Source organism: Mesorhizobium sp. WSM4830 (assembly GCF_055811495.1).
Map to the genome: position 1 here is coordinate 54,448 of NZ_JBVVQI010000009.1, position 109,555 is coordinate 164,002.

Here is a 109,555-nt window from a genome sequence, read left to right on the forward strand (position 1 = left end):
TGATATCATTTGCATACGAATGAATTTCCTGCCTTGCGTGCTCGGGAAAATCTTTCGACAGGATCCCTCTCGGGAAGCCCATTCTGGGAAGGCAAAGCGTGATCCGTTACGCAAAACCCACCACGGTCGATGATGCCCTCGCTTTGTTGGGCGAAGGACAATGGCGCATCCTTGCCGGCGGCACCGACTTCTATCCGGCACAGGGCAGCAAGCCCTTCCGCGACAATGTCCTCGACATCAACGGCCTGGCGGCATTGCGCGGCATTGCCGAAGCCGAGAACCATTGGCTCGTCGGCGCGCGCACCACCTGGACCGATCTCGTCCGCCATCCGCTGCCGGCGGCTTTCGACGCGCTGAAGCAGGCGGCGCGGGAAGTCGGCTCGGTGCAGATCCAGAACATTGCCTCGATTGCCGGCAATCTCTGCAATGCCTCGCCGGCCGCCGACGGCGTGCCGGCGCTGCTGGTGCTCGATGCCGAAGTCGAACTGCGTTCTGCGGTGGCGACCCGGCATCTGCCCGTTGCAGAATTCATCCTCGGCAACCGTCGCACCGCACTGCAGCCCGGCGAAATGGTCACGGCAATCCGCATTCCGAAACCCGCGACCGCCGGCGGCTCCGCCTTCGTGAAACTCGGCGCGCGGCGTTATCTCGTCATCTCCATCGCCATGGCCGCCGCTCGCCTGGCCGTCGAAGATGGCATCGTCAGGAACGCGGCCGTCGCCGTCGGGTCCTGCTCGGTCGTCGCCAGGCGCCTGGCGGGTGTCGAGGCGGCGCTGCGCGGCCTGCCCGTCGGCCACGCGCTGGCCACTGCGCTCCAATCCGCGCCAATGGACGAGCTGTCGCCGATTTCCGACGTGCGCGGCAGCGCCGAATATCGGCTGGATGCAGCGCGCGAGATCGTTGCCCGCGCCGTGCTTGGTGCGATGGGCGCTATTCCCGGTGAAAGGGTGGCGGCCTGATGGGCATGGAGCGCGCCGACATCGCCTTCGAGGTCAACGGCGCCGCCGTCAGTGTTTGCGTGCCGCCGGTGCGACGGCTGTCCGCGGTGCTGCGCGACGAGCTGCGGCTGACCGGCACCAAGATCGGCTGTGATGCCGGCGATTGCGGCGCCTGCACGGTGCTGGTCGACGGCGAGCCGGTCTGCGCCTGCCTGGTGCCCGCGGCTTCCGCCTCCGGCACCGTGGTGACGACCGTCGAAGGTCTCGGCAATGGCCGGCTGTCGGCGCTGCAGGCTTCGTTCCTCAGCCATGGCGCGGCACAATGCGGCGCCTGCACGCCCGGCCTGCTGGTCGCGGCAACGGCACTCCTGGACAGGACGCCTTACCCGAGCGAGGCCGAAACGCAGGATGCGCTGGGCGGCGTGCTCTGCCGCTGTACCGGCTATCGCAAGATCGTCGCCGCGGTGATGGATGCTTGGCGCTATGCCGATGGTCTCGATCAGCGCATGCCATTGTCCGGCCATGCCGTCGGCTCCTCTCCGATCCGCCTCGATGGCGTGCCGAAAGTCACCGGCGGCGAAAAGTTCGGCGGCGATTCCTTCCCCATGGATGCATTGTCGGTGCTGGTGGTCCGCTCGCCGCATTATCATGCGGCCTTCAGCTTCGGCGATCTCGATGGCTGGGTGAAATCCCTTCCCGGCATTGCCGGCGTCTTCACCGCCGCCGACATTCCGGGAAAGAATTGTTTCGGCGTCATCGCGCCCTTCGCCGACCAGCCGGCGCTGGCTGAAGGGTTTTCGCGCTTTCGCGGCGAGGCGGTGGCGCTGGTTGCCGGCGAATGCGAGGCTATCCTCGATCTCGACCTTGCCGATTTTCCGGTCAGTTGGACCGAATTGCCGCATTTTCTGGAAACTGGCGAAGCACAGGCCGGCGGTGCGCAACTGGTCCATGAAAACCGGCCGTCGAACCTGCTCACCTCCGGCTTCGTCGAGCGTGGCGACCCGGAAGCCGCGCTTGCTGGTGCGGCTTTCGTCGTTTCCTGCGCCATTGACACCTCCTATGTCGAGCACGCCTATATCGAACCGGAAGCCGGCTATGCCTTCATGGACGGCGACACGCTGGTCGTCGTCGCCTGCACGCAGGCGCCCTATATGGACCGTGACGACACGGCAAAAGTGCTCGGCCTTGCCCCGGAAAAGGTGCGTATCGTGCCGACCGCCACCGGCGGCGGCTTCGGCTCCAAGCTCGACGTCTCGCTGCAACCGCTCATCGGCCTCGTCGCCATGAAAACCGGCCAGCCGGCGGCGCTCGTCTATACCCGCACCGAATCGATGATCTCGACCACCAAGCGCCATCCGGCTCAGATGAAAGCGAGCATCGGCGCCGATGCCGACGGCCGTGTCACCGGCATGGTCTTCGCCGGCGATTTCAACACCGGCGCCTATGCCAGCTGGGGGCCGACGGTCGCCAACCGCGTGCCGGTGCACGCCTCCGGCCCCTATGCGACGCCGAACTATCGCGCCGAAGGCCGCGCCATCCACACCAATGGCCCGATTGCCGGCGCCTTTCGCGGCTTCGGCGTGCCGCAGGCGACGATCATGCAGGAGACCCTCTATGACGAGCTGGCCGACAAGCTCGGCATGGATCGGCTCGACTTTCGCCTGAAGAACTGCCTTCGGAACGGATCCGAAACAGTTACCGGGCAGCGGCTCGAGTCGGGCGTCGGCATCGCCGACTGCCTGGAGGCCCTCCGCTCACATTGGCAGCGTGCCCTTCGTGATGCCGAAGCGCTCAATGCCGGTAGCAGCATCAAAAAACGCGGCGTCGGCGTGGCCTCTTGCTGGTACGGCTGCGGCAACACCTCGCTGCCCAATCCGTCGACCATCAAGGTCGGCATCTCGGTATCGGGCGAAGTCGTCCTGCATCAGGGGGCGGTCGATATCGGGCAAGGTTCGAACACCGTCATCGCGCAGATCTGCGCCGACGCGTTGGGTCTTCCGCTTGAAAAGCTCCGGCTGAAAGGCGCCGACACGGCGATCACCCCCGACGCCGGCAAGACCTCGGCCTCGCGCCAGACCTTCGTCACCGGCAAGGCCGCCGAAAAGGCCGGCCGCGCCTTGCGCGAGGAGATCTTGCGTTTCGCCAATGTCTCGGAAAAGGCCGCGATTGCGCTGGACGGCACAAGCCTGAGCATCAGGGAAGGCGAAGCAACGCGCCGCATCGATCTTTCCTCGCTGAAGGCCGATGCCGAAGGCTTCGTCTTCCGGGCCGAGGAAAGCTACGACCCGCCAACGCAGCCGCTCGATACCAAGGGCCAGGGCAAGCCTTATGCCGTCTATGGCTATGGCGCCCAGATCGCCGAACTGGAGGTCGACCTCAGGCTCGGCACCGTGAAGCTGATAAAAATCACCGCCGCGCACGATGTCGGCAAGGCCATCAATCCCTTGCTTGCCGAAGGCCAGATCGAGGGTGGCATTGCCCAGGGCATCGGCATGGCGCTGATGGAAGAATACATCCCCGGCCGCACCGAAAACCTGCACGACTATCTGATCCCGACGATCGGCGACGTGCCGCCGATCGAGACCATCCTGATAGAAGTTCCGGATCCGGAAGGACCCTTCGGCGCCAAGGGTTTGGGCGAGCATGTGCTGATCCCGACGGCGCCGGCGATCCTCAACGCCATCCGCCATGCAACCGGTGTGCTGGTCACCAAAATTCCGGCGACGCCGACCCGCATCCGCGCCGCCATCCTCGACAAGGAGGCGCGCCGATGAGCGAGCTTGCCGAACGCTTCGAGACACACGATCCCGGCGAGAAGCTGGTGGCCGAGAAGATCCGCTGCGATGCCTGTCCGGTCATGTGCTACATCGCCGACGGCCGCACTGGCGCCTGCGACCGCTACGGCAATGTCGGCGGCAGGATCGTGCGGATGGACCCGTTGACCATCCTCGACCATGCGGCCGAGACAGGTGGCGCGGTCGTATCTTTTGTTGCCGAAGGCGAGGCATGGGACGGGGAACTGGTCAACACCGGCCGCCGCTTCGTCACCGCGATCGGCGCCGGCACCACCTATCCCGACTACAAGCCGGCGCCCTTCATCGTCAGCCAGGAGGTCGAAGGCGTCGATTTGGTCACCGTCGTCACCGAGGGCATCTTCTCCTATTGCGGCGTCAAGGTGAAGATCGACACCGACCGTCATATCGGCCCCGAAACGGCGACGATCCGTGCCCAAGGCGAGGCGATCGGCCATGTCACGACCGGCGAATACGGCTCGCAGATGCTGTCGCTGGGCGGCGTGCATCATTTGACCGGCGGCTCGAAGGCTGAAGGGCGCGCCACCTGTGAAGCCATGCTCTCCCTGTGCAACCGCAAACCGGTCGAGCTCGTCATCGACGGCGGCGCCACCGTCATCGTCGAGGCCGGCAAGCCGCCGGTCATCGACGGCAAGCTCGAGCAGCGCATGCGCGTCGGCTGCGGTTCGGCCACCATCGGCATGTTCGCCACCCAGTGGCGCGGCCTTGTCGACGAGGTGGTGGTGGTCGACGACCACATCACCGGCGTGGTCTCCGAGCATCAGGCCGGCAAAGTGCTTGGCTGGCAGGACACCGGCATCAAGATCATCGGCCGCCGTTCGACGCCGGGCCGCTATTTCAAGGTGTCGGAGCCCGGCCTCGGCTGGGGCGGCACCAGCATCTCCGACCCGCTGTCGATCCTTGGTGAATGGAACGCCAAAAAGGGTGCGCGCCCCGGCATGTCGCTGCTGATGGTCTCGACCACCGGCGAGCAGTTCGCCTATTACGAGCTCGACGACGAATTGAAGCCGGTGCAGAAACCGTTCCCGGAGCGGCTGCGGAAGTCGGTTGAACTGATCGAGGACAATTGCGAGCCGGCGCTCTGCACCGTGCTTTTCGTCGGCGGCGCCGGCGGCTCGCTGCGCGCCGGCGTCACCGAGAACCCGGTCAATCTGACCCGCTCGGTGCAGGGCCTCAAGACCTATGTGACGGTCGGCGGCGCGCCGGTCTATGTCTGGCCGGGCGGCGGCATCACGCTGATGGTCGACGTCACCCGCGTGCCGGAAGGCGCCTTCGGCTATGTCCCGACGCCGGCGCTGGTGGCGCCGATCGAGTTCACCATGCGCCGCGACGATTATGTCAGGCTCGGCGGCTACGAAGCCGAAATCCGCAGCGTCGACGATATCCTGGCCAAGGGCGGCGAGTATCTCAACCCGCGCCGCGGCACGGCCGCACCCCGCGACAATCCCTGGCCGCCGCTGGCGCAGTTGCGTCGCGCGGCCGCAAACGGGGACGGGCGATGAACGGCCCGCAGGCTCATTGGCTCGAGGACGGCCGAAGGCTTCACCTCAATCATGGGCCGATCGACCTGATCGTCGAGGCATTCGGCGAGGCGAGTGAATGCAGCGCTGGCTATCGCCAGGCAGTGGCGCGCTTCCAGACAATCCTGCCCGAACTGGTCGAAGAGTTGCCCGAGCTGCGCTGCCCGGCCTCCTCGCGGCCACGGACTTTCGCTGGCCCGACGGCGCGCCGCATGGAAGCGGCGGTCGTTCCGCTAGCAAAACAATTCATCACACCGATGGCGGCCGTCGCCGGCTCGGTAGCCGACGAAGTGCTTGGTGCGTTGCTTGCCGGCCGTCGGCTCGATCGCGCCTATGTCAACAATGGTGGCGACGGCGCGATCCATCTCGGCAACGGCCAGTCGATGACGCTTGCCATTGCCGGGACAGGTCATGGGCTGGCGGATCGTCTCACGATCCGCGCCGAAGACGGGATCCGCGGTGTCGCGACAAGCGGCTGGCGCGGCCGTTCGTTTTCGCTCGGCATCGCCGACGCCGTCACCGTGCTGGCGCGAACGGGTGCTGAAGCCGATGCCGCCGCGACCTTGATCGCCAACGCCGTCGACCTGCCCGGTCATCCGGCCGTTAGGCGCGTACGGGCGCGCGATCTGGCACCTGACAGCGACCTCGGCGACCGTTTGGTGACGCAGGGCGTGGGGCTGCTTTCCGCCGCTGAGATCGCTATTGCGCTGGAAGGCGGATTTGCCGTTGCCGAGGAGTTTCGGCGGCGCGGCCTGATTGCCGCCGCGGCGCTTTTCCTCGGCGGTCAGGCGCGCATCGCAGGTCCGATGGCGCTCGCCAATAAGGTTTTAGAGAGGGAAATTGCTCATGCCTGAGTTTCCGATCCGCAAGATCGCCGTGCTGACCGAAGAGATTTTTCACGAAGGCGGGCCGGTGGCGCTGGTACCGCGGCGCCGCGCCGCGGCCATGGCTGTGGTCAAGAACCCGTTCGCCGGCCGTTACGTCGAGGAACTGCAGAGCGCCATGGAGGATCTGAAGCCGCTCGGGCTGCTGCTCTCCGACAGGCTCATTGTCGCACTGGGTGGCGACGTCAAACAGATCGACGGCTACGGCAAGGGCGCCATCGTCGGTATGGCAGGCGAGTTGGAGCATGGCGCGCTGTGGCATGTGCCGGGCGGCTATGCCATGCGCGAACGGCTCGGCGACGCCAAGGCGATCGTGCCCTCGGCGAAGAAGGTCGGCGGCTTCGGCGCGCGGCTCGACGTGCCGCTCGGCCACATCAACGCCGCCTATGTGCGCAGCCATTTCGACGCCATGGAAATCGGCATCAGCGATGGTCCGCGTCCCGACGAGATCCTGTTTTGCCTCGCCATGACCTGCGGCCCGCGCGTGCACGACCGCATGGGCGGGCTGGCGGCCAAGGACATCAAGGCATGGGATGGGCTGCGGTGAGCGCCGAGGACAATCTGCTCAAGCTGGTCGAGGCCGAGGAGCCTGACGAAAACGACTATCGCTTGCAGGAGCAGGTCGGCTTCATCCTGCGCAAGGCGCATCAGCGCCATGTCTCGATCTTCGCCGCACACATCGCCGATCTGACGCCGCCGCAATTCGCCGCTCTCGCCAAATTGCGCGACGTCGGCGAGACCTCGCAGAACCAGCTTGGCAGCCTGATCGCCATGGATGCGGCGACGGTGAAGGGCGTCATCGACCGGCTGAAAGCGCGTGGCTTTGTCGAACTTAGCAAGCACGAAGTCGACAAACGGCGCCTGCTGGTCAGTCTGACGGCCGAGGGGCGCGACGCGATCGAGCGGCTGATCCCGCTTGCCCGCGAGATTACGCAGGAAACGCTGGCGCCGCTTTCCGCCAGGGAAGCGGCCATTTTCATGAAGCTGCTGGCCAAGCTGGCTTAATCTGCTGCCTTGCGGCGTTTGGTTGTTGTTCCTGCCGGGCGCTGAACGCCCGGCAGGAAAGCCTCGTCTCAGAGGCCATTGTCCTTCAGGATCTGGGCGGCATTTTCCTTGGTGATCTTCTGCGTCGGCAGGATGATCGTCTTTTCCACCTTCTCTCCGTTCAGGAACTTGATCGCCTGCCGCAGCCCTTCGGCGCCCGGCGTCACATAAGTGAACGTCGCCGTCAGCTCGCCATTGGCGACCAGCTGCACGCCTTCATTGGGCAGGCCGTCGATGCCGATGAACTTGATGTCCTTCTCACGTCCGACGTCCTTGGCGGCAAGATAGGCGCCATAGGCCATCGGATCATTGTGGCCGTAGACGAGATCGATCTTCTCGTTGTTGCGCAACGCGGTCGCCATGATGTTGTAGGCCTGGTCCTGCTTCCAGTCGCCCGACTGCTGGTCGAGCAGGTATTTTATGCCCGGCTCCTTGTCGGTGAATTCATGGAAGCCGTCATGGCGATCGTGTGCCGGCTGGGTGCCCATGCCGCCCCAGATCTCGACGACGTTGCCGGCAGCCTTGCCCTTGCCGCCAAGCAGCTCGACGGCATATTCACCGGCAGCCCGGCCGATCAGCTTGTTGTCGCCGCCGACGAACTGCGTGTAATCGTTGGTTTCGACGTTGCGGTCGAGCACGAAGACCGGGATCTTGGCATCGATCGCCTGCTGCACGACACCGGTCAGGCCGGCGGATTCTTTCGGTGATACCAAGAGCGCATCGACCTCCTGACGGATCAGGTTTTCGACATCGGCGACCTGCTTCTCGGTCTTGTCCTCGCCGTCGGTGATGATCAGCTCGACTTCCGGATGCTTGGCCGCTTCTGCCAGGATGTCCTTGTTGAACTGGGCGCGCCAGGGTTCGATGGTGGTCACCTGCGAGAAGCCGATCTTCCACTTCTTGTCCTGCGCATGGGCGCCGCCGGCAAGCATGGCGGTCGTGGTCAGGAGTGCCGCTGTCAGCCCGGCGAGCTTCAACAATTCACGTCGTTTCATTTCTTGTTTCCTCCAATATTCAGAGACGCGGTCTCTTGCGACGGCCGCTTTGCCGCGGCCGTTTCCTTGTGCGCTTGCCCACCGGGCAGTCGCAGATAGAAGAGAAGATCACCGGCATTGCGCTCCTGTACGAGCACGGTACCGATGATGATCATCCCCTTCAGCACCAGCTGAAGGTTCGAATTGATGTTGTGCAGCTGCAGGATGTTGGAGAGCAGCCCGAAGATCAGCACGCCGCAGAACGTCCCGGTGAGGCTGCCGCGTCCGCCCATCAGGCTGGTGCCGCCGATGACTACGGCGGCAATCGCGTCGAGCTCCAGCCCGGCGCCGGCGTCCGGCTTGCCTTGCCGGTACTGCGCGACGTAGAGCACCGCCGCGATGCCGGCCAGCAGCCCTGAAACCGCGTAGGTGGCGATCTTGACCCGGCCAGCGGCGATGCCCGACAGCCGCGCCGCCTCCTCATTGCCGCCGATTGCGTAGACATAGCGGCCGAACGGGGTGAAGCGCAGCACGGCGCCGTAGATCAGGATGGCGCCGAGGAAGAACAGGCCCGGCATCGGGATCACGCCGAACACCAGCGAGCGCAGCATTTCGAAATCGGCGGTGGCGTTCGACCCGGTATAGACCGGCAGCACCGCATTGTTCTGGCCGGCTGTCAGCCGGGCGATACCAAGCGCAGTGACCATCATCGCCAGCGTCACGATGAAGGGCTGCAGCCGCCCGGCGACAATGATGAAGCCGTTGAGCGCGCCGAACAGCAGGCCGACGCAAGGCGCCACCAGCAACACGCCGAGCACGCCGAATTTTGAGCCTACCTGCGGCAGCAGGAACCACAGCACCAGACTGCACAGGATCACCCCGACAATGCCGGGCGTCACCAGCCCGCGAACGCTGTCCAACCTGATGTCGTGCGTGGCCTGCGCGCCGGCGCGGGATTTTTCGATGTTCAGCAGGATGAAACGAGTGACGAGAATGCCGAGGCAAAGGGCTGCCACGGCAACTGTCGGCACCCCCAGCACCACCGCCGGCGTCACGCCGGGGACCGTCAGCAGCATGGCACAGACGACCGTGCAGATCGCCATCAGCGAGCCGACGGAAAGGTCTATACCGCCGGTGATGATCACCGCCGTCATGCCGGTGGCAATTAGGCCGGTGGTCGACACCTGGCGCAGCACATCGAGCAGGTTGCCGTAGGACAGGAAGATGTTGTTGCCCTTGGAGCTGATCGGCGAGCCGAGCACGCCGATCAGGAAGATGGCGATCAGGCCCCAATAGAGCTTCGTCCGGGACAGGATATGCAAAATGCTCATGCGGCAGGCCTTGTCATGGTCCGTCGCGGCGCCGCAAGCCGCATGATGGCCTCCTCGCTGGCTTGCGCGCGGGACAGCATTCCCGTCTGGCGGCCGTCGGCCATGACCAGGATACGGTCGGAAAGATGCAGCAGCTCCGGCAATTCCGAGCTGATCACGGCGATCGCCAGCCCGTCTCGCGCCAACTTGAAGATGAGATCGTAGATTTCCCGCTTGGCGCCGACATCGATGCCGCGCGTCGGCTCGTCGAGCAGCAGCACCCGCGGCCTCGTCGCCAGCCATTTGCCGATGACGACCTTCTGCTGGTTGCCGCCGGACAGCGTGCCGGCCGGCTGCTCGACGGTCTCGCAGCGAATGCCGAGAGCCTTGACGGCGTCCCGTGCCAGCCCTTGCTCACCGGCCAGCGAGCGCAGGCCGAACCGCGCCAGCGCGCCGACCAGCGGCAGCGCGACATTGTCGGTGATCGAGGCCTCGAGATGCAGGCCTTGCGTCTTGCGGTCTTCCGTGACCAGGGCGATGCCGAGCCGGCGTGCATCGCGCGGCGAACGGATTTCTACCGCCTCGCCATCGAGCCTGATCTCACCGTCGGCACGTCCGCCGCTGGACCCGAAGATGGTCTCCAGGATTTCGGTACGGCCCGAGCCCAGCAGCCCGCCGATACCGAGGATTTCTCCTGCGGCAAGATCGAAGCTGACGCCGTCGAGCACGGTGCGCCAGCCATGGCGATTGGGCTTCGACAGCGACAGCTCGCTTACGGAAAGGACGGTGTTGCCACCGGCGATGCGGTGCTCCTGGGAGGAAGCAAGCAGGTTTCGCCCGACCATCGCCGAAATTATGGCGTCTTCGTCGAGCTTGTCCATCGCCTGCGTCAGGACGTGGCGTCCATCGCGGAACACGGTGACCCGGCTGGCCAGATGCATGACCTCGTCGATGCGGTGCGAAATGTAGACGATCGCCACGCCGCTATCGGCGAGCTGGCGGATGATGCGGAACAGCCGCTGGCATTCGGCCGGCGAAAGCGCCGAGGTCGGCTCATCCATGATCAGGATGCGTGCCGACATCGACAGCGCCTTGGCGATCTCGACCAGTTGCTGTTCGCCAACGCGCAAGGCACCGACGCGCGCATCCGGATCGAGCTCGATGCCGAGCCTTTGCAACAGCGCGCCGGCGGCGCGGCTGCTCGCCTTGCCGTCGACGATCAGCCCGGCGATCAGCTTCTCGCGGCCGAGAAAGATGTTGTCGGCGACGCTGAGTTCGGGGACGAGGTTCAGCTCCTGGTGGATGATGGCGATGCCGGTGCGCTCGGCTTCGCGGACGCCGGCAAAGCGCACCGCATGGCCATCGATACTGACCGTTCCGTTATAGTCCGTATAGACGCCGGACAGGATCTTCATCAGCGTCGACTTGCCGGCGCCGTTCTCGCCCATCAGCGCATGGACCTCGCCGCGCCGCAGCTCGAAGCCGACATCGACAAGTGCGGCGATGCCGCCGAAGGACTTGGAGATGTGCTCAGCGCTCAGCACGATAGCCGAGCCGTCCGCCATAACGCCTTGCGCAGGAATGGAATTGCCGTGCTGCATGACAAGGACGGCCTCCCTCCGTCGTCACCGAACACCTCAAACGCTAATCTAAACGTTTCGATCATGTCAAGGCAATATCTGGCGCCTAAGATTGTTCCATTTCAATTCTTGCGCAAAATCATAAGATTCCGTACGTATTGCTGCCGTGGAGTGGTGAAACGTTTCGAAAATGACAGCGTCAGGACGAAAAAGGCAGCGCAAATTCACCGCTCCGACCATGCTTCATGTGGCCGAGGCGGCGCGTGTTTCCGTGGCCACCGTATCGGCGCTGATCAACGGCACCGCGACCGTCAGCCCCGAGCTCAGCCAGCGCATCGAACAGGCGATCCGCGATATCGGCTACAAGCGCAATGCCATCGCCCGCAGCCTGAAGATGGGCACCACACGCACCATCGGGCTCACCGTCCCCCACATCACCAATCCGTTCTTTACCGATGTGGTTTCGGTCATCCAGCAGGCTTTCGACAGGGCCGGCTACGCCGTCATGCTGTGCTGCACCGACGAGCACCTGAACACCCAGGACGACCAGATCAGGCTGCTGCTCGACCGGATGGTCGACGGGCTGATCGTCGCGCGTGTCGGCGACGGCGCGATCCTCAAACGGATTGTCGACGACGCCAAAGTGCCGGTCGTGCTGCTCGACCGTATTTGCCAGGGTGTCGACACCGATGCCGTCGTTCTCGACAATCAGCGCGCGGTGTTCGACGCCATCAACTATTTGATCGATCTCGGCCATCGGCGCATCGGCTACATCTCCGGCTCTTTCGATATCTCGCCGATGCATGACCGCATGGCGGGATATCGCGAGGCCCTCCAGGCCGCCGGCCTGCCGGCCGAGGCCGAGCTCGTCCGCTTCGGCAACTTCCATGAAGTCGACGGCTACAACGCCACCATGCAGCTGCTTTCGCTGCACGACCGGCCGAGCGCCATCTTTTCGGCCAACAACCCGATGGTGATCGGCACCATGAAGGCCATTCGCGATATCGGCCTGTCCTGTCCGGAGGATATTTCGGTCGCCTGTTTCGACGATTTTCCGTGGTCGGATGTGTTCCGGCCGCAATTGACAACGGTCGCACAGCCGGTGCAGGCGATTGGCGAACAGGCGGCCAATCTGCTGCTCGACCGGCTCGCCGGAAACAGGGATGCGCCGCCGCGCAAGCTGACGCTCAAAGGACGCTTGATGATCCGCAATTCATGCCGTCCGCTAGGTGCAAACGCGCAGAGCGTCAGCGCGTAGCGCGTGGGCTCTGTTCAGAAACTTTGTAATGCCGGACGGACAGCGCTCCCTCTGTCCTGCCGACCCCGGCCCTTCGCAGCCGCTACGGGCGTTCGTCGTTCGAAAAACCGAGCAATTGAAGGACGCGGCGCCGATCGAGCCAAGTGGCCAACAATCAGCCCGCCGACAAGCAGGAAAATCTTGGCAATCGAAGCATGTCGGATTAGGAATATGACGAGATGCGGCTGATCGCCCATACGGGCGCCGGCTTGAGCCATGTGCGTGAAATCGATCCTAATCGGGCTGGTACTTGCTGGGATGGTCGCACTCTTCGGCTGCACCACCGGCGGCGCATTAAAGACTTCCCCCTCGGCCTATGGCGGCCTCACCGATGCCGGTTTTCGCGTTCCGCCGGTTCCGATCTACAAGGTTGACCAGAAGTTCCATCGGCAGACAGTGCCTTATGCGACTGAAGAGGCGCCTGGCACCATCATTGTCGATACAGGAGCGAAGTTCCTCTATTACGTGTTGGGAGACGGTCAGGCGCTGCGCTACGGAATCGGCGTTGGCAAGGCGGGCTTCGAATGGCATGGCACTGCTCACGTTGCGAGGAAGCGCGAATGGCCGGATTGGAGCGCGCCGTCTGCGATGATCGTGCGCGAGCAGAAGCGAGGCCGCATCATACCGGCTCATATGGAGGGCGGACTCATGAACCCGCTCGGGGCGCGCGCTCTCTATCTTTTCAACGAGAAAGGCGACACTGGATATCGGCTGCACGGTAGCCCTGAATGGTGGTCCATCGGCAAAGCTGTGTCGGCGGGCTGCATCCGCCTCATGAACCAGGACATCATCGATCTCTATAACCGCGCCACAATCGGCACCAAGGTGATCGTCATTTAGTGGACGCCGCGTTTCCGTCCAACGGACGAGCATGACGGATCGAAAACCTCCGCGTAAAACGCGCGAAGTGTTCGCGATGTCTTCGCACACCTGTTCGCGATGTTCCCTGCCTAAGGCCGGCCTTGCCCGCAAACAGTGCCAAGTGGCGAACCAACTCTCAGGCAGCTTCCGACAGCGATTTGTGAGCGTCGGCCAGGATCTCGAACGAGCGCACCCGCGCCGCATGGTCGAAAATCTGCGCCGTGACCATCAGTTCGTCGGCGCCGGTGCGGCCCACGAATGCCTCGATGCCTTGCCTGACCGTTTCGGGAGAGCCGACGACGGCGCAGGAAAGCGCCTGTCCGAGCATGGTCTTGGCCATCGGATCGAGGTCGCGCTCATATCCTTCGACCGGCGGCGGCAGTCGGCCGGGCCGGCCGGTGCGCAGGTTGACGAAGGCCTGCTGCAGCGAGGTGAACAACAGCCGCGCCTCTGCATCGGAAGGAGCGGCGAAGACGTTGAGGCCGAGCATCACATAGGGCTTATCGAGCTGCTCCGAAGGCTGGAAACGCGAGCGGTAGATCTCCAGCGCATGGTCGAGCTCTGCCGGCGCAAAATGCGAAGCGAAGGCGTAGGGCAGGCCGAGCATGGCGGCAAGCTGCGCGCCGTAGAGGCTGGAGCCCAGGATCCAGATCGGCACCTTTTCGCCTTCGCCGGGCACCGCGCGGATGCGTTGGCCGTCTTCGGCCGGCTGGAAGTAATCCATCAGCTCGACGACGTCCTGCGGGAAATTGTCGGCGCCTGCATCGAGGTTGCGGCGCAGCGCCCGTGCCGTGGCCATGTCGGTGCCGGGCGCCCGGCCGAGGCCGAGATCGATGCGGCCGGGATGCAAAGCGTTGAGCGTGCCGAATTGCTCGGCGATGACAAGCGGCGAATGGTTGGGCAGCATGATGCCGCCGGCGCCGACGCGTATTGTACGGGTACCTCCGGCGACATGGGCAATGACCACCGAGGTGGCGGCGCTGGCGATGCCCGGCATGTTGTGGTGCTCCGTCAGCCAATAGCGCCGGTAACCCAGCCGCTCGGCATGGCGCGCAAGGTCGAGCGAATTGGCGAGTGACTGCGAAGCGTTGCTTCCTTCGACGATCGGCGACAGGTCGAGAACGGAAAGAGCGGTCATGGCGTCTTAGGCCTCCAGGATTTTCTTCTGTCGCGCCATGGCCTCGAAGGCTGCACGGTCGGGAATGGCGATTTCGAGGCCTTCCAGCACGTCGGCGAGTTCGGCGGCTGTTGCTATCTCCACCTGCTCGGTACCGCCGCCGAGATGATGTGTCGACAGCCGGTTGTTGCGGAGCGCATAGCGGCGGTCCGGCAAGGCGCGTGCCGCGATTACGGAGGAAAGGAAGTGCGAGGTTGGGTGGGTCGACAGGAAATGGTTGCTGACCGAATAGTCGACCTCATGGTTCTGCTGCATGTCGAAGCGGTACATTGTCCGCCAGTCGCCGCCGACATTGGCCTGCAGGCGAAAATGATCGCCTGTCTCTACCATGCGGAATGTCTCATGTGGGGTCTTCTGCTCGAGACCCGGTCGAAGCAGGAGCGGTGCTGTCAGCGTCAGCCCGCCGAAGCCGACGTCGGCAATGTAGGTTCGGCCGTCGAGTTCGACACGCAGCAACATATGGCTGCGTGCAGTTATGGCATCATCGGGCTGGCCCCAAAGAACGCGTGCTGCAAGGCCGGTGACGGCGAAGCCAAGCGCCTTCAGCACATGCATGAAAATGAGATTGTGCTCGAAGCAATAGCCGCCGCGATGCCGAGCGACGATCTTTTCCTGCAGCGAGGCAAGATCGAGACGAACCGGGTGGCCTAGAAACGGATCGAGATTTTCGAACGGGATTGCCTCCGGGTGCAAGAGATGGAGCGACTTCAGCGTTTCCAGCGAAGCGTCCCTCGAGCCGGTGTATCCGATGCGGGCGAAATAGGCATCGATGTCGAAGGGGATATCGGTCATGGAAGGGAGTCCGGGCTTTGACCGGCTCGATATAGGCATTCAATCCGGGCGCCGCAAACGCCGCGTGTCGGTTTGCGCTGCAGCGCTGTCCTCGATGAGTTCTTCTTCAGCCACCGCCGTGTGTTGCGCCGCCAGGAAATTGCCGACATGGCTGAGGCCGTCGAAATGATCGCAGAACACCTTGATGACGACCAGCAGCGGCACTGCCAGCAACGCGCCGACGAAACCCCATAGCCACGACCAGAAGGCGATGGCGATGAGGATCGCCACGGCGTTGATCTCGAGACGGCGGCCGACCACCGTCGGCGTCACGAACTGGCCTTCGACGACATCGCACATAAGGACGAAGGCCGGCGCCAGCAGCGCGTAGGAAATCGTGTCGAAGCTGATCAGCGCGATGATCGTGACCAGCGTGATGGTGGTCAGCGCCCCGATATAGGGCAGGAAATTGAGCAGAGCCGCTGCCGCGCCCCAGACCTGGGCGTTGGGCACGCCGAGCGCCCACAGGCCGAGCCCGATGACCACGCCGAGACATGTGTTGATGACCGTGACGGTAAGCAGATAATGCGAGATTTCACGTTCTACGTCGTAGACGACGCGCAGCGCCCGCTTCTTTTCGCTGAGACTGGGGAAGGACTGGACGATCTTTTCATAGAACATCGTGCCCGAGGCGAGCAGGAACAGCGACAGGACGAAGACGATGGTGACGCTGGCGCCGGCCGACAGCACATTGCCGGCGGCCTGCGAGAGAATACCGGATGGCGCCATGGCCACCCTCTGAACGCCCGGCTCCTGGGATGTCTGGGTCAGGCCCTCGATCTGGCGCGAAATCTCCACGATCCTTTCGAGCGGACGGCGCAGTTGTGCCAGACGTTCGGTAAGCTGCTGGCCGATCGTCGAGGTGTTGTTGATGAGATCGATGACCGGGCCGCTGAGCAGATATCCCGCGACGGCGACGAGGCAGAACGAAAGCAGCACCAGCAGTGTCGCCGAAATGACATCGGGCATGCCATGCTTGCGCAGGAAGCGAACGATCGGCGTCAGCGTCAGTGCCAGCAGGAAAGCCAGAATGACCGGCATGAAGAAGGCGCGGGCGAAGTAAAGCGCGTAGATCGCCATGAGGATGAAGATGCCGACGAGCAGCGAACGCATCAGATGCGCATCCGCCCGTGCCTCGACGCGCGGATCCCGGCTTTCGGCAGCGCTTGCGCCCGAAGCGGCGGGTTCGGCTTTCATTCTGACCCTCGGCGGTACACCGCGATTGGTGCAGACCGTTGGCGAAAAACGCCTCTGTGGCTTCAAGGTTCCGTTAGCCGGCGTCACCGGCAAGGCCGCCTCGCGGCCTTGCCGGTGAATCAGGCAACCGGCGCCGCCACGGCAGGGACGGCCTTCGCCGTTTCCCGGCGCACGATCGGCGCCACCTTGGTGCCGTAGAGTTCGATGGCCTTCATGACCTTGGCGTGCGGCATGGTGCCGATCGCCATTTGCAGCAGGAAGCGGTCGTTGCCAAATATCCTGTGCTGGGCAATGATCTTCTCGGCCACCTGTTCCGGATTGCCGACGAACAGCGCGCCGTTCGGGCCGCGCGATTGGTCGAAATGCGCCCGCGATGTCGGCCCCCAGCCGCGCTCGCGGCCGATGCGGTTCATCACCTCGGCCTGCGGCCCGTAAAAATCGTCGGCTGCCTGGTCCGTGCTCTCGGCGATGAAACCGTGCACGTTGAGGCTGGTGGCAAGGCTCGCCGGATCGTTGCCGGCCCGCCTGGCTGCATCCCTGTAGATGTCGAACAGCGGTGCGAACCGCGCCGGCTCGCCGCCGATGATCGCCAGCGCCAGCGGCAGCCCAAGCACGCCCGCGCGGGCGACGGACTGCGGTGTTCCACCGACGGCGATCCAGATCGGCAGTTTGTCCTGCAAGGGCCGGGGATAGACGCCGCGATCGTTGATCGGCGCGCGCAGAGTGCCCGACCAGGTCACCTTGACATGATCGCGGATGGCGAGCAGCAGGTCGAGCTTCTCGGCGAAGAGCTCGTCGTAGTCTTCGAGATTGTAGCCGAACAGCGGAAAGGATTCGATGAACGAGCCGCGCCCGGCCATGATCTCGGCCCGGCCGCCGGATAGAAGATCAAGGGTGGCAAACTGCTGGAAGACGCGCACCGGATCGTCGGACGACAACACGGTGACGGCGCTGGTCAGCCTTATGCGCCTGGTTCGTTCGGCGGCCGCCGCCAGGGCCACCACCGGAGCCGAGGCGGCATAGTCGGGACGGTGGTGCTCGCCGAGACCAAAGACGTCCAGCCCGACCTGGTCGGCCAGCTCGATCTCCTCGATCAGGTTGCGCAGCCGCTCGCGCGCACCGATCGCACCGGGACCCGGTCCCGGGCTGACGTCGGCGAAGGTGTAGAGACCGAGTTCCATAGTATGTCATCCCAGCGTTTTGTCGTGGCGCTACAGGTAGCGATCAGTCCGCCGCCCCGCCAGAGGCCCGGATGGTGAACAGTGCGGGTGGTTTTCAGTCGAATTCAATCGAAATGGCGTCTCCTGGTTGCAACAGATCAGAATTTCATGGCTGGCATACCGTTTTGGCGCTTGAACTCTCGGTTTTCACGCGTATGTAAGCCTCGCAAATTGACTTCAGGGAAGTGGACTTGGCTATCTATAGAGAAAAAGACGTTTTCGAGCGGCGCAATGCCGCAAACGAGGCAAAGAAGGCGCTTCTGGAGCGCTTTAAGGCAAAGCCGGCGGCAGACGATCCAGCGGTGCTGGCACGACAGGCCGAGCGCAAGGCGATCCTCGAGGCCCGCGCGATACGCGAGGCCGAAAAGGCCAGGCTGAAGCAGGAAAAGCTGGCGCGCGAAGCAGCAGAAAAGGCCGAGCGCGAGGCAGCTGCTGAAGCGGCACGCATCGCCGCGGAAGAAGCCGCACAGGCCGAAGCGAAGATCCGGGAAGCTGAAGAGAACGAGCGTATCGCCCGTTTTCTTGCCGACGAGGCCGAACGCAAGGCTAAGCGTGACGCACGCTATGCCGCGCGCAAGCAGCGCACCGGCAGGACGCCGCCCGGCTTCTCCGCCCGATAGCGCCTTCCGGCGCTGATCAGCCGAATTCAAGAATCAGGGCCGCCTTGCAGCGGCCCCGAACGCGTTCGTCTGTCAGAATCGGCTAAGCCGCGAGCTTCAGTCCCATGATGCCGCAGACGATGAGCGCGATGCAGGCCAGCCTGATCGCCGTCGCCGGCTCCCCGAGCAGCCATATCCCCAACAGCGCCGTGCCGACGGTGCCGATGCCGGTCCACACCGCATAAGCGGTGCCGACCGGCAATGCCTTCAGCGCCAGGCCGAGCAAGGTCAGGCTGACGATCATCGAGGCTACCGTCAACACGGTCGGCAGCGGCTTCGAGAATCCGTCGGTGTATTTGAGGCCGATCGCCCAGCCGATCTCGAACAGGCCGGCGAGGAACAGGAAAATCCACGACATCGGAACGCTCCGTTTCGATGGCTTCCGGCCGATTTCTTGAAGGCGCAAAAACTATCTTCGCCGCATCCATGGGGATGAGCGTGAGCTTAATGAACATCATACCGGCCGCGTTCGCGGCCGGTCGAAATGAGCCGAAACGGTAGCTGCGGCCCTACTTGTCCTTCAGCTTCATCGCCTTCACCGGCGGTGCCTTCAGGGCCGGCGCCGGAGCGGGTTTCTTCGCGTCCTTCTTCGGCTTGCGGGCTTCCTTGCCCGCCTTCATCGCACCCTTAGCCATGATTCGTTCCTCCAGTTGATGCCTAGCGAAGTGAAACAAGAGAAAACGCACGACTGCAAGAGGCCGTTGCCGTGCAGTCGCCCTGGCCGATGGCTGTTAACCGGTTTCTAATTCCCTCGTAAACCGCAGCGGTCCGTGCCATGGTCTTCTTCGCACTGCAGCATCAGCCCTTGCGTTTCGCCAGCTGATGATCAGGCAGGCCGGTCAGGACGACAATGCGGATCCACATCGGTTGCCAGATGAGTTTCGATTTCCCGCAGGAAACACCGCTGATCGCGATGCTAAATGTCCATTATTCGCGCGCATCTGATCTTGAGCGGCCGGACTTCCTGACGTCGAACCCGCCGGTGCCGATCGAAAGCTACCGCGACAGTTTCGGCAATTGGTGCAACCGTCTCGTTGCGCCGGCCGGGCGATTTGCGTTCGGTACTGACGCGGTCATCCGCGACCCCGGCTCCTTCGAGACGCGCGAGCTGACGGCGTGGCAGCACGAGGTGCGCGATCTGCCGTCGGAGACGCTGCTGTTCCTGCTGCCCAGCCGTTATTGCGAGAGCGACGTGCTGTCGAATGAAGCATGGCGGCTGTTCGGCAGCACCCCGCTGGGCATTCCGCGCGTCCAGGCGGTCTGCGACTTCGTCCACAATCACATCGTCTTCAACTATTTCAATGCGCGCCCGACACGCACCGCCGCCGAGGCCTATCGCGAGCAGAGCGGTGTGTGCCGCGACTTTGCCCACCTCGCTGTTGCCTTCTGCCGCGCCCTGAATATTCCGACCCGCTATTGCACCGGCTATATCAGCGATATCGGTCTGCCGAAGCCGTGGTCGGACATGGATTTCGCCGCCTGGATGGAGGTCTATCTCGGCGGCCGCTGGCACGCGTTCGACCCGCGCAACAACGCGCCGCGCATCGGCCGTATCCTGATCGCCTCCGGACGCGATGCCGCCGATGTGCCGCTGACCCACATTTTCGGGCCGGGCGCGCTGGCTGGCTTTAAGGTCTGGACGGACGAGGTCGTCGAATAGCCTCTCGCGCTGCCCTTTTAAACAACTGCCCTTTGAACGACTCGACACTTCGGGCGTTGTGGGGACTGTGGAGCGTGGGCGGGCGCTCCGCCAATCTCGGTGCATCAACCAAGGCAGCACACCATGGCGGCGCATGGCGGGTCGAAAAAAGTGATCTATGCGGCGCTCGCCGGAAATCTTGCGATCGCACTGACCAAGTTCGCCGCTGCGTTGTTCACGGGCAGCTCGGCAATGCTCTCGGAAGGCGTCCACTCGCTCGTCGATACCGGTAATGGCAGCCTGCTGCTTTACGGCATGCACCGTGCCGCCCGGCCGGCCGACCGCACGCATCCGCTCGGCCATGGCCGCGAGCTGTACTTCTGGAGCTTCATCGTTGCGCTCCTCGTCTTTGCACTGGGCGCCGGCATATCGTTCTACGAAGGCGTGACGCACATCATGACGCCGGAGCCGATCGCCAACGCCAAGGTGAACTACGCTGTCCTTGGCCTTTCCTTCCTCTTCGAAGGCACCTCTTGGCTGGTGGCGCTGAAGGAATTCCGCCACCAAAAAGGCAGCCACGGCTGGCTCGAGGCGGTGCAGCTCAGCAAGGATCCGAGTGTCTACACCGTACTCTTCGAGGACAGCGCGGCACTTCTCGGCCTCGTTGTCGCCTTTGCCGGCATATTGGCGGCGGAATTGCTGGACATGCCGAAGCTCGACGGCGCCGCGTCGATCGGCATCGCGCTCATCCTGGGCGCGACCGCGGTCTTCCTGGCGCGCGAAAGCAAGAGCCTGCTGCTCGGCGAGCCGGCCTCGCCCGAGGTGCAAATGAAAGTGCTGGCCATCGTCCAGCAGGACCCGGCGGTGCAGTGGGCAAATGGCGTGCTGACGCTGCATATGGGTCCGCAGGAGATCGTCGCCGCTCTAAGCATCGAGTTCGAGGACCATTTGTCGGCGCCCGAGATAGAGACCTGCGTCGAGCGCCTCGAGACACGGCTGAAGGCGGAGATGCCGGAGGTGACGCGGCTCTTCGTCAAGCCGCAGACCACCGGCACCTGGGAACGCCGGAGCAAGGCCTTGGCGGCGTCCGGAGGGGAACCGGTCTGAGGAAAATGGCTGCGCCATCGGGCAGTCCCGGTTATGATTGCGGGCAAAAGCTCCAGGAGGAACGAAGATGAAAATCGACGGCGGGTGTCATTGCGGCGCCATCACTTACGAGGCCGAAGTCGATCCGGAAAAGACCACCATTTGTCACTGCGTCGATTGTCAGAAGCTAACCGGAACGGCCTTTCGCGTCACCGTGCCGGCGTCCGAGGACAATTACAGGATCACCAAGGGCACGCCGAAAATCTACATCAAGACCGGTTCGAGCGGCGCCAAGCGCGCCCAGGCATTTTGCGGTGAGTGCGGCTCGCATCTCTACGCCACGTCGGCGGGCGAGGGACCGAAGGTTTACGGTATCAGGGTCGGCACGACACGGCAGCGCGATCAACTGGTGCCGAGAAAGCAGATCTGGCATCGCTCGGCGCTGCATTGGCTGCCGGAATTCGAAGGCACAATCATCATCGAGGAGCAGTAGCGCCGGACCCGGGCGAAGCGTTCGGCTCCGGGTTCCAGCATAGCTCTCAATCGTCGCCTTCGACGACCCTCAGCCTCAATTGCCCGGTTTTCGAATCGGCGACGCGCGGGCTGCTTTCCGCTTTTGCTCCGCTGCCATTCGAACCAGCGGTGTCCTCCGCCGGCTGCACGCCAAACTCCAGCGCCTCGATCTTTTGTCCGCGCCTGGTCACCTTCGATGTCGAGACCAGAATGTCGTCGATATCCCTGGCCGATTGGCCGAAATGCGTCTGCAGTTTGCGTACCCGCTCGTCGAGCCGGGAGACGTCTTCCATCAGCCGGATGACCTCGCCCTGGATCAGGTGCGCCTGCTCGCGCATGCGGGCATCCTTGAGGATCGCCTGGATGACCTGGATCGACAGCATCAAAAGCGACGGCGAGACGATGACGATCCGCGATCGATGCGCCTTCTGGACAACGGCCTCGAAATTCTCGTGGATTTCGGCGAACACCGATTCCGAGGGCACGAACATGAAGGCGGTGTCCTGCGTCTCGCCCTGGATCAGGTATTTTTCGGAGATATCGCGGACATGCACCTCGATGTCGCGGCGGAAAGCCTGAGCGGCGGACTTCTGCAGGTCGGCGCCTTCGGCGGCACGGATGGCATTCCAGGCCTCGAGCGGAAACTTTGCATCGATGGCAAGCGACGGTGCGCCGTTCGGCATCTTCACCAGGCAGTCGGGCCGGCTGCCATTCGACAAGGTCGCCTGGAATTCATAGGCGCCGTGCGGCAATCCGTCGGCGACGATGGCTTCCATGCGCGACTGGCCGAAGGCCCCGCGCGTTTGCTTGTTGGAAAGGATCGCCTGCAATTGCACGACCTGGCCGGCCAGCGACTGGATGTTGCCTTGCGCGATATCGATAACCGCCAGCCGTTCCTGCAGCTTGGCGAGGCTCTCATGCGTCGATCTCGTCTGCTCGGTCATGGTCTGGCCCAAGCGGCCGGTCATGGCATCGAGGCGCTGGCCGATCGACTGTGTCAGTTCCGCCTGGCGCGCCCCGAACACTTCGGCGATGGCGCCCATGCGGCCCTGCATTTCCGCCTGGCTTGCCAAGATGCCGGCCATCCTCGCCTCGGCGTCGCGGGCGTGGTCGGCGGCTTCGGCGGCCGCCATTGCACGCGCCTTGGCCGATCGCCAGAGCGCAACGACGAGCGCCGCGAACAGTCCGAGGAACAGCATTGCGCCGAAACCCAGGGCATGGCCCAGCGTGATCGTGGTGGCGCCGAGGCGGGCTACAGGTTCGGACAGGATGGTGGCCAGATCGTTCATGCCGACAGCATAGATGATTCGGTTCGCTGGCACAGATCAAAACGGGAACGACCCGAAGGCGTCCCGGTTGACGCTTTTCCTGCGAGGTCTTAGGTGAGACGCCATGTCGATCAAGCCGCTTATCATCCTTCCCGATCCCGTCCTGCGTCAGGTTTCAAAACCGGTCGAGCGTGTCGACGGCGATTTGCGCAAACTGGCCGGCGACATGCTGGACACCATGTATGACGCGCCCGGCATTGGCCTCGCGGCGATCCAGGTCGGCGAACCCTTGCGCATGCTGGTGATCGACCTCGCCAAAGAGGACGAGACGCCGGCACCGCACGTCTTCATCAATCCCGAAATCCTCGAAAGCTCCGACCAGCGTTCGGTCTATGAGGAAGGCTGCCTGTCGATCCCGGACTACTACGCCGAGGTCGAGCGGCCGGCGGCGGTGCGGATAAAGTATCTCGATCGCGACGGTCAGCTGCAGGAGATCGAGGCCGAAGGGCTGATGGCGACCTGCCTGCAGCATGAAATCGACCATCTCAACGGCGTGCTGTTCATCGATCACATCTCAAAACTGAAGCGCGACATGGTGGTCAAGAAGTTCAAAAAGCTCGCCAGGGACAAGGCGCCGGGCAAGATGGTGGGATAGGGGTCGACGAATGCCCCTGCGTGTCGTCTTCATGGGTACGCCAGAATTCTCCGTTCCGACCTTGCGGGCGATTGCCGGGGCCGGGCATGAACTGGCAGCCGTCTACACGCAGCCGCCGCGTGCCGGCGGCCGGCGCGGGCTCGAGCTGACGCCGTCGCCGGTGCAGCGCGAAGCGGAGCGGCTGGGCGTCGAGGTTCGCGCGCCGGTGTCGCTGAAGAGCGAGGCGGAGCAGGAGGGGTTCCGCGCCTTGCGCGCCGATGTGGCCGTGGTCGTCGCCTACGGGCTGCTTCTGCCCAAACCCATTCTCGAGGCGCCGCGGCGCGGTTGCCTCAATGGCCACGCATCGCTGTTGCCGCGCTGGCGCGGCGCTGCCCCTATCCAGCGCGCCATCATGGCCGGCGATACCGAGACGGGCATGATGGTGATGCGGATGGAGGAAGGCCTCGACGCCGGGCCGGTGGCAATGGTTGAAAAATGCGCCATTGGACCCGACATGACGGCCGGCGATCTGCACGACCGGCTGATGGTTCTCGGTGCTTCGCTGATGGTGCAGGCGCTCGAACGGCTGGAGCGGAATACGCTGACATTTACCACTCAGGCGGAGGTGGGGGTGACCTACGCCAAGAAAATCGATAAATCGGAGACTCGCATAGACTGGCTGCGACCTGCCGGCGACGTGCACAACCAGATTCGCGGCCTGTCGCCCTTTCCCGGTGCATGGTGCGAGGCCGAAATCGGCGGCCGCTTGGAACGGCTGAAACTGCTTCGCTCGACGCTCTCGCAAGGCGCCGGCGAACCGGGAGGAATTCTCGATGACCGGCTGACGGTCGCCTGCGGGTCAGGCGCGATCAGTCTGGTCGAAGTTCAACGTGCGGGCGGAAGGCCCATTGCCGCGCAGGAGTTTCTGCGCGGGGCCAAGCTCGAAAAAGGAATGAAATTGTCATGAGCATGATGTCCATACGCGCGGCGACGCCGCGGGACCGCGAGGCGATCCGCCTTGTCGAAGAACACGCATTCGGCCAGCAGACGGAGGCCGGACTGGTCGACGCGCTGGTCACCGGCGGTGATGCCGTCGTCGAACTGGTGGCGGACGAAGACGGGCAAGTGGTCGGCCATATCCTGTTTTCACGGCTTTTCGTTCAGAATGGCGGCAAAAGCTTCCCGGCGGTGGCTTTGGCTCCTTTGGCGGTCGAGCCGTCGTTCCATGGCACCGGCATCGGCGGTGCGCTGGTCCGCGAGGCGCATATCCGCCTGAAGGCTGCCGACGAGACGCTCGCCGTGGTGCTCGGCGATCCGGCTTACTATGGCCGGTTCGGCTACAGCCGCGCCCGTGCAGCGAAATTCGAGAGCGACTACCAAAGCGAGGCTCTGCAGGCGCTTGCCTGGGGCGAGGCGCCGGAGACCGGCAGGCTGGTCTACGCCTCGGCCTTCGGCTCAGCCCTCGCCGCCTGATTTCGCCTCGATCCGGGAATGCCGCGTTTTCGCCTCGACATCGAATATGACGGCAGTCTCTTCGCCGGCTGGCAGCGCCAGGCCAACCAGCCTTCGGTGCAGCAGGCGATCGAGCAGGCGATCGAGAAGTTCTGTGGTGAGCAGGTTTCGCTGCGCGCCGCCGGCCGCACCGATGCCGGCGTCCATGCGACCGCTCAGGTGGCGCATGTCGATCTGATCAAGGCATGGCCCGGCGACAAGGTGCGCGACGCCGTCAACGCGCATCTGCAGGCGGCCAAGGTGCGCATCGCCATACTGAAGGCCGCCGTCGTGCCGGATGGCTTCGATGCGCGTTTCTCGGCGATCGGCCGCCATTACCTCTACCGCATCGTCAACCGCCGCGCGCCGGCGGCGCTCGACAAGGGCAAGATCTGGTGGGTACCGAAGCAGCTCGATGCGGCTGCCATGCACGAAGCGGCAAAGGTGCTGCTTGGCCGGCATGATTTCACCACCTTCCGCTCGACCCAGTGCCAGGCCACCAGCCCGGTCCGCACGCTCGACCGACTGGATGTCAGCCGGGCGGGCGATTTCATCGAAATCCGCGCTTCGGCGCGGTCATTCCTGCACAACCAGGTGCGCTCGATGGTCGGCTCGCTCAAACGTGTCGGCGAAGGCGGCTGGACTATTGCCGACCTCAAGGCGGCGCTTGAGGCGCGCGACCGTGCAGCCTGCGGTCAGGTGGCGCCGCCCGACGGGCTGTTTCTCGTCGGCGTCGATTATCCGGGGGTGGATATCTCGGGCATGGAAATGCCGAGCAACGCCTGAAGAACGACTGAGACCAACTTCGAAGCCACGAGCATGCTGACGAATACCACGGTGGTGACCGCCGCGCCTTTGCCAATGGCTGCGTTGGTCATCCGCCAGAACAAGACCTGAGACACTAGAAACAGAACCAGCGCCGTAAACACAACGAATTGGTCGTTGAAGGGGACAAACAGGCTGAGCAGCGCCACCGGCAGCATCATCCAGGCGATGATCGCCGAGGCCCAGTTGCTGGCCACGACATAATGGACGAAACGGCCGCCGACGCCGACCCGCGGCGCCACCAGGGCGAGGCCTATGAGCGGCAGCACCCAAGCGCCGATATCGACGGTGGCCAGGCGGATCACCATGCTGAAACGGCCGACGAATGCGTTGGGATCGCCGATCTCGTTGGCAATACCGACCCAGCCGACGATCAGTGCCGGCGCCGCGACGACGATGGCAAAAAAGGAGTTCCAGAAACCGTCCGCCGAAAGGTCGAGCAGGCGAAATCCGTCGGCCTTGCCGAGCATCAGCCGCCAGGCGCCGGCAAGCGAAGCGTAGGTTTCATCCGCTGAAAGCATCACTAGGATATGTCCTGCGCAAACCAGTCTTCAACGAAGCGCAGATAAATCTGCGTCAGCGTCTCGAGGTCGGCAATCGCCACGCGCTCGTCGACCATGTGCATGGTCTTGCCGACAAGGCCGAATTCGACCACCGGACAATAATCCTTGATGAAGCGGGCATCGGAGGTGCCGCCGGAGGTGGAGAGCGCCGGCTTTCTGCCGGTCACCGCCTTGATCGAGCCGCCAAGCGTCTCGATCAACCGGTCGTCGCGTGTCAGGAAAACATGGCTCGGCCCGTCGCGCCAAGCGATCTCGTAGTCGACCGGCGTCTTCTTGCCGGCGCGGTATTTCTTGCGTTTCGCGGCCCGGTCGAGGCGATTGTGGATCTCGGCCTGGATCGTCTCGGCGGTCCATGTGTCGTTGAAGCGGATATTGAAGGTAGCGGCCGCCTTCGCGGGGATGACGTTGGTGGCAGGGTTGCCGACATCGATGGAGGTGACCTCAAGATTGGTCGGCTGGAAATCCCTTGTTCCGTCGTCGAAGACGGGGTGAAGCAAGGCGTCGACCAGCGTCATCAGGCCACGCACGGGATTGTCGGCTAGCTGCGGATAGGCGGCGTGGCCCTGGCGGCCGTTGACTGTGACCGTGCCCGATAGCGAGCCGCGCCGGCCGATCTTGATCATATCGCCGAGCGCGTCGGGATTGCTCGGCTCGCCGACGATCGCCGCATGCCATTTCTCGCCCTTGGCAGCCGCCCATTCGAGCAGTTTCGTCGTGCCGTTGATCGCCGGACCTTCCTCGTCGCCGGTTATCAGCAGCGAGACCGACCCCTTCGGGCCGCCCTTCTGCGCGATGTGCCGCGCTACCGCCGCGACGAAACAAGCAATGCCGCCCTTCATGTCGACGGCGCCGCGGCCGAACATCTCGCCATTGGCGATCTCGGCGCCAAAGGGCGGGTGCGTCCAGGCTGTTTCATCGCCCACCGGCACCACATCGGTATGGCCGGCAAACATCAGATGCGGGCCGTTGCCGGAACGCCGCGCGTAAAGGTTCTCGATGTCAGGTGTGCCGGATTCGGAAAACACCGGGCGCTCGACGGCAAAGCCGAGCGGCTTCAACATTTCTTCCAGCGCGCTCAGCGCACCGCCTTCGGCGGGCGTCACGGAAGCGCAGCGAATGAGAGCAGCCAGATTTCTGGTCGGATCGGTAGGCAGCGTCATGGGCAAAAGCGATAGTCGAAAGCGCAAGGCCTGTCACGGCAAGACATAAGGGCCAGCCATGCCGCCGATATTATGGTTTTTCATGTCGTATAATTGCGGCAAGGCTTCTCGACCAGGACAGGGCCATCGCAGCGCCGCCGGCCGGCTGAGGTCGGCGAACTGCAAGGCGCGGTCCTGCGTCTGGCCGAAAAGGCCGGCACGCCGGCGCCGTTGCTGAAGCGTGTGACGGCACTGGTGCGCGCGGCCGAGCAGGAGAGAAGCGGATCGCCCTGCCTGACGCCGGAAGCCGTCGCTGCGACCGTCAGATCGTAGCCCGCACAGGCGCCCAGTAACGGCCCTTGCCGGTGCGCTTGGCTTCGTAGAGCGCATGGTCGGAACAGGTGAGCAGGATTTCCGGATCGCCGCCGTCGGCGGGTGCGAAGGCGCTGCCGACGCTCAAGCCGACATGGATGGCGGAACCGACCCCGAGGTCGAAAGGCACCGAGACCTTTTCGATGGCCCGCTTTGCCAGGTAGGTGGCCTCGATCTCCGAGGTTGCGGGCAAAAGGATGACAAATTCATCGCCGCCGATGCGGAAGACCACGTCCCCCGGCCGGAAGCCGCGCTTCAATCGTTCGGCCACCTTGCACAGCAGCACGTCGCCGACGGCGTGGCCAAAACGGTCGTTGACCTGTTTGAAGCCGTCGAGATCCATGCTGAGCACTGCAAACGGCTTGCCGCCATTGGCGGCCGGTGCCGCAAGGTCGCGGCACATGTCGCGCAATTTCTCCTGCAGGAAGATGCGGTTTGGCAGACCGGTCAGCGCGTCCTTGATGGCCAGGTCGCGATTGTCCAGTTCGGCGCGGATCATGCGGGCGTTGATTGCGTGGTTCTGAAGCAGCACGATGATGACGCCGGCCACAAAGAACGGCGTTTGAATTCCGACGATCGGCATTCCGGGCGCCGCAGAAAACAATGCACCGACCACGTAAGGCAGGCTTACGGCCAACATGACGAATATGGCGAAGCGCGGGGTCGCCGCATTGCGTGACGACACCACGCCGACGACGCCTGCGACATTCAAGGCGGCAAGTACGGAAAGCGCCATATTCCCGCTGGCAACACAGCCATAGCAGCCGAGGCCGAAAACAACCGACCAGACGCCGCTGGCTGCCATCAGGCCCGCCAGCGGCCCTTTCGAGCCGCGCCTGCGGGCCTGCTCGCATTCCCGCATCAGCAGAACGCGTACGGCAAAAAGCATCAGGTCGGCTGCGATCCAGGAGCAGGGCCACCAATCCTTGGTGAAAAATGCTGCGCTGACCGCAACCAACAGAACGCTGATGGTGCCGAACAGGACCGCGAATTTGCGGTCGAAAGTGGTGTCGAGCAGCCGGGCGCGGACAGCTTCCGGCTCCAATCTCATCGGCGAAGAGAACCAGGCAAACAGGCGAGCGCCGGCGCTCCACGTTTTGCGCGGCTCCTTGGTGGTCAGGGATGGATCGCTTGCCAGTCGAGCGCTCCGTGCCGGTCGACATAGTCTTCGCCGCCATGCTGGGCGAGGGTGATTAACATTCACTTAGAGCATCCGGCGCAAAACCGGGGTTTCGGAACTCCCCGCTCTGCCGCTCTCGCGGATCTGCCGCCGGCTCGCCGATTTTAGCTTGCCGGCCCCGGTTGTTTGCGGACCGCAGGCCCACGCGGCGGACCCGGCTCGGGATCGGTTTTCGCCGCACGTGCCGGCTGCCCATGAGGGGTTTCGATCAGCGTGATCTTCTGCCAGATCTTTCGCGAGAGGTTCGAAGCCAGGTTCTCGATGTCATTGACGCCGTCGATGACCACGGCGTCATTCACCGATTGCGCGAACAGCGCGGCGATCTTGCCGGTGATCGACAGCATTTCGGAGCAATAGTCGAGATAGCGGGCAAGGTCGGCGGCGTTGGTGATGCGGGCTGGCGAATGCGCAGTCGGCTTGAAACTGGCTGAAAGTGCTGCCGGATCCTTGGTCAGCTGGTGCATGTCGATGACGTGGATCAGCGACCGCAGCCCGTGGAGCTGGCGGAACACCCGCTTGCGCTTGATCTGCTCCTCGGAGCGGATCAGGGCAAGGAAGCCCAGCACGGCGAGGATGATCATGTTGAGTGAAGCTTCGATGCCTTGCACGGATTGGAAGGCATCGTGGTTTCCAGAAATGCGGCCAAGCGGCAGGATTGTGCCGACGAACAGGAACATCAGCGCTCCGACGACGAAGGCGGCGATGATGAGGCCGCGCAGCCACCAGATCGGCGCCTCCAGCGCCTTGGCTGCCTTTGCCAGATCGCGCGACAGCGACACGAGCTCGGCGGCGACGCCGCGCAAGCCTGCATCGGGAAAGCGCTCGGCGACGCGCTCTTCCAGCCTTTCGGCGGTTTCGAGGATCAGTTTCGAATCAAGCGAGCGGTAACGCATGACGAAATGTCCGATCGGCGCTCAGGGTTCGGCCGGTGCGTTGGTGCGCTTGCCGTAGCGGTTAGGGCCGGGTTGCCCCGGAAACAGGCAAAGCACGAGGAAAGCGATGATCGAGACTACCGGCACGAACAGCACCAGCGCCGCAACGCCCGGCTTGTCGAGGTCGTGCAACCGCTTCACCGCCAGCACCACGTTCGACCAAAGCGAGGCAATGAAGGCGATGAAGAAAATAAACGACCACATGTTGCTCTCGGTGGTGCCTTCCGGCACCAGCGTGAAACGGTAGAGCGGGAAGGCCTGTATGATGGCCACCAGCAGTCCTCCAAGAAAATAGGCCGCGCGGCTGACGCGGCCCGAAGCCTTGAAGAAAAGCCAGATGAGGTCTGATCTGTCAGGCAAGCGAATTCCGTCCGTATTCGTTGAGAAAGATCAATCGCGCAGCAATTCGTTGATCGAGGTCTTGGAACGGGTCCTGGCATCGACCCGCTTGACGATAACCGCGCAGTAGAGGCTGGGGCCGGGCTCGTTGTTTGGAAAAGGCTTGCCCGGCAGCGAGCCGGCGACGACGACGGAATTAGGCGGCACTTCGCCGTAGAATATCTCGCCGGTGGCGCGGTCGACGATCTTGGTCGACTGGCCAATGAATACGCCCATGCCGAGCACCGAGCCTTCGCGAACGATGCAGCCTTCGACCACTTCGGAACGGGCGCCGATGAAGCAATTGTCCTCGATGATGGTGGGACCCGCCTGCATCGGCTCCAGCACGCCGCCGATGCCGACGCCGCCCGACAGATGCACATTCTTGCCGATCTGGGCGCAGGAGCCGACCGAAGCCCAGGTGTCGACCATGGTGCCGCTGTCGACATAGGCGCCGACGTTGACGAAGGACGGCATCAGCACGGCGCCGGGCGCGACATAGGCGGAGCGGCGCACGATCGACGACGGCACGGCGCGGAAGCCGGCCTTCTCGAAATCGACGGCGCTCCAGCCGTCGAACTTCGAGGGCACCTTGTCCCACCATACCGCCTGACCGGGACCGCCCTTTATGATCTCCATCGGGGTGAGCCGGAAGGATAGCAGCACCGCTTTCTTCAGCCACTGGTTGATGTGCCATTTGCCGTCGGCCTGCCGCTCGGCGACGCGGGCGACGCCGCGGTCGAGCAGGTCGAGCGCCGATTGGATGGCCTCGCGCGTCTCGCCGCGGGTTGCGGTCGAAATCGTGTCGCGTTCCTCGAAGGCGTTCTCGATAATCTCCTCGAGGCTCGCGAGATCGGGCTTCGACATGAATTCGCTCCATTACCAAGCTGTTAAGGGCCGGCGCCTTAACCTGTTTGAAAGTCGCGCGGACCCTATGTGAAGGCTTGGGGAGGGTCAATCGCGGCAGCGTCACGGGACGGCGCAAGTGAATGATTGGACGGGTAAAGCAAATATGACTCCCATGGAAAAGGCGGGATGGACGCCGCTGCCGCATTCGGACGAGGATCTGGAGCGGTCGAGAAGTGTGCCTGACACGCCGCAAACGCGCGCGGAGACATATCGGCTGGCCTGGAACGATCCCGATTTCATGACGCGGCGCGAATTGCGCGCGGTCAGGCTGCAGCTCGAACTGCTGAAACCGGAGATGATCCTGGCCGAGCGCGGCATCCAATCGACCGTCATCCTGTTCGGCGGCGCCCGCATACCCGAGCCCGGCGGCGAAGCCTGGGCGGCCAAGAACGAGACGCAGAAGAAGAACCTCGAGCAAAACAGCAAATATTACGAGGAGGCGCGCAAATTCGCCCGTCTCTGCTCACAGCAGTCGGCCACCTCGTACTATCGCGAATTCGTCGTGGTCACCGGCGGCGGGCCGGGCGTCATGGAGGCCGGCAATCGCGGCGCCGACGATGTTGGCGCGCCGTCGATCGGTCTCAACATCGTGCTGCCGCACGAGCAGGCGCCAAACGCCTACGTGACGCCGGAACTCTGCTTCAATTTCCACTATTTCGCGGTCCGCAAGATGCATTTCGTCATGCGTGCCAAGGCCGTTGCGGTATTTCCAGGCGGCTTCGGCACGATGGACGAGTTCTTCGAAACGCTGACCCTGATCCAAACGGGCCGCATGGAACGCGTGCCGGTCATTCTGTTCGGCAAAGCTTTCTGGGCAAAGGCGATCGACCTCGATTTCCTCGCCGAGCAAGGCACGATCACGCCCGGCGACCAGGATATCATCGATTTCGTCGACACCGCCGACGAGGCCTGGGGGATCATTAGCCGCTTCTATAAACTTTGACATGCAAGCAAGGACTTGAAGCGCGCCGGCTGCCTCAAGCAGGGACTTCGACGATCGCCGTGAGAAAGCCGGCGAGATCGTCGGTGACGAAGTCCACATCGTCCTCGTTGGCCGGGTCGCGTTCCCAGATTTCCGAGAAGGTCGGCTCGAAATTGCGCGGCACCACCAGCACCGTGGTCATGCCCAGCGATTTCGGTACCGACAGGTTGCGGGCGAGATCCTCGAACATCACCGCATTTTGCCCGGTAACGGCGTGGAGTTCGGCAAATTTCTCGTAGGATTGCCGCGCCGGCTTGGGGTTCAGTCCGGCTGCGACGATATCGAAAATATCGTCGAAATGCTCGAGAATGCCTAGTTGCCGCGCGGTGCGTTCGGCATGCCGGCGATCCCCGTTGGTGAAGATGAATTTACGGCCGGGAAGCTGGCGAATGGCGGTGCCGAGGACGGGATCTGGAACCAGCCAGGAATAATCGATGTCGTGGACCTTCTCGAGAAAATCATCGGGGTCGATGCCATGGCGCGTCATCAATCCGTTCAGTGTCGTGCCGTATTCGCGGTAGAGCTCCTTTTGCAGCTTTCGTGCTTCCTCGCGCGGCAGCGTCAGCAATTCTCCGACGTAGGCGGTCATCTTCACATCGATCTGCGAGAACAGATTCGAATGATGCGGATAAAGCGTGTTGTCGAGATCGAACACCCAGTCGGTGACATGGGCAAAGCGGGCGGGGTCGGGAAGTGTGGTCATACCGTCCTTATGGCACGAAACGATCTTTCTAACAGGAGGTTTATCCACAACCTATGCGCGCCCTGGGTGGTGAAAATGGCGCCATAATTAAAATCTTAAGCATCGCCGAAAGGTGACATTCAGCGCTTGCTGGGACCAAGACGGACCAGTGGGAGCAAGCGATGAATCGCATAATTCTAAAGTCTGCCGCCATCGCTTTCGCCTCTGTAGCGGTCTCGCTTTTGCTGACGCTGATCGTCGTGCCGGCAATGGGGTTTCCGATCAATCGCACCATCTGGCTGACATCCACCGTCTGCCCGCTCGCGCTTGCCTGGGGCGTCGGCGCCCATATGTTCTGGCAGGGCGAAAGGTTGCAGACCGCGCATCGCGAGCTCGCCCGCGCCCATGCCCGACTCGCCGCCGCGCACAGGCGCTTGGCGGAAAAGGCGAGCCGCGACGACATGACCGGCATGCTCAATCGCGAAAGTTTCTTTGCCGCGCTCGACGGCTCCCGGCATAAATTCGATCGCGGGGCATTGCTGATCATCGATGCCGATCATTTCAAGACCATCAACGACAGCTACGGCCATCTGATCGGCGACGATGCGCTGCTCCTGATTGCAAACGCGATAGAGCGTGGCGTGCGCAGCGGCGACGTGCTTGGGCGCATCGGCGGTGAGGAATTCTGCGCCCTTCTGATTGGCGCCACCGAACACGAGGCCAGGCGCGTCGCCGAGCGCATCCGGCGTGAAGTCGAGCGTATCCGTTTCCGGCCGGTCGATGAACGAACGGTTCCGCTGACGGTCAGTATTGGCGGCATCACCTGCGGCAGGGAGGCCGCAGTGTCGGAGCTGATGCGCGCCGCCGACCAGCGGCTTTACGAGGCCAAGCATCGCGGCCGCAATCTGTCGATCATCGACCGCGATATTTCCGAAGCCGCCTGAGCTCGGTCCTAAGCCTTCTGCTGGGGAAATTCGACCCTGTCTGGATTCAATCGCGCCGTGGCCAGACTGTCAAAATCCGAAGATGGCGATGCGGAACAGCAGGGCGGCGGCCGCCAGCGCGACCAGAGCGATGCCAAGGCCAATGGGAGAGCCCCAGCCATACCACTCCATCGCCAGCTTGGCGTATTTGAACTCCTCGGCCGGTGTGAGTGGGCCGCGCGTCGGGGTCTGATTCATTTTTCACTCCTTGCAGGCTGCGACAGGCCTTGCCTTGCGCCCGATGCAGCATATTACTATAATGGACATAATGTTAGGCAGATTGATAGTTAGATGATCGAAATAAATTCGTCAAGCATGAATCGGGCCGACATGAAGACCGCCATCAGCCTTGCCATTATGGGCTGGCAGGACGCGACACAGGCTTATGACGAGGCAGTGGGCGATAGGCTTGGGCTGAGTATGGCGGAACGCCATTGCCTGGCACTGCTCTATGGCGGCCCGCGATCGGCTGGCGAGGTCGCGGCCGCAACAGGGTTGACGCCGGCCGCGATCACCGCGCTGATCGACCGGCTGGAGGCGCGCGGCCTGCTGACACGAACGCGCAGCGTTGAGGACAGGCGCAAGGTGGTCATCGAGGCGACGGAACTCACGCGAGAACTATCGACGCGCTATTATGGCGCGATCGCGCAGGAGGGGGAAAAGGTGATCGCCACATTTAGCGACACGGAGCTCGCCACGATCCTGCGCTTCGTCACGGCGTCGCTCGACCTTCAGCGCGACCAGCTGGCCCGGCTGAAGGCCGAGGCGTTGGAAACAACCGGCAGCCTATAGGCTCGCCGGGTCGAGCGCTGGCTCGCCTTTGCGGCGCGCCACGATCGCCGCAAGATCGGCGGTCTCGAAAGCATCACGCAGGGCGTCGAACGACGGCAGCACGAAATAGGCACGCTGGAACTTGTCGATCTCGTAGCCGGTGCGCATTACGGTTTCCAGGTCGAAGGGGACGTGGTGCGCCTCGCGGCCTTCGACCGCGAACTGAAGCTCCGTGAAGGATGACATCAGCCCGGCGCCGAAAGCCTTCAGCGGCTGGCCCGGCTCGCGTATCAGCCCGTATTCGACGGTGTACCAGTAAAGCCTGGTGATCATCTCGTCGCCGCCGAGCGCAATCACGCTATCGGCCTTCTTGCCGTACATCTGCATGAAGTCGGCAAAGACCGGCTGCGTCAGGATCGGCACATGACCGAAGAAATCGTGGAACATGTCGGGCTCGACGATGTAGTCGAGCTCCTTTCGGGTTCGCAGCCAGTTGGTGACCGGGAACCGGCGGTTGGCGAGGTGGTCGAAGAACGGCTGGGCGGGGATGAGCCCCGGCACGGCGACGATCTCCCAGCCGGTGAGCTTGCGCAGCTTCTCGCTGATCTCACCGAAATCCGGGATCTTGTCGAGAAGACCGAGCGCCGCAACGCCATCGAGATAGGAATGGTGGGCGAGCTTCCTGGTCAGCTTCGTCTGGCGGTCGCACAGCGTGCGCCATACCGCCTGCTCTTCGTCGCTATAATTGTAGCCCTGCGCCACGGTGAAATCGGCACGGCAGACCGAGTAATCGCCGCGGAGGCCTCGCGCCGCGCATTCGCGGGCATAATCGGCAACGTTCATGGTCATGGCTGCTCTCCCTGGAAATCATGATCAGCGAATTGTCGGCAATTTTAGCCGGATGGCGCGAGGCAAATCAGCTTTGATGGTGGCTCAAATGCGGGGTTGGAGGTAAAAGACTCCACGATCAAGCTTTGGGAGAGTGAAAATGCCTCAGTTTGACGAATTCGAGATCAAGATGCTCGACATCCTGCAGCGCGACGGGCGCAAGCCGGTATCCGAACTGGCGCAGCAGATCGGCCTGTCGACGACACCTTGCGCGCGGCGCTTCGAAGCTCTTCAGCAGGCGGGCATCATCAAGCGCTTCGCCGCGGTGCTCAGCCGTCGCGCCGTCGGGCTGATGGTCGAGGTGTTCATCCAGGTGCGCTTGACCAGCCACAGCGACGGCTCGCCCGAAAGCTTCATCGCCGCCGTCCAGCGCATGGACGAGGTGTCCTCATGCTGGACCATGACCGGCGACCATGATTTCCTGCTGCATGTCATGGTGCCGTCGGTCGACGAGCTCAATGCCTTCGTCATGCACCGGCTGATGCGGCTCGAAGGCGTGCGCGACGTACACACGCAGCTTGTGCTGCAGAACATCAAGGGGCCCGGCCATGTCCCGCTTGCACATCTCAGACGGTAGGATTTCTGCGGAAAAGCTGCACACAAACTGCTGAAGCTGGCCAATCTCCAGAGCTAGATCGCCGACTACGACATGCGGACCGCCATTGCATAAGGCCCGCCATGAAAATCGTCCTGATCAACCCGCCGCATACCGCCATCGGCAGCCGTGTGCCCGACGACCATCTGCCGCCGCTCGGTTTGCTGGCACTGGGCGGACCGCTGATCGACGCGGGACATCAAGTGCGGCTTGTGGACGCCGAATTCGGGCCGATGCCGCTTGCCGCGCTGGTCCAGGACGCCTTGAGCGACCATCCCGACTGCATTCTGATCGGCCATTCCGGCTCGACCTCTGCACATCCGACAGCCCTGCTGATCGCCCGCATGGTCAAGCACATCGAGCCAGCGACAATCCTGATTTATGGCGGCGTGTTTCCGACCTATCACTGGCGCGACATACTGGCCGAAACGGATGCCTTCGACTTCATCGTGCGCGGCGAGGGCGAGGCGACCATCGTCGCGCTGGTCGAGGCTCTTGAAAAACGCAAGCCGCTGTCGGACGTGGCGGGGATCGCCTTTCCTGACGATTTGCGCCGGCCCTTTGCCACCCGGCCGGCACGGACGATCACCAACCTAGACGACTGCCGCATCGGCTGGGAACTGATCGACTTCAGTCGCTACAGCTATTGGGGAGGCAAGCGCGCAGTGGTCATGCAGTTCTCGCGAGGCTGTCCGCATCTGTGCAACTATTGCGGCCAGCGCGGCTTCTGGACGCGCTGGCGGCACCGCGACCCCGTGAAGTTCGCGCGGGAGATTGCCTGGCTGCACCGCGAACACGGCGTCGAGCTGATCAACCTTGCCGACGAGAACCCGACCTCGTCCAAAAAAGCCTGGCGCGCCTTTCTCGATGCGATGATCGCTGAGAACGTGCCGGTGCTGATCGTCGGCTCCACCCGCGCCGACGACATCGTCCGCGACGCCGGCAGCCTGCATCTCTATCGCAAGGCCGGCATCATCCGCTGGCTGCTTGGCATGGAAAATACCGACGAGCAGACGCTCCAGTTGATCCGCAAGGGCGGCAGCACCTCATCCGATCGCGAGGCGATACGGCTGCTGCGCCGCAACGGCATTCTGTCGATGGCAACCTGGGTGGCCGGTTTCGAGGACGAAGGCTTTCGCGACCTCTGGCGAGGCTTCCGCCAGCTGATCGCCTATGATCCCGACCAGATCCAGGCGCTCTATGTGACGCCGCATCGCTGGACGCCGTTCTTCAGGATTGCCAGGGACCGCAAGGTGATCCAGTTGGACGCACGCCTGTGGGACTACAAGCACCAGGTGCTGCAGATGACCCGCCTCAAACCGTGGATGTTGTTCTTGGCCGTCAAGCTGATCGAACTGGCCGTGCAGTCGCGGCCTAGGGCGCTGGCGCGTATCCTGTTCCACAAGGATCCGGAGCAACGGCATTCGATGCGCTGGTACACCAAAATGGGCCGCCGCGTCTGGTTCCGCGAAGTTTGGGGCTTTCTGGTCCGCGACCGCCGCCTCAAAAATGGCCCGACGCTCGCCGAATTCTGGGGCGCGCCGCAAGACGAGGAAGAGGAATCGATGGTTGTCGAACGCCTGTCGCGTAAGTCCGTGACTGCTATTTCGCCAAACGCTTGAGCCCTCAGACACCCGGCCTCACGGCACGATCAGCGTGCCGGCGCCGTGTTCGGTGAACAACTCGAGCAGCACCGCATGCGGCGTCTTGCCGTTGAGGATGACGACGCCTGCGACGCCGCGCTCGATTGCCTCGATGCAGGTCTCGACCTTGGGGATCATGCCGCCCGAGACCGTGCCGTCCTTGATCAGGTCCTTGGCCTCGGCCACGGTCAGCTCGTCGATCAGCTTCTTGTCCTTGTCGAGCACGCCGGGCACGTCGGTGAGGAACAGCAGGCGCGTCGCCTGGCAGGCGCCGGCGATGGCGCCGGCAAAAGTGTCGGCGTTGATGTTGTAGGTATGGCCGTCGCGGCCGGGCGCCACCGGCGCCAGCACCGGGATCATTTCGGATCGTGCCAGGAGGTCGAGCAATGTGCGGTCGACCTCGATAGGTTCACCGACGAAGCCCAGGTCGAGCACCCGCTCGATGTTGGAATCCGGATCGATCATGGTCTTGCGCGCCTTTTCGGCAAACACCATGTTGCCGTCCTTGCCACACAGGCCGATCGCCCACTCGCCCTCGGCATTGATCAGCGCGACGATCTCCTTGTTGATCGACCCGGCCAGCACCATCTCGACAATCTCGACGGTCTTCTGGTCGGTGACGCGCAAGCCGCCCTCGAATTTGGATTCGATGCCCATCTTGCTGAGCATGGCGCCGATCTGCGGCCCGCCGCCATGCACGACGATCGGGTTGACGCCGGATTGCTTGAGCAGTGCGATGTCGCGGGCAAAAGCCTTGCCGAGCGCGATGTCGCCCATCGCGTGGCCGCCATATTTCACCACGACCGTCTTGTTCTCGTAGCGCTGCATGTAGGGCAGCGCCCTTGAAAGCAGCGCGGCCTGCATTTCGGCGGTGGCGGCGACATCCGTCATCGGCGTGGTTCCCAGCTTGGCATGAACGGCGGCGTCTTAGCGGGAATTGGGCGAGGGGGCAAACGGCTTTGCTGTCAGGATCGATCAAATCGGCACTACTGTTTGTTTGACCATGATCTTGTCCGAAAACCGGTCCCACCTTTCGGGATCATGGTCTATGCCGGCACTTGCAGCGGCGCTCGCCGGCCCAGCCATCCCGAGATCTTTTCCATCTGCGCGGCGAACGACAAAAGCGTCTCCTCGTCGCCGGGGCGGCCGGCGGCCTGGACGCCGAGCGGCAGGCCGGCATCGGTGACGTAGACCGGAAGCGTGATCGACGGTTGCCCGCTGACGTTCTGGATCGCCGGCCAGTGGGTGAACCACAGGCTCTTGTCCATCAGCTGGCCGAATAGCGGCTTGAACTTCAGCAGGCCGGCGAGGCGCAGTCTGTCCAGGACATTCTCGATGAAGTCGTCGGCGCCTTTCGGGTCCATGGTGCGGCAGGCGAGCGGCGGGTGCGCGATGACAGGCATCAGCACTGCATCATAGTGCGCGGTTTCGGTGATAAGCCGGCGCGAGGTTGCGTGCAGCCGCTGCAGGCCGGCATAGATTTCGCCGGCCGAGAGGATTTCACCGAACCGGCTCATCACGCGCGTGGCGCGTTCGATGTCGCCTGAGATGGAGCGGCCGACGCGCAAGGCCTCGCCACGCATCGTGCCGGCCACCGCCGCGGCGACGGTTCGGGCGAAATCGGCGATGAAATCGCGATCGATATAGGGCAGGTCGATCTCCTCGACGCTGTGCCCGCCCTCGCGCGCCAACGCAATTGCCGCATCCAGAGCTTTCAAGGTTTCTTCCGAAATCGGCAGGCCGAGCGGCGATTTTCGGTAGAAGGCGAGCTTGAGCTTGCCCGGATCGCGCCCGGCCGCCGCGGCGAAACTGCCGTTCGGCGACGGTGCCGCGTAGGGCGACAGCGGGTCGGGCCCGTGGGTCAGGTCGAGCAGCAGCGCCGTATCGCGCACCGAGCGGGCCAACGCATGGTCGACGACGAAGCCGTACCAGCTTTCGGTGACGAGCGGCGTCAAGGGCACGCGGCCGCGCGAGGTTTTCAGCCCGACCAGCCCGGTACAGGCCGCAGGCACCCTGATCGAGCCGCCGCCGTCCGAGGCGTGCGCCACCGGCACGACGCCGGCCGCGACCAGGGCAGCCGCACCGCCCGAGGAACCGCCGGTCGTGTGCGCGGTGTCCCATGGGTTGCGAGTGACGCCGTAAGCCACCGATTCGGTCACCAGCCTCAGCCCGTGTTCGGGTGCGGTGCTGGTGGCGATCGGGATCAGGCCTGCAGCCAGGTAGCGTTCCGTCATCACCGAGTTGAAATCGGGGGTGTAAGCAGGGATGCGGCTGCCGCCATGCGTCGGCACGCCCTTCATGGCGATGCCGAGATCCTTCAGCGCAAAGGGCACTCCGGCAAGCGGCAGCTTGTGGTCGACGGTCCTCGCCCATGCCCGCGCCGCCTCATAAAGCGGTTCGGCGATGGCGTTGATCTCCGGCCAGGTGGCCTCGGCCCGGGCGATCGCCGCATCGACGAGATCTTGCGGTGTGATCTCTCCCTTGTGCACGAGTGCGGCCTGGCCGGTCGCGTCATGCTCCCACAGAACCCGCTCGATCGACATGGTCGCCCTCCCGCTCATGGCAAGCTAGCGGGCGGCGATTTCATTGGCAATCGACGCTGGCGCTGCCGGTGCGCAAGACCATTTCAGTCGTTGCAAATACATTGCAATCGCCTAATTTGGCGGCCGATGACGCCGCAGGACATCAGCAACCTGATTGTCCGGACTTCGATGAAGGACCGGGCTGCGTTCGATCTGCTGTACCGGCAGACCAGCGCGAAACTTTTCGGCGTCTGCCTTCGTGTATTGAAGGATCGGGGAGATGCAGAAGAGGCGCTTCAAGAGGTCTTCGTCAAGATATGGACGAAGGCGGACCGTTTCGCAGTTTCGGATCTGAGCCCGATCTCCTGGCTGGTGGCCATTGCGCGCAATCATGCGATCGATCGGATCAGGGCGCGGCGAGAGCCTGCCGCCTATATCGATGCCGCGCTCGACGTGGCCGATCCGGCGCCGGGGCCGGAGGCCATGGCCGTGGCGGGCGGTGAGTCCGGACGCATCTACCATTGTCTCGAGGAATTGGAGAAGGACCGGGCGGCGGCCGTCCGGGGCGCCTATCTGGATGGCAAAAGCTATGCCGAGCTGGCGGAGCGCTATGGCGTACCGCTGAACACGATGCGGACCTGGCTGCGTCGCAGCCTGTTGAAACTGAGAGAATGCCTGGAAAGATGACGCTGGCTGACGACAATGGACCGGAACGTGGGGGCGACGACCTGTTCGCCGCCGAATACGTTCTTGGCGTGCTGGCCGCCGATGAACGCGAGATCGCGTCGCGCCGCATCGATGCGGACGCCGCCTTCGCACGCCTTGTCGATGCCTGGGAGGCGCATCTTTCGCCGATGGCCGCCGCCTATTCGGAGACAGAGCCTCCGATCAGGGTCAAGGAAGCATTGGACCGCCGGCTGTTCGCTGCAGAGCCGCGCGCCGGCCTCTGGTCGAGCCTTGGCTTCTGGCGCGGTCTTGCCGCCGCCGCCATTGCGGCGCTGGCGATCTACATCGCCGTGCCCTACTTCCGCCCGCCTACCGAACTGCCGCAGACGCGGCTTGTCGCCTCGCTGGCGGCCGAAGGCAGCGACGTCAAATATCTCGTCGTCTACGATGCCGTCCGTCACGAGGTCGGCCTTTCCCACGTCTCCGGCGAGCGGGCCGCCGGCAAGGACTTCGAATTGTGGATGATCGAAGGCAAGAAGGCGCCGGTGTCGATGGGCGTCATCCCGGCCGGTGCGACCGCGCATTTGGCCATCCCGCCCGCCGTCCAGGAGAAATTGGCGCAAGGCGCCGTGCTTGCGGTCAGCGTTGAGCCTGCCGGCGGTTCACCGACCGGCCAGCCGACTGGACCGGTGGTCGCAGCGGGCGATCTGAAGAGCATCTGACCGCTTCTCATCTGTGGAAGCAGACCTGAAATCTATCTCCCACGATTTAAACGCCTGCAAAGCGTGTTGGCAGCTGTTGATCCGCGCCGGGCAAATTTCAGCGACACAATATTTTTTTGCGGAGAGGACGAAACTCCGGAATTTTCTATCGCGTATCTCCTTGCGTTCCCGAATGAGGGGGAACGATAACCCGAGGAGATTGAAATCATGCGTAAATTCGCTACCCTTTTGCTTGCCGGCACGGTCGCCATTTCTGAGCTCGCCACCATTGCCTATGCCCAAAATCCGATGGTCGGCGGCGCCGCCATGTATGCCCAGAAAAACATCGTCGAAAATGCTATCAACTCGAAGGACCACACGACGCTGGTCGCTGCCGTCAAGGCTGGCGGCCTGGTCGACACGCTGCAGAGCGCCGGCCCTTTCACCGTATTCGCGCCGACCAACGAGGCCTTTGCGGCACTTCCGGCCGGCACGGTGGAGACGCTGCTCAAGCCTGAAAACAAGGACAAGCTCGTCAAGATACTGACCTGCCATGTCATCGGCGCCAAGGCGATGGCCGCCGACGTCGCCAAGATGGTCAAGGATGACGGCGGCACCCATAGGGTCAAGACGGTCGCTGGTTGCGAACTGTCGCTCAAGGCCGACGGCGGCAAGGTCACCGTGACCGACGAGAACGGCAACGTCGCGAACGTGACGATCGCCGACGTCGAGCAGTCCAACGGCGTCATCCACGTCGTCGACAAGGTTCTCCTCCCGAAGATGTAACAAACGCACGCTGCCGGCGAAGATATCGCTAAGGGCCTCCCTGCGCACACTCCGCGCCGTTCACGCAAGATGTGGACAGGCGCGGAGTCCCGCTTTGAGGACAGCGATCGTCACCGGCTTTTGATTTCCGTGTGGCGGTCGAATTTGGCACAAGCAGTAACAGGAGGAATGGCCATGGACCGTCGCGAGCTTCTTTTGAGTGGTGCGGCAGCCATTGGCGTTGTCGCAGGCGCCACCGCGCTGCGTATGGGCGGAGCCCAGGATGCACGCGCGGCCGAGACTTTCGAGGTTACTAAGACCGAAGCCGAGTGGCGCGCCATCCTGTCCGACGCGGCCTTCAATGTGCTGCGCAAGGAGGGCACCGAATATCCCGGCACCAGTCCGCTGCTCAACGAGCACCGCAAAGGCATCTTCGCTTGCGCCGGCTGCGGCCTGCCGGTCTATTCGTCAGAGACCAAGTTCGATTCCGGCACAGGCTGGCCGAGCTTCTGGCAGGAAATCCCGAATTCCATCGGCAAGACCGTGGACAGGTCGTTGGGCATGACCCGCACCGAGGTCCATTGTCGCCGCTGCGGTGGCCATCTCGGCCACGTCTTCGACGACGGTCCGCCGCCGACCGGGTTGCGGCATTGCATCAACGGCGTCGCCTTGACCTTCAAGCCGGCGACGGCGTGAGGACGGCTGCGACCCTGACTTTGTCGGAGCGCGCTAGAGCATCGGACCCAAAAGTGCGAAGCGGTTTTGGGAAAATCCGATGCTCAAACAAAAAGTTGGAGCGGTGGAGTGTCCGCCGCTCCAAGACTTCGTAATGGTTGATTTGCGCATGACCCCGAAAATCGCTTTTCGGGGTCATGCGCGAGGGCGCCAGGCGGGGGATCCGGCGCGCCTCAATGGCCTCCGCCACCGCCGCCCTGAGCGGCTGGCTTGCGGATCACCAGGGTGAAGAGCCCAAGCGTCGCGAACAAAACCGTCAGCATGAAGAATACGTCCATGAACGACAGCAGCGATGCCTGCTGCTGGACCATGCCTGACAGTTTGGAGATGGCCGCCTTGGAGGCGTCGAGCCCGGCGGTCTGCTCGAAGTTGACCGTCATGTTCTGCAGCTTCTGCTGCGCAGCGGCACTTCCCCATTGCACGTGCTCGGAGAGCCTGGCGTAGTGGAAGGCATTGCGGTCGATCAGCACAGTGTTGATGACGGCCAGGCCGACGGCACCGCCGAGATTGCGGGTCAGGTTGAACAGGCCAGACGCATTCTTCAGGCGCTCCGGCGGCAAGGTTCCGAGCGCAATGTTGTTGATCGGCACCATGCAAAGCATCATCGAGCAGCCGCGCAGGATCTGCGGGATCAGCAGTTCATAGAAATCCCAGTCGGCGGTGAGATGCGTCATCCACCAGGTCCCGGTGGCGAAGCCGAAGAAGCCGATCATCATCATGATGCGCGGGTCCATCTTGTTCGACAGGATGCCGGAGATCGGCGCGGTGAAGAACATGGCCAGGCCGCTGACGAACAGCGCCTCGCCGATCATCATCGAATCGTAGCCGCGGATGCGCCCCAGGAACACCGGATAAAGATAGGTCAGACCGTAGAGGCCGATGCCGACGACGAAGGAGAACAGCGAGCCGAAGGCAAAATTGATATTGCTGAAGGCCCTCAGATCGACAATCGGCTCCTCGGCGGTGAACACGCGCCAGAAGAACAGCACCGCGCCGAAGGTCATGATGATGGCGCAAACGAGCACCGCCTGATCCTGCAGCCAGTCGTTGTTGGGACCTTCTTCCAGCACATATTCCATGCAGCCCAGAAAGGCGGCCATGCCGGCGAGCCCCCACCAGTCGAACTTGCTGAACAGCTTGAGATTGGGTTTGTCGAAGTCGATCAGCGACCAGGCGGCCGTCGTCACCAGAATGCCGGGCACGACATTGACCAGAAACAGCCAGTGCCAGGACATGGCATGGCTGATATAGCCGCCGACGGTCGGGCCGATGGTCGGCGCCAAGGTCGCCACCAGGCCGATCATCGGCGAGACGACGGCACGGCGCGACGGCGGGAAGATGGTGAAGGCGGCTGCAAAGACGCTCGGGATCATGCCGCCGCCGATGAAGCCCTGCACGGCCCGGTAGACGATCATCTGGTCGATATTGGTTGCGGTCGCCGCCAGCGCGCTGGCCGCGGTGAAGCCTGCCGCCGAGATCGTGAACAGCACGCGCGTCGACAGCATCCGGCTGAGGAAGCCCGACAGCGGGATCATCACCACCTCGGCAATCAGATAGGCCGTCTGCACCCACGGAATCTCGTCCGAACTGGCACTCAGGCCCGCCTGGATCTCGGCCAGCGAGGCCGAGACGATCTGGATGTCCAGGATGGCCATGAACATGCCGAACACCATTGCCAGGAAGGCGATGACGCGGCGTGTCGAGATGTGGTCGACCGGCACCGGCATGGCTGGCGCCGGTGTCGATCCTGCAGTCAGGGTTGCGGTCGCCATGACCTTTGCTCCCGGTTCCGCTTTACTTCGATGCCGAAGGCGCCGTGCGGCTGTCGACAGCGACGACGACGCTCAGGCCGGCGCGCAGCTTGCCCGTCTTCAGCACATCCGCGGGCACGTCGATGCGAACCGGAACGCGCTGCACCACCTTGGTGAAATTGCCTGTGGCATTCTCCGGCGGCAGCAGCGAGAACACTGCTCCCGAAGCCGGCGCCAGCGACGACACGGTACCCTCGATGTCTTGGCCGTCGATCGCGTCGACCGACACCCTGACCTTTTCACCGGGCACCAGCCGGGCAAGCTGGGTCTCCTTGAAGTTGGCGACGATGTAGAGCTTGTCCATTGGTACGATGACGGCGAGCTTCTGTCCGGGGCTGATCAGGTCGCCCTGCTCGACCGAGCGGTTGCCGACCACGCCGTCATAGGGTGCGCGCAACACGGTGAAGGACAGATCCCGCACCGCCTTGTCGTGGGCAAGCTGCAGCGAGGCCAGCGTGCTGGCCGATTCCGCGCGCTGCGCCTGGAGCACGCCGATATTGGCTTGAGCCGCCGCGATCTGTGCGTCGGCGCCGGCAAGCGCGGCATTGGCTTGCTCGACCGCCGTCTGGGCATCGTCCAACTGGGCCTGCGTACCGACGCGGGTCTTGAGCAACTGGGCGGCACGAACCTGAGCTCGCTTGGCATTATCGGCCGCGGCCTGGTCGGCGGTCTTCTGCGCCTGCGCCTGCTTGAGCGAGGCGCGCGCCGCCTCGGTCTGGGCATCGATGCGGTCGAGCGTCTTGCTCAACGTGGCGATCTGCGCCTCGGCCTGGGCAACGGCTATCTTGTAGTCGCCGTCATCGACGATCAGCAGCGGGTCGCCGTCCTTCACCTGCTGGTTCTCGGTCACTTTGACCTGATCGACGTAGCCCGAGATTTTTGGCGAGATGAACGCCGTGTCGGCCTGGACATAGGCGTCGTCGGTCGTGATCATGAAGCGCCCGTCTGTCCAGTAATCATAGCCATACCAGGCGCCGGCGCCCAGCAGGGCCAGGCCGATGATGGGCAGCAACATCGAGCGCATCGAGCGCTTCTTCTTGGCGGGAGCCAGCGGGGTGACGTCGGCGGGCTTGAGAGGGGCTTCCGGCGCTTCGATCGCAGGCTGGACCTTGGCGTTGGGGAAAGGGCGGACTTCGGCACTGGTGGGCGCGTTCGAGGACATGATATCTCTCTAAATTAACTGGCGCTGAACTTCATCAGACTGAACCGTTCGGTTCGATCTCGACGTTGACTTAGCGCTTAAAGAGGACCATATCAAGAGCAATCGAACCGGATGGTTCGAATTATTTTACGAGGTGTGACATTATGGCCGAAGCCCCCAAGGCCGCTCCTTTGCCTGATTCAGGCCCATTGCCCAGCGCTGGTAAGGACCAGTGCGATCTGCTGGACAGTCTGCCGCGCGGCCGCCCGGCCGCGGGGCAAGACCCGGTCAAGCGCAGCCAGATCATCGACGGTGCGCGCCGTGTCTTCATCGACAAGGGCTTCGAAGCCGCGTCGATGAACGACATCACGCGTGAGGCCGGCGTGTCCAAGGGCACGATCTATGTCTACTTCGCCAATAAGGAAGAGCTGTTCGAAGCGCTGATCGAGGAAGAGCGCGGCACGATTTTCAAGAACATGTATGAGGTGCTCGACCAGATCGGCGACCTTCGCCAGACGCTGGTGAAGTTCGGCATCGTGCTGTCCATGAAGATCACTTCGGCGAGGGTCATCCTGGCGCAGCGGACGGTGATCGGCGCGTCGGAACGCATTCCGGAGCTTGGCGCGCGATTTTACGAACGCGGGCCCAAGCGCGGCCATGACAGGGTCGTCGTTTTCCTCAACATGGCTATCGAACGCGGCCTGCTGAAGATCGACGACGTCGAGCTTGCCGCCTATCAGTTCACCGAGCTGTGCCTGGCCGGTCTGTTCCGCCAGTGCATATTCGCCTATCGCACCAAGGCGCCAAGTGCGGCCGAGATCGAACATATCGTCAGGTCGGGCGTCGATGTATTCCTGAAGGCCTACGGCACCGAACAGCTTGCCGAGCAGGAACGGGCCTCCAGCCTCGCCTGACAGGCTGCCAGGGTCGGTGGCCTATCCGCCGTTGGCGGCGAGCACGATCGCCGCACGCAATTCCTCGAGGCCCTCGCTCTTTTCCGACGACGTGGCGAGCACGAAGGGAAAGGCCGCCGGGCGTTTCTTTATCTTCTGGAGCGTTTCCTCGATCAGCCGCGGTACCCCCGCCGCCTTGATCTTGTCGGTCTTGGTCAGCACGATCTGATACGAGACCGCCGCCTTGTCGAGCAGCGACAGCACCTCGTCGTCCTTGGCCTTGATGCCATGGCGGGCATCGATCAGCACGTAGACGCGCTTCAGCGTCACCCGGCCCTTCAGATAGTCGAACACGAGCTTCGTCCACTCGTCGACCTTTTCCTTGGGCGCCGTGGCGTAGCCATAGCCCGGCATGTCGACCAGCGCCATTGGCGGCAGGTCGGCGCCTTCTCCCGAAAATCCGCCCGGCACGAAATAGTTGAGCTCTTGCGTCCGGCCCGGCGTGTTGGAGGTGCGCGCCAGCCCCTTCTGGTTGACCAGCGCGTTGATCAGCGACGATTTGCCGACATTGGAGCGGCCGGCAAAGGCGATCTCGGGCGGTCCCTCCGGCGGCAGGAATTTCATTGCCGGCACGCCGCGGATGAAAATCCAGGCTCGCGTGAACAATTCGATGCCGATCGTGGTCTTGCTCAACGCGTTCAAACCGCTGCCTCCAGAAGAAAAATATTGCTGCCACGAATGGCATCGAGATTGCGGCTGATTTTTTCCACCGGCCAGTGCCACCACGCCAGCGCCAGCAGCCGCCGGATGGTCCTGTCGTCGAAGCGCATCTTCACCACCTTCGCCGGATTGCCGGCGACGATCGCATAGGCCGGCACATCGTGCGTCACCACCGACTTTGCCGCGACGATGGCGCCGTCGCCGATCTTCACGCCCGGCAGCATCACCGCTTCCATGCCGATCCAGACGTCGTTGCCGACGATTGTGTCGCCACGCACCTCCTTCGACCATGTCGCCGGGTCGAAGCCTTCCTCCCAGCCGTGGCCAAAGATGTTGAACGGATAGGTCGAAAAGCCGGACATGGCGTGATTGGCGCCGTTCATGATGAAGCGCGCGCCTTCGGCAATGGCGCAGAACTTGCCGATGACCAGCCTGTCGCCGATGAACGGATAATGATGCAGCACGCATCTTTCGGCGAATTTGTCGGGTCCGTCAGGGTCGTCATAATAGGTGAAGTCGCCGATCTCGATATTCGGCGCCGTCACCAGCGGTTTCAGAAAGCCGACACGCGTGTGCAACGGGATCGGATGCTTGATCGATGGATTGGGTCCGGTCATATCGAGCTCCGTCGGGCAACTGCCAGCCAGGTCAAAATAGCGCGATCCGTCCGGCAGTACCAATCGCTTAATCCAGGCTCGCTTGGTCAAGGGGGGCAGCTTGTGCAAAAAGCCCCGGACGAACCGGGGCTTTTTGGGTTTCGCATCGTCGGAGCGCCGGCTATTCCGCCGGCGACGGTTTCTTGCGGAACAGCGCGACCAGATTGTCCCACAATTCGATCTTGGCGCCTTGCCGCTTCATGATCACGCCCTGCTGCAGGATCGACAGCGTGTTGTTCCAGGCCCAGTAGATGACCAGGCCGGCCGGAAAACCCGCCATCATGAAAGTGAAGATCACAGGCATCCAGGTGAAGATCGCAGCCTGCGTCGGGTCCGGCGGCGTCGGGTTCATGCGCATCTGCAGGAACATCGTCACGCCCATGATCAGCGGCCAGACGCCGATCATCAGCATGTGCGGCAAGGTGACCGGGATCAGCCCGAACAGGTTGAAGATTGATGTCGGGTCCGGCGCCGCCAGATCCTGGATCCAGCCGAAGAACGGCGCGTGGCGCATCTCGATGGTGATGTAGAGCACCTTGTAGAGCGAGAAGAACACCGGGATCTGCAACGCCACCGGCCAACAGCCCGCGAGCGGATTGATCTTCTCGGTCTTGTAGAGCTCCATCATCGCCTGCTGCTGCTTCATCTTGTCGTCCGCGTATTTTTCGCGGATCTCGAGCATCTTTGGCTGCACCTTCTTCATGTTCGCCATCGACGCGTACGATTTGTTGGCGAGCGGGAAGAACAGCGCTTTGACGATGACGGTGGTGGCGAGGATCGCCAGGCCGAAATTGCCGAAGAATTTGTACAGCGTGTCGATCAGCCAGAACATCGGCTTGGTGATGAAATAGAAATACCCCCAGTCGATCACCAGGTTGAACTGGCGAATATGACGGTCTGTTTCATAGGCGTTGATCTTGGCCACTTCCTTCGCGCCAGCGAAGACCTCGGTCTCGACAGTCGCTGACTGGCCGCCCTCGACATTGATGGGGTCGGTGAGGAAGTCAGACTGGTAGCGGTGCCGACCGTCCTCGAAATAGGCATAGCGCGGCTGGAACGGCTGCTTCTCGGTTGGCACCAGCGTCACTGCCCAGTATTTGTCTGTGATGCCAAGCCAGCCGTCTGTCGACTTGCCCGGCGTGACCTGCTTGTCCGACTCGATCTTGGAATATTTGTACTCTTGCAGGCCCTCGCTCCCGGTAACCCCGATCAGTCCCTCATGCAGCACATAGGTGCTGGCGACGGCCGGCTTGTCGTAGCGCGTGACGCGGCCGTAGTTGAACAGCGAAACGGGGCCGCTGCCGGAATTCTGCACCATATCCGAGATGGTGAACATGTAGTCGTTGTCGACCGAGACGGTGCGCTTGAACGTCAGGCCCTTGTCATTGGTGTAGGTCAGCGTCACCGGAGTCGACGGGGTCAGCGTCGGATTGCCGTTCACAGTCCACACCGTATCCGAGCCCGGCACGGTACCGGTCTTGTCGTTACCGACGAAGCCGATCTCGGCGAAATAGCCGGTGGGCAGCGTCTGCGGGTTGAGCAGCTCGATCTCGGGCGAATTCTTGTCGACCGTCTCCCTGTAATGCTTGAGCCGGAGATCATCGAGACGCGCGCCGGTGAGGTTGATCGAACCTTCGAGGCTCGGCGTGTCGATCTTCACGCGGCTGGTCGAGGCAATCGCCTGCTCGCGGCCGGCCGGCGTCACGACGTCGCCGCCAGGCGCGTTTGGAATGGCGCCCGGCTGCACCGGAGTTTCGCTGGCTCCCGGGCTGGTGCCTTGGGCGGCCTTCTTCTGCTCCGCCACGCGCTGCTCTTCGATGCGGGCGGCCTCGCGCTGCATCTCGCTGCGCGGCATCACATAGAAATATTGCCAAAGCGCCAGGATCAGCACCGACAGTGCGATGGTGATGAAGAAGTTGCGGTTGTTTTCCATCGAAGCCCTTGGCCTATCGTGTTCCACGCAATCTGCGGGAGAGTTCGGCCTTCAACTGGCCGAACGGAGTGGTAAGCACGTCTTCGCGCCCGACGATGACATAATCATTGCCGGGCGCCATGTCATCCGCGGCATGCGTGCGCACGGCCTCTCTGAGCCGCCGCCGAATGCGGTTGCGAACGACGGCGTTGCCGACCTTCCTGGTGACGGTATAGCCGACGCGCGGCGCTTCGCTGTCGCCGCGGCCCAGGACCTCGACGAGGAAAAGCCGCCCGCGGCGCTTTTCGCCACGGCGGACGGCCAGGAATTCCGCGCGCTTCAGAAGCCGCTTGGGATGGGCACCCGTTGGCTTGCCGGTTGCGGGCAACGATCTTGTCTCTCGCTTGGTGCTCAGGCGCTGAGACGTTTGCGGCCGCGGTTGCGGCGGGCTGCGACGACGCCGCGGCCACCTTTGGTGGCCATGCGGGCGCGGAAACCGTGCCTGCGTTTGCGGACGAGTTTGGACGGCTGGTAAGTACGCTTCATTTGTTTAAATACCGCGGGGTGCGGCCCTTCTTGATTCTGTCACTTTGTAACAGGAGCTTTGCCGGGCCGGTTTTGGCGCGATCGAAACCGCGCCGGGACGAATGGCCCGAGCGTGAGCGGGCTTATAGAAAGAAGGGTTTTGGAAGTCAATCCAGCGTCGGGCCGGCATTGTCGGACCCGGCAGGGAAGCCTTGCGGCCCTTTGTCCGGCTTCGACCAAGGATGAATTTGGCAAAAAAGCCGCAATCGCCTAATCTCACCCGATCAAGCGATCGTGAAGACGAGCAGTCCTTAAGACAAGCAGCCGTGATGACAGGCAGCCGTGACGACGAGCATGAGTGAAGTCCCAGCAACCGAGGAAAGCATCGCCCAGGCGAAGGCGGCGACCCGCAGGGTGCCGCTGGCGCGCGGCCTGTCGACCAAGCTGCTGCTGCTCACCATCGTCTTCGTGCTCTTGGCCGAAATCCTCATCTTCGTGCCCTGGATTGCCAGCTACAGGCTGAGCTGGCTGAAGGAGAGGCTGAGCACCGCCGCCGCGGTTTCAATCGTCCTGGTGCAGGGCGAACCTGCCTCGCTGTCGCGTGCCGCCCAGAACGACGTGCTGATGGCGATCGGCGCCAAGGCGATCGCCGTCCGCGACGGCGGCGTCTCGCGGCTTCTGGTCGTGGCCGAAATGCCGCCGCAGGTCGACGAGCATATCGATATCGCCAATGTCGGCATGATCAAGGGCATGACCGGCGCGCTGGACACGCTGTTTTTCGGCGGCAAGCGCATGCTGCGCGTTTTCGGCCCGGTCGGCGACAGCGACAAGGAATTCGAGCTGATCATGCCCGACCACCGCCTGCGCAATGCCATGCTGATCTATTCGCGCAACGTCGCCTTCGTCTCGTTGCTGATCTCGCTGTTCACCGCCATGCTGGTCTACGCCGCGATAGACCTGATCATGATCGGCCCGATCAGGACGATGACACGCTCGATGCTGTCCTTTTCCGAGGCGCCCGACGATCCCGGTCGCATCATTCACCCCGCCGCGCGGGGCGACGAGATCGGCGTCGCCGAACGCGAGCTGTCGCAGATGCAGGAGCGGCTGCAAAAGATGCTGACCGAGCAGAAGCACCTGGCCGATCTCGGCCTGGCCGTGTCGAAGATCAACCACGACATGCGCAACATCCTCGCCTCGGCGCAGCTGATGTCGGACCGCCTGCGCCAGGTCAAGGACCCGACCGTGCAGGCCTTCGCGCCAAAACTGCTGCGCGCGCTCGACCGTGCGGTGTCCTATTCGGAGGGCGTGCTGGCCTATGGCCGCACCCAGGAGCCGCCGCCGTCGCGCCGCAGGCTGCGGCTGCGCCAGCTGGTCGAAGACGTCCAGGGCCTGCTCGACATCGAATGCGGTATCGAATTCGTCAACGCCGTCGACCCGGTGCTCGAGGTCGACGCCGATTCCGACCAGCTGTTCCGCGTGCTCACCAATCTTAGCCGCAACGCCGTGCAGGCGATGGCGGCGGACACCGAGAGCGCGGTGGTGCGCCGCCTGACCATAGCGGCCGAGCGCATCGGCAGCGTCAGCCGCATCGTCGTCACCGACACCGGTCCCGGCCTGCCGCCAAAGGCGCGAGAAAACCTGTTTGCGGCATTTCGCGGCTCGGCCCGCAGCGGCGGCACCGGCCTTGGCCTGGCGATCGCCCATGAATTGATCCGCGCCCATGGCGGCACGGTGGAACTGGTCGAAAGCATCGGCGGTCGCACCACATTCGCGGTCACCATTCCCGACCAGCCGGTCCGGCTCGACCAGGCCCGCAACGGTCTGCGCCGCCCGGCGTAACGAACCGTTTCGTTACGGGCTGTTTCAATTCGCAAATGGTTGGTCCGAGGCTATGAGCCATCGGCTCGGCCGCCGTGCAACGGCGTGTTTCGTTACGGACCGTTTCGATTGGCAAATGACCGGTCCGAGAAGACGACCTATCGGCTCGGCCGCCGCGTGACGCGGTCTTGCCTTCGCCGGCCGGCACATGACGGCAAAACTTTTGGCCAGGATCGGCTTGCTTTTCGCAAATTCAGTCGCTAGGGAACAGCTCACATTCGCGGCCGGTCGCCAGGATCGGTTCGCGGGGCTATGCAAAGCATGGCCTGTTGCGCGCCCGTAGCTCAGCTGGATAGAGCACCAGACTACGAATCTGGGGGTCAGGAGTTCGAATCTCTTCGGGCGCGCCAAATACCCACCGATCGCACGATATAGCCCGATTCCCATCAGACTACGCCCGCGCAAAGAGCGGGAGATAGTCCGCGAGCGAAAGGCGTAGAAACGGCGGCGTTAGGCGGTGGAAAAGGTTGAATCTCTCGGGTTGAATGGCTGATTTCTGATCAGCAGGCACGTGCCATATATCACTTGGGTGGCATGAGCCATTTCACTCTAAATCTACTTCGGTTGCGAACGTAGAAGGCCGCTGATTGCCGCGAAGTTTATCAATAAGACCTCGTTGCAGGCGCCCGTTGGCCTCGGTGCGTGCTGTAGGCTAAATACAAGGCAATGGCCGTCGTACAAAAGGTGACACCGGCGCTGATAAAGAACACAACGCTCAAACCTGCTCGATCGGCAGCCCATCCCAACGCCGGGCTTCCTAGAGCCATCGCGACATCGAGAAAGACCGTGTAGATGCCCATTGCCAGCCCGCGGCTTTCAGGCGAGGTGTCACGGACAGCCTCGACACCCAGACCGGGATAGACGAGCGAGTAGCCGAGTCCCGCGAGAGCGGCTCCGGCGGATGCCATCATCGTGCTTCGGGCTAATCCCATGAGGATCAATCCGGCCGCTTGCACCAGAACGAACACCAAGGCGATTCTCGCGCCGCCGAACTTATCCGGCAGATGGCCAAACATCATTCGCGCCACGATCAACGCCGCGCCAAAGGCAGTGAAGGCAAGCCAGACGGGCTGCCAGCCGTGATTGGCATAAAGGAGCGAGCTGAATGCGAGAATGGCGCAATAGCCGATGCTGCTAAGCGCCGCGCCAAGTCCGGGTAGCCAGACCGCTCCAATCACGCCGCCAAAGGTGGATCTCGTCCGTGCCGATAGGACGGGCGGACTCGGCGCTCGCAACAGGAACAGCAGAACGAGCAGTGGCGCCAAGGTCGTGATAAGGCCGATCGCGACAAAGCCGTACGGTACAAAGAGCATCGTGCCGAGCGGACCGCCGAAGGCGAGCGCCGCGAACATGGCCGTGCCGACCCAGGCGATGACCTTCCCCGCATGGCCGGAATCGACCATGGCCAATCCCCAGTTCACGCCCCCGGTGATGATGAAGCTTTCGGCTCCACCGAGCACCGCACGTCCCACCAGAAGAATCGCAACCGAGAGGGTTGGCGAACTCACGAAGGTCAAGGACAGGAGATACAGCAATCCAGCACCGGCTGCGGCGATCAGGCCGAGCACGACGCTGCGTTTGCCGCCATTCGCATCCGAATAGGTGCCGGACCATATGCGCGTGATCAGAGACGCGGCAAATTGCGAGCCCGCAACCAGGCCGACGACGAAAGTTCCGAAGCCGAGATCCTGATTCACATGCAGCGGCAGCACCGGCAGGGCCGCGCCGATGACGAGGAAGCCGGCCAACACGGCCGCCATGATCGGCAGCAACGTCACGGCGACCGATGGCGGCGGTCTGGACAATGAGGGCAATTGAGTCATCGCGACCAGCAGCGTTCAGTTGGCGGACCGCTTCTCGAACACGGAGCGCGCAACAGCGGCCGCCGAGAAAGCGTTCGGCCATCCGGCGTAGTACGCGAGATGGCTGATGGCTTCGGAGGCTTCCATGCGCATCAGTCCGTTATCCATCGCCCGGTTGAGATGGTAGGAAATCTGCTCGACCTGGCCGGCCGAGATCAGGGCGCTGACCGTCACCAGACTGCGATCGCGCGGGGCGAGATCGGGCCGCAGCCACAAGTCGCGAAACAATATGTCGGTCGTATCCCGCACCAATCCCGGCGATGCCGGTCCCGTGCCCTGCGCGACGCCGGCGGCGCGATCGGCCTCGGCTTTTTCGTCCAGCGGCAGGAAATCAACCATGGCCTTGGGGAGCTGGTCGGGTCCGACACCGCGCGCCGCGAACACCTCCTTCGTGATGCCCGTCGCGGCAATCGCATTGCCCCAGCCGGCATAGAAGGCGAGATGCGTGATAATCTCTGAGATTTCGGCCGGCTTCACCCCATTGTCGAGTGCGAGATGCACTTGCTCAGGCAGGAGAATGCCCTGGTTGCGCGTGATCACGGCAGCGATAGTGACGATGCTGCGATCCCGCAGCGACAGGCCCGGCCTCTTCCAGAGGCCATTTGCAAGCTTCTCATCGGCGTAGCGCTCAAGCGCGGGCGAAACGGTTCGCACGTCTTCGCGGGACAGGCTGCCGGTCTGCGATCCGGTTTGCGCGGCGGTATCGACGGCTCCCATGGAAAGAGCGAGAGCCAGAACGGTCGAGGTTTTCATGATGAAGCCTTTCGTTCCGTTATCCCGTCAGCGGTATTGCTCGTCGGAAACAGGTTCGAGCCAGTCGACGTTCTTGCCGTCCTGCATGTAGCTCAAGGCGATATGCGCCATGGGGCTGATCGCGGTCGCTCCATGCCAGTGCTTCACGCCGGCCGGAATCCAGACCACATCGCCAGGATTGATGCCGCGCCGCTCTTTGCCCTCTTCCTGCACCCAGCCTTGACCGCTCGTGACGATAAGCATCTGGCCTGCCGGATGGGTGTGCCAGACCGTCCGCGCGCCGGGCGCGAAGTTCACCAGTCCGGTGCTCGCCCGCGTAATGTCGGTAGGCGGATAGAGCGGGCTGATGACCGCCTGCCCGGTGAAGTTGTCCGCCGCTCCGATCACGGCCGGCGTGCTGCCGTTCGTGCGGATTTCGATGGTCTCGGCCTCGGCCGGCATCAGGCCGACCGTGCTGATCGCAGCGGCAGCGAGAATCTTCTTCATGTCGGTCTCCTTCTGCGTTTGCGGCTTCTTGCCGTTCTCGGTGAATGATGCGGGTTTTGTCCGACAGCCGCGGCATTGTCCTGATGCGCAGCGGCTTCCAGGTTCAGGACAGCATTTCGACGCGCAGCGGATGTTCTCCGCGCATCAGAAGCGGCGCCGGTCCCTGGTCTAGTCGCCCAAGCCGGATCAGGCCGCGCGACCAGCGATAGGGACCATGAAACATCGCAAGATTGCCCCAGGGGGCGTAGTAGCAAAGATCGCCAGCTGCCTCGTTCCCGAAGCGACCGCTGCCTTCCTCGGTGAGCTTGCGCGGCAGATAGGCGATCTTCTCGTTGGACGAATAGTCGTCGATCGTCAGGTCCAGCGGCAGCATCGAGACCAGATCGTCCGCGGAAGGATTGTTCTCCAGCGTCGCCGTGAAATCCTGATCTGCAAAAACAAATCTCAGGCGCATCGGGGCTCCTTTCGTACCCTGGGTTGTGGAGGTCTGAGAGCGCACCGAAGAGGGAAGCGCGAAGCCGGCAGCGCCTGCCAGCAAGGTGCGGCGTGAAAGCCATGCGTCGCGTGTCATTTAAGGTCTCCCAATCGGTGCGGCCATGTCCATTGTTCCGGCACACGGCCGCACCCTTCGATGATACGGCCCTGTTAAGCGGCCAGATGCTGACCGAAGAAGCTGGTAAGCCTGTCGAACGGAATCAGGTCCACACGGTCGTAGAGATCGACGTGACCGGCGCCCTGGACCCAAACCAGTTCCTTCGGCTCGGCTGCCAGTCTGTAAGCTTCCTCGCTGAACTCCTTCGAATGCGCCTGATCGCCGCTGATGAACAGCATTGGGCGCGGCGAGATCGTCTCGATGTCGTTGAACGGGTAGAAGTTCATGAATTTGACATTGCTGGTCAGCGTCGGCCTGGTCGTTATCTGGTCGGAGACACCCGCCGGGGTAAACTCTCCGCGGGGTGTCCGATAGAAATCGTAGAACTCACGCTGGATGGGATGCGTCGACGCGGTCAGTTTGAGATCGGTTCCGCCCGTATACTGGATCTGGCCGCCTTCGAATTCGGAGTAGCGCTGCTCGGCGGCCGCCGCGATGATCTGCTTCCGTTGCTCGACGCTTAGCGAGTGATTGAGTGCGTTTCGGTTCGCCGCGCCCATGTCATACATGCTTACCGTGGCGATGGCGCGCATGCGTGGGTCGATCTTGGCGGCGCTGATGACGAAGCTGCCGCTGCCGCAGACACCAATCGCGCCAATACGGTTGCGGTCGACGAACGCGCGTGTCCCGAGGAAGTCCACCGCCGCGCTGAACGCCTCGGCATAGACATCCGGTGAAACGATCTGTCGGGCTTCGCCCTCGCTCTCGCCCCAGAATGGCAGATCGATCGCCATGGCGATGAAGCCCTGCTCGGCCATCTTGGTGGCATAGAGGGTCGCGCTTTGCTCTTTCACCGCGCCCATTGGATGGCCGACGACGATGGCCGGATGACGTGCATTGCGGTCAAGGTTCTTGGGAACGAGCAGATTCCCCGCGACATTCATCTGGTATTGGCTTTTGAAGGCGACCTTTTCGAGCGTCACCTGATCGCTCGTGTAGAAATTGTTTGCACCGTTCGACATGTCTTGAGCCTTTGCGAAGTGAATGTTGAAGAGTGACGCCGCACTGAAAGCGGCTGCGCCGGCACCGGTCAGCTTCAAAAGCTCGCGCCGGTGGATTTCACGCTCTGATGTTTTCGTATCAGGGGTATTCATAGGCATTTCCGATCTCCTGTAGGTTTGGGTTGAATTGAGCCACTCGCCGCCTTGGCCAGTCCTCTCTCCGTCATCAGACGCCGGCCGGTGCCGATCAGCGCGATTGCAAAGCCGGCCAGAACCAAGCTGCCGATAAAGGTCGCGGAGATCGTCAGGCCATCCAGCAGCACCCCTCCGACTATCGCGCCCAGAAGGATCGAAGCTGGATCGCCACGACCATCAGGCTGCCGGCGGCCTCGGGCGCATCGTCCGCATTTTGCGACATCCATGTCATCCAAATCACCGACATCGCGGTAATGCGTTGTTGCAGTGCAAACCTAATGGTTTTGACATAAAACGATTACCCGTCGAAATTGGCATGAACTAATCGACTACATCGAATAATCTGTTGCGAGATGGCAAACGAAGGAAGCTCATGGCCAGAACCGATCTCAATCAACTGACGTGGTTTCAGGCCGTCGCCGAGGAGCGCAGCTTCACCAAGGCAGCGGCAAAACTCGGCGTCGCGCAATCGACGCTCAGTCACACGATCAAGCAGCTCGAAGCTCGCATGGGCATACGCCTTCTGACCCGCACGACGCGTAATGTGGCGACGACCGTTGCAGGCGAAAGGCTGCTACAGACGATCGCTCCGCGCATTGGTGAAATCGAAGACGAGATCGCAGCGCTGATGGCGTTCCGCGAAAAGCCGTCAGGCTCGATCAGGTTGACCCTGTCCGACCACGCGCTCGAAAGCGTGGTCTGGCCGAAGCTTAAGCCGGTCCTCAGCGCCTATCCCGACATCGGCGTCGAACTGATCCTAGACAGCACCTTCCGAAACATCGTCGAGGAAGGCTTTGACGCCGGTGTCCGGCTTGGAGAGAGCGTCGAGAAAGACATGATCGCGGTCCGCATCGGCCCGGACTGGCGCTTGGTCGCCGTGGCTTCGCCGCGATACTTCGCGGCGCACGGTGTGCCTGTGCATCCGCAGGATCTGGTCCGTTACATCTGCATCAACATGCGCCACGAAACCGCCGGCGGTCTGTACGCATGGGAGTTCGAGAAGGATGGACAGGCGCTGCGTGTCCGTGTGGACGGTCAACTTACCTTCAACAACACCTACGCCATGATCGACGCCGCAGTGAGTGGCTATGGCATCGCCTATGTTCCCGAGAACATCGTGGAGCGGCACATCGCCTCAGGATTGCTGGTGCAGGTCCTCGACGACTGGTCGCCCTTCTTCGATGGCTATTTCCTCTATTATCCGAGCCGCCGTCAGAATCTTCCCGCGTTCAAGGTCATTGTCGACGCGCTACGCCATCGGGAATGAAGCGAGAGAATCTAAACCCGCGCGATTGGCTCACGCCCCATTTGGGAGGGCTCTAGAGGGCAATAGAGTAGACATAGTTCTCATCATCGCCATTAAACTCATGCCCACCCCGGGAACATAGGTAACAGAATCTAGAGCATTTTGCAGCCAAGTGGAATCACTTGGCGTCGCAGAAATGCGGCTAAAACAAATAGATAGAGCGGGATGCACGGTTCAATTTGAACGCATCCCGCTCTCTCGCCTGTGGTCGGAAGGTCGCGAGGAGTGAGCGCCGTCCCTGCCAAAAGAGCGGTGTCGGCTGAAGCTGCTCAGTCGGCCTGCTTAACCTCCGGACCTGGTTCAGTCGGCGGAACTGGCGTGCAATCTTGGCCGGTGCATTCCTGCACAGGATCGTTCGCCGGCGGGAGACAGTTTTGGCCTTCACAATGAACGGGCGGCTGCGCTGTGGCGGCTTCGTTGTTCGGCGGCACAGGCCGATCCTCAGCGCGAACGGCCGGCATTCCAAGGTCGATCATGGCCGTGCACAAGAGCGCAATCCGAAGCAAATTCATTTCGCCTCCGCAACTGACAGCGAGACGCAGGCTACACCTTCGAACTGCCGCCAACACCCTGTCAGTCGCGAACGGCGTTAACAGCGCGTTACACGCAGCGGCAGCTTGGGCGGAAATACGGATGCTGTTTCCGGCGAGGCCGTCTTCGACACGGACGGCAGGAGCGGCGGCCGGTCGGTATAGCGTTCGCACTTCGAAAAGCTTACGCCGTGCGCCACTTCCCGGCTCCCTCACCTAAACCGGACATTCCCCTTGGAAAGCTCTGTCACCGACCTGCATCCCATCAGCCGCATGTCGCGTTCGATCTCGGTTCGCATCAGGCCGAGCGCCCGTTCGACGCCTGCCTGTCCGGCGGCGGCCAGCGGGAAGAGGTAGTAGCGCCCGACGCCGACGGCCTTGGCGCCCAGCGACAGGGCTTTCAGCACATGCGTGCCGCGCTGGACGCCGCTGTCGATGATCACGTCTATCTTGTCGCCCACCGCGTCGACGATCTCCGACAGCTGGTCGAACGGGCTGCGCGAGCCGTCCAGCTGCCTGCCGCCATGATTTGACAGAACGATGCCGGTGCAGCCGATGTCGACGGCTTTTCTGGCATCGGCGATGCTCATGATTCCCTTCAGGCAGAACTGGCCGTTCCAGAAGCGGACCATGTCTTCGACGTCCTTCCAATCCAGCGATGGATCGAGGATCTCGGTGAAATAGCGGCTGATGGAAAGCGCTCCGCCTCCGAGATCGATGTGGCCGTCCAACTGCGGCAGGCTGAACTTTTCGTGCGTCAAATAGTCGATGGCCCATCTCGGCTTGATCGCGAACTGCATCATGCCGCCGAGCGTAAGCCGAAAGGGGATGGAAAAGCCGGTCCGCAGGTCACGCTCGCGGTTTCCGCCGGTGACGCTGTCGACCGTCAGCATCATCACCTCGACGCCGGACGCCTTGGCGCGCTCCATCATGGCGCGGTTCAGGCCGCGATCCCTGTGGAAATAGAACTGATAGACCTGCGGCGTCCTGTGCTTGCGGACTTCCTCCAGGCTGACCGTGCCGAGCGATGAGACGCCGAACATCGTGCCGAACTTCTCCGCCGCCGCGGCGACGGCGCGCTCGCCGCTATGGTGAAACAGTCGCTGGAGAGCCGTCGGCGAACAATAGACCGGCATCGCCAGCTTCTGGCCCATGACGGTGACCGACATGTCGACCTGTCCGACGCCGGCAAGGACGTTGGGGACGAGATCGCAGTCCTCGAACGCCGTCGTGTTGCGCCGCAGCGTCGTCTCGTCGTCCGCGCCGCCATCGATATAGTTGAAGATCGGGCCTGGCAGGCGCTGTTTTGCCAGCCGGCGGAAGTCCTGAAAATTGTAGCAGCTTCGCAGTCTCATGAAATCAATCGGGTATATGCCGGGCCCGATGTCAAGCCTGTGCCACTTCGATCGCCGGCGCTCTCGCCTTAGCCCGCCACCGCGCCAACCGACTCCCGCTCCACCAGCGGGCATTCGAGCTTGGTGATGGGATAGCGGCCGCGACCGGGAGCAGCGGGGACTTCGAGCTGCTCGATCGCCCATTGCCCCATGGCCATATGCGGCAGGATCGACGTCGTCAGCGGCGGGAACAGATGCCGCGCGATCTCCTCGTCGTCATAACCGATCACCGAAATATCCTGGGGGATGTGCAGGCCGGCCTCCTTCAGCGCCTCGTAGCAGCCGATCGCGGTGCGGTCGTTCTGGCAGAAGATCGCGGTCGGCCGGTCCTTCAGCGCCAAGAGCTTGACGGTCGCGGCATAGCCGGCGCTCGCCGACCAATCGCCTTCGACGACCAGCGCCGGGTCGAACGGGATGTCGGCTGTCGCCAGCGCCCGGCGGTAGCCCTTCAACCGGTCCTGCGCCGCCTGCATCCAGGGCTCGCCGGTAATGGTGGCGATACGCCTGTGGCCATGGCTGATCAGGTGCCGGGTCGAGCTCTGGCCGCCGGCGATTTCGCTCGGCACCACGGCCGGAAAGGCATAGTCGGCGGTGTAGCAGTTCAGCAGGATGACCGGGATGTCGAGGCCGTAGAGATAGTCCGGCGCGACGATCTCGCGGGTGAAGATGGTCATGTAGATCAGCGCCGAAATGCCCCGCTTGGTCAGCGCCGCGATGGCGCGGGGCTCCATCACCTCGTCGCCCATGGTCTGCGCCACCAAAAGCACATTGCCGGCGTTCCACGAGGCTTGCCGCGCCCCTTCGATGGCGACGACCGCCTCCGGGCTGGTCGCCAACTGGTCGACTGCGAAGCCGATCACGCCATCCAGCCCGTCGAATGCGGCAACAGGGGCTCGCAAGGCAGAAAACACCGGCGGCGAATAGCCGAGCGTTCGTGCGGTCTCAATCACCCGCTCTCGGGTTTGCTGCGACAGCCTGATGCCCGGCGTGTTGTTGAGGACGAACGAGACCGTCGCCTGCGAACAGCCTGCGGCCCTGGCGATGTCGGTCATGGTGACGCGGCCCTTGGGGTTTTTCCCGGACGGCTTGCGCCGTCTGGCACCCTGAAGGACCGCATCCCGAAGTGGTTCGTTCATGTTGTTGGTCCCTCGAATTTCGCATTTATAAGGCAAAGCGCTACTAATAGATATAATCCACCCTCTTCGGCGAATTCAGTCGCCCAATCCCAAGCAGCAACGACTGGAAGGCCTCTCCTTTGTGGCGAGAATCCCGATCCACTAATAGTCTTTACTAATATCGGGCATCCCTATAACGTCAATCCGTCATGCCCGGACGATATCGGACCGCGCATGTTCGGAACGCAAGCCAGCCTTGTATCGGACGGTTCCCGTCAGCCGAAGCTCGCCTGCCGTTTCGGGGAAATGTCAGACAAATCGGACTATTTACGAACGGCGAATGAGTCTCTAAAGTCGATGATCGCGGCTGGAATGGCGTCGTTCCTCGCTGCCGGAACCCTGAGGAGGAGGGCGTCCAAGCCGCGTCGGCACGTTCATCATCAGCGAAAATCACTGAGTCAAATGGGAGGTTGAACATGAAATCTGTAATACGAAATGCGTCCGTCGCCGCTGCGGCCCTGCTGCTCGGCCTGTCCGCCAGCGCAATTGCGCGGGCCGACGACAAGCCGACACTGGCCTTCGTCGTCAACGGCGCTTCCGATTTCTGGAAGGCGGCCGAAGCCGGCGTCAAGAAGGCTCAAGGCGAACTGCCCAATTACAATCTGGAACTCAAATATCCGGAGCAGTCCTCGGTCGCCATCCAGCAGCGCCTGATGGACGATCTGGTCACGGCCGGCGTGAAGGCGATCATGGTCTCGGCCGTCGATCCCAAGACGTCGACCGACGGGCTGAACAAGATCGCCTCGCAAACGGCGTTGTTCACCACCGACAGCGACGCACCGCAGACCAAGCGTGTCGCCTATATCGGCTCGTCCAATGTCGATGCCGGCAAGCAGGCGGCAGAGATCGCCAAGAAGGCAATGCCTGACGGTGGCAAGTGCCTCGGCTTCGTTGGCCTGCTCGGTGCCGACAATGCCAAGGAACGTATCCAGGGCATGAAGGACGGCCTCGCGGGCACCAAGATCGAATTGGTCGACGTGCGTGGCGACGACATCGATCAGGCTCGCGCCAAGAAGAACGTCGAGGACGCGCTGGTCGCCAGCCCCGACGTCACCTGCATGGTCGGCTTCTATTCCTACAACACGCCGCGCATCTATGAAGCGCTGCGCGACGCCGGCAAGCTCGGCCAGATCACCGTCGTCGGTTTCGATGACGATCCGATCACGTTGGGCGGCGTCAAGGAAGGCACCGTCGCCGCCACCGTCGTGCAGCAACCCTTCGAATGGGCCTATCAGGGCATGAAGCTGATGGCTGCCTATCTCGAGGGCGACAAGTCGGGCATTCCTGCCGATGGCCTGATCATCATCCCGACCAAGATCATTGGGAAGGACGATGTCGACGCCTACGCCGCCAGCCTCAAGGCGATGGCTGGCAAGTGAGCGAACCAGGTTGCGCCGGCTCAAGGTTCGCCTTGAGCCGGCGTTCTATTGACGGGCTTCGCGAGGCCCGTCAGTCTGAGACCAAACGGCTCACCGGCTGCTGTCAGGCGTGATGAATTATTCCGACCCATCCATCGTTGCATCCACGGACGCTCCGTTCCTGAGCCTCGACGGTGTACGCAAGACCTATCCCGGCGTCGTCGCGCTGGACGGATTCTCGATGGAGGTCAGGCCCGGCGAGGTCATCGGCCTGGTCGGCGAAAACGGCGCCGGCAAATCGACGCTGATGAAGATCCTCGGGGGCGTGACCAGGCCGGACACCGGCACTATCACGGTCGATGGCGTTGCCCATGACGGGCTGACCGTCGAGGCCAGCATCGGCTCGGGCATCGCTTTCGTCCACCAGGAACTCAACCTGTTCGAAAACCTCGACGTGGCCGCCAATATCTTCTTCGGCCGCGAACCGCTGCGCGCGGGGCCGCTCAAACTCGTCGACCGCGCCAGGCTGCGAGCGCAGGCGGCGCCGCTGCTCAAACGCGTGGGCGCCAATTTCTCGGCCGATACGCCGGTCTCGGCGCTGTCGCTGGCGCAGCAGCAAATGGTCGAGATCGCCAAGGCGCTGTCGATCGATGCACGGCTGGTTATCCTCGACGAACCGACCTCGAGCCTGCCGATCGCCGAAACCGACAAGCTCCTCGGTGTCATCAAGGCGCTGAAGGCAGACGGCATCAGTGTCATTTTCATCTCGCACCGCCTTCACGAGGTCGAGCGTGTCGCCGATCGCGTCGTCGTGCTCAGGGACGGCATGCTCGCCGGAGCCTTGCCGAAGAGCGCCATCAATCACGACCAGATGGTCAAGCTGATGATCGGCCGCATGCTGAAGGAGCGCGAGAAGGCCGCAGAATCGGCGCGCCCGCCGGGCTCTGTCGCGCTGTCGGTCAAGGCCATTCGCACCGCCGCCTATCCCGACCGGCCGGTCGACCTCGACGTCAGGCATGGCGAGATCCTCGGTCTCGCCGGCCTCGTCGGCTCCGGCCGGACGGAACTGGCGCGCGTGCTGTTCGGCATCGACAAGAGCTTTGGCGGTTCGTTGCAGCTTGACGCAAAAGATCTGGTTCTTGGTTCGGCCGCCGACGCGGTGGCCAATGGTATTTTCCTCGTCCCCGAGGATCGCAAGCTAACCGGCATCCTGCTCGACCTGTCGATCGCGCAGAACATCTCGCTGCCCAATCTGCCGGCGCATTCGCGGCGCTCCCTGGTTTCGGCCAGCGCCGAGGCCGCCACCGCTCAGAAGCAGAAGACCGATCTCGGCATCAGGGCGCCCTCCGTCCAGACGCGTACCGGCACGCTGTCGGGCGGCAACCAGCAAAAGGTCGTGCTGGCCAAATGGCTGGCGATGAAGCCGAAGGTGATGATCCTCGACGAGCCGACGCGCGGTATCGATATCGGCGCCAAGGCCGAGATCTACGGGCTGATGCGAGCGCTGGCCGATGCCGGCGTTGCCGTGCTGATGATCTCCAGCGACATGGAGGAGGTGATCGGCGTTTCCGACCGCATCGCCGTCATGCATGAGGGCCAGATCTCCGGCATTCTCGACAAGGACCGGTTCAGCCAGGAAAACGTGCTGCTGCTGGCGGTCGGCAAACAGCCGAAGTAATTCGCAGGCACTGGGAGAAGACGATGAGCAAGAAAGATCTCGGCCTGCTGATCCTGATCCTGGTGGTCGGCGCGGTGGTGGCGATCATCAACCCGCGTTTCCTGCTGCCGATCAATCTCGCCAACACCTCGAACCTGATCGGGCTGTTCGGCATCCTGTCGATCGGCCAGGCTTTCGTCATCATCACCGGCGGCATCGAATTGTCGGTCGGCTCGGTGGTTGCGCTGCTCGGGACGCTGTTCGTCGATTTCATCGCTGTGCGAGAGATGGAGTGGCCACTGGCCTTCGTGCTGATCATCGCGTTCGGCGCCGTTATTGGGCTGGTGCATGGCTGGTTGATCACAAGGCTCAAACTGCAGCCCTTCGTCGTCACGCTATGCGGCCTGCTGATCTATCGCGGCGTGGCGCGCTTCTACACCGCCGACGGGACTGCCGGTTTCGCCTTCGGCCAGAACTTTCCGGAGCTGGAATTCCTGACCGCCGGCCGGTCGTGGGGCGTGCCGAACAGCTTTTTCGCGCTGATCGTCATCGCCGTCGTGATGTGGGTGGTGCTGCACCGGTCGGTGTTCGGTCGCTATCTCTACGCCATCGGCAAGAACGAGGAAGCGGCAAAATATTCCGGCATCCGCACCGGCCGCATCGTCATGGCCGCCTATGTCATCTGCGGCGTGCTGACGGCGCTGTCGGCTATCTATTTCGCCATGTACACACGCTCGATCTCGCCGGCGAGCCACGGGCAGTTCTACGAGCTCTATGCCATCGCGGCGGCGGTGCTCGGCGGCTTCTCGCTGCGCGGTGGCGAAGGTTCGCTGATCGGCGTCCTCCTCGGCACGGTGCTGCTGCAGGAGCTTCAGAACCTCGTCAACCTGCTCGGCATCCCGTCCTCGCTCAACTTCGCCGTCATGGGCGGGGTGATCCTCATCGGCGTGCTGGTCGACCAGCAATGGGGCGTGTTCAGGGCGCGGCGGCGGATGCTGGAAGCTACCCGCAAGGGCGTGGCGGGTGCTGCCGCCGAATGACGCAAAAATAGCTGGATGAAATACGCCGACTGCCATTGGTAGGCATGAAAAGGTCAGCCTGAGCTTCGCGACAGCAGTTCAGGTTAATCTCTATTTGGAACGAAACCCGTATCTAAGCGTTTGTTTAGGCTTTGCTACGCGGAGGCGTCCCATGCCCACGAATCCAATAAGTACCGCCAAGGTAGGAACTCACCCCCTCCACCCGATGCTGATACCTTTTCCTGTCGCGTTTCTTGGCGGTGCGTTTGTCACCGACCTGGTTTTCTGGGGGACTGCCGATGCCTTCTGGGCACGGGCATCGATGTGGCTGATCGGCGCAGCCATAGTAATGGCCCTTCTCGCCGCGACAGCCGGTTTTATCGACTTCCTCAACGAGCCGCGCATTCGCGCCTTGTCCGACGCCTGGTACCACATGCTGGGCAACTTGACCGCGGTCGTTGTGGCACTGATCAATTTCTACCTTCGCTATGCTCAAGGCGCCGAGGCCGCGGTCCGACCGTGGGGCGCGCTGTTGTCGTTCATAGTGGTCTGCATACTGCTGTTCACCGGCTGGAAGGGCTGGGAAATGGTGTATCGGCATCACGTTGCAGTTCTGGATACACCGGCGGATGCACCAGCGAAGCCTACGACAACCACTAGCACGGATACTCATCACGCTGGTCGGGACCGGCACGCCGCATGAGGCCATAATCCCGAAAAGAGGATACCGGTTTCAAAAAAAATATGGGTTAGACAAGTAGCGCCCATCCCGAATTCATCGGATGGACGCTACTTTATATAAGGCCCGACATGTCGGAGAAGGCCATGGCCTTGCGCAGCACCTCGGCGAAGCGCTCGCCGGCGGCTTCACGAGGACCGCTATTGTCGATCGAGGTGACACCCGGTCCGGACAGCGCCACATTGGCGCTGCGCGCTAGCCGTGCCAGCACTTCGCCGCGCGATTCGCGACCGCGCAACGCCAGCCGCTCGGCCAGGATCTGCGGTGTAGCCGTGATCTCGACGACAGCCAGATTGGCGTAGCGCTCCCGCAGCGCCGGGATGATCGCGCGCGAGACGTTGGCGATCGCGACACGGCCGTTTGAGACCGACCAATCGACTTCGGCCGGGATGCCATAACGCAGGCCATGCGCCTCCCAGGAAATCGCGAAGGCGCCATCCGCTTCGGCCTCGACGAAGGCCGCGTCGGCGAGCGTGTCGTGATCCTCGGTAGCCACGTCGCTCGGCCGGGTTATGACCCGGCGCACGAACTCCAGCCGGCTCTCGTCGGCAAACACGGCGCGCGCATAGCCGATCACCGTGTCCTTGCCGGCACCGCTCGGCCCGACGACGGCGACGAAGACGCCGTCGCGGATGGGAAACGCCGCAGCTGACAATTCACGCTCGACCGATGCCGACACCATCATGCGACCCGCCGTCCCTGCCGCCAGACCGTGCGGACCACCGGGACATGGTCGTCGACGCGCACGCGAACCAGATCGGCGCGCCGGCCGGGCTCGATGACGCCGCGATCGGTGAGGCCGACCGCCTCGGCCGGGTTCTTCGAGACCATCGCCACCGCCTGTGGCAAGGAAATGCCCTCGACCACGTCGCCGAGGAAGAAGGCCGATTGGATCAGGCTGAACGGAATGTAGTCCGACGACAATATGTCGAGCAGGCCGTCGCCGGCCAGCGCGCGGGCCGAGACATTGCCCGAATGCGAGGCGCCGCGCATGACGTTCGGCGCGCCCATCAATACGCCGAGCCCTGCCTCTTTTGAAGCCCGCGCCGCCTCCTCGGTGGTCGGGAACTCGGCGACACGCACACCTTGCTCGATCGCTTCATCGACATGGCCGACGGTTGCGTCGTCATGGCTGGCGAGCACGATGCCGCGCTCCTGGCAGGCAGCAGCGATGAAGCTGCGGTTCGGGCTTGAGTTCCTCGCCGATTCCGCCATCCGCTTTTCGCAGAATTTCTGGAAATCGCGATCGGTCAGCTTCAGCTTGCGCTGGTAGTAATAAGCGTAGGTTTCCAAATTGACGAACTGGCGCTGTCCGGGCGCATGGTCCATCAGCGACGCCAGCCTGACGCGCTCGTCACCGTCGAAATTGGCGAAGGCCGTGAGGCAGTCCGGCGCCGAAACCTCGCAGCGCAGATGGAGGAAATGGTCGGCCCTGAGCCGGTCCTGCTGCACGCTGTCTTCGATCGCGTCGGCCAGCTCGCGTATGTCGGCGGCCGTCAGGTCGGCATCCTCGTCCATGCCGACACGCAAGGCGTCGAGCACGGTGGTGATGCCGGCGGTCGCCACCTGCGCGTCATGGGCGAGCACAGCTGCGATCGGGTTCCAGCGCACTTTCGGCCGCGGCGCGTAATGGCCTTCGAGATGGTCGGTGTGGAGCTCGACCAGGCCGGGGATGATGAAGTCGCCGCCCATGTCCTCGCCGCTGCGGCCAGCGCCGGGATCAATGTCGGCGATCACGCCATCGCGCAGCACGATCGACCCTTCGATGATCTGGTCGGCGAGCACAATGCGGGCATTATCAAGAACGGTTTCGGCAGTCATTTCGGGCAGTCCTTGCGGCATTTTGCAGCCAACTGAAAATGAATTGGCGTCGCACCATGCGGTTGAAGCAAATAGTCACTTAGGCAGTTCTTCTGGCCGGGCGGCGCCCGAGCGCGTGATGCGACAGCACCATGAACGGCGCACCCGGTTCAGTTTCCACAAACAGCGTCAGCGCGTCCACCGGCACCGGCCGTTGCAGCACGTCCGCAAACAGGCTGTCGATTGCTAGGCGAAGACGAGGACTTTCCTGTGACGAGACCCGGCCGGACAGCGTCATATGGAAACGAAACGTCTCGAAGACATAGGGGTAGCCCCACTGGCAGAGATTGCGGAATTCGTCGGGCTTCAGCGAATCGGGGCTGCGCCGTTCGATCTCGGCTTCCGTCAACGGCGCGCGAAAGCGGTCGAAGTCGCGCACCACATCATCGGCGAAGCGGTTGAGCGCCGGCAGCGGTGCTTCCGGCACCAGCGCGAAGAAGCCGTCGATCTGGCTGACGATCAGGCGCGGGATCGTCAGCACCGGCGTCGCCTCGGCAAAATCGTCGAGTGTCGTGCAAAGCGACGTTTCGGTCTCGTTGGGGGCCAGTCGAAAGGGCGCCTTCAGCGTCGCATGAAAGCCATAGCGGCGCGCCGAGGCGGTATGGAAGGCAACTTCTGCCGCCGACAGTTCGCCCGCAGCCTCGACCGGCTTTGTGGCGGCACCGAACGGGTCGCGGCCGAGCCAGTTGGCGGCGATCCGTGCCAGCGGTTCGTCCTGTCGGGGGGTGAAATAGATAGCGTAGCGCATCGAAAGTCCTCGTCAGCCCCGCTGCCATAGGCGATTTGCATGACGAAATGACGAAGCTGGTGATCGCTCCTGATAACAAAGTTGTCCAGGCGGGTCATTAGCCGACGATTTTTTCGCCTTGGACCAGCGGATGAAGGTGAGGCGAAAAACCTGTCAGGCTTTCATCAGCCATTCGTGCTCGGGCGCGTTGTGGAATTTCCACGTCCGCTTCGGTCCGGCCATGACGTTGAGGTAATAGAGATCATAGCCGTGGCAGGCTGCGCAGGGGTGATAACCTTTGGGGACCAGCACGACGTCGCCGTCCTCGATCGCCATCGCTTCGTCGAGCGAACGAGCACCGTTCTCGTCGGCATCGGTGTAGACGCGCTGGAAGGCAAAGCCCTGCGGCGGGTTGATGCGGTGGTAATAGGTTTCCTCGAGATAGGATTCAGCCGGCAGATTGTCCCGGTCGTGCTTGTGCGGCGGATAGCTCGATGTGTGGCCGCCGGGCGTGATGACCTCGACCACCAGCAAGGAATCGGCCGGCTTGCCCTCCGGCAGGATGTTGGTGACGTAGCGCGTGTTGGTGCCTTTGCCGCGAACCTCCTGGCCGAGATCGTCGGGCCCGATGACACGGATCGGCAGACCCCCGCCCAGTCCTGGCGCCGAACAGACGGCAAGTTCGAGATCGGTATCGGCGCTCACCGACCACTCCGACCCCTGCGGCACATAGACCGACCACGGCTTGCCTTCGAACGGCGACATGCGTTCACCGAGCAGGCCGAGATCCTTGCCGCCGGCCTTGGCCTTACCCTTGCCGGTGACGATCACCAGGCAGACCTCGCGATCCGCGGTTTGCCCGGAAGCGCTCTCGCCGGGCCTCAGCCGATGCAGATCGAAGCCGACATAGGTCCAGCCGGCGGCTTGCGGCGTCACATGAGCGACGCGGCCGTGGCCCTTATTGGCTTTGACGAGCAGCTTAGACATCTGGGGTCTCCTATTCCTCGACACTCGATTGGCGCAGCCAAGATTTCGATGGACTGTCGCGAAATCTTGGAGAGATTGGCCAGGCCTTCCAACTTCGTCATCCTAGAGCGAAGCTCCGTCGCGAAGACCCTAGGATCCATGCCGTAACCTTGGCAGAAGGGCACAGCGGAGCAGAATTCTGCACCGTCATAACACTTCGAAGTCATGGCATGGATCCTAGGGTCTGCGCCGCGTCGCTGCGCTCCTTGCTCCGCCCTAGGATGACGAAGCGAGGGGTGTTCCGGCCAATTGCCGACGCATGTGATCTGTCAGTTGATCTGTCAGTCACGCGGTATCGATCCACAAAAACTTCTGCGCCATGGATTCCGGTCATTCCTTCGGCTCGGCCGAATCCTTGTCCTCGTCAGCCGGCTTGTAGAGATAGAAGAATTGCCAGACGGCATAGCCGGCGAAGCCGAGCGCGATCACGCCCCAGAACGGTGTGCCGGTAGCGAATTCGATCACCGACCAGACCAGGCAGACCGCGACAACGGCAACGCGCCGCCACAGCGGCCGGAAAAACGGGTGCTCGGAGTCTTTCATCGGATCACCCGCGGCATCGGATCACCACCTTTCCTCGCGAACCCTCAAGCATTGGGAAAGCCCTGTGTCTCCACCGTGTAGCCGGCCGCCGTCATCACCCGCATCAATTCCTTGTAGCCGACCTGCGCCATCTTGAGTGGCGGGTTCTTCTTCGGATCCTGCTCGGCCTCGACCACGAACCAGCCTTCATAGCCATGGTCGGCGAGCCTCTGGACGATGGCGCCAAAGTCCAGCGAGCCATCTCCCGGCACGGTGAAGGCACCAAGCGCCACCGCATCGAGGAAGGATTGCGTGCTACGATCCAGCTTATCGATCACCTCCCTGCGCACGTCTTTCACATGCACGTGGTTGATGCGCCGGTGGTGGTTATCAATAGCGCGCAGCACGTCGCCGCCGGCAAAGGCCAGGTGACCCGCGTCGAGCAGCAATGGAATGCCTTCTCCCGAATAGCGCATGAAGGCGTCGAGCTCTGGCTCGGTCTCGACCACCGCCGCCATATGATGGTGATAGGAGAGCGGCATGCCTTGCCCGGCACACCATTCGCCGAACTGCGTGAGCCGCCGGGCGTAGGCTTTCATTTCTTCGTCCGAAAGCCTGGGTTTACTGGCGAGGGGTTTCGAGCGGTCGCCCTGGATGGAGCGGCCGACTTCACCATAGACGATGCATGGCGCATTCACCGCCTTGAACAGATCGATCATCGGCTGGATACGATCCTTGTTCTTCGCCATGTCTTCGTCGACCAGCGTCCCCGAGAACCAGCCGCCGCAAAGCGTCACGTCGGCCTGCCTGAGGATCGGCAGCATGATTGTCGGATCGTTGGGAAAGCGGCGGCCCATTTCCATGCCGGTAAAGCCAGCCGAGCGCGACTGGCGCAGGCACTCCTCCAGCGACACATCATCGCTGAGTTCGGCAAGATCGTCGTTCCACCATGCAATGGGGGACATGCCCAGTTTGGCTTTCAAGTCGTCACTCCAGTTTCAGACATTTCGAGGCGCGTTCGCGGATGGCTAAAGAACCCGCCCGCTCAGCGCTTCCTCGTATTTCTTGCGCGCCGCATTCACTTGCGGCCGTGCCGAGACTTCCGGCACTGCGACATCCCACCAGCTTCCACCGGCCTCGGTCGAAACCAGCGGGTCGGTGTCGATGACCAGCACGGTCGTTCGCGTATTCTTCTTCGCTTGAGCCAGCGCCGTTTCGAGCCCGGCGATCGACGGCACTTTTTCGGCAATCGCACCCATGCTCGCAGCATGCGCGGCGAAGTCGATCTCGGGCAAAGTTTCGTGACGAGCGTCCTTCAGCAGATTGTTGAAGTTGGCGCCGCCGGTCGCCATCTGCAGCCGGTTGATGCAGCCATAGCCGCGGTTGTCGAGCAGCACGATGGTCAGCTTGAGGCCGAGCATCACCGAGGTCGCGATCTCGGAATTGAGCATCAGATAGGAGCCGTCGCCGATCATCACCACAACCTCTTCGTCCGGCTTGGCCATCTTGACGCCGAGCCCGCCGGCGATTTCGTAGCCCATGGTCGAGAAGCCGTATTCGGCGTGGTAGGAGCCGGGGGCGCCTGCCTGCCATAGCTTGTGCAATTCGCCTGGCAGGCCGCCGGCGGCATGGAGCAATATCACGCCGGAGCCCATGGCGCGCTGTACGGCGCCGATCACCTGCGCGTCGGACGGATAGGCGGCATTGGTCGACGCAGTCACCTTGCCCGCCTCCGCCTGCCAATCCTTTTTGCCCTTGATCGCATTGTCGGTCCAGGCGGCAGGCACCTTCCAGCCCTTCAGCGCCTCGCCGAGTTCGGCGAGCCCTTCCGCCGCATCGGCGACCAGCGGCAGTGCCTGATGCTTTCCAGCGTCGAAAGGCTGTACGTTGAGCCCGATGATGGTCCTGCCGGCATGCTTGAACAATGCCCAGGAGCCGGTGGTGAAATCCTGCAGTCTGGTGCCGACGGCAAGCACGACGTCGGCCTCTTCGGCCAACCTGTTGGCCGCCGAAGTGCCGGTGACGCCAACCGCGCCCATGTTCAAGGGATGATCGTCGGGGAGCGAGGATTTGCCGCCTTGCGTCTCACAAACCGGAATGCCGGCGCCTTGTACCAGCTTTGCCAGTTCCTCGGACGCCTGCGAATAGAGTGCGCCACCGCCGGCAATTACCAATGGCTTCTTCGCGCTCTTCAGCGCCGCCACTGCAGCTGCTAGCTCTTGGCGGTCCGGGCGCTGCCGACGCGGCGTCCAGAGCCGCTCGGCAAAGAAACTCTCGGGGTAGTCATAAGCCTCGGCCTGCACGTCCTGGCACAGCGCCAGTGTCACCGGGCCGCATTCGGCGGGATCGGTCAGCACCTGCATGGCGCGGCTGAGCGCCGGCATGATCTGTTCCGGCCGCGTGATGCGATCGAAATAGCGCGACACCGGCCGGAGGCAGTCATTGACCGTCGCCGTGCCGTCGGAAAAATCCTCGGCCTGCTGCAGGACGGGATCGGGAATGCGATTGGCGAAGACGTCGCCGGGCAGAAACAGGACAGGCAACCTGTTTACATGCGCAAGTGCCGCGGCGGTCACCATGTTGAGCGCGCCCGGGCCGATCGAACTGGTCGCGGCCATGAAGCGGCGGCGGAAATTGGCCTTGGCATAGGCGATCGCCGCATGTGCCATTGCCTGCTCGTTATGGGCACGGAAGGTCGGCAGCTCGTCGCGCACCTGGTAAAGCGCCTCGCCGACACCGGCCACGTTGCCGTGGCCGAAGATCGCCCAGACGCCGCCGAAGATCGGCACTTTCTTCCCGTCGATCTCAGTCATCTGCCGGGCAAGAAAGCGGGTCAGCGCCTGCGCCATCGTCAGGCGGATTGTCTTGGTCATGTCGGTTCCTCCGCAGTCCTTATTGCCGCGCCATCTTATGCTGCTTTGCGGCCGCGCGCGGCAAGCCATGCCTCGGTCAGTCTCTCGAAGCGCGACGCCATGTCGGCAACCGCTTCATCGTCCGACATCTTGCCGGCAAGCCATTGTTCGGCCGCGTTGATGAAGATGGTGCGGCCGACAGCGAAACCCTTGACGATGGGCGCCTTGGCGGTCGCGGCGAAAGCCGCTTCCAGTTCGTCCTGCGGCGCTTCCAAACCGAGCAGTACAATGCCGCGGCACCACGGATCGTGCTTCAGGATCACCGCCTCGATCTTTGCCCATGCGCCGGCCGATGCCTGCGGTTCGAGCTTCCACCAATCGGGCTTGATGCCGAGTGCGTAGAGTTCCTCGAGCGCGCGCGGTATCGTCATGTCGTCGAGCCTGCCGTGCTTGCCGGCGATGATCTCGACCAGAAGTTCTCTGCCCACTTTCCGCGCGGCCTCGAACAAAGCGCGCAGTTTCTGCTGCTGTTCGCTCTTCAGCGCCGCCGGATCGTCGGGATGATAGAAGCACAGGCATTTGATGCAGTGGTCGACCGGCCATTCGGTCAGTTGCGAACCTATGTCTTGCGAGAACTCGAAGCGAAGCGGCCGCGAACCCGGCAACTCGACCGGCCGGCCGAGCCAGGCGAAGGAATGGTGGGCGAATTCGAACATCGCCTCGCGTCCGTATTTTTCGTCGAGCAGCATGCCGTAGCCGGCGCGGCCAGCCGCGACCTTGGCCGCAGCCTTGACTGTCAGCACCTTGAAAGCTGGGATTCGCGACGGATCGGCGCCGGCTTTTGCCGCGACGTCCTCCAGCTGGACGCGGTGGTCGCAGGCGAACGCCATCAGCGAGGGGATGTCGCGCCGGCGCGTGGTCGCCCAATGGATGTGGTTGATCGCCTCGTCCTTGCGCAGCGCCAGATGCTTGCTGCCGTTTTTCAGGAAGAACTGCAATTCCTCGAAAGTCGGGTATTCCGGTGCGCAGAGCAGCCGCGACACGGCAAAGGCGCCGCAGGCATTGGCCCAGGTTGCCGCCGTCGCCAGGCTTTCCTCGCCGAGCCAGCCGCGCAGGAAGCCCGACATGAAGGCGTCGCCGGCGCCGAGCACATTGTAGACCTCGATCGGAAACCCCTTGCCGACGACACCGTCCTCGAGGTCGTCACTGATCGGCCCGTCATAGACGATGCAACCCATGGCGCCGCGTTTCAGCACGATGGTTGCCGCCGACAGCGAGCGGATGGTTTTCAGCGCGCGCAGGCAATTGTCTGCGCCCGAGGCGATCATGATTTCCTCTTCGGTGCCGACGATGAGGTCGCAGTCGGGCAGCACCGTCTTCAACTGCGCCGAGACGCGGTCGGATTTCACATAGCGCTCGAAGCCTTCGGCGTGGCCGGCGAGGCCCCACAGGTTGGGGCGGTAGTCGATGTCGAACACCACTTTGCCGCCCTTGGCCTTCATGGCACGGATCGCCTTGCGCTGGGCGGCGTCGCTGTTGGGCCGTGAAAAATGCGTGCCGGTGACGACGACCGCGCGTGCCGAAGCGATGAACGCCTCATCGATATCGTCTTCCGAAAGCGCCATGTCGGCGCAATCGCTGCGATAGAAGATCATCGGCGAGACGCCCTCATCCTCGACCGACAGCAGCACCAGGGCGGTCAGCCGCTCCGGATCGGTCTTGAGGCCTTGGACCGAAACGCCCTCGCGGGTCAGCTGCTCGCGGATGAAGCGGCCCATCTGCTCATTGCCGACGCGGGTGAGCAGCGCCGAGCGCAGGCCGAGCCTGGCAGTGCCGACCGCGATGTTGGCCGGACAGCCGCCGACCGACTTGGCAAAGGAAGTAATGTCCTCGAGGCGCGAACCGATCTGCTGACCATAGAGATCGACGGAAGCGCGGCCGATCGTGATGATGTCGAGCGGCGCATGTCTCGCTTCCACGGCTTCGCCCATTCGAACCTCCCATCGGCTTTGTTGTCTTGGGTAACACGCGCGAGCGGCAGCGTGGCGCCGGCAATATGAAATAATAATTCCAATCCATAGTCAATATGGAACGAGCATTCCCCAAGGCTGAAAAGTGCTGTGCAAGGCTTGCGCGCTCAGAAACTTTGAAGTCAGACGAACGTCAAGTGTCTACCACTGAAACCAGCTGATTTACCAAGGAAGCGGGCCATCATCGTTGAAGTACCCGGCGGTCGGGCCATCGGCGTCCAGGGTCGCCAGGTGAATGACGATCTCGGCCGCCTGCTGCACCGTGCGGTGACCTTTATACCCGTTGAGATCGGTGGCAGTGTAGCCGGGCGCCGCGGCGTTGACCTTGATGCCTTGGGGCGCGAGCTCCCTGGCGAAGGCCACGGTGATGGCGTTCAAGGCTGTCTTGGAGCTGCCGTAGCCCATCATGTTGACGGCGTGGTTGGCGGTGGCGGGATCGAGCGCCCTGCCGATGGACCCGGTGGAGCTGCTCACCATCACGATGCGGGCAGCAGGTGCTGCCAGCAACAGCGGCAGGAATGCCTGGGTTACGCGGATCGGGCCGAAGACATTGACGTCGTAGGTGGCCTGGATGTCGGCGATCCGCTGCTGGCTCGGCGGCAAGTCGTAATTGATGGCGACGCCGGCGTTGTTCACCAGCACGTCGAGGCAGGAGCCGGCCTGCCTGAATGCCTCGGCTGCCGCCTTCACACTGTCATCGCGCGTGACGTCCAGCTCAAGCCATTCCACGTCGAGGCCTTCGGCGCGCAATGCCTGCGCCGCCGCCATGCCGCGTTCGGCGCTCCTGGCTCCGAGCCAGACCTTGAAGCCCATGGTCGCCAGTCGCCGGGCGATTTCGCGGCCTATACCCTTGTTGGCGCCGGTCACCAGCGCGCTTTTCGATGCTCTCATAATCGGTGTCTCCATTTTTTCTTGTGGAAGACCCACAAATGGCACCGAGGCGGCGCGCGCCGCGCGCCGGAAATTCTCCGGCTCTTGCCTAATCCTCTCATGCTGTTGCGCGGCCGGTACGAATGCGCGATGCTGGCGCAATGAGCGAAACGCTGCAGGAGTTGATCGAGATCGCCAGCCGCCATGCGCGCGGGCGACGGACAAGAACGGCGGTTCCCCGCGTTTCGATAGGCCGCAGCGAAGTCGCCACGGCGCCATTGCCAGGGGTGTGGGGGTCGGGGATCTTATTCGTATTGCAGGGCGCGAAGACGGTTCTGATCGGCGACCGGGCTCTTCGTTACGATCCGGCCAGTTATTTCATCTACACTGTCGAGACGCCCACCATCAGCCAGATAGTCGAAGCGAGCGCGGCGCGTCCTTACCTGGCCATTGGCTTGACCCTTGACCTGCAGGCCGTCGCCGCGCTTCTCGTCGAGCACGCGCCGGCCCTCAGTGGCGACAGTTTCTCCACCTCTCCCGCCGATGACGATCTGCTTGACGCGTTGCGTCGAATGATGCGGCTGCTTGACCGGCCAGCGGAGATTCCCGTGCTCGCGACCACGATCGAGCGGGAGATGCTGTTTCGGCTCCTGCAAGGCCCCCAGGGCGGAAAGCTTCGTGAACTTGCGCGCGCCGATGGCCATCTGTCCCGGATTGGCCGGGCGATCGCCTATATCCGTTCGCATCCCCATCAGCCGGTCCGCGTCGGCGATCTGGCCGAGATCGCCCGTATGAGCAGTGCTGCGTTTTATCGTCACTTCAAGGCGGCGACGGCCATGAGCCCAATCCAGTATCAAAAGCAAATCCGCTTGCTGGAAGCCCGCCATCTGCTGATTGCCCAGCCGGGCAACGTGGCGCGTGTCGCCTTCGCTGTCGGCTATGAGAGTGCTTCCCAGTTCAGCCGGGAGTATGCCCGCCAGTTTGGGTCGCCGCCTGCCCGCGACGCAGCGCGGCTTTTGGCAGAAGGCGAAACGGCAATAGAGGTGATCTAAGGCTTGCGCCTCTTGCCGCTATCGCGCCGCTTCTCGCCAACGGCGACGGTCAGCGCCATGGCCAAAGCCATCGTCGCCGACAGCGAGCGGAAGCCGGCGAAATCGGCCTCGGCGACCTCGAACCAAACCCTGGCGAATTGGGCGAGCGGCGAAAAGGAGCTGTCGGTAATCGCCACGATCGGTACGCCTTGCTCCGAAATGACGCGTGCCTCCTCGATCGTGGCCGGGGCATAGGGCGAAAAGCTGATGGCGATCACGGCATCCCTTGGAGAGGCAAAGCCGATCATCTCTGCGTTCAGGCCGGCGGCCGATTCGATCAGCTGGTTGCGAATCTTGAGCTTGCCCAATGCATAGGCGATATAGGAGGCGACCGGGTAGGAGCGCCGCTTGGCCAGCACATAGATGGTTTCCGCCTTGGCCAGCACGGCAATCGCATCTTCGAAATGCTCTTCGTTCATAGTGCGCGAAATGTCGTTCAGCGAGGTGCTGGCCGCGGCAACAAAACCGTCGAAAATCGCCCGGTGGCCGGCGCCTTCCTCGGCCTTGGCGCGCAATGCCGCCAGCCTTTCATCATAGGACGAATTGCGCTCGCGCAGGCGCTCGCGAAACACCAACTGCAGGCTGGTGAAACCGTCAAAACCAAGCTGCTGGGCAAAGCGGATCAGGGTCGAAGGCTGGACACCGGCGGAGGCGGCGATGCTGGCAGCGGTGCCGAAGGCGATATCGTCGGGGTTATCGAGCGCATAGGCGGCGATCTGGGCGATGCGTTTCGGCAGGCTCTGGCGCCGCTCCAGGATCGTCGCCCGCAGCGTTTCGAAATCGCGAGGCACCCGTTCGTCCATCGTCGCTCCGCCCAGGCTCATCGTCTGGTCCCTCTGTGCCCCATCATAGCGGGCCTGTGCAAGAACACCATAAAAAATGAGACAAGCGTTCCATTCGCAAACAAAATGGACTAATTCATCCACACAAAATTTGCACGCAGCGGAGACAAGACAGATGGTCGGGGTAGGTCTTATCGGCACGGGCTTCATGGGCAAGTGCCACGCCATTGCCTGGAACGCGGTCGGCACCGTCTTTCCCGATGTGGCTAAGCCAAAGCTGGTCCATCTGGGCGAGGTCAGCGAGGACCTTGCCAAACGCCGTGCTAGCGAATTCGGCTTCGCCAAGGCGTCCGGCGACTGGCGCGCCGTCGTCGACGACCCGGATGTCGATGTCATCTCGCTGACCACGCCAAACCAGTTCCACCCGGAAATGGCTATCGCCATCCTCGAAGCTGGCAAGCATCTGTGGTGTGAAAAACCGATGGCGCCGAGTTTTGCGGAGGCGCAAGCAATGGCTGCGGCGGCCCAAAAGTCCGGCAAGGTCGCCGCGCTCGGCTATAACTACATCCAGAACCCGGCGATCCGTCATATCGGCGCGCTGCTCGACGAGAAGATCATCGGCGACGTCAACCATCTGCGTATCGAGATGGACGAAGACTTCATGGCCGATCCGGAGGCCCTGTTCTTCTGGAAGCACGAAGCGGCGTCCGGTTACGGCGCGCTCGACGATTTCGCCGTGCATCCGCTGTCGCTCATCGCCGTGCTGTTCGGCCGCGTTGCCCGCGTCATGTGCGACATGGCCAAACCCTATGCCGACCGCCGCGTCGCCTCGGGCGGGCGCCGCGCGGTCGAGACCTACGACATCGCCAACATCCTCATGCATCTCGAAAACGGCATCGCCGGCACGCTGCTGGTCAACCGTTCGGCCTGGGGCCGCAAAGGCCGGATCGCCATCCAGATTTTTGGCTCGAAGGGCTCGATCCTGTATGACCAGGAGCGGATGAATGAGTTCCAGCTCTATCTGACAGCCGACCGGCCGACCGAGCAAGGCTATCGCACCATCCTGGTGGCGCCGCACCATAAGCCTTATGACGCCTTCCTGCCGGCGCCCGGCCACGGCCTCGGCTTCAACGACCTCAAGATCATCGAATGCCGGGAACTTTTGACGCGGCTTGCCGGCAAGCCGGCGCGGATCATCGACTTCGACGAGGGGCTGGAGATCGAGCGCACCGTGCACGCGATGGCGCGCTCGTTCGCGGAACAGCGCTGGATGGATGTTAGGTAGTAAGCCCGCGCTGGTCTTCCCTTCTCCCCTTGTGGGAGAAGGTGGCCGAGCGAAGCTCGGTCGGATGAGGGGTGTTGGACGGATCGCTACAGCGAAGAAATAAGCACTTAAAATCCCTCAATATTTTTACGCCGAGTTTCTTCCAACACCCCTCATCCGGCTCGGCGCTGCGCGCCGATCCACCTTCTCCCACAAGGGGAGAAGGAGAAGTGCTCAGGCTGCTCCTGGCCGGCCGGCGATCATGGCGCGGCGCACCGACCGGCGCCGCTCGACGGCGTCGCCAAGGCCGTAAAGCACCGTCTCGGTGGTTGCCCAGTCGATGCAGCCATCGGTGATGCTCTGGCCATAGACGAGCGGCTTGCCGGGCATGACGTCCTGCCGGCCGGCGACAAGGTTGCTCTCGATCATGACGCCGATGATGCACTCGTCGCCTGCCGCCACCTGGCCTGCCACGTCAGCCGCCACCCCTGGCTGGTTTTCCGGCTTCTTGCTGCTGTTGGCGTGGCTGACATCGATCATCAGCCGCGGCGCCACGCCGATCCGGCCGAGCTCCGCGCAGGCAGCAGCAATGCTGGCCGCGTCATAATTCGGCACAATACCGCCGCGCAGGATGACGTGGCAGTCCTCGTTGCCGGTGGTCGTCGCGATGGCGCTGCGCCCACCTTTCGTCACCGCCATGAAATGGTGCGGCTGGGCGGCGGATTTCACGGCCTCGGCGGCGATCCGCAAATTGCCGTCGGTGCCGTTCTTGAAGCCGACCGGGCAGGACAGGCCCGATGCCAGTTCGCGATGAATCTGGCTCTCGGTCGTGCGCGCGCCAATCGCGCCCCAGGCGACGAGGTCGGCAATATATTGCGGGGTGGTCATGTCGAGGAATTCGGTCGCCGCCGGCAGGCCGAGATTGTTGACGGCGGCGAGCACGCTGCGGGCCATCCTCAGGCCCTTGTCGATGTTGAAGCTGCCGTCGAGGTCGGGATCGTTGATCAGGCCCTTCCAGCCGACCGTCGTGCGCGGCTTCTCGAAATACACGCGCATCACGATCTCCAGCCGGTCCGACAGGCTTTCATGCAGCGATGCCAAACGGCTGGCATAGTCCACGGCAGCGGTCGGGTCGTGGATCGAACAAGGGCCGACGACGACCACCAGCCGGTCGTCGGTGCCGGTCAGCATGGCGTGAATCGAATTGCGTGACGCGGCAACGGTCCGCGTTGCCGTCAGTGTGCGGGGTATCTCCCGCATCACCTCGTCCGGCGTACTCAGTTCTCTGATTTCCTTGACCCGAAGATCGTCTGTGGTGGTCAACACGGCTTTCTGCTCCTGATTGGGGAGACCTGCCGGCTAAAACAAAAAAGCCGCCAGGTCTGGCGGCTGTTCGGATGTTGTTGCTGCAATCTTCAGATCGAGCGCAATCCTCCCGCCGCCAGCGAGTTGCTAAAATACCAGAACGAGGCGGTCGGGTTGATCATGAGGGCTGATATAGTCGATGCGGAGGGGTTTGTCACGCGTCTGGTGGAGGACGTCTACTCCAGCCCATTCGCGATTGGCTGAAGCCCCCGAACTTCGTCATCCCTGGGCGAAGCAGGAGCGAAGCTCCGTACTCGCCGGCGTTATTCCGGTGACGCCCCGGCGATGCTCTGATCGTAGTCGACCAGCGAGCCGGTCATGACGCCGGACTGCGGGCTGATCATATAGCTGATCAACCGGGCAAGCTGCGCCGGCTTCACCAATTGACCCATCGGCTGCGCGGCTTCGGCCTTCTCCAACCAGTCCTCCAGCGCGTCGTGCCATTTCTTCTGCACGATCGCCTCGCCTTCGGTGTCCATCCAGCCGGGCAGCACCGCGTTGCAGCGGATGCGATTGCCGCGATAGGCATTGGCGACATTCTTGGTCAGTGTCGCCAGCGCTCCCTTGCTGGACGAATAGGGTGCCAGGAACGACTGGCCGCAATGCGCCGACATCGAAAGCACGTTGACGATCGAGCCCGGTGCCTGGCGCGCCAGCAAATGCGCCACCACGCCCTGCATCAAGAAAAACGGGCCGCGCACATTGGTCTGGAATATCTGGTCGAAGAGATCCTCGGAGGTCTCAACCAGCGAGCCGCGAGCCGAGGTGGCAGCGGCGTTGACCAGCGCGTTGACGGTACCGAAATGGCCAATCGCCGTTTCGACCGCACGCTTGCAGTCGACCACCTTTGAAACGTCGGCGCTGATGAAGATGGCATCGACGCCTGCGCGCTTGAGAGCGGCGACAGCCTTGTCGCCCTTTTCCTGCGAGCGGCCGATCAGCGCCAGCGCCCGGCAGCCCTCATCGGCCAGCGCTTCGGCGACGGCAAAGCCGATGCCTTGTGCGCCGCCGGTGACGATGGCGCGTGTTTCGGAATTGCGACCGGCTGAACCGTTCATCGCCTTGCTCCTGTGCTTGATAGTCAGATTGTGTTGTCGAGGCGGACGGTCTTGCCTTCCTTGGCCGATTTCAGCGCCGCATCTGCCAGCCTGAGCGCCACCAGGCCGTCCTTGCCGCTCGGCGACGCCTTCTTGCCTGACGTCGCTGCCGCGATGAAGGCAGCAATCTCGTTGGCATAGGCGTCGAGATAACGGGTCATGAAGAAATCGTGCAGCGGCGGCCGTGTATAGCCTTTCTCATTGGCCAGTTCGATCGACACCGGCCGCTGGTTCTCGGCCGCAATCATGCCTTTCGAGCCATGCACTTCGATGCGCTGGTCGTAGCCATAGGTGGCGCGGCGCGAATTGGAGATGACGCATTGCTTGCCGGAGGCGGTTTCGAGGATGACGCTGACGCTGTCGAAGTCGCCGGCCTCGCCGATCTTCTTGTCGACCAGCACCGAAGCGTGCGCACTGACCGCCACCGGCTCTTCGCCGAGCAGGAAGCGCGCCATGTCGAAATCATGAATAGTCATGTCGCGGAAGATGCCGCCCGAGCGGCCGATATAGTCGAGCGGCGGCGGGCCGGGATCGCGCGAGGTGATGGTCACCATTTCGACGGTGCCGATGGCACCCTCGTCGATCGCCTTGCGCACGGCGGCAAAATGCGGATCGAAGCGGCGGTTGAAGCCGACCATCAGGGTCGCGCCGGTCTTGTCGACGACGGCCAGGCATTGTTTCACCCTGCCGGCGTCGAGGTCGATCGGCTTTTCGCAGAAAATCGCTTTACCCGCCTTGGCGAAGCGTTCGATCAGATCGGCATGGGTGTCGGTCGGCGTGCAGATGACGACTGCGTCGATATCCCCGGCCTTCTCGATGTCATCGATGCTGCGCACTTCTGCGCCATAGGCAGAGGCCAGATCGGTCGCCGCCTTCTCGAAGGCGTCGGCAACTGCAACCAGCCTGGCCTCAGGATTGGAACCGACGGCGCGAGCATGGACCTTGCCGATACGGCCGGCACCGAGAAGAGCAAAGCGAAGAGGCATGAAGAATTTTCCTTTGAGGATGGTTCGGAAGGGAGGGCGTGTCAGCGCCTGTGGCTCGGCGTTGGCCGTTACGCCGCAAGTTCTGCCTGCCCGGTCTTGGCACCGGTGATGTAGGAGACAATATCGTTGCCGTCGGTGTCCTGCTTGCGCAAATTGGCGACGATGCGGCCGCGCCGGAAAACGACGATGCGGTCGACCAGGTCGAACACCTGGCGCATGTTGTGAGAGATCAGGATCAGCGGCTCGCCATTCTCCTTCAGCGTGCGGATGATGTTTTCGACCTGCATCGTCTCCTGCACGCCGAGCGCCGCCGTCGGCTCATCCATGATGATGAGCTTGGAGGCAAAGGTCGCGGTTCTGGCGATCGCCACGCACTGGCGCTGGCCGCCCGACATGTGGCGGATGGTATTGGAAAGATTGGGAATCTTGACCGCCGTGCGGACCAGGGCGGCCTCGGTCGCCTTGCGCATGAACTTGCGATCGAGGATCGAGAACGGTCCGAGATTGAACAGCACCCGCTCGCGGCCGAGGAACAGGTTCGACGGCACGTCGAGGTCGTCGGCGAGCGCCAGGTTTTGGAACACCGTCTCGATACCCGCCTCACGGGCTTCGATGGGGCCGGCAAAATTCACTTCCTTGCCGTCAAACCACATCCTGCCGCTGGTGCGCTGCTCGACGCCGGTAATCTGGCGTACGAAGGTCGATTTGCCGGCGCCGTTGTCGCCCATGATGGCGACATGCTCGCCCTTGCGCAGCTCGAAGTTGGCACCCTCGAGCGCATGGACGCCGCCATAATACTTGGTCAGGCTTTCGGTCTTCAGGACGACGTCCGACATGATCAAGCCCTCATTGCCCGCAGGCGTTGGCGCCACTGGTCGAGAACGACTGCGCCGACGATGATCACGCCTTTGACCATCTCCTGATAATAGGCGTCGAGGCGCAGAAAGGTGAAGCCGGAGATGATGACGCCGAAGATCAGCGAGCCGATCACTGTCCCGATAATCGAACCGCGGCCGCCCGACAGCGACACGCCGCCGATGACCGCCATGGCGATCGCATCGAGCTCGTACATCACACCCATGCCGGCCTGGGCGGTGAGATTCTTCGAGCTCAGCACTACGGCGGCGAGCGCGGCGAGGACGCCGGCAATGACGTAGACGAGGATCTTGTGATTGGCGATGTTGATGCCGGACATGCGCGCGGCGTCCTCGTTTGAGCCGATTGCATAGCAGTGCTTGCCATATTTGGTGTAGCTGAGGATCAGCTGGAACAGCACTGCGAGCGATATGAAAATGATGACCGGCATCAGCCCCTTGCCGATGGCGGCGAAACTCTCGGTCGGAAACGAGATCGGCTGCCCCTTCGACCACCATTTGGCGATGCCGCGCGCGGTGACCATCATGCCGAGCGTGGCGATGAACGGTGGGATGCGCGTGTAGGCGATCAAAGCGCCGTTGACCAGGCCGGCCAGCAAGCCGCAGCCGATCGCGACCAGCACCGGCACGATCACCGGCAGGTCGGTCCAGCCCTGGGCGATGAACATCGCCTTGGGGTTCGGGTTGCCATTGACGGTCGCCACCTGGGCGAAGCTCATGGCTATCATCGCCGTGGCGCCGACGATCGAACCCGAGGACAGGTCGATGCCGCCGGTAATGATCACCTGCGTCACGCCGATGGCAATGATGCCGACGATCGACACCTGCAGGATGATGATCTGCAGGCGCGCTTCGTTGAAGATCGCATCGATATTGTCGCGGGTATTGAACAGGAAGCTGTCGCCCAGGAAAACCCGGCCGATCAGCTCGAAAGCGCCGACCAGGATGACGAGCGCCAGGAAGACGTTGAATTCGGCCGGCCATGCGCGCCGCTTTGCATCATAGCTGAGCCCGCCGACGCCGTGAGATGTCTGTGCCAATCGTGCTTCCTCCGTCAGCCACGGTTCTCCTCTCGGCGCTGTTCAGGCCGAGAGGGAAAAAGCGGAGCGGCGCTGTCTTACTTTGGCGCGCCGCTCCGTATCGGACAGGTCCGCCTCAGTTCTTCTTCAGGAACTTGTCGATATTTGCCGGCGTGACCAGCTGGAACGGGATGTAGACCTTGTGCTCGACCTTTTCGCCCTTCGACAGCTTGAGCGCTGCGTCAAGCGCGCCGGCACCCTGGCCGGCCGCGTCCTGGAACACCGTCGCATCGAGGTCGCCCGCCTGCATCGCCGCAAGCGCATCCTGGGTAGCGTCGACGCCGCCGACGACAACCGACTTCATGTCGATGTTGGCGGCCTTCATCGCCTGGATGGCGCCGATGGCGCTTTCGTCATTGTTGGCGATGACGCCGTCGAACGGCTTGCCGGTCGACAGCCAGTTGGTCATCAGGTTCTGCGCTTCTTCGCGCTTCCAGTTCGACGTCTGCTTGTCGATGATCTTGATGAAGCTGCACTCCGGCGTGGCGATCACGTCGTCAATGTCCTTGGTGCGCTGCACCGCGGCCTGGTTCGACAGCTCGCCCATGATCACATAGACATTGGCCTCTTTCTTGCCGGCTTCCTTGAACAGGCGGCAGACCTCCTTGGTCTCGAGCGTGCCGGAATCGGCTTCGTTCGAGGCGACGAAGGCCTGGTTGTCGGGCAGCGTGTCGACGTTGACCGGCTCGCGATTGACATAGACCAGCGGAATTTTGGCAGCGGCGGCTGCGTCCGACATCGCCTGGGTCGCCGAGGTGTCGACCGGGTTGACGATGATGGCGTCGACGCCCGAGGCGGCGAAGTTCTTGATCTGGTCGAGCTGCTTGGCGACGTCGTTCTGCGCATCCTCCACCTGCAGCTCGACGCCGTCCATGCCCTTGGCCTGCTCAATCATGCCGTTGCGCAGCACGGTGAGAAAATTGTCGTCGAACAGCGCCATCGACACGCCAATCTTGGCAGCAAAGGCGGACGAACTCATCAGCGCCGCGAACGCGACGCCCAAAAACAGTTTTTTCATTTTATTTCTCCTCCACATTGGTGTCCGGCTGCACCGATCTACCCGGAATCCCCGATCTCGCAGGGAATTCTCTCCCGATTGCCATTTTTAGTTCCGGAGGCATTTGCCTGACACAGATCTTCCGGAACGAAAGAACCAAAATGCTCAGCTGGTGAAATATTTATTCCATTTCGCGTGGGCGTCAAGCGAGATTTCGCCATGACGAATGGATTTTCGGCATTTCGGGCGCTTTTAGACCGACGCTCAGGCAAACGAGCCCTGAAAGCGTTCTGATAGATTACATCATGTCTGCCGCCAATGACCGCGACGTCAGATGTTTTCCGGCAGATAAATGTCGAAGGGCAGAAAGGTCTGGCCCGGCGCATTCGCAGCGCCGGTCTCAATAGCATGCGCCATCAGCCCGACAAGCTCGCGGCAAAGCGCTGCCAGTGGCGTCGAGATCACCATCGTCAGGAAATTATCCGCCAGCGCCGCGCGCGAGTCGGGCGTGATCTCGTTGCAGACGACCGCCGGCATCTCAGCCGGCTTTGCCTCCCTCAGCGCCGAGATCGCGCCTTCCATGCCGCCACCGGCGACATAGCAGCCGGCGAGACCAGGGTGGCGGGCCAGAAGCTCGATCATTGCATCATGCGTGATCTGGTTCGCCTCCAGATTGACCAACGTCTCGAGTAGAGTGAATTCCGGCGCCTGCTCGCGAAAGAAGGAGCGAAAACCGATCTCGCGAAGCTCATGGCCGTGGAAGCGATGGCTGCCGACGAAGAGGGCGACCTTGCCAGGTCTCTTTGCGGCCTTTGAGATCATCCAGGCAGCGGTGCGGCCAACCTTGCGATTGTCCAGGCCGACATAGCCCTCGCGAATACCGGACGCAAAGTCGGAAAGCAGGGAGAACACCGGTACGCCATTGGCTTTGAGCGCCTCGACGGCGACCGTCAGCGTCGGGTGATCCGGCCCGACCAGGGCGACGGCCCTGGATTTGGCGGCCAGCTTGCGCATCCGCTCGACGATCTCGTCCGGCGCCAGCGAAGCGGCGAAGTCAATGGTCGCCACGCCGCGAAAGCGCGGCGACTGCGATACTGCCAATTCAAGCTCGCGGGCAAATTCACTGTAGAAGACGTCCTCCCGCCGCAACAGCAGGAACCCGAGCCGGTATTCGGGCAATTCATGGCGCATCCGCTGCTTGATCAATCCGGCTGCGTGATAGCCGATGCTCGTCGCGGCCTCATAGACGCGGCGCGCGGTTTCCTCGCGCACCGGCAAGCGGTTGTTCAGCACCCGGTCGACAGTGGCAACGCTGACCCCCGAAATGCGTGCCAGGTCTGTGATCGTCGGCCGTTTCGCCATCGCTGCCTCACTCTACTGTCCGGCTCCCTTTTACACCATGCTGATGGAAAATGATAGAAACTATCTTTGTGATATTGAGCCTATCAGGGCTCGGCGCTATTTTGAACGCTGACCGAATATGATCGAGGCCTCCGCCATGGTGGATATTGGATTGCGAACCGGGAACACGACCTCCGCAGCAGCGTCCCGACGCGACTACAGCCTGATCGGCCGCGACGCGAAGCTTGCCGTCGAGAGCGGGCTGGCGGCGGCCGAGTGGTATCACACCGACGTGCCGCGCAAGCAGATGAAGGAGCTGATGCAGCGCTCCGACGGCCCGGCGATCCGCGATACCATCATCTGGCTCGGCGCCATGATCCTCAGCGGAGCCGGCGCCGCCTGGTTCTGGGGCAGTTGGTGGTGTGTGCCGTTCTTCTTCGTCTACGGCGTCCTCTACGGTTCCTCCACCGATTCACGCTGGCACGAATGCGGCCACGGCACCGCCTTCAGGACGCAGTGGATGAACGACGCGGTCTATCAGGTCGCCTGCTTCATGATCATGCGCAACCCGGTGACCTGGCGCTGGAGCCATACGCGCCACCACACCGATACCATCATCGTCGGCCGCGATCCGGAGATCTCGGTCATGCGGCCGCCCGATCTGCTGCGCGTCGTGCTCAACTTCGTCGGTATTCTCGACGCCTGGCATGCGATGAGCGACATGCTGCGCAATGCAGCCGGCATCATCAGCCCGGCCGAAGGAACCTTCATTCCCGAGCAGGAGCGGCCGAGGGCAATCCGCATTGCCCGCATCTGGACGGCAATCTATGCCGCGACCGTCGCGCTGGCGGTTTATACCGGCTCGTTCCTGCCGCTGATGCTGGTCGGTCTGCCCAGGCTTTACGGTGCCTGGCATCATGTCATGGTCGGCCTGCTGCAGCATGGCGGCCTGGCTGAAAACGTCACCGATCACCGGCTCAACAGCCGCACCGTCTACATGAACCCGATCAGCCGCTTCATCTACTGGAACATGAACTACCACGTCGAGCATCACATGTTTCCCATGGTGCCCTATCACGCGCTGCCCAGGCTGCACGAACTGATCAGGCACGATCTGCCGGCGCCGACACCGTCCATCCTGGCCGGCTACCGCGAGATGATACCGGCCTTCCTGCGCCAGCTGCGCAATGAGGATTATTTCATCAAGCGCGAACTGCCGCCGACGGCGAGGCCCTATCGCGAGGATTTCCACAACGATAACGCTGCTGTTGCGATGGCTGCCGAATGACAAGCCCATGCCGGGGCACCAAGAATCGGGGAAGGCGCAAATGAGCGACTGGGTCGAGGCCTGTGACGCCGGGGACATCGACGAAGAGGACGTGATGCGGTTCGACCATGGCGGCCGCACCTTTGCCATCTATCGCAGCCCCGACGACGAGTATTTCGCCACCGACGGGCTTTGCACGCATGAGAAAGTGCATCTGGCGGACGGGCTGGTGATGGACGATATCATCGAATGCCCGAAGCACAATGGCCGCTTCAATTACAAGACTGGGGCTGCCAGGGGCGCGCCGGTCTGCGTCGATCTAAGAACCTATCCGGTCAAAGTCGACGCCGGCAAAGTCCTTGTCCGGATCGGTTGATGATGACGAAGGGAATGGTCATCATTGGCGCCGGCGAATGCGGCGGGCGCGCCGCCCTTGCGCTGCGCGAGCTCGGCTATGATGGACCGGTGACGCTGGTCGGCGACGAGCCGCATCTACCCTATGAGCGGCCGCCGCTGTCGAAAGACGCGATGGTCGCCGAGACGCCCCTGATCAAGGCAGTCGCCAGCGAGGCGGTCCTGGCCGAAAGATCGATCAGGCATGTCCATTCGGTTCAGGCCGTGGCAATCAACCGCGCGGGGCATATCGTGCGCCTCTCGGACGGTTCCGTCCTGACTTACGACAAGCTCCTGCTGGCGACGGGTTCGGTGCCGCGCAAGCTACCGATGCCGGGCCTTGGCGGGCGCTGCGTCTATCTGCGGACCTTCAACGACGCGCTGGCCATTCGCGCCCATCTCAGCGCCGGAAATCGCATCGCCATCATTGGCGGCGGCTTCATCGGGCTTGAGCTTGCCGCGGCGGCACGCAGACTGGGCGCGGCGGTCACAGTTATCGAGGCGCAGCCGCGCATTCTGATGCGCGGCGTGCCGGCCGAGATCGCCGAGATCATCCATCAGGCGCATGAAGCCGAAGGCGTGAAAATCCTGTGCGGCGAGGGCATCGCCGCCATTGCCGATAATGGCGCCGAAGTGCACATCGCGCTTGCCGGTGGACACGACATTGTCGCCGATCTTGCCGTGATCGGCATCGGCGCCGTGCCAGTGACCGGACTTGCCGCGGAGGCAGGGCTTACCATCGACAATGGCATCGCCGTCGACGCCGAGCTTCGCACCAGCGATCCGGATATCTTTGCCGCCGGCGATTGCTGTTCGTTTCCGCTCGCCATCTATGGCGGCCGGCGCGTGCGGCTCGAAGCCTGGCGCAATGCACAAGAGCAGGGCGCGCTCGCCGCCAGGAATATGCTTGGCGCCGGCGAGTCCCATGCGGCGGTGCCGTGGTTCTGGTCGGATCAGTACGGCCTGACCTTGCAGATCGCCGGCCTGTCGGACGAAGGCCGCAGCATCGCGCGCCGCGACCTCGGCGACGGCGCCTTCATCCTGTTCCACCTCGCCGAGGACGGCAGGCTGGTTGCGGCAAGCGGCATCGGCCCCGGCAACGCGGTCGCCCGCGACATAAGGCTGGCCGAGATGCTGATTGCGAAAAGGGCAAGGCCGGCGCCGGAAGCGCTAGGCTCGCAGACCGTCAAGTTAAAGTCGCTGCTGGCGGCTTGATCCGCCGCGTGGATAGTTGGCCGAACGCGTTCGCCTTAAAACAGCGCCTTCAGCTCCGGCAATTTGTCGTTGACCAGCCAGCCGTAGTAATTTTCCTCAGGCAGCTTTTCCGGCTCGCCCGCAGCGCGGCGCTTGTCGTTCTCGGCTTTCAGCGCATAGGCGCGCTGTTCGGGATTGCCGACATTGTAGAGCGTCGACGTGATGCCGGGATTGCCCGAGATGTCGAAGCCGGCAATGCTTTTATAGGCGTCGATCGATTTCCTGATCGTCGCCGCGACATAAGGCAGTGTCAGGTCAGGGTCCATGATCGTCTTGTAGACCGCGTTCGGGTCGCCGACGTCGAGTTCCGGCAGGCCGGAAACCTTGTGCACGAGGTCGCTCATCTGCAGTGCCGTCAGCGGATTGAGCTGGCCAAGGCCAAAAGTCTGGCCGGCATAATAAGGCTGGAAGAAAGTGGCGCCGAAGCGGTCGTTGGGAAAGCTCTCGCCGTTGACAGTTTTGCCGCGGAACGACCGGTTCCACACCTGTTCGCGGCACTCCCACAGATCGTAGCTGTCGGACTTCCCTGCGCATTTGGCAAATTGCGGCCGTTGCACGAAATCGGTGATGTCCTCGCCATCATAGGCAAAGGAGAGCTTGCTCGACAGATACGAGATCGCCTTGACGTAATAGGTCTGCAACCGATCATAGGCATCGACATTGTAGGTGTGCTCGCCGACGATGGCGCCGACGATATGCATTGGGTCGATGCCATAGGCCGCGGCTGCCTGCTTGATCTTGCCGCGCAGTTCGGCATCGTTCTGGAGCAGCGCAAAGACTTTGCGGTATTTCGCCTGGAATGTGGTGTTGGTCGCCTGGGTGCGCCGGCTCGATGCGCCCGGTATGTCGGGCTGCTCGGTGTTGCGGTTGCCCGGCGGCACCATCGTTGCCGCTTGCGCGGCGAACATGGCTGCCGCCAGCGTCAGCCCCAAAATGACGAGGATCAGTTTTTTCATGCGCCGCCGCCCAAATAATCGCCGGCAAACTAGGTAATGCTCCATCGGGAGTCGAGAGACGCCTGCACCCGACGGGACGAAAGCTTGCCGGATGCTTCCATTTGGCCACACATCGGGAATGCCGGGCCAAAATAGGCGGAGGCCGGTAGCAATTCCCCGGCCTCTTCGAGAATGAAGCGTCTCCTACAGGATGAAACGCGACAAGTCCGTGTTTCTGGAGAGGTCGCCGACATGCTTCTCGACATAGGCGGCATCGATGGTCACCGAGGTGCCGTTGCGGTCCGGCGCGTCGTAGGAGATATCGTCCAGCACCCGCTCCATCACCGTCTGCAGCCGCCTGGCGCCGATGTTCTCGACGCTGGCGTTGAGGTCCACGGCGATGCCGGCCAACGAATCGATGGCGTCGTCGGTGAAGACCAGGTCGACGCCTTCGGTCTTCATCAGCGCGATATACTGCTTGATCAGGCTGGCTTCGGTCTCGGTGAGGATGCGGACGAAATCGCCCTTCTCCAGCGCCCGCAGCTCGACGCGGATCGGCAGGCGGCCCTGCAATTCCGGCAGCAGGTCGGAGGGCTTGGCGACGTGGAACGCGCCCGAGGCGATGAACAGGATGTGGTCGGTCTTCACCGGTCCGTATTTGGTCGCAACCGTGGTGCCTTCGACCAGCGGCAGCAGGTCGCGCTGCACACCTTCACGCGAAACGCCGGCACCGATGCCGCCTTCGCGCGAGGCGATCTTGTCGATCTCGTCAAGGAAGACAATGCCGTCGTTCTCGGTCGATTCGAGTGCCCTGCGCACCACTTCGTCCTGATCGAGCAGCTTGTCGGACTCGTCGCTGATCAACAGCCCGTAGGACTCCTTGACCGTCGTCTTGCGCAACTTGGTCTTCTTGCCGCCCATCGCCTTCGACAGCATGTCGTTGATGTTGAGCACGCCGATATTGGCGCCCGGCATGCCAGGGATCTCGAAGCCGGGCATGCCGCCATTGCCGGTATCGGCCACTTCGATCTCGATCTCCTTGTTGTCGAGCTCGCCGTCGCGCAGCTTCTTGCGGAAACTGTCACGGGTGGCCGGGCTCGCCGTCTTGCCGACAAGCGCTTCGAGCACCCGTTCCTCGGCGTTGATGTGGGCACGCGCCTTGACGTCCTCGCGCATCTTCTCGCGCACCAGCCCGATGGCGATCTCGACCAGGTCGCGGATGATCTGCTCGACATCGCGGCCGACATAGCCGACCTCCGTAAACTTGGTGGCTTCGACCTTGACGAAAGGCGCACCGGCAAGGCGTGCCAGGCGGCGTGAAATCTCGGTCTTGCCGACACCGGTCGGGCCGATCATCAGGATGTTTTTCGGCATCACCTCTTCGCGCATCTGGCCTTCGAGCTGCTGGCGGCGCCAGCGGTTGCGCAAGGCAATCGCCACGGCACGCTTGGCGTCTTTCTGGCCGATGATGAAGCGGTCGAGTTCCGAAACGATTTCGCGGGGAGAGAAGGTGCTCATGTCACTAAATTCCACTTTGCCACTGCCGAATGGACTCGAACGGATGCAGCAGCATGATCACGTTGAGTGTCAGATTGTCCCGGATGAGATAGCCGACACCGAATTCGAAGATGAGGGCGAGGGTCACGATCACCCATATAGGAAGCCTTCGCGCCATGACAAACCCCAGCACCATGGCCAGCGTGTCCGACACCGAATTGATGATGCTGTCGCCATAATAGTCGAGCGAGATCGTGCCCGCGCGATAGCGATCGATGATGAAAGGGCTGTTCTCGAGCAGCTCCCAGCCGCCCTCTATAGCCACCGCAAAGGCCAGCCTGAGCCCGATCGGCGAGCGCGGGAAAAGGAACCACGCCAGCGAATAGAACAGGAAGCCGTGAATGATGTGCGAGAAGCTGTACCAGTCGGAAATATGCTGGGAATTCTCGGAGCTCTGCACGATGCCGTGCCACAGCTTGACGTAGCCGCAGGTGCAGATCGGAGTCCGCCCCATGCCATAGAGGACCCCGGCCTGGAAGATGACCAGGCCGAGAACCAGCAGAAGCCCCATTCGCCAGCTGTCTTCGTAGGCCGAGACGGTTTTGTCGCTGGATACGCTCATGCTGCTATTGCCCCTCTTCTGCGTCACCCTGTTCGGCGTCAGGTATCACCCTCTGGGGCATCAATCGCCATCAGCACGGCATCGCCATATTCCGACTTCCTGCGATCGATAGCCCTGAAACCGGCCTTTTCATAGGCCCGGATAGCCCGTGCATTGGAGGGGTCCGGGTCGATGATGACGCGCGGCGTGCCTTCCTCGAAAAGCTGCTCGACGAACTGCCGGACGATCGCCGAGCCGTGGCCGATCCCGACAAGCTCCGGCACGCCGATCGACAGATCGATGCCGAGCGTGCCGAACGGCTGGTCGCTATAGGGATGGCCGTCCTCCAGATGCGGATCGTAGCTCTGTAGATAACCGATGGGTTTACCGTCGAGCTCGATAATCAGCGGCTCGACCGAAATGCTGTCGATATGCTCGCGAATCTCCGCAATCTCGGTTTCTGGGTCGTTCCACCATTCGGCGACATGCGGCTCGGCAAGCCAGCCGGCGATCATCGGCAGGTCCCTCTCGGTCACCGGCCGAAAACCATAGCGGAGGCTCCGCTCAGGCGGCATCGAGAGTTTCGACGACGAAGCTGTTGTTGGTGTAGACGCAAATGTCTGACGCGATCTGCATCGCCTTGCGGGCGATCTCCTCGGCACCCTTGTCGCTATCCATCAGCGCGCGTGCCGCTGCCAGCGCGTAATTGCCGCCCGAGCCGATGGCCATCACGCCAAATTCGGGCTCCAGCACGTCGCCGGTGCCGGTCAGCGCCAGCGACACCGACTTGTCGGCCACCAGCATCATCGCTTCCAGCCGCCGCAAATAGCGGTCGGTGCGCCAGTCCTTGGCGAGCTCGACGCAGGCGCGTGTCAGCTGGTCGGGATATTGTTCGAGCTTGGCTTCGAGCCGCTCGAGCAGCGTGAAGGCATCGGCAGTGGCGCCGGCAAAGCCGGCGATGACGTTGCCGCTTTTGCCGATGCGGCGCACCTTCTTGGCGTTGCCTTTCATGATGGTCTGGCCGAGGCTGACCTGGCCGTCGCCGGCGATCACCACCTTGCCGCCTTTGCGCACGGTCAGGATGGTCGTGGCATGCATGGTCAGTTCATTCGACATTTTCTGCTCCGATCAGCACCGATCCCATCGAGGCGATCGGCGCATACGAGTGACTTGATCGGCCATATGTATGCATAGGCCCGACGATTGCAAACCGGCCATCCGCCGGGCCGGATCGTGCTCCGCAGCGGTAACTGGCAATCGCCGGATCATGCTGCTAGAAGGCTTTCGTTTTCAGGCATGTGAACGCCTGAATCGTGCAAAATCTGAGACAAGGATGAGGTTATGGCGCCCCGTTCCGCCGAGATAAGCCGCAAGACCAGGGAAACCGACATCTCCGTGTCGGTTCAGGTCGACGGCTCGGGCAAATCCGACATTTCGACGGGCGTCGGCTTCTTCGACCATATGCTGGACCAGTTGTCGCGCCATTCGCTGATCGACATGACCGTGAAGGCCAAGGGCGACCTGCACATAGACGACCACCACACGGTCGAGGATACGGGCATCGCGCTCGGCCAGGCGCTGGCCAAGGCATTGGGCGAGCGGCGCGGCATCATGCGCTACGCCTCGATCGACCTCGCCATGGACGAGACACTGACGCGGGCGGCAATCGATGTCTCCGGCCGGTCTTTTCTGGTCTGGAATGTTTCATTCTCGTCGCCGAAGATCGGTACCTTCGACACCGAGCTGGTGCGCGAATTCTTCCACGCGCTGGCGCAGAATGCCGGCATCACGCTGCATGTCACCAATCACTACGGCGCCAACAACCACCACATCGCCGAGACCTGCTTCAAGGCCGTGGCGCGTTCGCTGCGCTCGGCACTTGAGCGCGACCCGCGCCAGCCGGATGCGGTTCCCTCCACCAAGGGATCCCTGAAAGGATAGCGTCATGGCCATCTATGTCGTGATGGAGCCGCCAGGCCGCAGCGAAAGCGTGGACACCACCTTTGTCCGTGACGGCTTTGCCTGGCTCGGCTTCCTGCTGCCGCCTCTGTGGCTGGCCTGGCACCGGCTGTGGGTCGAGGCGGCATTGGCGTTTGTCGCCATGGGCCTGCTGTCGATGCTGGGCGAAAGGCTGGACCTGGAAACAACCGGCTCGCTTTTATCCCTGCTTGTCATGCTCTTTGTCGGACTGGAAGGGCAGGGCCTGCGGATCGCAGCCCTGCGCCGTCGCGGCTGGCATGAATGGGGCGTGGTCGAGGCCGACAGGCTCGACGATGCCGACATCCGCTATGTGGTGGAAGCCGATGCAGGTTCGAATGCACAAGCTCCTACGCAGCGCATCGTCCCAGACGCGGCACATGCCCGGCCGGCGCAGATGGGCCTGGCGCTGGGGCTGAACCATATTCCGGGAAAGCCCTGAGATGAGGGTCGCGATCATCGACTACGGGTCGGGCAATCTGCGCTCGGCCACCAAGGCCTTCGAGCGCGCCGCGCATGAAGCCGGCATTGCCGCCGCGATCGAACTCACCGCCGATGCCGAGCGGGTCAGGACCGCCGACCGCATCGTCCTGCCCGGCGTCGGCGCCTATGCCGATTGCGCCGCTGGACTGCGTGCGGTCGCCGGCATGTGGGAAGCGGTCGAGGAGGTTGCGATCGCCAAGGCTCGGCCGTTCCTCGGCATCTGCGTCGGCATGCAGCTGATGTCGGAGCGAGGCCTGGAGAAGACCGTCACAAAGGGCTTTGGCTGGATCGCTGGCGACGTCAAGGAGATCACGCCGGCCGATCCGACACTGAAGATCCCGCAGATCGGCTGGAACACGATTGACCTGAAGCGCAAGCATCCGCTGTTTTCCGGCATTGCGACGGGCGGCAAGGGACTGCACGCCTATTTCGTCCACTCCTACCATCTCGACGCACGGAAGGAGGATGAGGTGATGGCGGTTGCCGACTATGGCGGCCCGGTAACGGCCGCTGTCGCCCGCGACAACCTAGCCGGAACGCAATTCCACCCAGAGAAGAGCCAGGCGCTGGGCCTGGCGCTGATCACCAATTTCCTAGGCTGGAGGCCCTGAATCATGAGCAAGAAGGGCTATTGGATGGCAATGGTCGATGTCCGCGATCCCGAGATCTACAAGCAGTACATCGAGGCCAATGCCGCGGCTTTCGCGAAATATGGCGCGACGTTCCCGGTGCGCGCCGGGCGGTATACCAGCCCGGAAGGACCGACAGGCAATCGCCACGTGCTGGTGGAATTCGAATCCTATGAAAAGGCGATGGAATGCTACGGCTCGCCTGAGTACCAGGAGGCCTTGAAGTACAGGCTCGCCGGCTCGACCGGCCACTTTGTCATCGTCGAAGGCGCCTGAAGGTGATTCTGTTTCCGGCGATAGACCTCAAGGACGGCAAATGCGTGCGCCTCAGGCACGGCGACATGGCGACCGCGACGATCTACAATGAAGATCCGGCCGCTCAGGCGCGCGCCTTCGAAGAGCAGGGCTTCGAATGGCTGCACGTCGTCGACCTCAACGGCGCCTTCAAGGGCCAGAGCGTCAACAGCGCGGCGGTCGGCGCCATCCTCAAGGCGACGAGCAATCCGGTGCAGCTCGGCGGCGGCATCCGCACTCTGGCACAGATCGAGGACTGGCTCGACCGTGGGCTGGCCCGCGTCATTCTTGGCACCGTGGCGGTGCGCGATCCGGATCTGGTCAGGCAGGCCTGCAAGGCATTCCCGGGCAAGATCGCCGTCGGCATCGACGCCAAGGGCGGCAAGGTCGCGGTCGAAGGCTGGGCCGAGGCCTCGAGCCTCGGCGTCCTCGAACTGGCGAGGAAATTCGAGGGTGCCGGCGTCGCCGCCATCATCTACACCGATATCGACCGCGACGGTGTGCTGACCGGCATCAACTGGGACGCCACCATCGATCTCGCCGAGGCGGTGTCGATCCCGGTCATCGCCTCGGGCGGGCTCGCCTCGATCGCCGACATCGTGCGCATGACCATGCCCGATGCGCAGAAGCTCGAAGGCGCGATCTCCGGCCGCGCGCTCTACGACGGCCGCATCGATCCGGCCGAGGCACTGGCGATCCTGCGCGGCAAGCCGATGGCAGGGGCGTCATCATGAAAGTCTCGATTATCCTCGCTCCTTACGACAGCGGGCACTATCACGAAGGGTGCGGCGAGGGGCCGGACGCCATCGTCGGCGGTGGGCTCGTCGAAGCCCTGACCGTGGCTGGCCATGACGTCGCCGTCGAAGATATCGGCAAGGTTGGAGACGAGCAGGGGCGCGAAATCGCAACCGGCTTTGCCGTCTGCAACGCCGTCGCGACCAAGGTTAGCCTCGCCCGCGATGGAGGACGCTTCCCCATTATCCTTGCTGGCAATTGCCTGACCGCCGCCGGTGCGGTTGCCGGTGAAGCCGCGGATTCGATAATCTGGATCGATCAGCACGGCGATCTCAACACGCCGGAGACGTCGGCCTACGGCTTTCTCGACGGCATGGCGCTGGCGGCGACGCTCGGGCTCTGCTGGCGTCCGATGGCGGCAGCGATTCCGGGGTTCCGGCCGATAGACCCGGCGCGCTGCATGCTGGTCGATGCCCGCGACCTCGATCCCGACGAAAAGCGCCTGCTGGAAACCTTGCCGATCGTGCGCACCCAATGTGCCGGTGCACTCGATATGGTCGGAAAGCTCACGGCGGCAGGGGCTGTGCGGGGACATCTGCATCTGGACCTGGATGTTCTCGATCCGGATGTGCTGCAGGTGAACCGCTACGCGCATCCGGGCGGCCCGAGCCCGGAACAGCTGCGGCAGCTTGCCTGCGGACTGGCCAGGTCAATCCCGATCGTCGGCGTGACGCTCTCGGCCTACGACCCGGCCTTTGATTCCCAGTCTGAGGTTCCGCCCGCCGTCGGCCAGCTGCTTGTCGATTTTCTTGCGGAGATCGGGAGGATCTGATGCTGAAAGCCCGCGTCATTCCCTGTCTCGACGTCAAGAACGGCCGCGTCGTCAAGGGTGTCAATTTCGTCGACCTGGTCGATGCCGGCGATCCCGTCGAAGCGGCAAAAGCCTATGACGCTGCCGGCGCCGACGAGCTCTGCTTTCTCGACATCACCGCCTCGTCGGAAAACCGCGAGACCATTTTCGATGTCATCGCCCGCACCGCAGAACAGTGTTTCATGCCGCTGACCGTTGGCGGTGGCGTCCGTCAGGTCGCCGACATCAGGAAGCTGCTTCTGGCCGGCGCCGATAAGGTGTCGATCAACACGGCGGCGGTGAAGACCCCCGATTTTGTCGCCGAAGCAGCCGACAAGTTCGGGAACCAGTGCATTGTCGTTGCCATCGATGCCAAGAAAGTATCCGCTGCGGGCGAGGCCGATCGCTGGGAGATATTCACCCATGGCGGCCGCGAGAAAACCGACATCGATGCCGTCGAGTTCGCTCGGCGGGTGGTCGATCTCGGTGCCGGCGAGATCCTGCTGACATCGATGGACCGCGACGGCACCAAGGCCGGCTACGACATAGCCCTAACCCGCGCGGTCGCCGACGCCGTACGTGTGCCGGTCATCGCTTCCGGTGGCGTCGGCACGCTCGACCACCTGGTCGAAGGCATTCGCGACGGCCATGCCGGCGCGGTGCTGGCTGCGTCGATCTTCCATTTCGGCACCTACAGCATCGCCGAAGCCAAGCTGCATATGGCTCAGGCCGGACTGCCGATGCGGCTGGACTCGCCGGGTAATCGGTCCTAGAGCCTTTCCGGCTAAGAAGAGGCTGTAAACGCCGTCATGACCGAGTTCTCGCTCTCCGATCTGGAGAAGATTATTGGCGAACGCGCACGTTCCGGCGATCCGGATTCGTGGACGGCCAAGCTCTTTCAGCGTGGCATGAGCAAGGCAGCGCAGAAACTCGGCGAAGAGGCGGTCGAAACGGTCATCGCAGCCATCAGCGCCGACCGGGACGCGCTTGTTTCGGAAAGCGCCGATCTCATCTATCATTGGCTTGTCGTTCTCGGCATAGCGGACATTCCGCTGAGCGATGTGCTCAACGAGCTTGAACGCCGTACCGGTCGTTCGGGCATCGCCGAAAAGGCGTCTCGGCTGGACCGGGGCTGATCGCTGCGGAGGAACTCGATGGACCAGCTCGCTCCTACCGAGAAGTATTCACCCTATCGTTTCTTCTCGGCCGAGCAATGGTCGCGGTTCCGCGCCGATACGCCGATGACGCTGACCGCAGACGAGATCCATCGTCTGCGGTCGCTGAACGATCCGGTCGATCTCCACGAGGTCGAGCGCATCTACCTTTCGATGTCACGGCTGTTGTCGGCTCATGTCGAAGCCAGTCAACTCCTGTTCAGGCAGCGCCAGGCCTTCTTCAACGCGCTGGATGTGGCCAAGACACCGTTCATCATCGGCATTGCCGGTTCCGTGGCGGTCGGCAAATCGACCACGGCGCGCGTGCTAAAGGAGCTGCTGGCGCGCTGGCCGTCGAGTCCCAAGGTCGACCTGGTCACCACCGACGGTTTCCTGCTGCCGAACGAAGTCCTGCGCCGCAACAATCTGATGGAGCGCAAGGGCTTTCCCGACAGCTACGACGTCGGCGCGCTGCTGCGCTTCCTGTCCGGCATCAAATCGGCGCAGCGCAACGTCCGCGCGCCGGTCTATTCGCACCTGACCTATGACGTCATTCCGGGCGAGTTCCAGACCATCGACCGCCCGGACATCCTGATCTTCGAAGGCATCAATGTCCTGCAGCCGGGCAAGCTGCCGAAGGACGGCAAGATCGTGCCTTTCCTGTCGGATTTCTTCGACTTCGCCATCTACATCGATGCCGACGAGGCGCTGATCCATCACTGGTATATCGCCCGCTTCATGCGGCTGCGCGAAACCGCCTTCCGCGACCCGGCCTCCTTCTTTCACCGCTATTCGCAACTTTCCGAGGATGCGGCCCGCGCCATCGCCGAGGGCCTGTGGACCAACATCAATCTGAAGAATTTGCGCGAGAACATATTGCCGACCCGCGCCCGAGCCGATCTCATCCTGCGCAAGGGCGCCAACCATCTGGTCGAGGAAGTGGCGCTCAGGAAACTGTGAAATCCCGGGACATTTCTTAAAGTCATCTTAACCCAGTCTTTCTATTGTCGGGCCTAATCTGCGGGCTCGGCAAACAAATGAATGCGCCATTCCTAAACATCGATCGGTCGGCAGCTGACCGAATCGCACATCCGGGCAGCGGCGCCGCAACGATTGCCCTGATCGTGCCTGTCCACAATGAGGAAGGCGCAATTGCTCCATTCCTCAAGGCGGTGTGCGAAAGCACTGCGCCGCTGAAGGACAAAGGCGTTGCCCTCGAGTTCATCTTCGTCAACGACGGCAGCAGCGATACGACGCTCGAAAAGCTGATCGAAGCCCAACAAACCGATCCACGCATCCAGGTAATCGACCTTTCACGCAATTTCGGCAAGGAAGCTGCGATGACCGCGGGTCTCGACAGCTGCGATGCCGATGCAGCGATCCCGATGGATGTCGATATGCAGGATCCGCCGCATGTCATTCCGCTGCTTGTGGAAAAGTGGCGCGAGGGTTTTGAGGTTGTTCTGGCCAAGCGAGCCAATCGGGCGAGCGACAGCTTTCTCAAGCAGCGCTCCGCCTCGATGTTCTACCGCGTTCACAATTGGATCGCGCAGCAGAAGATCCCGCACGATGTCGGCGACTTTCGTTTGATCGACCGCCAGGTCATCCAGGCGCTGCGGTCTTTGCCCGAACGCCGTCGTTTCATGAAGGGCCTGTTCGCCTGGGTCGGGTTCCGCACCGCAAGCGTCGAATATATCCGCGATCAGCGCATCGCCGGCCAGTCGAAATTCTCCGGCTGGAAGCTGTGGAACTTCGCGCTCGAAGGCATCACCAGCTTCTCCACCGCTCCGCTTGAAATCTGGACCTATGTCGGCGCGACGATTTCCGCGCTGTCGTTCCTCTACGGCGTGCTGATCGTCGCCAAGACTATGATCTTTGGCGTTGATGTGCCCGGCTACGCCTCGCTGCTGGTCAGTGTTCTTTTCCTTGGCGGCATCCAGTTACTCGGCATCGGCATCATCGGACAATACCTCGGCAGGGTCTATGCCGAGATCAAGCAGCGTCCGATCTACATCGTGCGCCGCAAATATGAGGGAATGAGCTGATGGAGATCGACGCCTACCGACAGATGGCCGCCACCGAAGACGAGCATTGGTGGTTCTGCGGGCGTCGCGCCATCGCCGAGGCGGTCATTCGCAGCATCGGCCTGCCTGAAAACGCGCGCATCGTCGAGATCGGCGCCGGCACCGGCGGCAACATCCGGATGCTGGAGCAGTTCGGCGCCGTGACGGCAGTCGAGATGAGTGATCTCGCGCGCAGGATTGCCCGGGAAAAGACCAGCCGCGACTTCCTCGCCGGACATCTGCCGGACAACATTCCTGTCGTGCCGCAAAGCTGCGACCTCGTCTGTCTGTTCGACGTGCTGGAACATGTCGCTGAAGACGAGGCATCGCTTGCCGCGATCCGCCAAATGCTGAAACCAGCCGGCAGCGTCGTCCTTACGGTGCCCGCACACCAATGGTTGTGGAGCACGCATGATGTGGGGCTGCATCATATGCGGCGCTATTCACGCGATCTGCTGCGTCAACGAATTGAAAAGGCTGGTTTCGCGATCGATCGACTGAGCTACACAAATGCCGCGCTCTTTCCGGTAGCGGCGCTGGCACGACTGGTGGACAGGTTGCGCAAGTCGGGCTTGCCAGCCGGCCATGCCACGCCGCCAAAACCACTGAATGCAGTGATGAAGGCAGTGTTTTCGGCGGAAGGCCGCATCATACCAAATGCAAGCCTGCCCTTCGGCGTTTCGCTGCTGGCGGTGTTCCGCAAGGACAGCGCCATCGAAACCGGTCGCCTCGACGAGAAATTGGCAGCTTGACCGCGTCATGGGCACCGGCTCGTATCGTCGACTATCGCGCTTTGCGCTGATTGGCATTGCGTCGACGCTGATCTACGCCGTTTGCGCTTTCCTGCTGTCGCGTGGACAGGCAACGGCGGCCCTGCCGGCGGCGCTCACATCGTTTGCGGCCTACGCCGTCGCCGCGCTGTTCTCCTACACCGGGCACAAATATTTCACCTTTACCTCGGGCGGCAGCCACGCGATGGAACTGCCTCGCTTCCTCCTGCTCACCGCTTCCGGTCTCGCTGTCGCAATCGCCCTGCCGGGGCTTTTGACCCAGATGCTCGGCGTCCCTGCCGCAATCCCGATCCTGCTCACCTGCATTGCCGTGCCGGTCATCAACTATGTCGTCCTCGGGCGCTGGGTGTTTCGTGGTCTCTAGCGCGCGATCCCTCAGTGAACTGCTCCCCGGCGCCAACCGTTTCTCGCCCTTTGTGGGCGTAGCGGGTGCTCCGCTGCTGCTGGCCTGCCTGGTGGTCACATACGCCGTCTGGCTATCCACCGTTGCAATTCCGACCAATGTCGACGTGTCATGGCTTCTGGTCGTCTGCGACCGCCTGCTTGGCGGAGAGCGGCTCAACACCGACATCGTGGAGACCAACCCACCTTTCTCGATCGGGCTCTACATGCCGTTCATGCTCCTGGAAAAGCTCGCCGGCATACGTGCGGAATTCTGGCTGGCGCTTGGCGTCGTTTGCCTGAGCCTGGCCAGTATTTTCATTTCCGTCCGCATTTTCGCGCGCGATGAACCGGTCTACCGGCAGCCCCATGCGCTCTGGACAGCAACGGCGGCCCTGTTTTTGATCCTGTGTTTCATGCCGGATCAATTCGGCCAACGCGAGCACTTCGCGTTGATTGCCATTTTGCCTTGGGCGGCGTTGCAATGCACACGTCAGCGAAACCCGGATTTCAGCGCAGGCTCGCGCCTGGAGCACATGGTCGCGGGCTTCGGCGCGGCGGTCGTGGTCATGGTCAAGCCGCCCTATTTTGTGCTGGCCTTCATGTTGCCGTCGCTCTGTCTTGCGCTTGAAAGGCGGTCGCTGAGACCGCTCGTCGTCGCAGAGAACCTGCTTGGCGCTGCGATCGTGGCCGCCTATGCGGCATCCATCGCGCTCTTCGACCGCGCCTATTTAAGCGACGTCCTGCCCTTGGTCAGGGAGGTCTATCTTCCTTTGAGGGCCTCTGCCGCCGATATGCTGGCAAACTGGCCGAAAGTGGTGCTGCTTCTGGCCGCCGCCACCGTGCTTGCGGCCGGCGGCCTGAGAAAGACGAGCTGGGACGTCAGGATTCCGCTTCTGACCGCACTGGGGTTCATTCCAGCCTTCATCATCATGGGCAAGGGTTGGCCCAATCACGCGCTGCCGATGGTCGTTGTTGCAACACTTGCATTTGGCATCCAGCTTCTGCGGTTCGGCACATTCGGCAGTGCAGGCGTCGTTCGTAAGGCCGCCTTGATCTTCGGTAGCGTGCTGGTGCTGCAAATAGCGGTCAGGGCACAGTACGCGGCGCTGACAACGGATAACGGCCCGATCGCCCGCTCTGTCGCCGCGATCCGCGCGACGGTCGAAACCCCGACCATCATGTCGATTGCCGACCAGATGCAGGTTGCCCATCCCCTCGCCAGGCTGGTCGGCGGCAGGTTCATATCACGCCATCCGAGCGCCTGGGCGGTCTCCAACGCGGACACGCTCGCCCTCGTCACCGGCGATCTCGAACGGAGACGGGAACTTGAAACCATCCGCGATCGGGTGATCGGCGAAAACGCCGCCGAGATATCAGCGAAGAAACCCGACATCGTGCTGTCAGGCTCGCCCGCGTGGACTGCCCAGATGCTACAGGACAAGCGGATCGCTGCCGCTTTGGCCGACTATCGTCTGCTGCACGCCGAGCCGGAAATCACTGTCTATCTTCGTTATACGGCGCCCGCGCCGCTCCAAACCGATTGAGGAGGCTTCCAGAAACCATGGCACGGCTGGATCCAATCGCTCCGCTCGACGACATATGGCTCGATCTCGAGAGCCTCGGTGCAACATCATGAGCGTCTCGAACGACATTGACGGCTTGAGCCGGTGGCGCGGCCGGGATATCGCGGCGTCGCTGCTTCCTAGCCGCAATGTCCTGGCCATTGCCGCCGTCACGGTCTTCTCGATCGTCTGGCAGCAACGTTGGGGAACTGTTACCGACACCAGCTGGCTGATCACGGTCTGCGAGCGCATGCTGTCCGGTGAGCGGCTTTACTCGCAAATCTACGAGACCAATCCTCCATTCAGCGTCTGGCTCTATCTGCCGCCAGTGGCTGCGGCCAGATTGCTGGGCACCGCCCCGGAAATCCTGGTTGAGGCCTGGACTTATCTTGCCGTGCTCATCGGACTTTCGCTCTCGGGTGTGATCGTCAAGCGCGCGGGTTTCACTGAAACTGCATCGCTGTTTGCACTGGGGCCGGCGTTTTGCGCAATGTTGGTGATCTTCCCCGGCAACGCCTTCAGCGAGCGGGAGCATATCGGCACGGCGCTTTTCATGCCGCTGCTTGCGCTTCATGCCTGGCGCGCGCGCAGAGACGCAGCTGCCCAACCAAGCATCGGGCTTGCCTTACTCGCCGGCCTGTCGGGCAGCATTCTGCTGCTGGTCAAGCCCTACTATGCGATCATGGTGTTGGCGCCGGCGTTGGTCGTTGCAGTGCGCCGGCGCAGTCTGAAACCGATCTTCGCCCCGGAACACTGGGTTATTGGCGCCATCTGCATTGTCTATCTCAGCACCGTCACGCTCATCCATCCGGAGTTCCTGCGCGACGTCTATCCCCTCTTGGCGGATGTTTATGGAAAGATCGGCATCTTTTGGCCGATTGTGACCGGCTACGGTTTCCCATGGTGTTTCCTTGTCTTCCTGATCTGGTGGCTGTGGCCTGCCGGGGGGGTTCCAGAGCTGGCGGCGGTGGCGTTGGCGGCATCGATCGCCGGCATGCTTCCCCTGTTCTACCAAGCGAAAGGCTATTCTTATCATGCCTATCCCGCGATCTTTTGCGCCGTGGCGGCCATTTTCTGCCTGCTGGCGGTGCCCAGGATCGTGCAGCAGCCGTCGAAGCTGTTGGCGTTCGTGACGGCTCCTTCGCGAGCTTGGGCACTGGCGGCGGTGGCAATCGCCTTCTTGCCGTACTGGAGCACCCAGAAACCAGGGCCGGCGCTGGTTGCCGCCATTCGCGCCGCCACCGATCGACCGACCGTGGCGTTGGTCAGTTCGGATATTTCCTCGGGACATCCCTTGAACCGTATGATCGATGGGCAATTCGTTTCGACCCACGTCAGCGATTGGCTTGGAGCGTTCGCACTTTCCCTGTCCCGGCAGGCAGCCCTCTCGGGTGACACCGCCGAAGCCATCCATTACCAAGCCATCATGGTACGCTACGTCGAAAGCAAACGCGAAGAGTTCGCGCGTCTGCGCCCGGATGTCGTCGTCTTCAAGAAAAACAACACAATGTGGACAAGCCAACTGATGGGGCGTTTTGGCTTTGACGCCATCCTGGCGCACTACCGCATTCTCGTCGAGGACGAGACCGAGCGCATCTATCTGCGCGACGATTATGTCCGCCCGGGCGATCGGCCACCCGAACAGCCTACTTCGGCATCGTCACCCGTCGCAGCGTCAGATTGATGCGGCCGCCACTCCTGAGCAATGCCGAGGTCGACGGGTAGATACGGTCGACGCCGTGAAAGCAGAGCCGGCCTTCGCCGCCAAGCACGACGACGTCGCCGCTCTTCAGCCTGAGCGATTTGGTGGCGCCGTCGCGCGTCGTCTGGCCGACCCGGAACAGGCAATCGTCGCCGAGCGACACCGACAAGACCGGCGCGGAGAAATCGCTCTCGTCGCGGTCCTGGTGAAGACCCATTTTGGCATCCTGCGAATAGAAATTGACCAGGCAGGCCTCCGGCGGGTGCGCATAGGCGGATACGTCCCGCCACAGTTCGAGCAGCATCTCCGGGATCGCCGGCCAAGGCCTTCCGGTCACCGGGTGGGTCGGCTGGTAGCGATAGCCGTGCTCCTTGTCGGTGACCCAGCCCAGCGGACCGCAATTGGTCATGCGCACGCTCATCTCCTTGCCGGTACGCGGCATCGCCGGCACGAACAGCGGGGCCTCCTGCACGACCTGCCTGATATCTTCCACCAGCACGTCCTGCATGGCGCGCGACAGGTAGCCGGGCATATGGCGGACGCCTTTGGGCAGTACGAGCATCGCGGCGCTTGATCCATTGGTCTGGAGAAATCAGAATGCCACGGTCAAGTGAAAACGGCGACCCGAAAGCCGCCTCCGACGGTGGCTGCGTGCTTTAACCGGCGATCTTCGATCCCAGGCCGCTTCGGCTGTCAGTCATCCTCGACCCGGCCGCGCATTTTCTTGATCGAGCCGCGCCCGGCCTTGCTCTTGAGCCGTCTTTCGACCGCGCCTTTGGACGGCCTGGTCTTCTTGCGCGGCGGTGGTGGTGGTTCGGCGGCCTTGGCGACCAGTGCCGTCAGCCGCGCCCGGGCGTCCGTCCGGTTCTGCTCCTGGGTGCGGAAGCGTCCGGCTTCGATGATGATGACGCCGTCCTTGGTGGCGCGCTGGCCGGCGAGCTTGATGGTCCGTTCGCGCACACGCTCCGACAGGCCAGCCGCATTGGCGGCATCGAAGCGCAATTGCACTGCCGTCGCCACCTTGTTGACGTTCTGGCCGCCCGGGCCGGACGAGCGGATGAAATCCTCGTGCAGGTCGCCCGGATTAATCACCGCATCGTCGGTAATGATGATCTTGTCGTCGGCGTTCATGCCGCAGTCATGGCGCGGCAGGCGAAAAAAGAAAAGGCCCGATCGAAGCCGGGCCTCGAAGCATCACCAGGGGCGACGGCTATTCAGCCGCGACCTGCATGCGTGGTGCGGCGCCGAGCACGGTGGCGTCGACATGGGCTTCGAACTTTTCGAAATTGTCGACGAACATCCCGACCAGCCTTGCCGCCTGCCGATCATAGGCGGGCTTGTCGATCCAGGTCGATCTCGGGTCGAGAATGGCGCGGTCGACGCCGGCAACCGTCACCGGTACGTCGAAACCGAAATTGGCGTCGGTGCGGAAGCCGGCCGCTTTCAGCGAGCCGTCGAGCGCCGCCGCAAGCAGCGCCCGCGTTGCCTTGATCGGCATTCGCCTGCCGGTGCCGTAGGCGCCGCCGGTCCAGCCGGTGTTGACCAGCCAGCAATCGACACCGTGGCGGGCGATGAGCTCGCGCAGCAGATTGCCGTATTCCGACGGATGCCGCGGCATGAACGGTGCGCCGAAGCATGTCGAAAATGTCGCTTCGGGTTCGGTAACGCCCTTCTCGGTCCCCGCCACCTTGGCGGTGTAGCCGGAGAGGAAATGATACATCGCCTGCGCCGGGGTGAGCCGCGCGATCGGCGGCATCACACCGAATGCGTCGGCGGTCAGCATGATGATGTTCTTCGGGTGGCTGGCGCGCCCCGTCTTGCTGGCGTTCGGAATGAAGTGGAGCGGGTAGGCACAGCGCGTGTTTTCGGTCAGCCCGCCGTCGTCGAAATCCGGCACGCGGCCGGCGTCGAGCGCCACATTCTCCAGCACCGTGCCGAAGCGCTGGGTGGTGGCGAAGATCTCCGGCTCGGCTTCGGCCGAAAGCTTGATCGTCTTGGCATAGCAGCCGCCTTCGAAATTGAAGATGCCGTGCGGTCCCCAGCCATGCTCGTCGTCGCCGACCAGCGTGCGCGACGGGTCGGCCGACAACGTCGTCTTGCCGGTCCCGGAAAGCCCGAAGAAAACGGCCGCGTCGCCGGCGGGCCCTTCATTGGCCGAGCAATGCATCGGCATCACGCCTTTTGCCGGCAGCAGATAGTTGAGCACGGTGAACACCGACTTCTTCATCTCGCCGGCATAGGAGGTACCGCCGATCAACACGATCATGCGCGAAAGATCGACGGCAATCACCGTTTCGCCGCGCGTGCCGTGGCGGGCGGGATCGGCGCGGAACGACGGCAGATCGATGATCGTCAAATCGGGCATGAAATGCTCGAGTTCGGCGGCTGCCGGTCGGATGAGCAGATTGCGGATGAATAAGGAGTGCCAGGCAAGCTCAGTGATCACCCTGGTCGGCAGCTTCAGCTCCTCGTCGGCGCCGCCGACCAGGTCCTGCACATAAAGGTCCTTTCCAGTCGCATGGGCGCGAAAATCGGCAAGCAGCGTATCGAACTGGATCGGCGAAATCGCCTTGTTGTTGTCCCACCATACATGCGGCGCCGTGCTTTCGTCGCGCACCACGAATTTGTCCCTGGGCGAGCGGCCGGTGTGCTGCCCGGTCTCGGCGGCAAGCGCGCCATGCGCGGTGAGTCGGGCCTCGCCACGGCGGATTGCCTCCTCGTAGAGCGCGGCCGCGCCGAAATTATAGCGCACCACGCCCGTGGTTCTCAGGCCGATCCGATCGATCGCGCATGCAGGATTGCGTTTGCCGGCTTCCGACATGGGTGTCCCTTCTTCGATTTACCGCGTCTTTACCGGCGAATTCCGGAACTCCCATTGCAGGAGCTAAAAACGTCAAAACCAGAAAAGTCGAATGATATCAAATCATTAATCGATTTAAATATTTTGAAAGTTGTTTAAATCGTTTATATGTGCGAAAACACTGATGGTTGCCCAAAGGATTGGCGATGTTCAATCGTCCAATCCATATCGAGGTACAATTGTGGCCGCCGGCATGCCGCGCGTGACAGCGGATAAAGCCTATGCCACATTTTGTACCTAATTTGTCCTGCAAAAGCCCCTTCTCGACGAAAGAAGGGACAGCTCATGAGGGAGCCGCTTGAAATGGCAACAATCGCGCTTGTCGACGACGATCGCAACATTCTGACTTCGGTTTCGATCGCCCTCGAATCCGAGGGTTATCGAGTCGAAACCTACACGGATGGGGCGTCGGCGCTGGAGGGACTGGCGGCGCGCCCGCCGAACCTCGCCATCCTCGACATCAAGATGCCGCGCATGGACGGCATGGAGCTGCTGCGCCGGATGCGTCAGAAATCCGACCTGCCGGTGATCTTCCTGACCTCCAAGGACGACGAGATCGATGAACTGTTCGGCCTCAAGATGGGCGC

At 62.7% G+C, this 109,555-nt stretch carries 114 protein-coding genes and 1 tRNA gene (1 of these 115 cut by a window edge); 54 read left to right on the forward strand and 61 right to left on the reverse strand.

The features are described from left to right. The first annotated feature begins 98 nt into the window (after window positions 1-98). From AC0L2Y_RS13865 to AC0L2Y_RS13890, 6 genes are read left to right on the forward strand one after another with little or no spacing between them, the layout of a single operon-like run. Window positions 99-959, forward strand: a complete 861-nt coding sequence (locus AC0L2Y_RS13865; RefSeq protein WP_473556917.1) for an FAD binding domain-containing protein — start codon at window positions 99-101, stop codon at window positions 957-959. Further along, complete coding sequence (locus tag AC0L2Y_RS13870) at window positions 959-3,712, forward strand: molybdopterin-dependent oxidoreductase (protein ID WP_473556920.1); 2,754 nt, start codon at window positions 959-961, stop codon at window positions 3,710-3,712. The genes AC0L2Y_RS13865 and AC0L2Y_RS13870 overlap by 1 nt, the downstream gene beginning before the upstream one ends. Continuing rightward, the gene (locus AC0L2Y_RS13875; RefSeq protein ID WP_473556922.1) at window positions 3,709-5,253 is read left to right on the forward strand and encodes a 6-hydroxynicotinate reductase; all 1,545 of its coding nucleotides are present in this window, start codon (window positions 3,709-3,711) and stop codon (window positions 5,251-5,253) included. Before AC0L2Y_RS13870 ends, AC0L2Y_RS13875 begins: the two co-directional genes overlap by 4 nt. After that, window positions 5,250-6,125: a UPF0280 family protein gene (locus tag AC0L2Y_RS13880; protein ID WP_473556924.1), complete on the forward strand. Its 876-nt coding sequence runs from the start codon at window positions 5,250-5,252 to the stop codon at window positions 6,123-6,125. Before AC0L2Y_RS13875 ends, AC0L2Y_RS13880 begins: the two co-directional genes overlap by 4 nt. Continuing rightward, window positions 6,118-6,702 (forward strand): amino acid synthesis family protein, encoded by a 585-nt coding sequence (locus tag AC0L2Y_RS13885; RefSeq protein ID WP_473556926.1) that lies wholly within the window; start codon window positions 6,118-6,120, stop codon window positions 6,700-6,702. Before AC0L2Y_RS13880 ends, AC0L2Y_RS13885 begins: the two co-directional genes overlap by 8 nt. After that, a complete protein-coding gene (locus AC0L2Y_RS13890) occupies window positions 6,699-7,160 on the forward strand; it encodes a MarR family winged helix-turn-helix transcriptional regulator (protein ID WP_352490575.1) in 462 nt (153 codons plus the stop codon). The genes AC0L2Y_RS13885 and AC0L2Y_RS13890 overlap by 4 nt, the downstream gene beginning before the upstream one ends. Window positions 7,161-7,228: 68 nt before the next feature. On the opposite strand, the gene AC0L2Y_RS13895 is transcribed toward AC0L2Y_RS13890, so the two are convergent. From AC0L2Y_RS13895 to AC0L2Y_RS13905, 3 genes are read right to left on the reverse strand one after another with little or no spacing between them, the layout of a single operon-like run. Further along, on the reverse strand, window positions 7,229-8,194 hold the full coding sequence (locus AC0L2Y_RS13895; protein ID WP_352490547.1) for a substrate-binding domain-containing protein: 966 nt from the start codon (window positions 8,192-8,194) through the stop codon (window positions 7,229-7,231). Further along, window positions 8,191-9,504, reverse strand: a complete 1,314-nt coding sequence (locus AC0L2Y_RS13900; RefSeq protein WP_023718176.1) for an ABC transporter permease — start codon at window positions 9,502-9,504, stop codon at window positions 8,191-8,193. Before AC0L2Y_RS13900 ends, AC0L2Y_RS13895 begins: the two co-directional genes overlap by 4 nt. Continuing rightward, window positions 9,501-11,084 carry a sugar ABC transporter ATP-binding protein gene (locus AC0L2Y_RS13905; protein ID WP_473556928.1) on the reverse strand — a complete coding sequence of 528 codons (1,584 nt, stop codon included), beginning with the start codon at window positions 11,082-11,084 and terminating at the stop codon, window positions 9,501-9,503. The genes AC0L2Y_RS13900 and AC0L2Y_RS13905 overlap by 4 nt, the downstream gene beginning before the upstream one ends. 217 nt (window positions 11,085-11,301) lie before the next feature. On the opposite strand from AC0L2Y_RS13905, the gene AC0L2Y_RS13910 reads away from it, so the two are divergent. Continuing rightward, complete coding sequence (locus tag AC0L2Y_RS13910; protein WP_473556931.1) at window positions 11,302-12,321, forward strand: LacI family DNA-binding transcriptional regulator; 1,020 nt, start codon at window positions 11,302-11,304, stop codon at window positions 12,319-12,321. 255 nt (window positions 12,322-12,576) lie between these two features. Beyond that, the gene (locus tag AC0L2Y_RS13915; protein ID WP_352490545.1) at window positions 12,577-13,200 is read left to right on the forward strand and encodes a L,D-transpeptidase; all 624 of its coding nucleotides are present in this window, start codon (window positions 12,577-12,579) and stop codon (window positions 13,198-13,200) included. A gap of 157 nt (window positions 13,201-13,357) precedes the next feature. Here AC0L2Y_RS13915 and AC0L2Y_RS13920 read toward each other — a convergent pair whose 3' ends face one another. From AC0L2Y_RS13920 to AC0L2Y_RS13935, 4 genes are all read right to left on the reverse strand, one after another. Then, complete coding sequence (locus tag AC0L2Y_RS13920) at window positions 13,358-14,359, reverse strand: LLM class flavin-dependent oxidoreductase (protein WP_473556933.1); 1,002 nt, start codon at window positions 14,357-14,359, stop codon at window positions 13,358-13,360. Window positions 14,360-14,365: 6 nt separating this feature from the next. Then, window positions 14,366-15,190 carry an arylamine N-acetyltransferase family protein gene (locus AC0L2Y_RS13925; RefSeq protein WP_473556936.1) on the reverse strand — a complete coding sequence of 275 codons (825 nt, stop codon included), beginning with the start codon at window positions 15,188-15,190 and terminating at the stop codon, window positions 14,366-14,368. 39 nt (window positions 15,191-15,229) lie between these two features. Beyond that, a complete protein-coding gene (locus AC0L2Y_RS13930) occupies window positions 15,230-16,426 on the reverse strand; it encodes an AI-2E family transporter (protein WP_473556938.1) in 1,197 nt (398 codons plus the stop codon). Window positions 16,427-16,545: 119 nt separating this feature from the next. Then, the gene (locus tag AC0L2Y_RS13935; RefSeq protein WP_473556940.1) at window positions 16,546-17,607 is read right to left on the reverse strand and encodes an LLM class flavin-dependent oxidoreductase; all 1,062 of its coding nucleotides are present in this window, start codon (window positions 17,605-17,607) and stop codon (window positions 16,546-16,548) included. 230 nt (window positions 17,608-17,837) lie between these two features. Here AC0L2Y_RS13935 and AC0L2Y_RS13940 point away from each other — a divergent pair, with 230 nt between their 5' ends. Then, window positions 17,838-18,266, forward strand: a complete 429-nt coding sequence (locus AC0L2Y_RS13940) for a DUF6481 family protein (RefSeq protein WP_023718183.1) — start codon at window positions 17,838-17,840, stop codon at window positions 18,264-18,266. A gap of 82 nt (window positions 18,267-18,348) precedes the next feature. Here the strand turns inward: AC0L2Y_RS13940 and sugE are convergent, their stop codons facing one another. Next, window positions 18,349-18,663, reverse strand: a complete 315-nt coding sequence (sugE, locus tag AC0L2Y_RS13945) for a quaternary ammonium compound efflux SMR transporter SugE (RefSeq protein ID WP_352490539.1) — start codon at window positions 18,661-18,663, stop codon at window positions 18,349-18,351. A gap of 151 nt (window positions 18,664-18,814) precedes the next feature. Further along, entirely contained in the window at window positions 18,815-18,940 is a 126-nt protein-coding gene (locus tag AC0L2Y_RS13950; protein WP_013528464.1) for a hypothetical protein, read from the reverse strand. Window positions 18,941-19,155: 215 nt separating this feature from the next. On the opposite strand from AC0L2Y_RS13950, the gene AC0L2Y_RS13955 reads away from it, so the two are divergent. The 3 genes from AC0L2Y_RS13955 (at window position 19,156) to AC0L2Y_RS13965 (ending at window position 21,523) form a co-directional block, all read left to right on the forward strand. Next, window positions 19,156-19,965: a transglutaminase-like domain-containing protein gene (locus AC0L2Y_RS13955; protein WP_254815869.1), complete on the forward strand. Its 810-nt coding sequence runs from the start codon at window positions 19,156-19,158 to the stop codon at window positions 19,963-19,965. Window positions 19,966-20,088: 123 nt separating this feature from the next. Then, window positions 20,089-21,051 (forward strand): cation diffusion facilitator family transporter, encoded by a 963-nt coding sequence (locus tag AC0L2Y_RS13960; RefSeq protein ID WP_473556943.1) that lies wholly within the window; start codon window positions 20,089-20,091, stop codon window positions 21,049-21,051. A 67-nt stretch (window positions 21,052-21,118) separates the two neighbouring features. Beyond that, window positions 21,119-21,523: a GFA family protein gene (locus AC0L2Y_RS13965; RefSeq protein ID WP_473556946.1), complete on the forward strand. Its 405-nt coding sequence runs from the start codon at window positions 21,119-21,121 to the stop codon at window positions 21,521-21,523. A gap of 46 nt (window positions 21,524-21,569) precedes the next feature. Here the strand turns inward: AC0L2Y_RS13965 and AC0L2Y_RS13970 are convergent, their stop codons facing one another. Beyond that, entirely contained in the window at window positions 21,570-22,832 is a 1,263-nt protein-coding gene (locus AC0L2Y_RS13970; RefSeq protein ID WP_473556948.1) for a DNA recombination protein RmuC, read from the reverse strand. 103 nt (window positions 22,833-22,935) lie between these two features. Between AC0L2Y_RS13970 and def the strand changes: the two genes are divergently transcribed. Genes def through truA form a run of 4 tightly spaced genes read left to right on the forward strand, consistent with a single transcriptional unit; the run spans window position 22,936 to window position 25,722 of the window. Beyond that, complete coding sequence (gene def / locus AC0L2Y_RS13975; RefSeq protein ID WP_473556951.1) at window positions 22,936-23,466, forward strand: peptide deformylase; 531 nt, start codon at window positions 22,936-22,938, stop codon at window positions 23,464-23,466. Window positions 23,467-23,482: 16 nt separating this feature from the next. Next, window positions 23,483-24,412, forward strand: a complete 930-nt coding sequence (fmt, locus tag AC0L2Y_RS13980; protein ID WP_473557200.1) for a methionyl-tRNA formyltransferase — start codon at window positions 23,483-23,485, stop codon at window positions 24,410-24,412. Further along, entirely contained in the window at window positions 24,409-24,918 is a 510-nt protein-coding gene (locus tag AC0L2Y_RS13985; protein WP_473556953.1) for a GNAT family N-acetyltransferase, read from the forward strand. Before fmt ends, AC0L2Y_RS13985 begins: the two co-directional genes overlap by 4 nt. Window positions 24,919-24,936: 18 nt before the next feature. Continuing rightward, complete coding sequence (truA, locus tag AC0L2Y_RS13990; RefSeq protein ID WP_473556955.1) at window positions 24,937-25,722, forward strand: tRNA pseudouridine(38-40) synthase TruA; 786 nt, start codon at window positions 24,937-24,939, stop codon at window positions 25,720-25,722. Here truA and AC0L2Y_RS13995 read toward each other — a convergent pair. Both AC0L2Y_RS13995 and dapE read right to left on the reverse strand, forming a co-directional pair. Further along, the gene (locus AC0L2Y_RS13995) at window positions 25,674-26,282 is read right to left on the reverse strand and encodes a transporter (RefSeq protein ID WP_473557203.1); all 609 of its coding nucleotides are present in this window, start codon (window positions 26,280-26,282) and stop codon (window positions 25,674-25,676) included. The two genes, truA and AC0L2Y_RS13995, sit on opposite strands and share 49 nt — an antisense overlap. Before the next feature lie 2 nt (window positions 26,283-26,284). After that, window positions 26,285-27,484 (reverse strand): succinyl-diaminopimelate desuccinylase, encoded by a 1,200-nt coding sequence (gene dapE, locus AC0L2Y_RS14000; RefSeq protein WP_473556958.1) that lies wholly within the window; start codon window positions 27,482-27,484, stop codon window positions 26,285-26,287. Window positions 27,485-27,577: 93 nt separating this feature from the next. Between dapE and AC0L2Y_RS14005 the strand changes: the two genes are divergently transcribed. Beyond that, window positions 27,578-27,796 (forward strand): ketopantoate reductase C-terminal domain-containing protein, encoded by a 219-nt coding sequence (locus tag AC0L2Y_RS14005; RefSeq protein ID WP_473556960.1) that lies wholly within the window; start codon window positions 27,578-27,580, stop codon window positions 27,794-27,796. Here AC0L2Y_RS14005 and AC0L2Y_RS14010 read toward each other — a convergent pair. The 4 genes from AC0L2Y_RS14010 to dapD form a co-directional block, all read right to left on the reverse strand. Continuing rightward, the gene (locus AC0L2Y_RS14010; RefSeq protein ID WP_473556963.1) at window positions 27,786-28,886 is read right to left on the reverse strand and encodes a GGDEF domain-containing protein; all 1,101 of its coding nucleotides are present in this window, start codon (window positions 28,884-28,886) and stop codon (window positions 27,786-27,788) included. The genes AC0L2Y_RS14005 and AC0L2Y_RS14010 overlap by 11 nt on opposite strands. A gap of 233 nt (window positions 28,887-29,119) precedes the next feature. Further along, a complete protein-coding gene (locus tag AC0L2Y_RS14015) occupies window positions 29,120-29,908 on the reverse strand; it encodes a hypothetical protein (protein WP_473556965.1) in 789 nt (262 codons plus the stop codon). A gap of 21 nt (window positions 29,909-29,929) precedes the next feature. Then, window positions 29,930-30,307: a DUF805 domain-containing protein gene (locus tag AC0L2Y_RS14020; RefSeq protein ID WP_352455974.1), complete on the reverse strand. Its 378-nt coding sequence runs from the start codon at window positions 30,305-30,307 to the stop codon at window positions 29,930-29,932. Between the two features lie 30 nt (window positions 30,308-30,337). After that, complete coding sequence (gene dapD, locus AC0L2Y_RS14025) at window positions 30,338-31,192, reverse strand: 2,3,4,5-tetrahydropyridine-2,6-dicarboxylate N-succinyltransferase (RefSeq protein WP_473556968.1); 855 nt, start codon at window positions 31,190-31,192, stop codon at window positions 30,338-30,340. A gap of 145 nt (window positions 31,193-31,337) precedes the next feature. Between dapD and AC0L2Y_RS14030 the strand changes: the two genes are divergently transcribed. Beyond that, entirely contained in the window at window positions 31,338-32,177 is an 840-nt protein-coding gene (locus AC0L2Y_RS14030; RefSeq protein ID WP_473556970.1) for an LOG family protein, read from the forward strand. Window positions 32,178-32,211: 34 nt separating this feature from the next. Here AC0L2Y_RS14030 and AC0L2Y_RS14035 read toward each other — a convergent pair whose 3' ends face one another. After that, window positions 32,212-32,919 carry a pyrimidine 5'-nucleotidase gene (locus AC0L2Y_RS14035; RefSeq protein ID WP_023677476.1) on the reverse strand — a complete coding sequence of 236 codons (708 nt, stop codon included), beginning with the start codon at window positions 32,917-32,919 and terminating at the stop codon, window positions 32,212-32,214. 161 nt (window positions 32,920-33,080) lie between these two features. On the opposite strand from AC0L2Y_RS14035, the gene AC0L2Y_RS14040 reads away from it, so the two are divergent. Then, entirely contained in the window at window positions 33,081-33,842 is a 762-nt protein-coding gene (locus tag AC0L2Y_RS14040) for a GGDEF domain-containing protein (protein ID WP_473556973.1), read from the forward strand. 69 nt (window positions 33,843-33,911) lie between these two features. Here the strand turns inward: AC0L2Y_RS14040 and AC0L2Y_RS14045 are convergent, their stop codons facing one another. Next, window positions 33,912-34,079: a hypothetical protein gene (locus AC0L2Y_RS14045; RefSeq protein WP_023677478.1), complete on the reverse strand. Its 168-nt coding sequence runs from the start codon at window positions 34,077-34,079 to the stop codon at window positions 33,912-33,914. A 93-nt stretch (window positions 34,080-34,172) separates the two neighbouring features. On the opposite strand from AC0L2Y_RS14045, the gene AC0L2Y_RS14050 reads away from it, so the two are divergent. Next, complete coding sequence (locus AC0L2Y_RS14050; protein WP_473556974.1) at window positions 34,173-34,673, forward strand: MarR family winged helix-turn-helix transcriptional regulator; 501 nt, start codon at window positions 34,173-34,175, stop codon at window positions 34,671-34,673. On the opposite strand, the gene phhA is transcribed toward AC0L2Y_RS14050, so the two are convergent. Further along, window positions 34,668-35,501: a phenylalanine 4-monooxygenase gene (gene phhA, locus AC0L2Y_RS14055; protein ID WP_473556977.1), complete on the reverse strand. Its 834-nt coding sequence runs from the start codon at window positions 35,499-35,501 to the stop codon at window positions 34,668-34,670. The two genes, AC0L2Y_RS14050 and phhA, sit on opposite strands and share 6 nt — an antisense overlap. A 139-nt stretch (window positions 35,502-35,640) precedes the next feature. Between phhA and AC0L2Y_RS14060 the strand changes: the two genes are divergently transcribed. Together AC0L2Y_RS14060 and bchE are read left to right on the forward strand one after the other, a co-directional pair. Then, window positions 35,641-36,117, forward strand: a complete 477-nt coding sequence (locus AC0L2Y_RS14060; protein ID WP_292655879.1) for an Lrp/AsnC family transcriptional regulator — start codon at window positions 35,641-35,643, stop codon at window positions 36,115-36,117. A 101-nt stretch (window positions 36,118-36,218) separates the two neighbouring features. Next, complete coding sequence (bchE, locus tag AC0L2Y_RS14065; RefSeq protein WP_473556979.1) at window positions 36,219-37,757, forward strand: magnesium-protoporphyrin IX monomethyl ester anaerobic oxidative cyclase; 1,539 nt, start codon at window positions 36,219-36,221, stop codon at window positions 37,755-37,757. Between the two features lie 18 nt (window positions 37,758-37,775). Here bchE and argB read toward each other — a convergent pair whose 3' ends face one another. Continuing rightward, a complete protein-coding gene (argB, locus tag AC0L2Y_RS14070; RefSeq protein WP_473556982.1) occupies window positions 37,776-38,669 on the reverse strand; it encodes an acetylglutamate kinase in 894 nt (297 codons plus the stop codon). Window positions 38,670-38,824: 155 nt separating this feature from the next. Next, on the reverse strand, window positions 38,825-40,321 hold the full coding sequence (locus AC0L2Y_RS14075) for an amidase (RefSeq protein WP_473556984.1): 1,497 nt from the start codon (window positions 40,319-40,321) through the stop codon (window positions 38,825-38,827). A gap of 126 nt (window positions 40,322-40,447) precedes the next feature. Between AC0L2Y_RS14075 and AC0L2Y_RS14080 the strand changes: the two genes are divergently transcribed. The 4 genes from AC0L2Y_RS14080 (at window position 40,448) to msrB (ending at window position 43,128) form a co-directional block, all read left to right on the forward strand. Then, entirely contained in the window at window positions 40,448-40,987 is a 540-nt protein-coding gene (locus AC0L2Y_RS14080) for a sigma-70 family RNA polymerase sigma factor (protein ID WP_023718207.1), read from the forward strand. Then, window positions 40,984-41,688, forward strand: coding sequence for an anti-sigma factor (locus AC0L2Y_RS14085; RefSeq protein ID WP_473557205.1), 705 nt, complete (start codon window positions 40,984-40,986; stop codon window positions 41,686-41,688). Before AC0L2Y_RS14080 ends, AC0L2Y_RS14085 begins: the two co-directional genes overlap by 4 nt. A gap of 207 nt (window positions 41,689-41,895) precedes the next feature. Then, window positions 41,896-42,453, forward strand: coding sequence for a fasciclin domain-containing protein (locus AC0L2Y_RS14090; protein ID WP_473556987.1), 558 nt, complete (start codon window positions 41,896-41,898; stop codon window positions 42,451-42,453). Between the two features lie 174 nt (window positions 42,454-42,627). Next, entirely contained in the window at window positions 42,628-43,128 is a 501-nt protein-coding gene (msrB, locus tag AC0L2Y_RS14095; RefSeq protein WP_473556989.1) for a peptide-methionine (R)-S-oxide reductase MsrB, read from the forward strand. Between the two features lie 212 nt (window positions 43,129-43,340). On the opposite strand, the gene AC0L2Y_RS14100 is transcribed toward msrB, so the two are convergent. Both AC0L2Y_RS14100 and AC0L2Y_RS14105 read right to left on the reverse strand, forming a co-directional pair. Further along, complete coding sequence (locus tag AC0L2Y_RS14100; protein ID WP_352490571.1) at window positions 43,341-44,894, reverse strand: DHA2 family efflux MFS transporter permease subunit; 1,554 nt, start codon at window positions 44,892-44,894, stop codon at window positions 43,341-43,343. A gap of 67 nt (window positions 44,895-44,961) precedes the next feature. Beyond that, on the reverse strand, window positions 44,962-46,140 hold the full coding sequence (locus AC0L2Y_RS14105) for an HlyD family secretion protein (RefSeq protein ID WP_473556991.1): 1,179 nt from the start codon (window positions 46,138-46,140) through the stop codon (window positions 44,962-44,964). 143 nt (window positions 46,141-46,283) lie between these two features. Between AC0L2Y_RS14105 and AC0L2Y_RS14110 the strand changes: the two genes are divergently transcribed. After that, complete coding sequence (locus tag AC0L2Y_RS14110; RefSeq protein ID WP_352490516.1) at window positions 46,284-47,033, forward strand: TetR/AcrR family transcriptional regulator; 750 nt, start codon at window positions 46,284-46,286, stop codon at window positions 47,031-47,033. 21 nt (window positions 47,034-47,054) lie between these two features. Here AC0L2Y_RS14110 and yihA read toward each other — a convergent pair whose 3' ends face one another. From yihA to rpmH, 5 genes are all read right to left on the reverse strand, one after another. Further along, on the reverse strand, window positions 47,055-47,714 hold the full coding sequence (yihA, locus tag AC0L2Y_RS14115) for a ribosome biogenesis GTP-binding protein YihA/YsxC (RefSeq protein WP_473556994.1): 660 nt from the start codon (window positions 47,712-47,714) through the stop codon (window positions 47,055-47,057). Then, window positions 47,711-48,349: a CatB-related O-acetyltransferase gene (locus AC0L2Y_RS14120; protein WP_473556996.1), complete on the reverse strand. Its 639-nt coding sequence runs from the start codon at window positions 48,347-48,349 to the stop codon at window positions 47,711-47,713. The genes yihA and AC0L2Y_RS14120 overlap by 4 nt, the downstream gene beginning before the upstream one ends. A 160-nt stretch (window positions 48,350-48,509) precedes the next feature. Further along, entirely contained in the window at window positions 48,510-50,321 is a 1,812-nt protein-coding gene (gene yidC / locus AC0L2Y_RS14125) for a membrane protein insertase YidC (RefSeq protein ID WP_473556999.1), read from the reverse strand. Window positions 50,322-50,334: 13 nt separating this feature from the next. Further along, entirely contained in the window at window positions 50,335-50,688 is a 354-nt protein-coding gene (gene rnpA / locus AC0L2Y_RS14130; RefSeq protein ID WP_352539960.1) for a ribonuclease P protein component, read from the reverse strand. Between the two features lie 23 nt (window positions 50,689-50,711). Further along, complete coding sequence (gene rpmH / locus AC0L2Y_RS14135) at window positions 50,712-50,846, reverse strand: 50S ribosomal protein L34 (protein WP_008833937.1); 135 nt, start codon at window positions 50,844-50,846, stop codon at window positions 50,712-50,714. Between the two features lie 333 nt (window positions 50,847-51,179). Here rpmH and AC0L2Y_RS14140 point away from each other — a divergent pair, with 333 nt between their 5' ends. Continuing rightward, window positions 51,180-52,667 (forward strand): ATP-binding protein, encoded by a 1,488-nt coding sequence (locus tag AC0L2Y_RS14140; RefSeq protein WP_473557001.1) that lies wholly within the window; start codon window positions 51,180-51,182, stop codon window positions 52,665-52,667. Between the two features lie 312 nt (window positions 52,668-52,979). Beyond that, window positions 52,980-53,056: transfer RNA gene (locus AC0L2Y_RS14145), tRNA-Arg, on the forward strand. Between the two features lie 252 nt (window positions 53,057-53,308). On the opposite strand, the gene AC0L2Y_RS14150 is transcribed toward AC0L2Y_RS14145, so the two are convergent. From AC0L2Y_RS14150 to AC0L2Y_RS14175, 6 genes are all read right to left on the reverse strand, one after another. Continuing rightward, on the reverse strand, window positions 53,309-54,529 hold the full coding sequence (locus AC0L2Y_RS14150) for an arabinose transporter (protein WP_473557004.1): 1,221 nt from the start codon (window positions 54,527-54,529) through the stop codon (window positions 53,309-53,311). Between the two features lie 15 nt (window positions 54,530-54,544). Further along, on the reverse strand, window positions 54,545-55,321 hold the full coding sequence (locus tag AC0L2Y_RS14155; protein WP_473557006.1) for a carboxymuconolactone decarboxylase family protein: 777 nt from the start codon (window positions 55,319-55,321) through the stop codon (window positions 54,545-54,547). Window positions 55,322-55,348: 27 nt separating this feature from the next. Continuing rightward, window positions 55,349-55,807: a (R)-mandelonitrile lyase gene (locus tag AC0L2Y_RS14160; RefSeq protein WP_473557009.1), complete on the reverse strand. Its 459-nt coding sequence runs from the start codon at window positions 55,805-55,807 to the stop codon at window positions 55,349-55,351. Window positions 55,808-55,910: 103 nt separating this feature from the next. Beyond that, complete coding sequence (locus tag AC0L2Y_RS14165; RefSeq protein ID WP_473557010.1) at window positions 55,911-56,378, reverse strand: cyclophilin-like fold protein; 468 nt, start codon at window positions 56,376-56,378, stop codon at window positions 55,911-55,913. A gap of 74 nt (window positions 56,379-56,452) precedes the next feature. Then, a complete protein-coding gene (locus tag AC0L2Y_RS14170) occupies window positions 56,453-57,559 on the reverse strand; it encodes an alpha/beta hydrolase (protein WP_473557014.1) in 1,107 nt (368 codons plus the stop codon). Continuing rightward, window positions 57,550-57,822: a hypothetical protein gene (locus AC0L2Y_RS14175; RefSeq protein ID WP_352565650.1), complete on the reverse strand. Its 273-nt coding sequence runs from the start codon at window positions 57,820-57,822 to the stop codon at window positions 57,550-57,552. The genes AC0L2Y_RS14170 and AC0L2Y_RS14175 overlap by 10 nt, the downstream gene beginning before the upstream one ends. Before the next feature lie 146 nt (window positions 57,823-57,968). On the opposite strand from AC0L2Y_RS14175, the gene AC0L2Y_RS14180 reads away from it, so the two are divergent. Beyond that, a complete protein-coding gene (locus AC0L2Y_RS14180; protein ID WP_352490507.1) occupies window positions 57,969-58,862 on the forward strand; it encodes a LysR family transcriptional regulator in 894 nt (297 codons plus the stop codon). Window positions 58,863-59,643: 781 nt separating this feature from the next. Here AC0L2Y_RS14180 and AC0L2Y_RS14185 read toward each other — a convergent pair. Both AC0L2Y_RS14185 and AC0L2Y_RS14190 read right to left on the reverse strand, forming a co-directional pair. Further along, window positions 59,644-60,786, reverse strand: coding sequence for an alpha-hydroxy acid oxidase (locus tag AC0L2Y_RS14185; RefSeq protein WP_473557016.1), 1,143 nt, complete (start codon window positions 60,784-60,786; stop codon window positions 59,644-59,646). Between the two features lie 68 nt (window positions 60,787-60,854). Continuing rightward, window positions 60,855-61,961: a LacI family DNA-binding transcriptional regulator gene (locus AC0L2Y_RS14190; protein ID WP_473557019.1), complete on the reverse strand. Its 1,107-nt coding sequence runs from the start codon at window positions 61,959-61,961 to the stop codon at window positions 60,855-60,857. Window positions 61,962-62,416: 455 nt separating this feature from the next. Between AC0L2Y_RS14190 and AC0L2Y_RS14195 the strand changes: the two genes are divergently transcribed. From AC0L2Y_RS14195 to AC0L2Y_RS14210, 4 genes are all read left to right on the forward strand, one after another. Further along, window positions 62,417-63,379, forward strand: a complete 963-nt coding sequence (locus AC0L2Y_RS14195) for a sugar-binding protein (RefSeq protein ID WP_473557021.1) — start codon at window positions 62,417-62,419, stop codon at window positions 63,377-63,379. A gap of 112 nt (window positions 63,380-63,491) precedes the next feature. After that, entirely contained in the window at window positions 63,492-65,036 is a 1,545-nt protein-coding gene (locus AC0L2Y_RS14200; protein WP_473557023.1) for a sugar ABC transporter ATP-binding protein, read from the forward strand. 23 nt (window positions 65,037-65,059) lie between these two features. Continuing rightward, window positions 65,060-66,055: an ABC transporter permease gene (locus AC0L2Y_RS14205; protein WP_473557025.1), complete on the forward strand. Its 996-nt coding sequence runs from the start codon at window positions 65,060-65,062 to the stop codon at window positions 66,053-66,055. Window positions 66,056-66,206: 151 nt separating this feature from the next. Beyond that, the gene (locus AC0L2Y_RS14210) at window positions 66,207-66,737 is read left to right on the forward strand and encodes a DUF2231 domain-containing protein (RefSeq protein ID WP_473557028.1); all 531 of its coding nucleotides are present in this window, start codon (window positions 66,207-66,209) and stop codon (window positions 66,735-66,737) included. A gap of 91 nt (window positions 66,738-66,828) precedes the next feature. On the opposite strand, the gene phnN is transcribed toward AC0L2Y_RS14210, so the two are convergent. From phnN to AC0L2Y_RS14255, 9 genes are all read right to left on the reverse strand, one after another. Continuing rightward, a complete protein-coding gene (gene phnN / locus AC0L2Y_RS14215; protein WP_473557030.1) occupies window positions 66,829-67,458 on the reverse strand; it encodes a phosphonate metabolism protein/1,5-bisphosphokinase (PRPP-forming) PhnN in 630 nt (209 codons plus the stop codon). Next, a complete protein-coding gene (locus AC0L2Y_RS14220) occupies window positions 67,455-68,594 on the reverse strand; it encodes an alpha-D-ribose 1-methylphosphonate 5-triphosphate diphosphatase (RefSeq protein ID WP_473557033.1) in 1,140 nt (379 codons plus the stop codon). The genes phnN and AC0L2Y_RS14220 overlap by 4 nt, the downstream gene beginning before the upstream one ends. 79 nt (window positions 68,595-68,673) lie before the next feature. Next, window positions 68,674-69,381 (reverse strand): DUF1045 domain-containing protein, encoded by a 708-nt coding sequence (locus AC0L2Y_RS14225; protein WP_352490497.1) that lies wholly within the window; start codon window positions 69,379-69,381, stop codon window positions 68,674-68,676. A gap of 153 nt (window positions 69,382-69,534) precedes the next feature. After that, window positions 69,535-70,347 carry a 5-deoxy-glucuronate isomerase gene (gene iolB, locus AC0L2Y_RS14230; RefSeq protein ID WP_473557036.1) on the reverse strand — a complete coding sequence of 271 codons (813 nt, stop codon included), beginning with the start codon at window positions 70,345-70,347 and terminating at the stop codon, window positions 69,535-69,537. Between the two features lie 369 nt (window positions 70,348-70,716). Next, window positions 70,717-70,929 carry a DUF3329 domain-containing protein gene (locus AC0L2Y_RS14235; protein WP_473557038.1) on the reverse strand — a complete coding sequence of 71 codons (213 nt, stop codon included), beginning with the start codon at window positions 70,927-70,929 and terminating at the stop codon, window positions 70,717-70,719. A gap of 44 nt (window positions 70,930-70,973) precedes the next feature. Then, window positions 70,974-71,891, reverse strand: a complete 918-nt coding sequence (gene iolE / locus AC0L2Y_RS14240) for a myo-inosose-2 dehydratase (RefSeq protein ID WP_473557040.1) — start codon at window positions 71,889-71,891, stop codon at window positions 70,974-70,976. A 45-nt stretch (window positions 71,892-71,936) separates the two neighbouring features. Further along, window positions 71,937-73,781, reverse strand: a complete 1,845-nt coding sequence (gene iolD / locus AC0L2Y_RS14245) for a 3D-(3,5/4)-trihydroxycyclohexane-1,2-dione acylhydrolase (decyclizing) (protein WP_473557042.1) — start codon at window positions 73,779-73,781, stop codon at window positions 71,937-71,939. Between the two features lie 35 nt (window positions 73,782-73,816). Beyond that, window positions 73,817-75,751 (reverse strand): bifunctional 5-dehydro-2-deoxygluconokinase/5-dehydro-2-deoxyphosphogluconate aldolase, encoded by a 1,935-nt coding sequence (locus AC0L2Y_RS14250; RefSeq protein ID WP_473557045.1) that lies wholly within the window; start codon window positions 75,749-75,751, stop codon window positions 73,817-73,819. Window positions 75,752-75,952: 201 nt separating this feature from the next. Further along, on the reverse strand, window positions 75,953-76,681 hold the full coding sequence (locus tag AC0L2Y_RS14255; RefSeq protein ID WP_473557046.1) for an SDR family oxidoreductase: 729 nt from the start codon (window positions 76,679-76,681) through the stop codon (window positions 75,953-75,955). 140 nt (window positions 76,682-76,821) lie between these two features. On the opposite strand from AC0L2Y_RS14255, the gene AC0L2Y_RS14260 reads away from it, so the two are divergent. Further along, window positions 76,822-77,712, forward strand: coding sequence for an AraC family transcriptional regulator (locus AC0L2Y_RS14260; protein ID WP_473557048.1), 891 nt, complete (start codon window positions 76,822-76,824; stop codon window positions 77,710-77,712). Here the strand turns inward: AC0L2Y_RS14260 and AC0L2Y_RS14265 are convergent. Continuing rightward, entirely contained in the window at window positions 77,709-78,554 is an 846-nt protein-coding gene (locus AC0L2Y_RS14265) for a MurR/RpiR family transcriptional regulator (protein WP_473557208.1), read from the reverse strand. The genes AC0L2Y_RS14260 and AC0L2Y_RS14265 overlap by 4 nt on opposite strands. 154 nt (window positions 78,555-78,708) lie before the next feature. Between AC0L2Y_RS14265 and AC0L2Y_RS14270 the strand changes: the two genes are divergently transcribed. Beyond that, a complete protein-coding gene (locus AC0L2Y_RS14270) occupies window positions 78,709-79,818 on the forward strand; it encodes a Gfo/Idh/MocA family protein (RefSeq protein ID WP_473557050.1) in 1,110 nt (369 codons plus the stop codon). 213 nt (window positions 79,819-80,031) lie between these two features. Here the strand turns inward: AC0L2Y_RS14270 and AC0L2Y_RS14275 are convergent, their stop codons facing one another. The 7 genes from AC0L2Y_RS14275 to AC0L2Y_RS14305 all read right to left on the reverse strand — a co-directional run bounded on the left by AC0L2Y_RS14275 (window position 80,032) and on the right by AC0L2Y_RS14305 (window position 87,558). After that, the gene (locus AC0L2Y_RS14275) at window positions 80,032-81,123 is read right to left on the reverse strand and encodes a 3-deoxy-7-phosphoheptulonate synthase (RefSeq protein ID WP_473557052.1); all 1,092 of its coding nucleotides are present in this window, start codon (window positions 81,121-81,123) and stop codon (window positions 80,032-80,034) included. Between the two features lie 302 nt (window positions 81,124-81,425). Further along, complete coding sequence (locus tag AC0L2Y_RS14280) at window positions 81,426-82,220, reverse strand: SDR family oxidoreductase (RefSeq protein ID WP_473557055.1); 795 nt, start codon at window positions 82,218-82,220, stop codon at window positions 81,426-81,428. 23 nt (window positions 82,221-82,243) lie between these two features. Further along, entirely contained in the window at window positions 82,244-83,245 is a 1,002-nt protein-coding gene (gene iolG / locus AC0L2Y_RS14285) for an inositol 2-dehydrogenase (protein WP_473557057.1), read from the reverse strand. 68 nt (window positions 83,246-83,313) lie between these two features. After that, window positions 83,314-84,081 (reverse strand): ATP-binding cassette domain-containing protein, encoded by a 768-nt coding sequence (locus AC0L2Y_RS14290; protein WP_473557060.1) that lies wholly within the window; start codon window positions 84,079-84,081, stop codon window positions 83,314-83,316. 2 nt (window positions 84,082-84,083) lie between these two features. Further along, on the reverse strand, window positions 84,084-85,160 hold the full coding sequence (locus AC0L2Y_RS14295) for an ABC transporter permease (RefSeq protein WP_292655972.1): 1,077 nt from the start codon (window positions 85,158-85,160) through the stop codon (window positions 84,084-84,086). A 115-nt stretch (window positions 85,161-85,275) separates the two neighbouring features. Next, the gene (locus AC0L2Y_RS14300; protein WP_473557062.1) at window positions 85,276-86,217 is read right to left on the reverse strand and encodes a sugar ABC transporter substrate-binding protein; all 942 of its coding nucleotides are present in this window, start codon (window positions 86,215-86,217) and stop codon (window positions 85,276-85,278) included. Between the two features lie 309 nt (window positions 86,218-86,526). Continuing rightward, window positions 86,527-87,558 carry a LacI family DNA-binding transcriptional regulator gene (locus tag AC0L2Y_RS14305; protein WP_473557063.1) on the reverse strand — a complete coding sequence of 344 codons (1,032 nt, stop codon included), beginning with the start codon at window positions 87,556-87,558 and terminating at the stop codon, window positions 86,527-86,529. Between the two features lie 151 nt (window positions 87,559-87,709). Here AC0L2Y_RS14305 and AC0L2Y_RS14310 point away from each other — a divergent pair, with 151 nt between their 5' ends. Genes AC0L2Y_RS14310 through AC0L2Y_RS14320 form a run of 3 tightly spaced genes read left to right on the forward strand, consistent with a single transcriptional unit; the run spans window position 87,710 to window position 90,412 of the window. After that, complete coding sequence (locus AC0L2Y_RS14310; RefSeq protein ID WP_473557066.1) at window positions 87,710-88,825, forward strand: fatty acid desaturase family protein; 1,116 nt, start codon at window positions 87,710-87,712, stop codon at window positions 88,823-88,825. A gap of 40 nt (window positions 88,826-88,865) precedes the next feature. Further along, window positions 88,866-89,180 carry a MocE family 2Fe-2S type ferredoxin gene (locus tag AC0L2Y_RS14315; RefSeq protein WP_352565657.1) on the forward strand — a complete coding sequence of 105 codons (315 nt, stop codon included), beginning with the start codon at window positions 88,866-88,868 and terminating at the stop codon, window positions 89,178-89,180. A 2-nt stretch (window positions 89,181-89,182) separates the two neighbouring features. Further along, window positions 89,183-90,412, forward strand: coding sequence for an NAD(P)/FAD-dependent oxidoreductase (locus AC0L2Y_RS14320; RefSeq protein WP_473557211.1), 1,230 nt, complete (start codon window positions 89,183-89,185; stop codon window positions 90,410-90,412). Between the two features lie 35 nt (window positions 90,413-90,447). On the opposite strand, the gene AC0L2Y_RS14325 is transcribed toward AC0L2Y_RS14320, so the two are convergent. The 5 genes from AC0L2Y_RS14325 to hslV all read right to left on the reverse strand — a co-directional run bounded on the left by AC0L2Y_RS14325 (window position 90,448) and on the right by hslV (window position 94,600). Beyond that, entirely contained in the window at window positions 90,448-91,407 is a 960-nt protein-coding gene (locus AC0L2Y_RS14325) for a DUF1402 family protein (protein WP_473557068.1), read from the reverse strand. Window positions 91,408-91,590: 183 nt separating this feature from the next. Then, window positions 91,591-92,904 carry an ATP-dependent protease ATPase subunit HslU gene (gene hslU / locus AC0L2Y_RS14330; protein WP_473557070.1) on the reverse strand — a complete coding sequence of 438 codons (1,314 nt, stop codon included), beginning with the start codon at window positions 92,902-92,904 and terminating at the stop codon, window positions 91,591-91,593. Between the two features lie 4 nt (window positions 92,905-92,908). Next, on the reverse strand, window positions 92,909-93,505 hold the full coding sequence (locus AC0L2Y_RS14335) for a DUF2585 domain-containing protein (RefSeq protein ID WP_473557073.1): 597 nt from the start codon (window positions 93,503-93,505) through the stop codon (window positions 92,909-92,911). A 38-nt stretch (window positions 93,506-93,543) separates the two neighbouring features. Further along, a complete protein-coding gene (locus AC0L2Y_RS14340; RefSeq protein WP_473557075.1) occupies window positions 93,544-94,059 on the reverse strand; it encodes a GNAT family N-acetyltransferase in 516 nt (171 codons plus the stop codon). Continuing rightward, a complete protein-coding gene (gene hslV / locus AC0L2Y_RS14345) occupies window positions 94,049-94,600 on the reverse strand; it encodes an ATP-dependent protease subunit HslV (RefSeq protein WP_352490478.1) in 552 nt (183 codons plus the stop codon). Before hslV ends, AC0L2Y_RS14340 begins: the two co-directional genes overlap by 11 nt. A gap of 225 nt (window positions 94,601-94,825) precedes the next feature. On the opposite strand from hslV, the gene hisB reads away from it, so the two are divergent. The 14 genes from hisB (at window position 94,826) to AC0L2Y_RS14415 (ending at window position 106,090) form a co-directional block, all read left to right on the forward strand. Beyond that, window positions 94,826-95,425: an imidazoleglycerol-phosphate dehydratase HisB gene (gene hisB / locus AC0L2Y_RS14350; protein ID WP_473557077.1), complete on the forward strand. Its 600-nt coding sequence runs from the start codon at window positions 94,826-94,828 to the stop codon at window positions 95,423-95,425. A gap of 4 nt (window positions 95,426-95,429) precedes the next feature. Continuing rightward, window positions 95,430-95,903 carry a DUF2628 domain-containing protein gene (locus tag AC0L2Y_RS14355; RefSeq protein ID WP_473557079.1) on the forward strand — a complete coding sequence of 158 codons (474 nt, stop codon included), beginning with the start codon at window positions 95,430-95,432 and terminating at the stop codon, window positions 95,901-95,903. Window position 95,904: 1 nt separating this feature from the next. Then, window positions 95,905-96,555, forward strand: a complete 651-nt coding sequence (gene hisH / locus AC0L2Y_RS14360; protein WP_473557081.1) for an imidazole glycerol phosphate synthase subunit HisH — start codon at window positions 95,905-95,907, stop codon at window positions 96,553-96,555. Between the two features lie 3 nt (window positions 96,556-96,558). Then, on the forward strand, window positions 96,559-96,849 hold the full coding sequence (locus AC0L2Y_RS14365; protein WP_473557083.1) for a DUF1330 domain-containing protein: 291 nt from the start codon (window positions 96,559-96,561) through the stop codon (window positions 96,847-96,849). A gap of 2 nt (window positions 96,850-96,851) precedes the next feature. Beyond that, on the forward strand, window positions 96,852-97,601 hold the full coding sequence (gene hisA / locus AC0L2Y_RS14370; RefSeq protein WP_473557085.1) for a 1-(5-phosphoribosyl)-5-[(5-phosphoribosylamino)methylideneamino]imidazole-4-carboxamide isomerase: 750 nt from the start codon (window positions 96,852-96,854) through the stop codon (window positions 97,599-97,601). Continuing rightward, complete coding sequence (locus tag AC0L2Y_RS14375; RefSeq protein WP_473557087.1) at window positions 97,598-98,434, forward strand: arginase family protein; 837 nt, start codon at window positions 97,598-97,600, stop codon at window positions 98,432-98,434. Before hisA ends, AC0L2Y_RS14375 begins: the two co-directional genes overlap by 4 nt. After that, the gene (gene hisF / locus AC0L2Y_RS14380; RefSeq protein WP_473557213.1) at window positions 98,431-99,225 is read left to right on the forward strand and encodes an imidazole glycerol phosphate synthase subunit HisF; all 795 of its coding nucleotides are present in this window, start codon (window positions 98,431-98,433) and stop codon (window positions 99,223-99,225) included. Before AC0L2Y_RS14375 ends, hisF begins: the two co-directional genes overlap by 4 nt. A 36-nt stretch (window positions 99,226-99,261) precedes the next feature. Beyond that, on the forward strand, window positions 99,262-99,588 hold the full coding sequence (locus AC0L2Y_RS14385; protein WP_473557089.1) for a phosphoribosyl-ATP diphosphatase: 327 nt from the start codon (window positions 99,262-99,264) through the stop codon (window positions 99,586-99,588). Window positions 99,589-99,606: 18 nt separating this feature from the next. Then, window positions 99,607-100,566, forward strand: a complete 960-nt coding sequence (coaA, locus tag AC0L2Y_RS14390; protein WP_473557090.1) for a type I pantothenate kinase — start codon at window positions 99,607-99,609, stop codon at window positions 100,564-100,566. Window positions 100,567-100,643: 77 nt separating this feature from the next. After that, window positions 100,644-101,651: a glycosyltransferase family 2 protein gene (locus AC0L2Y_RS14395; RefSeq protein ID WP_473557093.1), complete on the forward strand. Its 1,008-nt coding sequence runs from the start codon at window positions 100,644-100,646 to the stop codon at window positions 101,649-101,651. Continuing rightward, on the forward strand, window positions 101,651-102,421 hold the full coding sequence (locus tag AC0L2Y_RS14400; RefSeq protein ID WP_473557094.1) for a class I SAM-dependent methyltransferase: 771 nt from the start codon (window positions 101,651-101,653) through the stop codon (window positions 102,419-102,421). The genes AC0L2Y_RS14395 and AC0L2Y_RS14400 overlap by 1 nt, the downstream gene beginning before the upstream one ends. Window positions 102,422-102,428: 7 nt before the next feature. Beyond that, window positions 102,429-102,824 carry a GtrA family protein gene (locus tag AC0L2Y_RS14405; RefSeq protein ID WP_023677541.1) on the forward strand — a complete coding sequence of 132 codons (396 nt, stop codon included), beginning with the start codon at window positions 102,429-102,431 and terminating at the stop codon, window positions 102,822-102,824. Window positions 102,825-102,915: 91 nt separating this feature from the next. Continuing rightward, window positions 102,916-104,388, forward strand: coding sequence for a hypothetical protein (locus tag AC0L2Y_RS14410; protein ID WP_473557097.1), 1,473 nt, complete (start codon window positions 102,916-102,918; stop codon window positions 104,386-104,388). Between the two features lie 268 nt (window positions 104,389-104,656). Further along, window positions 104,657-106,090 carry a hypothetical protein gene (locus AC0L2Y_RS14415; RefSeq protein WP_473557098.1) on the forward strand — a complete coding sequence of 478 codons (1,434 nt, stop codon included), beginning with the start codon at window positions 104,657-104,659 and terminating at the stop codon, window positions 106,088-106,090. Here the strand turns inward: AC0L2Y_RS14415 and AC0L2Y_RS14420 are convergent. From AC0L2Y_RS14420 to AC0L2Y_RS14430, 3 genes are all read right to left on the reverse strand, one after another. After that, window positions 106,053-106,670 carry an alpha-ketoglutarate-dependent dioxygenase AlkB family protein gene (locus tag AC0L2Y_RS14420; RefSeq protein WP_473557100.1) on the reverse strand — a complete coding sequence of 206 codons (618 nt, stop codon included), beginning with the start codon at window positions 106,668-106,670 and terminating at the stop codon, window positions 106,053-106,055. The two genes, AC0L2Y_RS14415 and AC0L2Y_RS14420, sit on opposite strands and share 38 nt — an antisense overlap. A gap of 131 nt (window positions 106,671-106,801) precedes the next feature. After that, window positions 106,802-107,239, reverse strand: coding sequence for an alternative ribosome rescue aminoacyl-tRNA hydrolase ArfB (arfB, locus tag AC0L2Y_RS14425; protein ID WP_473557102.1), 438 nt, complete (start codon window positions 107,237-107,239; stop codon window positions 106,802-106,804). Between the two features lie 79 nt (window positions 107,240-107,318). Next, on the reverse strand, window positions 107,319-108,929 hold the full coding sequence (locus tag AC0L2Y_RS14430; protein ID WP_473557104.1) for a phosphoenolpyruvate carboxykinase: 1,611 nt from the start codon (window positions 108,927-108,929) through the stop codon (window positions 107,319-107,321). A 342-nt stretch (window positions 108,930-109,271) separates the two neighbouring features. Here AC0L2Y_RS14430 and AC0L2Y_RS14435 point away from each other — a divergent pair, with 342 nt between their 5' ends. Next, on the forward strand, window positions 109,272-109,555 hold the start of the coding sequence (locus tag AC0L2Y_RS14435) for a response regulator transcription factor (RefSeq protein WP_023677547.1). Its footprint extends 418 nt past the window's final position; the window shows 284 of its 702 coding nt (coding positions 1-284); it begins with the start codon at window positions 109,272-109,274; its stop codon lies beyond the right edge, outside the window.

Coding starts and splice junctions, on each gene's coding strand:
- AC0L2Y_RS13870 (WP_473556920.1), top strand. CDS start 959: ATGGGCATGGAGCGCGCCGACATCGCCTTCGAGGTCAACGGCGCCGCC.
- AC0L2Y_RS13875 (WP_473556922.1), top strand. CDS start 3,709: ATGAGCGAGCTTGCCGAACGCTTCGAGACACACGATCCCGGCGAGAAG.
- AC0L2Y_RS13880 (WP_473556924.1), top strand. CDS start 5,250: ATGAACGGCCCGCAGGCTCATTGGCTCGAGGACGGCCGAAGGCTTCAC.
- AC0L2Y_RS13885 (WP_473556926.1), top strand. CDS start 6,118: ATGCCTGAGTTTCCGATCCGCAAGATCGCCGTGCTGACCGAAGAGATT.
- AC0L2Y_RS13895 (WP_352490547.1), bottom strand. CDS start 8,194: ATGAAACGACGTGAATTGTTGAAGCTCGCCGGGCTGACAGCGGCACTC.
- AC0L2Y_RS13900 (WP_023718176.1), bottom strand. CDS start 9,504: ATGAGCATTTTGCATATCCTGTCCCGGACGAAGCTCTATTGGGGCCTG.
- AC0L2Y_RS13905 (WP_473556928.1), bottom strand. CDS start 11,084: ATGCAGCACGGCAATTCCATTCCTGCGCAAGGCGTTATGGCGGACGGC.
- AC0L2Y_RS13910 (WP_473556931.1), top strand. CDS start 11,302: ATGCTTCATGTGGCCGAGGCGGCGCGTGTTTCCGTGGCCACCGTATCG.
- AC0L2Y_RS13915 (WP_352490545.1), top strand. CDS start 12,577: ATGTGCGTGAAATCGATCCTAATCGGGCTGGTACTTGCTGGGATGGTC.
- AC0L2Y_RS13920 (WP_473556933.1), bottom strand. CDS start 14,359: ATGACCGCTCTTTCCGTTCTCGACCTGTCGCCGATCGTCGAAGGAAGC.
- AC0L2Y_RS13925 (WP_473556936.1), bottom strand. CDS start 15,190: ATGACCGATATCCCCTTCGACATCGATGCCTATTTCGCCCGCATCGGA.
- AC0L2Y_RS13930 (WP_473556938.1), bottom strand. CDS start 16,426: ATGAAAGCCGAACCCGCCGCTTCGGGCGCAAGCGCTGCCGAAAGCCGG.
- AC0L2Y_RS13935 (WP_473556940.1), bottom strand. CDS start 17,607: ATGGAACTCGGTCTCTACACCTTCGCCGACGTCAGCCCGGGACCGGGT.
- sugE (WP_352490539.1), bottom strand. CDS start 18,663: ATGTCGTGGATTTTCCTGTTCCTCGCCGGCCTGTTCGAGATCGGCTGG.
- AC0L2Y_RS13950 (WP_013528464.1), bottom strand. CDS start 18,940: ATGGCTAAGGGTGCGATGAAGGCGGGCAAGGAAGCCCGCAAGCCGAAG.
- AC0L2Y_RS13955 (WP_254815869.1), top strand. CDS start 19,156: ATGCGGATCCACATCGGTTGCCAGATGAGTTTCGATTTCCCGCAGGAA.
- AC0L2Y_RS13960 (WP_473556943.1), top strand. CDS start 20,089: ATGGCGGCGCATGGCGGGTCGAAAAAAGTGATCTATGCGGCGCTCGCC.
- AC0L2Y_RS13965 (WP_473556946.1), top strand. CDS start 21,119: ATGAAAATCGACGGCGGGTGTCATTGCGGCGCCATCACTTACGAGGCC.
- AC0L2Y_RS13970 (WP_473556948.1), bottom strand. CDS start 22,832: ATGAACGATCTGGCCACCATCCTGTCCGAACCTGTAGCCCGCCTCGGC.
- def (WP_473556951.1), top strand. CDS start 22,936: ATGTCGATCAAGCCGCTTATCATCCTTCCCGATCCCGTCCTGCGTCAG.
- AC0L2Y_RS13985 (WP_473556953.1), top strand. CDS start 24,409: ATGAGCATGATGTCCATACGCGCGGCGACGCCGCGGGACCGCGAGGCG.
- truA (WP_473556955.1), top strand. CDS start 24,937: ATGCCGCGTTTTCGCCTCGACATCGAATATGACGGCAGTCTCTTCGCC.
- AC0L2Y_RS13995 (WP_473557203.1), bottom strand. CDS start 26,282: ATGCTTTCAGCGGATGAAACCTACGCTTCGCTTGCCGGCGCCTGGCGG.
- dapE (WP_473556958.1), bottom strand. CDS start 27,484: ATGACGCTGCCTACCGATCCGACCAGAAATCTGGCTGCTCTCATTCGC.
- AC0L2Y_RS14010 (WP_473556963.1), bottom strand. CDS start 28,886: ATGAGATTGGAGCCGGAAGCTGTCCGCGCCCGGCTGCTCGACACCACT.
- AC0L2Y_RS14015 (WP_473556965.1), bottom strand. CDS start 29,908: ATGCGTTACCGCTCGCTTGATTCGAAACTGATCCTCGAAACCGCCGAA.
- dapD (WP_473556968.1), bottom strand. CDS start 31,192: ATGTCGAAGCCCGATCTCGCGAGCCTCGAGGAGATTATCGAGAACGCC.
- AC0L2Y_RS14030 (WP_473556970.1), top strand. CDS start 31,338: ATGACTCCCATGGAAAAGGCGGGATGGACGCCGCTGCCGCATTCGGAC.
- AC0L2Y_RS14035 (WP_023677476.1), bottom strand. CDS start 32,919: ATGACCACACTTCCCGACCCCGCCCGCTTTGCCCATGTCACCGACTGG.
- AC0L2Y_RS14040 (WP_473556973.1), top strand. CDS start 33,081: ATGAATCGCATAATTCTAAAGTCTGCCGCCATCGCTTTCGCCTCTGTA.
- AC0L2Y_RS14045 (WP_023677478.1), bottom strand. CDS start 34,079: ATGAATCAGACCCCGACGCGCGGCCCACTCACACCGGCCGAGGAGTTC.
- AC0L2Y_RS14050 (WP_473556974.1), top strand. CDS start 34,173: ATGATCGAAATAAATTCGTCAAGCATGAATCGGGCCGACATGAAGACC.
- phhA (WP_473556977.1), bottom strand. CDS start 35,501: ATGACCATGAACGTTGCCGATTATGCCCGCGAATGCGCGGCGCGAGGC.
- AC0L2Y_RS14060 (WP_292655879.1), top strand. CDS start 35,641: ATGCCTCAGTTTGACGAATTCGAGATCAAGATGCTCGACATCCTGCAG.
- bchE (WP_473556979.1), top strand. CDS start 36,219: ATGAAAATCGTCCTGATCAACCCGCCGCATACCGCCATCGGCAGCCGT.
- argB (WP_473556982.1), bottom strand. CDS start 38,669: ATGACGGATGTCGCCGCCACCGCCGAAATGCAGGCCGCGCTGCTTTCA.
- AC0L2Y_RS14075 (WP_473556984.1), bottom strand. CDS start 40,321: ATGTCGATCGAGCGGGTTCTGTGGGAGCATGACGCGACCGGCCAGGCC.
- AC0L2Y_RS14080 (WP_023718207.1), top strand. CDS start 40,448: ATGACGCCGCAGGACATCAGCAACCTGATTGTCCGGACTTCGATGAAG.
- AC0L2Y_RS14085 (WP_473557205.1), top strand. CDS start 40,984: ATGACGCTGGCTGACGACAATGGACCGGAACGTGGGGGCGACGACCTG.
- AC0L2Y_RS14090 (WP_473556987.1), top strand. CDS start 41,896: ATGCGTAAATTCGCTACCCTTTTGCTTGCCGGCACGGTCGCCATTTCT.
- msrB (WP_473556989.1), top strand. CDS start 42,628: ATGGACCGTCGCGAGCTTCTTTTGAGTGGTGCGGCAGCCATTGGCGTT.
- AC0L2Y_RS14100 (WP_352490571.1), bottom strand. CDS start 44,894: ATGCCGGTGCCGGTCGACCACATCTCGACACGCCGCGTCATCGCCTTC.
- AC0L2Y_RS14105 (WP_473556991.1), bottom strand. CDS start 46,140: ATGTCCTCGAACGCGCCCACCAGTGCCGAAGTCCGCCCTTTCCCCAAC.
- AC0L2Y_RS14110 (WP_352490516.1), top strand. CDS start 46,284: ATGGCCGAAGCCCCCAAGGCCGCTCCTTTGCCTGATTCAGGCCCATTG.
- AC0L2Y_RS14120 (WP_473556996.1), bottom strand. CDS start 48,349: ATGACCGGACCCAATCCATCGATCAAGCATCCGATCCCGTTGCACACG.
- yidC (WP_473556999.1), bottom strand. CDS start 50,321: ATGGAAAACAACCGCAACTTCTTCATCACCATCGCACTGTCGGTGCTG.
- rpmH (WP_008833937.1), bottom strand. CDS start 50,846: ATGAAGCGTACTTACCAGCCGTCCAAACTCGTCCGCAAACGCAGGCAC.
- AC0L2Y_RS14140 (WP_473557001.1), top strand. CDS start 51,180: ATGAGTGAAGTCCCAGCAACCGAGGAAAGCATCGCCCAGGCGAAGGCG.
- AC0L2Y_RS14150 (WP_473557004.1), bottom strand. CDS start 54,529: ATGACTCAATTGCCCTCATTGTCCAGACCGCCGCCATCGGTCGCCGTG.
- AC0L2Y_RS14155 (WP_473557006.1), bottom strand. CDS start 55,321: ATGAAAACCTCGACCGTTCTGGCTCTCGCTCTTTCCATGGGAGCCGTC.
- AC0L2Y_RS14160 (WP_473557009.1), bottom strand. CDS start 55,807: ATGAAGAAGATTCTCGCTGCCGCTGCGATCAGCACGGTCGGCCTGATG.
- AC0L2Y_RS14165 (WP_473557010.1), bottom strand. CDS start 56,378: ATGACACGCGACGCATGGCTTTCACGCCGCACCTTGCTGGCAGGCGCT.
- AC0L2Y_RS14170 (WP_473557014.1), bottom strand. CDS start 57,559: ATGCCTATGAATACCCCTGATACGAAAACATCAGAGCGTGAAATCCAC.
- AC0L2Y_RS14175 (WP_352565650.1), bottom strand. CDS start 57,822: ATGGATGTCGCAAAATGCGGACGATGCGCCCGAGGCCGCCGGCAGCCT.
- AC0L2Y_RS14180 (WP_352490507.1), top strand. CDS start 57,969: ATGGCCAGAACCGATCTCAATCAACTGACGTGGTTTCAGGCCGTCGCC.
- AC0L2Y_RS14185 (WP_473557016.1), bottom strand. CDS start 60,786: ATGAGACTGCGAAGCTGCTACAATTTTCAGGACTTCCGCCGGCTGGCA.
- AC0L2Y_RS14190 (WP_473557019.1), bottom strand. CDS start 61,961: ATGAACGAACCACTTCGGGATGCGGTCCTTCAGGGTGCCAGACGGCGC.
- AC0L2Y_RS14195 (WP_473557021.1), top strand. CDS start 62,417: ATGAAATCTGTAATACGAAATGCGTCCGTCGCCGCTGCGGCCCTGCTG.
- AC0L2Y_RS14200 (WP_473557023.1), top strand. CDS start 63,492: ATGAATTATTCCGACCCATCCATCGTTGCATCCACGGACGCTCCGTTC.
- AC0L2Y_RS14205 (WP_473557025.1), top strand. CDS start 65,060: ATGAGCAAGAAAGATCTCGGCCTGCTGATCCTGATCCTGGTGGTCGGC.
- AC0L2Y_RS14210 (WP_473557028.1), top strand. CDS start 66,207: ATGCCCACGAATCCAATAAGTACCGCCAAGGTAGGAACTCACCCCCTC.
- phnN (WP_473557030.1), bottom strand. CDS start 67,458: ATGATGGTGTCGGCATCGGTCGAGCGTGAATTGTCAGCTGCGGCGTTT.
- AC0L2Y_RS14220 (WP_473557033.1), bottom strand. CDS start 68,594: ATGACTGCCGAAACCGTTCTTGATAATGCCCGCATTGTGCTCGCCGAC.
- AC0L2Y_RS14225 (WP_352490497.1), bottom strand. CDS start 69,381: ATGCGCTACGCTATCTATTTCACCCCCCGACAGGACGAACCGCTGGCA.
- iolB (WP_473557036.1), bottom strand. CDS start 70,347: ATGTCTAAGCTGCTCGTCAAAGCCAATAAGGGCCACGGCCGCGTCGCT.
- AC0L2Y_RS14235 (WP_473557038.1), bottom strand. CDS start 70,929: ATGAAAGACTCCGAGCACCCGTTTTTCCGGCCGCTGTGGCGGCGCGTT.
- iolD (WP_473557042.1), bottom strand. CDS start 73,781: ATGACCAAGACAATCCGCCTGACGATGGCGCAGGCGCTGACCCGCTTT.
- AC0L2Y_RS14250 (WP_473557045.1), bottom strand. CDS start 75,751: ATGGGCGAAGCCGTGGAAGCGAGACATGCGCCGCTCGACATCATCACG.
- AC0L2Y_RS14255 (WP_473557046.1), bottom strand. CDS start 76,681: ATGAGAGCATCGAAAAGCGCGCTGGTGACCGGCGCCAACAAGGGTATA.
- AC0L2Y_RS14260 (WP_473557048.1), top strand. CDS start 76,822: ATGAGCGAAACGCTGCAGGAGTTGATCGAGATCGCCAGCCGCCATGCG.
- AC0L2Y_RS14265 (WP_473557208.1), bottom strand. CDS start 78,554: ATGGACGAACGGGTGCCTCGCGATTTCGAAACGCTGCGGGCGACGATC.
- AC0L2Y_RS14270 (WP_473557050.1), top strand. CDS start 78,709: ATGGTCGGGGTAGGTCTTATCGGCACGGGCTTCATGGGCAAGTGCCAC.
- AC0L2Y_RS14280 (WP_473557055.1), bottom strand. CDS start 82,220: ATGAACGGTTCAGCCGGTCGCAATTCCGAAACACGCGCCATCGTCACC.
- iolG (WP_473557057.1), bottom strand. CDS start 83,245: ATGCCTCTTCGCTTTGCTCTTCTCGGTGCCGGCCGTATCGGCAAGGTC.
- AC0L2Y_RS14290 (WP_473557060.1), bottom strand. CDS start 84,081: ATGTCGGACGTCGTCCTGAAGACCGAAAGCCTGACCAAGTATTATGGC.
- AC0L2Y_RS14300 (WP_473557062.1), bottom strand. CDS start 86,217: ATGAAAAAACTGTTTTTGGGCGTCGCGTTCGCGGCGCTGATGAGTTCG.
- AC0L2Y_RS14305 (WP_473557063.1), bottom strand. CDS start 87,558: ATGGCGAAACGGCCGACGATCACAGACCTGGCACGCATTTCGGGGGTC.
- AC0L2Y_RS14315 (WP_352565657.1), top strand. CDS start 88,866: ATGAGCGACTGGGTCGAGGCCTGTGACGCCGGGGACATCGACGAAGAG.
- AC0L2Y_RS14320 (WP_473557211.1), top strand. CDS start 89,183: ATGACGAAGGGAATGGTCATCATTGGCGCCGGCGAATGCGGCGGGCGC.
- AC0L2Y_RS14325 (WP_473557068.1), bottom strand. CDS start 91,407: ATGAAAAAACTGATCCTCGTCATTTTGGGGCTGACGCTGGCGGCAGCC.
- hslU (WP_473557070.1), bottom strand. CDS start 92,904: ATGAGCACCTTCTCTCCCCGCGAAATCGTTTCGGAACTCGACCGCTTC.
- AC0L2Y_RS14335 (WP_473557073.1), bottom strand. CDS start 93,505: ATGAGCGTATCCAGCGACAAAACCGTCTCGGCCTACGAAGACAGCTGG.
- AC0L2Y_RS14340 (WP_473557075.1), bottom strand. CDS start 94,059: ATGCCGCCTGAGCGGAGCCTCCGCTATGGTTTTCGGCCGGTGACCGAG.
- hslV (WP_352490478.1), bottom strand. CDS start 94,600: ATGTCGAATGAACTGACCATGCATGCCACGACCATCCTGACCGTGCGC.
- hisB (WP_473557077.1), top strand. CDS start 94,826: ATGGCGCCCCGTTCCGCCGAGATAAGCCGCAAGACCAGGGAAACCGAC.
- AC0L2Y_RS14355 (WP_473557079.1), top strand. CDS start 95,430: ATGGCCATCTATGTCGTGATGGAGCCGCCAGGCCGCAGCGAAAGCGTG.
- hisH (WP_473557081.1), top strand. CDS start 95,905: ATGAGGGTCGCGATCATCGACTACGGGTCGGGCAATCTGCGCTCGGCC.
- AC0L2Y_RS14365 (WP_473557083.1), top strand. CDS start 96,559: ATGAGCAAGAAGGGCTATTGGATGGCAATGGTCGATGTCCGCGATCCC.
- AC0L2Y_RS14375 (WP_473557087.1), top strand. CDS start 97,598: ATGAAAGTCTCGATTATCCTCGCTCCTTACGACAGCGGGCACTATCAC.
- AC0L2Y_RS14385 (WP_473557089.1), top strand. CDS start 99,262: ATGACCGAGTTCTCGCTCTCCGATCTGGAGAAGATTATTGGCGAACGC.
- coaA (WP_473557090.1), top strand. CDS start 99,607: ATGGACCAGCTCGCTCCTACCGAGAAGTATTCACCCTATCGTTTCTTC.
- AC0L2Y_RS14395 (WP_473557093.1), top strand. CDS start 100,644: ATGAATGCGCCATTCCTAAACATCGATCGGTCGGCAGCTGACCGAATC.
- AC0L2Y_RS14400 (WP_473557094.1), top strand. CDS start 101,651: ATGGAGATCGACGCCTACCGACAGATGGCCGCCACCGAAGACGAGCAT.
- AC0L2Y_RS14405 (WP_023677541.1), top strand. CDS start 102,429: ATGGGCACCGGCTCGTATCGTCGACTATCGCGCTTTGCGCTGATTGGC.
- AC0L2Y_RS14415 (WP_473557098.1), top strand. CDS start 104,657: ATGCTGTCCGGTGAGCGGCTTTACTCGCAAATCTACGAGACCAATCCT.
- AC0L2Y_RS14420 (WP_473557100.1), bottom strand. CDS start 106,670: ATGCTCGTACTGCCCAAAGGCGTCCGCCATATGCCCGGCTACCTGTCG.
- arfB (WP_473557102.1), bottom strand. CDS start 107,239: ATGAACGCCGACGACAAGATCATCATTACCGACGATGCGGTGATTAAT.
- AC0L2Y_RS14430 (WP_473557104.1), bottom strand. CDS start 108,929: ATGTCGGAAGCCGGCAAACGCAATCCTGCATGCGCGATCGATCGGATC.